General features: G+C 70.4%; 94 protein-coding genes and 10 pseudogenes (2 of these 104 cut by a window edge). 51 read left to right on the forward strand and 53 right to left on the reverse strand.

Annotated features, from left to right (window positions below):
* Positions 1-1,783, forward strand: partial view of an ABC transporter permease gene (locus ACFY01_RS16595; protein ID WP_390736418.1) — the 3' portion only. Its footprint begins 566 nt before the window's first position; only the last 1,783 of its 2,349 coding nucleotides appear in the window; its start codon lies beyond the left edge, outside the window; it ends in the stop codon at positions 1,781-1,783.
* A 90-nt stretch (positions 1,784-1,873) separates the two neighbouring features.
* Here ACFY01_RS16595 and ACFY01_RS16600 read toward each other — a convergent pair whose 3' ends face one another.
* The gene (locus ACFY01_RS16600; protein ID WP_390736419.1) at positions 1,874-2,569 is read right to left on the reverse strand and encodes an ABC transporter ATP-binding protein; all 696 of its coding nucleotides are present in this window, start codon (positions 2,567-2,569) and stop codon (positions 1,874-1,876) included.
* Positions 2,570-2,752: 183 nt separating this feature from the next.
* Positions 2,753-3,133 (reverse strand): DJ-1/PfpI family protein, encoded by a 381-nt coding sequence (locus ACFY01_RS16605; RefSeq protein WP_390736420.1) that lies wholly within the window; start codon positions 3,131-3,133, stop codon positions 2,753-2,755.
* 455 nt (positions 3,134-3,588) lie between these two features.
* On the opposite strand from ACFY01_RS16605, the gene ACFY01_RS16610 reads away from it, so the two are divergent.
* Positions 3,589-4,203 carry a hypothetical protein gene (locus ACFY01_RS16610; RefSeq protein WP_390736421.1) on the forward strand — a complete coding sequence of 205 codons (615 nt, stop codon included), beginning with the start codon at positions 3,589-3,591 and terminating at the stop codon, positions 4,201-4,203.
* 91 nt (positions 4,204-4,294) lie between these two features.
* Here ACFY01_RS16610 and ACFY01_RS16615 read toward each other — a convergent pair whose 3' ends face one another.
* Positions 4,295-5,113, reverse strand: a complete 819-nt coding sequence (locus ACFY01_RS16615; RefSeq protein WP_390736422.1) for an SDR family NAD(P)-dependent oxidoreductase — start codon at positions 5,111-5,113, stop codon at positions 4,295-4,297.
* 391 nt (positions 5,114-5,504) lie between these two features.
* Between ACFY01_RS16615 and ACFY01_RS16620 the strand changes: the two genes are divergently transcribed.
* Positions 5,505-8,873, forward strand: coding sequence for a lectin (locus ACFY01_RS16620; protein WP_390736423.1), 3,369 nt, complete (start codon positions 5,505-5,507; stop codon positions 8,871-8,873).
* 104 nt (positions 8,874-8,977) lie between these two features.
* On the opposite strand, the gene ACFY01_RS16625 is transcribed toward ACFY01_RS16620, so the two are convergent.
* A complete protein-coding gene (locus ACFY01_RS16625; RefSeq protein ID WP_390736424.1) occupies positions 8,978-9,997 on the reverse strand; it encodes a GlxA family transcriptional regulator in 1,020 nt (339 codons plus the stop codon).
* A gap of 137 nt (positions 9,998-10,134) precedes the next feature.
* On the opposite strand from ACFY01_RS16625, the gene ACFY01_RS16630 reads away from it, so the two are divergent.
* Positions 10,135-10,965 (forward strand): dienelactone hydrolase family protein, encoded by an 831-nt coding sequence (locus ACFY01_RS16630; protein WP_390736425.1) that lies wholly within the window; start codon positions 10,135-10,137, stop codon positions 10,963-10,965.
* A 154-nt stretch (positions 10,966-11,119) separates the two neighbouring features.
* Here the strand turns inward: ACFY01_RS16630 and ACFY01_RS16635 are convergent, their stop codons facing one another.
* The 5 genes from ACFY01_RS16635 to ACFY01_RS16655 all read right to left on the reverse strand — a co-directional run bounded on the left by ACFY01_RS16635 (position 11,120) and on the right by ACFY01_RS16655 (position 16,189).
* Positions 11,120-13,780: an NACHT domain-containing protein gene (locus ACFY01_RS16635; RefSeq protein WP_390736426.1), complete on the reverse strand. Its 2,661-nt coding sequence runs from the start codon at positions 13,778-13,780 to the stop codon at positions 11,120-11,122.
* Positions 13,781-14,092: 312 nt separating this feature from the next.
* Positions 14,093-14,314, reverse strand: coding sequence for a helix-turn-helix transcriptional regulator (locus tag ACFY01_RS16640; protein ID WP_365180499.1), 222 nt, complete (start codon positions 14,312-14,314; stop codon positions 14,093-14,095).
* A complete protein-coding gene (locus ACFY01_RS16645; protein WP_390736427.1) occupies positions 14,314-14,799 on the reverse strand; it encodes a DUF2975 domain-containing protein in 486 nt (161 codons plus the stop codon). Before ACFY01_RS16645 ends, ACFY01_RS16640 begins: the two co-directional genes overlap by 1 nt.
* A gap of 106 nt (positions 14,800-14,905) precedes the next feature.
* On the reverse strand, positions 14,906-15,751 hold the full coding sequence (locus tag ACFY01_RS16650) for an MOSC domain-containing protein (RefSeq protein ID WP_390736428.1): 846 nt from the start codon (positions 15,749-15,751) through the stop codon (positions 14,906-14,908).
* Between the two features lie 291 nt (positions 15,752-16,042).
* Entirely contained in the window at positions 16,043-16,189 is a 147-nt protein-coding gene (locus tag ACFY01_RS16655; protein ID WP_390736429.1) for a hypothetical protein, read from the reverse strand.
* Between the two features lie 424 nt (positions 16,190-16,613).
* Between ACFY01_RS16655 and ACFY01_RS16660 the strand changes: the two genes are divergently transcribed.
* The 3 genes and pseudogenes from ACFY01_RS16660 (at position 16,614) to ACFY01_RS16670 (ending at position 18,894) form a co-directional block, all read left to right on the forward strand.
* The gene (locus ACFY01_RS16660) at positions 16,614-17,315 is read left to right on the forward strand and encodes a hypothetical protein (RefSeq protein WP_390736430.1); all 702 of its coding nucleotides are present in this window, start codon (positions 16,614-16,616) and stop codon (positions 17,313-17,315) included.
* Positions 17,316-17,327: 12 nt separating this feature from the next.
* A pseudogene (locus ACFY01_RS16665) lies at positions 17,328-17,408 on the forward strand (alpha/beta hydrolase); the annotation flags it as partial.
* 214 nt (positions 17,409-17,622) lie between these two features.
* A complete protein-coding gene (locus ACFY01_RS16670; protein ID WP_390736431.1) occupies positions 17,623-18,894 on the forward strand; it encodes an alpha/beta hydrolase family protein in 1,272 nt (423 codons plus the stop codon).
* Positions 18,895-18,983: 89 nt separating this feature from the next.
* Here the strand turns inward: ACFY01_RS16670 and ACFY01_RS16675 are convergent, their stop codons facing one another.
* Positions 18,984-19,979, reverse strand: coding sequence for a LysR family transcriptional regulator (locus tag ACFY01_RS16675; protein ID WP_390736432.1), 996 nt, complete (start codon positions 19,977-19,979; stop codon positions 18,984-18,986).
* A 39-nt stretch (positions 19,980-20,018) separates the two neighbouring features.
* Here ACFY01_RS16675 and ACFY01_RS16680 point away from each other — a divergent pair, with 39 nt between their 5' ends.
* Both ACFY01_RS16680 and ACFY01_RS16685 read left to right on the forward strand, forming a co-directional pair.
* Positions 20,019-21,032 (forward strand): EamA family transporter, encoded by a 1,014-nt coding sequence (locus ACFY01_RS16680; RefSeq protein ID WP_390736433.1) that lies wholly within the window; start codon positions 20,019-20,021, stop codon positions 21,030-21,032.
* Positions 20,923-21,651 (forward strand): NAD(P)-dependent oxidoreductase, encoded by a 729-nt coding sequence (locus tag ACFY01_RS16685; protein WP_390736692.1) that lies wholly within the window; start codon positions 20,923-20,925, stop codon positions 21,649-21,651. Before ACFY01_RS16680 ends, ACFY01_RS16685 begins: the two co-directional genes overlap by 110 nt.
* A gap of 114 nt (positions 21,652-21,765) precedes the next feature.
* Here ACFY01_RS16685 and ACFY01_RS16690 read toward each other — a convergent pair.
* Positions 21,766-22,439, reverse strand: a pseudogene (locus ACFY01_RS16690) (LLM class flavin-dependent oxidoreductase).
* A gap of 548 nt (positions 22,440-22,987) precedes the next feature.
* Here ACFY01_RS16690 and ACFY01_RS16695 point away from each other — a divergent pair.
* Positions 22,988-25,972: a SpoIIE family protein phosphatase gene (locus ACFY01_RS16695; protein ID WP_390736434.1), complete on the forward strand. Its 2,985-nt coding sequence runs from the start codon at positions 22,988-22,990 to the stop codon at positions 25,970-25,972.
* Positions 25,973-26,123: 151 nt separating this feature from the next.
* Here the strand turns inward: ACFY01_RS16695 and ACFY01_RS16700 are convergent.
* Positions 26,124-26,487, reverse strand: a pseudogene (locus tag ACFY01_RS16700) (LysR family transcriptional regulator); the annotation flags it as partial.
* Between the two features lie 17 nt (positions 26,488-26,504).
* On the opposite strand from ACFY01_RS16700, the pseudogene ACFY01_RS16705 reads away from it, so the two are divergent.
* Positions 26,505-27,222 (forward strand): annotated as a pseudogene (locus tag ACFY01_RS16705) (NAD(P)H-binding protein); the annotation flags it as partial.
* Between the two features lie 73 nt (positions 27,223-27,295).
* Here ACFY01_RS16705 and ACFY01_RS16710 read toward each other — a convergent pair.
* Positions 27,296-28,183 (reverse strand): hypothetical protein, encoded by an 888-nt coding sequence (locus ACFY01_RS16710; RefSeq protein WP_390736435.1) that lies wholly within the window; start codon positions 28,181-28,183, stop codon positions 27,296-27,298.
* Between the two features lie 282 nt (positions 28,184-28,465).
* A complete protein-coding gene (locus ACFY01_RS16715) occupies positions 28,466-28,654 on the reverse strand; it encodes a hypothetical protein (protein WP_390736436.1) in 189 nt (62 codons plus the stop codon).
* Here ACFY01_RS16715 and ACFY01_RS16720 point away from each other — a divergent pair.
* Positions 28,653-30,323, forward strand: a complete 1,671-nt coding sequence (locus tag ACFY01_RS16720; RefSeq protein WP_390736437.1) for a trypsin-like serine protease — start codon at positions 28,653-28,655, stop codon at positions 30,321-30,323. The two genes, ACFY01_RS16715 and ACFY01_RS16720, sit on opposite strands and share 2 nt — an antisense overlap.
* A gap of 248 nt (positions 30,324-30,571) precedes the next feature.
* On the opposite strand, the gene ACFY01_RS16725 is transcribed toward ACFY01_RS16720, so the two are convergent.
* Both ACFY01_RS16725 and ACFY01_RS16730 read right to left on the reverse strand, forming a co-directional pair.
* Positions 30,572-30,886 carry a DUF6980 family protein gene (locus ACFY01_RS16725; RefSeq protein ID WP_390736438.1) on the reverse strand — a complete coding sequence of 105 codons (315 nt, stop codon included), beginning with the start codon at positions 30,884-30,886 and terminating at the stop codon, positions 30,572-30,574.
* A 392-nt stretch (positions 30,887-31,278) separates the two neighbouring features.
* The gene (locus ACFY01_RS16730; RefSeq protein WP_390736439.1) at positions 31,279-32,214 is read right to left on the reverse strand and encodes an NmrA family NAD(P)-binding protein; all 936 of its coding nucleotides are present in this window, start codon (positions 32,212-32,214) and stop codon (positions 31,279-31,281) included.
* A 104-nt stretch (positions 32,215-32,318) separates the two neighbouring features.
* Between ACFY01_RS16730 and ACFY01_RS16735 the strand changes: the two genes are divergently transcribed.
* Entirely contained in the window at positions 32,319-33,077 is a 759-nt protein-coding gene (locus ACFY01_RS16735; RefSeq protein ID WP_390736440.1) for a TetR/AcrR family transcriptional regulator, read from the forward strand.
* Positions 33,078-33,105: 28 nt separating this feature from the next.
* Here ACFY01_RS16735 and ACFY01_RS16740 read toward each other — a convergent pair whose 3' ends face one another.
* The 3 genes from ACFY01_RS16740 to ACFY01_RS16750 form a co-directional block, all read right to left on the reverse strand.
* Entirely contained in the window at positions 33,106-33,474 is a 369-nt protein-coding gene (locus ACFY01_RS16740) for a VOC family protein (protein WP_390736441.1), read from the reverse strand.
* Between the two features lie 74 nt (positions 33,475-33,548).
* On the reverse strand, positions 33,549-33,689 hold the full coding sequence (locus tag ACFY01_RS16745; RefSeq protein ID WP_390736442.1) for a hypothetical protein: 141 nt from the start codon (positions 33,687-33,689) through the stop codon (positions 33,549-33,551).
* 277 nt (positions 33,690-33,966) lie between these two features.
* Entirely contained in the window at positions 33,967-36,060 is a 2,094-nt protein-coding gene (locus ACFY01_RS16750; protein WP_390736443.1) for a SpoIIE family protein phosphatase, read from the reverse strand.
* A gap of 401 nt (positions 36,061-36,461) precedes the next feature.
* On the opposite strand from ACFY01_RS16750, the gene ACFY01_RS16755 reads away from it, so the two are divergent.
* Positions 36,462-38,870, forward strand: coding sequence for an MFS transporter (locus ACFY01_RS16755; protein ID WP_390736444.1), 2,409 nt, complete (start codon positions 36,462-36,464; stop codon positions 38,868-38,870).
* Positions 38,871-39,050: 180 nt separating this feature from the next.
* Entirely contained in the window at positions 39,051-40,025 is a 975-nt protein-coding gene (locus tag ACFY01_RS16760) for an Lrp/AsnC family transcriptional regulator (RefSeq protein ID WP_390736445.1), read from the forward strand.
* 49 nt (positions 40,026-40,074) lie between these two features.
* Here the strand turns inward: ACFY01_RS16760 and ACFY01_RS16765 are convergent, their stop codons facing one another.
* Positions 40,075-41,799, reverse strand: coding sequence for an acyl-CoA dehydrogenase family protein (locus tag ACFY01_RS16765; RefSeq protein WP_390736446.1), 1,725 nt, complete (start codon positions 41,797-41,799; stop codon positions 40,075-40,077).
* Between the two features lie 97 nt (positions 41,800-41,896).
* Positions 41,897-42,469 carry a PadR family transcriptional regulator gene (locus ACFY01_RS16770; RefSeq protein ID WP_390736447.1) on the reverse strand — a complete coding sequence of 191 codons (573 nt, stop codon included), beginning with the start codon at positions 42,467-42,469 and terminating at the stop codon, positions 41,897-41,899.
* 447 nt (positions 42,470-42,916) lie between these two features.
* On the opposite strand from ACFY01_RS16770, the gene ACFY01_RS16775 reads away from it, so the two are divergent.
* From ACFY01_RS16775 to ACFY01_RS16795, 5 genes are read left to right on the forward strand one after another with little or no spacing between them, the layout of a single operon-like run.
* Positions 42,917-43,762, forward strand: a complete 846-nt coding sequence (locus tag ACFY01_RS16775; RefSeq protein ID WP_390736693.1) for a GlxA family transcriptional regulator — start codon at positions 42,917-42,919, stop codon at positions 43,760-43,762.
* Positions 43,759-45,510, forward strand: coding sequence for a thiamine pyrophosphate-binding protein (locus ACFY01_RS16780; RefSeq protein ID WP_390736448.1), 1,752 nt, complete (start codon positions 43,759-43,761; stop codon positions 45,508-45,510). The genes ACFY01_RS16775 and ACFY01_RS16780 overlap by 4 nt, the downstream gene beginning before the upstream one ends.
* Positions 45,482-46,135 (forward strand): SRPBCC family protein, encoded by a 654-nt coding sequence (locus tag ACFY01_RS16785; RefSeq protein ID WP_390736449.1) that lies wholly within the window; start codon positions 45,482-45,484, stop codon positions 46,133-46,135. Before ACFY01_RS16780 ends, ACFY01_RS16785 begins: the two co-directional genes overlap by 29 nt.
* Positions 46,132-47,151 carry a 3-oxoacyl-ACP synthase III family protein gene (locus ACFY01_RS16790; RefSeq protein ID WP_390736450.1) on the forward strand — a complete coding sequence of 340 codons (1,020 nt, stop codon included), beginning with the start codon at positions 46,132-46,134 and terminating at the stop codon, positions 47,149-47,151. The genes ACFY01_RS16785 and ACFY01_RS16790 overlap by 4 nt, the downstream gene beginning before the upstream one ends.
* A 15-nt stretch (positions 47,152-47,166) precedes the next feature.
* A complete protein-coding gene (locus ACFY01_RS16795; protein WP_390736451.1) occupies positions 47,167-48,150 on the forward strand; it encodes an aminotransferase class I/II-fold pyridoxal phosphate-dependent enzyme in 984 nt (327 codons plus the stop codon).
* 42 nt (positions 48,151-48,192) lie between these two features.
* On the opposite strand, the pseudogene ACFY01_RS16800 reads toward ACFY01_RS16795, so the two are convergent.
* Positions 48,193-48,700: pseudogene (locus tag ACFY01_RS16800) on the reverse strand (zinc-binding dehydrogenase); the annotation flags it as partial.
* Between ACFY01_RS16800 and ACFY01_RS16805 the strand changes: the two are divergent.
* Together ACFY01_RS16805 and ACFY01_RS16810 are read left to right on the forward strand one after the other, a co-directional pair.
* Positions 48,588-49,165: pseudogene (locus ACFY01_RS16805) on the forward strand (TetR family transcriptional regulator). The pseudogenes ACFY01_RS16800 and ACFY01_RS16805 overlap by 113 nt on opposite strands.
* A 65-nt stretch (positions 49,166-49,230) precedes the next feature.
* Positions 49,231-52,410: pseudogene (locus ACFY01_RS16810) on the forward strand (amidohydrolase family protein).
* 38 nt (positions 52,411-52,448) lie between these two features.
* Here ACFY01_RS16810 and ACFY01_RS16815 read toward each other — a convergent pair.
* The 5 genes from ACFY01_RS16815 to ACFY01_RS16835 all read right to left on the reverse strand — a co-directional run bounded on the left by ACFY01_RS16815 (position 52,449) and on the right by ACFY01_RS16835 (position 55,062).
* Complete coding sequence (locus ACFY01_RS16815; protein ID WP_390736452.1) at positions 52,449-52,694, reverse strand: DUF5133 domain-containing protein; 246 nt, start codon at positions 52,692-52,694, stop codon at positions 52,449-52,451.
* A gap of 74 nt (positions 52,695-52,768) precedes the next feature.
* Positions 52,769-52,981: a helix-turn-helix domain-containing protein gene (locus ACFY01_RS16820; RefSeq protein WP_390736453.1), complete on the reverse strand. Its 213-nt coding sequence runs from the start codon at positions 52,979-52,981 to the stop codon at positions 52,769-52,771.
* Positions 52,982-53,000: 19 nt separating this feature from the next.
* The gene (locus tag ACFY01_RS16825; protein WP_390736454.1) at positions 53,001-53,399 is read right to left on the reverse strand and encodes a gas vesicle structural protein GvpA; all 399 of its coding nucleotides are present in this window, start codon (positions 53,397-53,399) and stop codon (positions 53,001-53,003) included.
* Between the two features lie 189 nt (positions 53,400-53,588).
* Entirely contained in the window at positions 53,589-54,434 is an 846-nt protein-coding gene (locus ACFY01_RS16830) for an RNA polymerase sigma factor SigF (RefSeq protein ID WP_390736455.1), read from the reverse strand.
* Between the two features lie 163 nt (positions 54,435-54,597).
* Positions 54,598-55,062: an ATP-binding protein gene (locus ACFY01_RS16835; RefSeq protein WP_390736694.1), complete on the reverse strand. Its 465-nt coding sequence runs from the start codon at positions 55,060-55,062 to the stop codon at positions 54,598-54,600.
* Positions 55,063-55,240: 178 nt separating this feature from the next.
* Here ACFY01_RS16835 and ACFY01_RS16840 point away from each other — a divergent pair, with 178 nt between their 5' ends.
* The gene (locus tag ACFY01_RS16840) at positions 55,241-55,606 is read left to right on the forward strand and encodes an STAS domain-containing protein (RefSeq protein ID WP_390736456.1); all 366 of its coding nucleotides are present in this window, start codon (positions 55,241-55,243) and stop codon (positions 55,604-55,606) included.
* Positions 55,607-55,721: 115 nt separating this feature from the next.
* Here ACFY01_RS16840 and ACFY01_RS16845 read toward each other — a convergent pair whose 3' ends face one another.
* The 5 genes from ACFY01_RS16845 to ACFY01_RS16865 form a co-directional block, all read right to left on the reverse strand.
* The gene (locus ACFY01_RS16845) at positions 55,722-56,099 is read right to left on the reverse strand and encodes a peptidase inhibitor family I36 protein (protein WP_390736457.1); all 378 of its coding nucleotides are present in this window, start codon (positions 56,097-56,099) and stop codon (positions 55,722-55,724) included.
* Positions 56,100-56,127: 28 nt separating this feature from the next.
* Positions 56,128-57,252 carry a DUF5937 family protein gene (locus tag ACFY01_RS16850; RefSeq protein WP_390736458.1) on the reverse strand — a complete coding sequence of 375 codons (1,125 nt, stop codon included), beginning with the start codon at positions 57,250-57,252 and terminating at the stop codon, positions 56,128-56,130.
* A 98-nt stretch (positions 57,253-57,350) separates the two neighbouring features.
* Complete coding sequence (locus ACFY01_RS16855; protein WP_390736459.1) at positions 57,351-57,521, reverse strand: hydrophobic protein; 171 nt, start codon at positions 57,519-57,521, stop codon at positions 57,351-57,353.
* 108 nt (positions 57,522-57,629) lie between these two features.
* Positions 57,630-58,091 (reverse strand): hypothetical protein, encoded by a 462-nt coding sequence (locus ACFY01_RS16860; RefSeq protein ID WP_390736460.1) that lies wholly within the window; start codon positions 58,089-58,091, stop codon positions 57,630-57,632.
* A gap of 89 nt (positions 58,092-58,180) precedes the next feature.
* On the reverse strand, positions 58,181-58,801 hold the full coding sequence (locus ACFY01_RS16865) for a hypothetical protein (RefSeq protein WP_390736461.1): 621 nt from the start codon (positions 58,799-58,801) through the stop codon (positions 58,181-58,183).
* A 189-nt stretch (positions 58,802-58,990) separates the two neighbouring features.
* On the opposite strand from ACFY01_RS16865, the gene ACFY01_RS16870 reads away from it, so the two are divergent.
* Positions 58,991-60,355, forward strand: a complete 1,365-nt coding sequence (locus tag ACFY01_RS16870) for a helix-turn-helix domain-containing protein (protein WP_390736462.1) — start codon at positions 58,991-58,993, stop codon at positions 60,353-60,355.
* A 24-nt stretch (positions 60,356-60,379) separates the two neighbouring features.
* Here the strand turns inward: ACFY01_RS16870 and ACFY01_RS16875 are convergent, their stop codons facing one another.
* Entirely contained in the window at positions 60,380-61,117 is a 738-nt protein-coding gene (locus ACFY01_RS16875; protein ID WP_390736463.1) for a flavodoxin family protein, read from the reverse strand.
* Positions 61,118-61,124: 7 nt separating this feature from the next.
* Positions 61,125-61,685 (reverse strand): fasciclin domain-containing protein, encoded by a 561-nt coding sequence (locus ACFY01_RS16880; protein ID WP_390736464.1) that lies wholly within the window; start codon positions 61,683-61,685, stop codon positions 61,125-61,127.
* Positions 61,686-62,012: 327 nt separating this feature from the next.
* Between ACFY01_RS16880 and ACFY01_RS16885 the strand changes: the two genes are divergently transcribed.
* Positions 62,013-63,548, forward strand: a complete 1,536-nt coding sequence (locus ACFY01_RS16885) for an AAA family ATPase (protein WP_390736465.1) — start codon at positions 62,013-62,015, stop codon at positions 63,546-63,548.
* Between the two features lie 51 nt (positions 63,549-63,599).
* Positions 63,600-64,487, forward strand: a complete 888-nt coding sequence (locus tag ACFY01_RS16890; protein WP_390736466.1) for a universal stress protein — start codon at positions 63,600-63,602, stop codon at positions 64,485-64,487.
* Positions 64,488-64,569: 82 nt separating this feature from the next.
* Here ACFY01_RS16890 and ACFY01_RS16895 read toward each other — a convergent pair whose 3' ends face one another.
* Positions 64,570-65,415: a helix-turn-helix transcriptional regulator gene (locus ACFY01_RS16895; RefSeq protein WP_390736467.1), complete on the reverse strand. Its 846-nt coding sequence runs from the start codon at positions 65,413-65,415 to the stop codon at positions 64,570-64,572.
* Positions 65,416-65,553: 138 nt separating this feature from the next.
* Here ACFY01_RS16895 and ACFY01_RS16900 point away from each other — a divergent pair, with 138 nt between their 5' ends.
* Positions 65,554-66,333, forward strand: a complete 780-nt coding sequence (locus tag ACFY01_RS16900; RefSeq protein ID WP_390736468.1) for an NAD(P)H-dependent oxidoreductase — start codon at positions 65,554-65,556, stop codon at positions 66,331-66,333.
* A 33-nt stretch (positions 66,334-66,366) separates the two neighbouring features.
* On the opposite strand, the gene ACFY01_RS16905 is transcribed toward ACFY01_RS16900, so the two are convergent.
* The 4 genes and pseudogenes from ACFY01_RS16905 to ACFY01_RS16920 all read right to left on the reverse strand — a co-directional run bounded on the left by ACFY01_RS16905 (position 66,367) and on the right by ACFY01_RS16920 (position 69,128).
* On the reverse strand, positions 66,367-66,630 hold the full coding sequence (locus ACFY01_RS16905) for a hypothetical protein (RefSeq protein ID WP_390736469.1): 264 nt from the start codon (positions 66,628-66,630) through the stop codon (positions 66,367-66,369).
* A gap of 221 nt (positions 66,631-66,851) precedes the next feature.
* Positions 66,852-67,204: pseudogene (locus ACFY01_RS16910) on the reverse strand (antibiotic biosynthesis monooxygenase family protein).
* A 47-nt stretch (positions 67,205-67,251) separates the two neighbouring features.
* Positions 67,252-68,151 (reverse strand): aldo/keto reductase, encoded by a 900-nt coding sequence (locus tag ACFY01_RS16915; protein ID WP_390736470.1) that lies wholly within the window; start codon positions 68,149-68,151, stop codon positions 67,252-67,254.
* A 179-nt stretch (positions 68,152-68,330) separates the two neighbouring features.
* Complete coding sequence (locus ACFY01_RS16920; RefSeq protein WP_390736471.1) at positions 68,331-69,128, reverse strand: transglutaminase domain-containing protein; 798 nt, start codon at positions 69,126-69,128, stop codon at positions 68,331-68,333.
* A 216-nt stretch (positions 69,129-69,344) separates the two neighbouring features.
* Between ACFY01_RS16920 and ACFY01_RS16925 the strand changes: the two genes are divergently transcribed.
* The gene (locus tag ACFY01_RS16925) at positions 69,345-70,142 is read left to right on the forward strand and encodes an SDR family oxidoreductase (protein WP_390736472.1); all 798 of its coding nucleotides are present in this window, start codon (positions 69,345-69,347) and stop codon (positions 70,140-70,142) included.
* Positions 70,143-70,172: 30 nt separating this feature from the next.
* On the opposite strand, the gene ACFY01_RS16930 is transcribed toward ACFY01_RS16925, so the two are convergent.
* From ACFY01_RS16930 to ACFY01_RS16945, 4 genes and pseudogenes are all read right to left on the reverse strand, one after another.
* Positions 70,173-70,610 (reverse strand): GNAT family N-acetyltransferase, encoded by a 438-nt coding sequence (locus ACFY01_RS16930; protein ID WP_390736473.1) that lies wholly within the window; start codon positions 70,608-70,610, stop codon positions 70,173-70,175.
* A 279-nt stretch (positions 70,611-70,889) separates the two neighbouring features.
* Entirely contained in the window at positions 70,890-71,792 is a 903-nt protein-coding gene (locus ACFY01_RS16935; protein WP_390736474.1) for a hypothetical protein, read from the reverse strand.
* A gap of 154 nt (positions 71,793-71,946) precedes the next feature.
* Positions 71,947-72,344: pseudogene (locus ACFY01_RS16940) on the reverse strand (hypothetical protein); the annotation flags it as partial.
* Between the two features lie 48 nt (positions 72,345-72,392).
* Entirely contained in the window at positions 72,393-73,178 is a 786-nt protein-coding gene (locus ACFY01_RS16945) for a C45 family autoproteolytic acyltransferase/hydolase (protein WP_390736475.1), read from the reverse strand.
* 336 nt (positions 73,179-73,514) lie between these two features.
* Here ACFY01_RS16945 and ACFY01_RS16950 point away from each other — a divergent pair, with 336 nt between their 5' ends.
* The 3 genes and pseudogenes from ACFY01_RS16950 to ACFY01_RS16960 all read left to right on the forward strand — a co-directional run bounded on the left by ACFY01_RS16950 (position 73,515) and on the right by ACFY01_RS16960 (position 76,606).
* Positions 73,515-74,060 (forward strand): hypothetical protein, encoded by a 546-nt coding sequence (locus ACFY01_RS16950; protein WP_390736476.1) that lies wholly within the window; start codon positions 73,515-73,517, stop codon positions 74,058-74,060.
* A gap of 105 nt (positions 74,061-74,165) precedes the next feature.
* Positions 74,166-74,768 (forward strand): NAD(P)H-binding protein, encoded by a 603-nt coding sequence (locus ACFY01_RS16955; RefSeq protein WP_390736477.1) that lies wholly within the window; start codon positions 74,166-74,168, stop codon positions 74,766-74,768.
* Between the two features lie 546 nt (positions 74,769-75,314).
* Positions 75,315-76,606, forward strand: a pseudogene (locus ACFY01_RS16960) (alpha/beta hydrolase).
* Positions 76,607-76,638: 32 nt separating this feature from the next.
* Here ACFY01_RS16960 and ACFY01_RS16965 read toward each other — a convergent pair.
* Genes ACFY01_RS16965 through lat form a run of 3 tightly spaced genes read right to left on the reverse strand, consistent with a single transcriptional unit; the run spans position 76,639 to position 81,756 of the window.
* Entirely contained in the window at positions 76,639-78,837 is a 2,199-nt protein-coding gene (locus ACFY01_RS16965) for a transketolase C-terminal domain-containing protein (RefSeq protein ID WP_390736478.1), read from the reverse strand.
* Positions 78,834-80,387 (reverse strand): aldehyde dehydrogenase family protein, encoded by a 1,554-nt coding sequence (locus ACFY01_RS16970; RefSeq protein ID WP_390736479.1) that lies wholly within the window; start codon positions 80,385-80,387, stop codon positions 78,834-78,836. Before ACFY01_RS16970 ends, ACFY01_RS16965 begins: the two co-directional genes overlap by 4 nt.
* A 28-nt stretch (positions 80,388-80,415) precedes the next feature.
* On the reverse strand, positions 80,416-81,756 hold the full coding sequence (gene lat / locus ACFY01_RS16975) for an L-lysine 6-transaminase (protein WP_390736480.1): 1,341 nt from the start codon (positions 81,754-81,756) through the stop codon (positions 80,416-80,418).
* 711 nt (positions 81,757-82,467) lie between these two features.
* Here lat and ACFY01_RS16980 point away from each other — a divergent pair.
* Positions 82,468-83,679: an amidohydrolase family protein gene (locus tag ACFY01_RS16980; RefSeq protein ID WP_390736481.1), complete on the forward strand. Its 1,212-nt coding sequence runs from the start codon at positions 82,468-82,470 to the stop codon at positions 83,677-83,679.
* A 35-nt stretch (positions 83,680-83,714) separates the two neighbouring features.
* On the opposite strand, the gene ACFY01_RS16985 is transcribed toward ACFY01_RS16980, so the two are convergent.
* Positions 83,715-84,947 carry an alpha/beta hydrolase-fold protein gene (locus ACFY01_RS16985; protein ID WP_390736482.1) on the reverse strand — a complete coding sequence of 411 codons (1,233 nt, stop codon included), beginning with the start codon at positions 84,945-84,947 and terminating at the stop codon, positions 83,715-83,717.
* 133 nt (positions 84,948-85,080) lie between these two features.
* A complete protein-coding gene (locus ACFY01_RS16990) occupies positions 85,081-86,088 on the reverse strand; it encodes a helix-turn-helix transcriptional regulator (RefSeq protein WP_390736483.1) in 1,008 nt (335 codons plus the stop codon).
* Between the two features lie 159 nt (positions 86,089-86,247).
* Between ACFY01_RS16990 and ACFY01_RS16995 the strand changes: the two genes are divergently transcribed.
* The gene (locus tag ACFY01_RS16995) at positions 86,248-86,670 is read left to right on the forward strand and encodes a VOC family protein (protein ID WP_390736484.1); all 423 of its coding nucleotides are present in this window, start codon (positions 86,248-86,250) and stop codon (positions 86,668-86,670) included.
* 86 nt (positions 86,671-86,756) lie between these two features.
* Positions 86,757-87,443 carry a hypothetical protein gene (locus tag ACFY01_RS17000; protein ID WP_390736485.1) on the forward strand — a complete coding sequence of 229 codons (687 nt, stop codon included), beginning with the start codon at positions 86,757-86,759 and terminating at the stop codon, positions 87,441-87,443.
* Between the two features lie 431 nt (positions 87,444-87,874).
* Here the strand turns inward: ACFY01_RS17000 and ACFY01_RS17005 are convergent, their stop codons facing one another.
* From ACFY01_RS17005 to ACFY01_RS17015, 3 genes are all read right to left on the reverse strand, one after another.
* The gene (locus ACFY01_RS17005) at positions 87,875-89,179 is read right to left on the reverse strand and encodes an MFS transporter (RefSeq protein ID WP_390736695.1); all 1,305 of its coding nucleotides are present in this window, start codon (positions 89,177-89,179) and stop codon (positions 87,875-87,877) included.
* Between the two features lie 312 nt (positions 89,180-89,491).
* A complete protein-coding gene (locus ACFY01_RS17010; protein ID WP_390736486.1) occupies positions 89,492-90,733 on the reverse strand; it encodes an MFS transporter in 1,242 nt (413 codons plus the stop codon).
* Positions 90,724-91,152, reverse strand: a complete 429-nt coding sequence (locus ACFY01_RS17015; protein WP_390736487.1) for a MarR family winged helix-turn-helix transcriptional regulator — start codon at positions 91,150-91,152, stop codon at positions 90,724-90,726. The genes ACFY01_RS17010 and ACFY01_RS17015 overlap by 10 nt, the downstream gene beginning before the upstream one ends.
* A 367-nt stretch (positions 91,153-91,519) precedes the next feature.
* Between ACFY01_RS17015 and ACFY01_RS17020 the strand changes: the two genes are divergently transcribed.
* Both ACFY01_RS17020 and ACFY01_RS17025 read left to right on the forward strand, forming a co-directional pair.
* Positions 91,520-92,410 carry a glycoside hydrolase family 19 protein gene (locus tag ACFY01_RS17020; protein WP_390736488.1) on the forward strand — a complete coding sequence of 297 codons (891 nt, stop codon included), beginning with the start codon at positions 91,520-91,522 and terminating at the stop codon, positions 92,408-92,410.
* A 181-nt stretch (positions 92,411-92,591) separates the two neighbouring features.
* Positions 92,592-92,939 carry a VOC family protein gene (locus tag ACFY01_RS17025; RefSeq protein WP_390736489.1) on the forward strand — a complete coding sequence of 116 codons (348 nt, stop codon included), beginning with the start codon at positions 92,592-92,594 and terminating at the stop codon, positions 92,937-92,939.
* A gap of 296 nt (positions 92,940-93,235) precedes the next feature.
* On the opposite strand, the gene ACFY01_RS17030 is transcribed toward ACFY01_RS17025, so the two are convergent.
* The gene (locus ACFY01_RS17030; RefSeq protein ID WP_390736490.1) at positions 93,236-93,751 is read right to left on the reverse strand and encodes a DUF3291 domain-containing protein; all 516 of its coding nucleotides are present in this window, start codon (positions 93,749-93,751) and stop codon (positions 93,236-93,238) included.
* A 31-nt stretch (positions 93,752-93,782) separates the two neighbouring features.
* Positions 93,783-94,490 (reverse strand): helix-turn-helix transcriptional regulator, encoded by a 708-nt coding sequence (locus tag ACFY01_RS17035; RefSeq protein WP_390736491.1) that lies wholly within the window; start codon positions 94,488-94,490, stop codon positions 93,783-93,785.
* 583 nt (positions 94,491-95,073) lie between these two features.
* On the opposite strand from ACFY01_RS17035, the gene ACFY01_RS17040 reads away from it, so the two are divergent.
* From ACFY01_RS17040 to ACFY01_RS17110, 15 genes are all read left to right on the forward strand, one after another.
* Positions 95,074-96,552, forward strand: coding sequence for a sugar transferase (locus tag ACFY01_RS17040; RefSeq protein ID WP_390736492.1), 1,479 nt, complete (start codon positions 95,074-95,076; stop codon positions 96,550-96,552).
* A gap of 73 nt (positions 96,553-96,625) precedes the next feature.
* The gene (locus ACFY01_RS17045) at positions 96,626-97,951 is read left to right on the forward strand and encodes a nucleotide sugar dehydrogenase (protein ID WP_390736493.1); all 1,326 of its coding nucleotides are present in this window, start codon (positions 96,626-96,628) and stop codon (positions 97,949-97,951) included.
* The gene (locus ACFY01_RS17050) at positions 97,941-99,224 is read left to right on the forward strand and encodes a glycosyltransferase family 4 protein (protein ID WP_390736494.1); all 1,284 of its coding nucleotides are present in this window, start codon (positions 97,941-97,943) and stop codon (positions 99,222-99,224) included. The genes ACFY01_RS17045 and ACFY01_RS17050 overlap by 11 nt, the downstream gene beginning before the upstream one ends.
* Entirely contained in the window at positions 99,214-100,584 is a 1,371-nt protein-coding gene (locus tag ACFY01_RS17055) for a Wzz/FepE/Etk N-terminal domain-containing protein (RefSeq protein WP_390736495.1), read from the forward strand. The genes ACFY01_RS17050 and ACFY01_RS17055 overlap by 11 nt, the downstream gene beginning before the upstream one ends.
* Positions 100,581-102,134 carry a Wzz/FepE/Etk N-terminal domain-containing protein gene (locus ACFY01_RS17060; RefSeq protein WP_390736496.1) on the forward strand — a complete coding sequence of 518 codons (1,554 nt, stop codon included), beginning with the start codon at positions 100,581-100,583 and terminating at the stop codon, positions 102,132-102,134. The genes ACFY01_RS17055 and ACFY01_RS17060 overlap by 4 nt, the downstream gene beginning before the upstream one ends.
* A gap of 3 nt (positions 102,135-102,137) precedes the next feature.
* Positions 102,138-104,072, forward strand: a complete 1,935-nt coding sequence (gene asnB, locus ACFY01_RS17065) for an asparagine synthase (glutamine-hydrolyzing) (RefSeq protein WP_390736497.1) — start codon at positions 102,138-102,140, stop codon at positions 104,070-104,072.
* A gap of 17 nt (positions 104,073-104,089) precedes the next feature.
* Positions 104,090-106,270, forward strand: a complete 2,181-nt coding sequence (locus ACFY01_RS17070) for a bi-domain-containing oxidoreductase (protein ID WP_390736498.1) — start codon at positions 104,090-104,092, stop codon at positions 106,268-106,270.
* Positions 106,267-108,210 carry an alginate lyase family protein gene (locus ACFY01_RS17075; protein ID WP_390736499.1) on the forward strand — a complete coding sequence of 648 codons (1,944 nt, stop codon included), beginning with the start codon at positions 106,267-106,269 and terminating at the stop codon, positions 108,208-108,210. The genes ACFY01_RS17070 and ACFY01_RS17075 overlap by 4 nt, the downstream gene beginning before the upstream one ends.
* Before the next feature lie 16 nt (positions 108,211-108,226).
* Entirely contained in the window at positions 108,227-109,747 is a 1,521-nt protein-coding gene (locus tag ACFY01_RS17080; RefSeq protein ID WP_390736500.1) for a right-handed parallel beta-helix repeat-containing protein, read from the forward strand.
* A gap of 1 nt (position 109,748) precedes the next feature.
* Complete coding sequence (locus tag ACFY01_RS17085; RefSeq protein ID WP_390736696.1) at positions 109,749-110,981, forward strand: O-antigen ligase domain-containing protein; 1,233 nt, start codon at positions 109,749-109,751, stop codon at positions 110,979-110,981.
* Between the two features lie 2 nt (positions 110,982-110,983).
* Positions 110,984-112,192: a glycosyltransferase gene (locus tag ACFY01_RS17090; RefSeq protein ID WP_390736501.1), complete on the forward strand. Its 1,209-nt coding sequence runs from the start codon at positions 110,984-110,986 to the stop codon at positions 112,190-112,192.
* Entirely contained in the window at positions 112,189-113,424 is a 1,236-nt protein-coding gene (locus ACFY01_RS17095; RefSeq protein ID WP_390736502.1) for a class I SAM-dependent methyltransferase, read from the forward strand. The genes ACFY01_RS17090 and ACFY01_RS17095 overlap by 4 nt, the downstream gene beginning before the upstream one ends.
* Positions 113,421-114,227 (forward strand): glucose-1-phosphate cytidylyltransferase, encoded by an 807-nt coding sequence (locus ACFY01_RS17100; RefSeq protein ID WP_390736503.1) that lies wholly within the window; start codon positions 113,421-113,423, stop codon positions 114,225-114,227. The genes ACFY01_RS17095 and ACFY01_RS17100 overlap by 4 nt, the downstream gene beginning before the upstream one ends.
* Positions 114,224-114,871 carry a PIG-L deacetylase family protein gene (locus ACFY01_RS17105; RefSeq protein WP_390736504.1) on the forward strand — a complete coding sequence of 216 codons (648 nt, stop codon included), beginning with the start codon at positions 114,224-114,226 and terminating at the stop codon, positions 114,869-114,871. The genes ACFY01_RS17100 and ACFY01_RS17105 overlap by 4 nt, the downstream gene beginning before the upstream one ends.
* A 3-nt stretch (positions 114,872-114,874) precedes the next feature.
* On the forward strand, positions 114,875-115,343 hold the 5' end (the start) of the coding sequence (locus ACFY01_RS17110; RefSeq protein ID WP_390736505.1) for an NAD-dependent epimerase/dehydratase family protein. The gene runs 557 nt beyond the window's last position; only the first 469 of its 1,026 coding nucleotides appear in the window; it begins with the start codon at positions 114,875-114,877; its stop codon lies off the right edge, out of view.

The raw sequence follows: 115,343 nt of genomic DNA on the forward strand, positions 1-115,343 counted from the left end.
GACCTCCGGGAAGACCGACCCGGTGCTGCTGCTCATGGTCCTGGTCGTGTTCGTGGTGCTGCTGACCCCGGTCGCCGTGTTCATCGCCGCCGCGGTCCGCTTCGGCGGCGAGCGCCGCGACCGCCGGCTGGCCGCGCTGCGCCTGGTCGGCTCGGACAGCCACATGACCCGGAGGATCGCGGCGGGCGAAGCACTCGCCGGAGCCCTGCTCGGCCTGGTCGTCGGCACCGGCTTCTTCCTCCTCGGACGTCAGACGCTGGGCTCCACCGAGGTGCTGAACGTGAGCGTCTGGCCCAGCTACCTCGATCCCTCCCCCGCGCTCGCCGCGCTGGTCGCGGTGGCGGTCCCGGTCGCCGCCGTACTCGTCACGCTGCTCGCGATGCGCGGCGTGGTGGTGGAACCGCTCGGCGTCGTGCGCGCGGCCAAGCAGCGCCGCCGCCGGCTGTGGTGGCGGCTGCTGCCGCCGCTGGCCGGCCTCGCGATGCTCTACCCGATGATCGGCAAGGGCCGCAAGAACGGGAACTTCAACCAGTACCTCGTCATCGGCGGAGTGCTGCTGCTGCTGATCGGCATCACCGCGCTCCTCCCCTGGGTCGTGGAGGCGGTCGTCGTCCGCCTCGGCAAGGGCGCGCTGTCCTGGCAGCTCGCGGTACGGCGGTTGCAGCTGAGCAGCGGAACCGCCGCACGCATGGTCAACGGCATCGCCGTCGCCGTGGCCGGAGCCATCGCCCTGCAGATGCTGTTCACGGGAACGCAGAGCCAGTACACCAAGGCCACCGGCATGGACCCCGGCCGGGTCCAGATGCAGGTCGACTTCAGCGACCGCAAGCCGCTGTCCGGTGTCGAGCGCGCATTCAACGGCACCAAGGGGGTTCGGGCGGCAGTGGCCCTGGCGGGCGCGCAGTACGGGGACGGCCGCCGCGACCCGAAGAACACCAACGGCCTGACCGTGGGCAACTGCACCGCCCTGCGTGAACTCGCCAAGATTCCCTCCTGCAAGAACGGTGACGTGTTCGTCACGCGGACGAGGAGCAACTACGTCTCCGCCAGCAACGCCGACGAGATCGCCGTGGTGAAGCCCGGTCGGCAGCTCTACATCGACCCGTCGTACTCAGACGCCACCGAACGGGGCATCGAGGTGCGCTGGACCGTTCCGGCGAACGTCCGGACGGTGGAGGCGCGCAAGGACTCACTGGACAACGCCAACGGTCTGCTGGTCACCCCCGCCGCCCTGCCGGCCAAGGCCGCGCCCGCGTTGTTCTCGGACGGTGTCTACCTGCGTCTGGACCCGTCGGTGCCGGACTCACGGGAGTACGTACGCAACGTCGTCGCCCGGGTCGACCCCCTGGCACGCGCCTACGCTTGGTCAGCGACCGAGGAGGACGCCAAGTACGCCTCCATTCGCACCGGCCTGTTCGTCGGCTCCGCCTTCGTGCTGGCACTGATCGGCGCGAGCCTGCTGGTCTCCCAGCTGGAGCAGTTGCGCGAGCGCAGGAAGCTGCTCTCCGCGCTGGTCGCCTTCGGCACCCGGCGCCGCACGCTGAGCCTGTCGGTGCTGTGGCAGACGGCCCTCCCGGTCGGACTCGGGCTCGTGCTGGCCACAACGGTGGGTGTCACCCTCGGCTCGGTGCTGCTGAAGATGGCCCGGACACCGGTGGCCATGGACTGGGCGAGCGTTCTGACCATGACCGGCGTGGGAGCGGCCGTGGTCGGCGTGGTCACGCTGCTCAGCCTGCCGCCGCTGCTGCGGATGATGCGCCCGGAAGGACTGCGCACGGAATAACCCCTCGCCTGCACGCAGGCAAACCGGGGCCCGCGAGCGCCCGGCACGAGGCCCCGGATCCCTTCCTGGGGTCCGGGGTCTGACGCCGGATCAGTGGTCGGCGGCTACGGCGGAGATGCGGGTGTCGTCCTCTGGAGTGTCGTTATTCGCGAGAGGCCGGGCCGCGTAGGTGATGCGGACGACGCCGTCGGCATGCCGCTCGGTGCTCGCGCGGACGCCGAAGACTTCGGCGAGGAGGTCCGGGGTGAGCACCTCCAGGACCGGGCCCGCCGCCGCGACGGCTCCGTGCCGCAGGATCACCAGGTGGTCGCAGAGGCGGGCGGCGAGGTCGAGGTCGTGGAGCACTGCGAGGGTGGTGACGCCGGTGGCTCGGATCAGGTCCAGGAGCTCGAACCGGGCACGGATGTCGAGGTGGTTGGTGAGCTCGTCCAGTACGAGGAGCTCCGGGTCCTGGACCAACGCCCGAACGAGCAGGACACGTTGGCGTTCACCGCCGGATAGGGAGGCGTAGTCGCGTTCCGCGAAGGTCCGTACGCCACAGCGGTCGATGGCGTGGGACACGGCCTCGTGGTCCTCGGGTCCGTCGCGGCCGAGCAGACCGTGGTGGGGGGCGCGGCCCAGGGCCACGATCTCCGCGACCGTCAGGCCGGTGGTGCCGCCGGCGCCCGCGGCCGCGGCTTCGGTCGGCTTCGCGCTCGCCTTGTCGTCGGACGAGGAGCCGCATGCCGCCGTGAGCAGACAGAGGGCCGCGGCCGGGGCGGCTGTGGCCGGCCGGTTCATCGACATGCGGGCTCCTTGCGTGAGGGACGTACTCGTGAGCTCGGGGTTCTGTTGCAGCTGTCGGTGCGAAGTGGCCGCGGGTTACCGGCAGTTGCGAACTCTCCCGGGGCGGGCAGATGATGCCGCTGCCCTCCAGGCCGACGCGGGCGTAGGCGGAAGTCGGCCACGGCGGTCTGTTCGGCGCAGTGATCAGGAGCTTCGCCAGACGGCGCCGCGTTGCTCGTACTCCATGATGGACTCGACGCCGAGGGCGACGGATGCTCCGCACTCACGGGTGATCATCCACAGCGCCAGATCGATTCCGCTGGTGACACCGCCCGCGGTCACCAGGTTCCCGTCGTCGACGACCCGTGCGTCGATCACCTTGCCGCCCTGGGCGGCCAGATCGGCCTTGGCCAGGTGGTGGGTCGTGCAGGGGCGGCCTTTGGTCAGGCCTGCTGCGGACAGCACCATCACTCCGGTGCAGACACCGGCGACGACGACTCCCGCCTCCTGGGCCCGTACGAGGTCTCCTAGGACAGCTGGATCGTGGATCAGCCGGTCGCCGCCGCCCTGAACACGTAGAGGCATCGCCTTGTCTCCCTTGGCTGGTGAAGCGTCCGCGGACGCGTCTGAGCAGGCTCGCGGGCCGCAAGCGCGTCGCACGAGAGTGCTGAGCGGCACGACGCTGCCCACGTTCGTCCCCTCCGACCCTCGTTGCTCTTCGCAAGTAGCGCTGACTTGCCCTATGAGTCGGTCGCATCGGACCAGTAGTTCCCGTGGACTGTCCGACCTCGGAGGACGAGCCGCTCGGCCTTGCGCTCCTGGTCATAGAAGAAGCGCAAGGCCATGTCTGTGTGTCACAAGTGTGTTCCGGGACAAAGGTGACCCTTGTTCTGGTTGGCCCAGCTGTACCTATGGTGATCGCCGCGCCTGGCGGATCTTGACCACTCCGTCACCGCGCACGTCATCCAGCGACCGGGGGAACCGTGTCGCTGCACGGGGAGGGTGTACCAGTCATGCGAATTTCCTTGGGCAGCTCTGTCATGAGCAGACCCGTCGCCGCCGTCCTGGCCGGCGGAACCGGGCTCACCACAGTGGTCGGCTGCGGAATGGGCGGTGACGCGTATCCGTCCCAGACCGCCAAGGACTGGATCACCTACGCCGACCACGTGGTGGTGGCCACTCCCACACAGGAGCGGGACGCCAACCGGCGTGATTTCACGCAGGGGGCGATCCGCTACCAGGTCGATCGCGCGGTGACGTTCCGCACGGACAACCTCCTCTGGTCCAGCCGCCACCCCGCGAAAGCGATCGGCAAGGGCTTCGACATGACCGCCCCCGGCTGGCAGGTGTACACAAGCGGCAGCCGCGTCAAGAGGACGGCCACCGATGCTCCGCGGCTGGAGACCGGTCACACCTACCTTCTCGCCCTCCGCTGGACCGACGACGGGTGGGTCACCCTGGGGGAAGGCGCTGCCGTGCCCTTCGACGACCACACAGGTGACCAGGGCGAGTGGTGCGGACGTGTCCTGAGCAAAGGGGATGTCGCGCGGGGCGAACGCTTCTCCCGCTCGGACGACGACAGCCTGGAAAAGGCACTTCTCGGCCAGAACGAACAAGCCGTCACCCGAGAACTCGAGCGCGCCGGCAGGCAGTGACCTCGCCTCACGGATACGGCCACCTCGGCCGGTAGCTGCCGCTCGACGGCAGCGATCTCGCGCGAGACGAACGGCACACGGCGAGCCGCGATCAACTCGCTTCTTCTCGCGGAGTGACGCGGAAGTCGAAGGGGACCGTCCCCGGGTCCAACGCGGTCACCCCGCCGTCCACTGTCAGCGCGGCACCATTGACGAAGGACGCCGCCGGCGACAGCAACCAGGCAATGGCCTCGGCGACCTCGCGTGGGTCGCCCGGGCGACGTGCCGGCAGAAGGCGGGTGGCCTCTTCGTATGCCGCCTCGACGCCGCCGGAACCCAGCCCGGCGTCTTCAGCGAACCGTGCCATACGGCGGTCCGCCATCTCCGTGCGTACCCAGCTGGGGCACACCGTGTTGGCCCTCAGGCCATGCGGTCCATAGTCCACGGCCAACGACCGACACAGCTGAAGCAGCGCCGCCTTGGAGGTCGCGTAGGCGGCATTGCCCACCCCGTTGCGCAGGGCGGAGACCGATGCAACCGCTACGACAGTCCCTCGCACCCGCAGCAGATGCGGCAATGCCGCACGCATCAGCAGGAAGGGACCGGTGAGGTTGGTACGCATGACCAACTCCCAGTCGTCATCGGACAGCTCACCGACACCGCCGCCGCGTCCCACCCCCGCGTTGACGACCAACCCGTCGAGTCGGCCGAACCGCGCAACAGTTGTCTCAACCAGCTGATGAACAGCGTCTGGATCGGCGACGTCAGCAGGGAAAGCCAGGGCTCCGGTATCCGCGGCAACACGGTCCAGCGGCTCCGGCCGGCGACCGGAGATCACCACTTCGTGCCCCGCCGCGCGCAACAACTGCGCAGTTGCCGCGCCGATGCCTGTTCCGCCCCCGGTAACGACCACAACACGCTGATCCTTCATGAGCGTTCGGACTCCAATCGCCGGCGGACAAACAAGGCGATCCTATGCAACTGTGGGTGGTCGCTCGAAGTCGACGCGGGCCCAGGATGGCCGGCACAGCCAGGGGGATGGCGGTGTACTGAAGACACTCGCCCGTGAACTTCGGCTTCACAAAGTTCTGTTGGTCTCGTTGACATGCCGTAAGAACACGCGTTTCACTCAACTCTCGTGCATGGCAACGTTGTCAGGCCGCTGGAAGCGACCGGCACTGTTGCCTGTCGTCGGCGCTGCGCACTTTCGGCACGCCGGCACCTCATGTGCGAAATGGGAAACGCTGCGGAGGCAACCAATGCCCAGACCCCGAGGCTCAGCCGCTCCACGTAACCGCACGAGATTCCGCCAACGCCTGGCCGTGGTGTCCGTCCTGGGCATCGCCGTACTCCCGCTTCCCGCGATCGGGGGCGCCCACGCCGCGAGCAGCACGGCGCCGGTCTTCGTCGAGGACCCCGCGTCCCTGGTCAACCCGCTCATCGGCACCTCCGGTGCGGTGGACACCTTCCCCGGCCCCGACATGCCGGCCGGCATGGTGCAGTGGGGTCCCGACACGACGCCCCACCGCCCCTCGGGCGGCGGTTACGAGTACGCGGACAAGAAGCTCTCCGGCTTCAGCCTCACCCACGTCTCTGGTCCCGGCTGCGGCGTCGCCGGCGATCTGCCTGTCCTGCCGGTCACCGGCGCGCTGTCCGGAAGCCTCGGCGACGAGTCCGTCGGCTTCAGCCACGGCGACGAGAAGGCAGGCATCGGTTCCTACAAGGTGACCGACGCCAACGGGGTCACGACACAGCTGACCGACACCACTCGCGCCGGCCTGGGAGCCTTCACCTTTCCCGCCGACCGGCAGGCGAACCTGCTGTTCAAGCTCAGCGGTGGCGCCACGCAAGTGGACGGCACCCGTGTCCAGGTGGTGAACAAGAAGGAGATCAGCGGCTCGATCGACAGCGGGCACTTCTGCGGCGCGAGCAACAGGTACACGCTGCACTTCGACATCAAGTTCGACCAGCCGTTCACCGCGAGCGGCACCTGGGTGGGCAGCACCATCAACCCGAGCGCCACCTCGCTGAAGGCGGGCAAGGTCCGGCAGCCCCCGCAGACGCACCCGTCGAAACCGCTCAAGGAGAAGCACTTCACCGTTCCCGCGGCGCCGTCGCCGACCGTGCACGGCAGCAGCGGCGGCAGCACGCACTCCGCCAGTCCGACCCCGGCGGCGAGCGCCGGCAGCGCACCCCGGACGTCCGACGGCAAGACCCGAGCGGGCAGCGCGGCCGAGCCGCCCACGACGGGTGCGAACGGGATGTACCTGACCTTCGACACCTCCGCCAACCCGACGGTGCGCGCGAAGGTCGGCGTCTCGTACACCAGCGACGCGGGCGCGGCGCTCAATCTCTCCCGCGAGATCGAGAATTGGAACCTCGACGCCGTCGAGCAGGCCAACCACGACGCCTGGAACGCGGTGCTGAACAAGGTCCGGGTCGGCGGCGGATCCGCGGACCAGCAGGTGCAGTTCTACACCGCGCTCTACCACGCGCTGCTGCACCCCAACGTCTTCTCGGACGCCGACGGCCAGTACATGGGCATGGACAACCAGATCCACAAGCTGGCCAAGGGGCAACAGGCCCAGTACGCCAACTACTCGGGCTGGGACACCTATCGCTCCCAGACCCAGCTGATGGCGATGATCGAGCCCAAGGTCACCAGCGACGTCGTCACCTCGATGCTGAACGGGTACGACCAGACAGGTCTGCTGCCCAAGTGGGCCTCGAACAACGGCGAGAGCTATGTGATGGTCGGTGACCCTGCCGCCGGCATCATCGCCGACGCGTACGCCTTCGGGGCCCGGAGCTTCGACAGCACCAAGGCGCTCGCCGCCCTGCAACACGAGGCCACCGTGCCCAACAACGACCGCCCCGGCGAGGCGGTGCGGGACGCGAAGGGCTACCTCCCGCTGGACGAGAACGACTATGGCTGCTGCAACTTCTACGGCCCGGTCTCCACGCAGCTGGAATACGACTCCGCGGACTACGCCATCGCCGCCTTCGCGAAGTCACTGGGCAAGACGTCCGTCTACACGAAGTTCGCCACTCGCGCACAGGACTGGATGAACGTCTTCAACCCACAGACCGGCTACATGCAGGGCAAGAACAAGGACGGCCAGTTCACGGGCGGATTCACGCCGGGCACCTCCAACGGTTTCGTGGAGGGCACGTCGGCCCAGTACACGCCGATGGTCCCGTTCAACCTGCGACAGCTCATCCAGGCGCGGGGCGGTGCGAAAGCGTACTCGTCCTACCTGGACAGCCTGCTGGACAACATCGCGCACCCCGGTGGCACCGATGCCGACCTGAGCAACGAGCCCAGTGTCGAGATCCCTTGGGAGTACGCCTACACCGGCGAGCCGTGGAAGACCCAGGCAGCCGTACGCGACGCCCAGCAGAAGCTGTACTTCAACGCCCCGGTCGGCTCCTTCGGAAACGACGACCTCGGCGCGATGAGCTCCTGGTATGTCTGGTCCGAGCTCGGCATGTACCCCGAGACCCCGGGCGCGGACACCCTGGTGCTCGGCAGTCCGGCGTTCCCGGTGGCCAAGGTGGCCTTGGCGAGCGGCAAGACGGTACAGATCAAGGCGCCGCAGGCCGCGCCCGACGCGCCCTACGTGCAGTCGCTCGACGTCAAGGGCAAGGAGTGGAAGGCCTCCTGGCTGACGTACCAGCAGTTCGCGGGCGCGGGCACGCTCGACTTCACGCTCGGCACCCAGCCCAACACCTCATGGGCGTCCGGCCCGCCCGCGGTGCCGCCCTCGGACACCACGGGCGGTGACCGGGTGCTGGCCGCGACCGGTCCCACCAGCGACGGTCTCGTTCTCCAGCCGGGCGCGTCCGGTGACGGCACGCTGAAGCTGACCAACCTGGGCGGCAAGGACGTCACGGCTGACTGGAAGGCGACCGCACCCTCCGGCGTCACGCTGGATACGGCGTCCGGCTCTCTGGGTGTGGCCGCCTCGGGCAGCGCCGAGGCGAAGGTCCATGTGACGGCGGGCTCGAACGAAGGAACGTTCCCGGTCACCTTCGCGCTGACCGACCACACGACGGGTGCGGCGCTGGGCGGTGCGACGCTCCGCGTGGCCGTGGCCAAGGCGGGTGCGCTGTGGCCGTACGACACCAACGAGGGCATCTATCCCGACGGTGCCGGCTTCTCGGCCGGCTTCGACGGCGGCGGCTGGGCGTACTCGCAGAACGCGCTGTCGGCGGCGGGCGTCACCAGTGGCTCCACCGTCACCGCGGACGGCATCTCCTACACCTGGCCGAGCGTGACGTCCGGTCAGCTGGACAACCTGGAGATGGCCGGCCAGACCATACCCATGCCGGACGGCACGTCCGGTGCGTCGCTGGGCCTGCTGGGCGCGGCGGCCAACGCGCCGACCGATGGCAGCGGGGTCTCGGGCACGCTGACCGTCGCCTACACCGACGGCACCACCTCCAAGGCGACGGTGGGCTTCTCGGACTGGACGCTCAACGGCGGGCGGAGCAAGCCGCTTCCGGATGACACGACGGCTGTCACGACGGCCTACCGCAACACCGGGGGCGGAAACCGGGACAACGTGAAGACCTACGTCTTCGCGACGAAGGTTCCCCTCGACGCCTCCAAGCAGGTGGCGTCGGTCACCCTTCCGGTGACGGGCTCCACGGGCACCGCCCACGTGTTCGCCTACGGCTTCGGCCGGTGAGGCACGGCGGACACTGACCTCGGCAGGCTGGTTCCGATCGCGGTTCCCGGGACCAGCCGGCCGGCCGGTGCAGGCGGGAGCGGGCTGTGCCGCAGCAGGGTCCGTCACCCGCCGCGGCGGAAGGCCGCCCGGTAGGCGCCCGGGCGATGTCCGGTGTGGCGGGCGAAGAGGGCGGCGAAGGTCCCGGGGTCCTGGTAGCCGACGGCCGCGGCGACTGCGGCGACGGTGCGGTCGGTGGTCTCCAGGAGATGGCGGGCCCGGCGGATCCGGGAGGCCTGTAGATGGGCCAGCGGGCTGCGTCCGGTCTCTTCGGCGAAGCGGCGCAGCAGCGTGCGGGTGCTGACCCGGAAGGCGTCCGCGAGTGCGGTGAGGTCGTACCGTTCGGCGAGGTTCTGGTCGAGCCGCCGCATGACCCGCTGGGAGAACTCCCGGCCGGGCTGCGGGAGCAGCCGCGGGTCGACGTACGGGGTCTGGGAGGTTCGCGCGTCGTCGACGAGTGCCAACCGTGCGGTGGTGCGGGCCACCCCGGCACCGTTGTGCCGGCGGATCAGGTCCAGTGCGAAGTCGTACATGGCGCTGAAGGCTGCCGTGGTCGTCACCCCCGTGTCGGTGACGACCAGGTACTCGGGCCGCACGTCGGCGTCCGGGCAGCGCCTGGCCAGTTCGGCGGCGTGCAGCCAGGAGGTGGTGGCCCGGCGCCGTTCGAGAAGCCCGGCCTCGGCGAGCAGGAACGCGCCGACGCACAGGGAGACGATGGCGGTGCCGGCGGCGGCCTGTGTGCGGATCGCCGTGATCTCCGGGGCGAGCGGGGCGAGCCGCGCGTCCAGGTCCGTGTCCGGGCGCAGTTCGAAGCCGGGGACCACGAGGACGTCGGCCTCGCGCAAGGGCCGCACGTCCAGGCTCGCACCGCCCGAGGCGGTGACCCGGCGGCGGGGCGAGACGAGCGACACCTGGTAGCCGGGCGCGTCCGGTCCGGCGACATGCCCGGCCATCGTCAACAGGTCGGGGACGCCGAAGACTTCGGACGCGAAGCAGTCCGGGTACGCCAGGACCCCGACCCGCAGCGCACCCGTTCCGGTGCCCGGCTCCTCATCGTCGGCCGCCTGCCGCGCCGCCTCCGTCATCGCTTCCCTACCCCCTGGCGTCCCTGGCCCCCGGGGCGCCGACCATGTACCGCCCGCCCGCCTTGTGGCGAGATTACCCCTGGCCTTGGCGATCTGGCCCCTGACCCGGCAGCCGGCCCGGGGGCCAGGCTGGCCCCATGAGCGACGACGATCCGATCACCGACTTCACCCGCAGGAGCGTGACCGTGGAAGGGGTGGAGAAGACGGTGTACGTGGCGGGAGCCGGGCCCGCGGTGGTGGTACTGCCCGAGATGCCAGGCATCAGTCCCGACGTCCTGCGGCTCGCGCGCTGGGTGCGGGACGCCGGTTTCACCGTCCATGTGCCCTCCCTGTTCGGGACGGACGGCGCCTTCCCCACGGTGGAGGGCGGCCGGGAGGTCGTCCGCCGCGCCTGTGTCAGCGCGGAGTTCCGCGCCTTCGCCGGAGGTGGTACCAGCCCGGTGACGGTCTGGCTGCGCGGCTTGGCGCGCCAGGCCCACACCGGGTGCGGTGGGCCGGGGGTAGGCGCGATCGGCCTGTGCTTCACCGGTAACTTCGCCCTCACCATGGCCCTGGAGCCGGCGGTGATCGCCCCGGTGGTCAACCACCCGTCGCTGCCACTCGACGACCCCGGCGGACTCGAACTCGACGCGGCGGACGCGCGCGCGGTGCGCGACCGGCTCGATCGCGACGGGCTCACCGTCCTCGCCTACCGATTCGAGGGCGACCGCTGGTGCACGGGGCAGCGCTTCGCCGCGTACCGCGCGCTGCTCGGCGACGCCTTCGACGGGCGTGTCCTCCCGGACAGCGCCGCCAACCCGGCTCCGCCACCCTTCTTCGCCGACCTGGTAGGCACCCCGCACAGCGTCGTCACCGCCCATCTCGTCGACGAGGCCGGCCACCCCACGGTCCGGGCCCGCGACGAGATCCTCGCCTTCCTCACCGCCCGCCTGCACCCGCAGGGGATCCGACCGCTGTCCGCCACCTGATGTCCGTGGTCAGGATCGCGCCGCATCGGCCCGGGAAGGACCGACTGTTCAAGGGCGCGGTCGATCGCGATCAGCCGGTCCGCATCCGCCTCCGCCTTCGTCCCGGCTGCGGCCATGAGGCGGTCGAAGGAGCCGCCGCCCCAGCCGTCCTGGGTCACCGTCGGCGTACCAGCGTCCGCGGGAAGCGTGGCCAGGGCAGGGACAGGCGTGACGTGTCGGGTCCCTGATCCCCTGCCGGACCGGCGAGGTGGTGGTGCAGGTCGATGTGGCGGAACTGGTGTACCGCTCCTACCTGGCGCAGTACGCCGCGTCGTTCGTGGGCATCGGCCAGGAAGGCTGTCAGATCCCGTGGGAGGTGTCGGCGCAGCGCCAGGTGGTGGCGGGTGAGTGTGTAGTGCCACCAGGCGTTTTGGCTGATCGCTGCCGCAAGTCCAACGGTGATTCCGTAGGCGAGGCCGCGGTCGAGGATGTGGGGCGGAGTCATCTGGATCATCCCGGTGCCCGTGGCCCCACGGGTCAGTCCGTACGGGAGCCCTCGGTGTACGACGTACTCGATGCCGTAGCAGAGGAGGAACGCTGTGCCGACGGCGAGACCTATGGCGGCCCACAGCCTGCGGAAGGCGGTGCGATCCTGCTCCAGGAGGGCCGTCGGCCCGACCGCCGTGGCAAGGTCGGCCGGTTTGCCCTTGAGGCCGTGGACGAGTCCCACGGCGAGTCCGAACGCGCAGGCGAAGGACAGCAACGTGGCGAACGTGTAGGAGGGAACGCCGGTGAGGAAGGACTGGAGTCTGAGGACGGCCCAGTGGGTGATGCCGATGGTCGAGCCGCTGGCGAGTCCGACGGTGAACCCGCGCCAGTCCCAGGCCCACAGGGTACGGACGGTCGGGGCAGCGCTCGGGCGGCGCGCGGACAGCTTGCTCGCCCGTGCGCCGACGGTTCCGCCGGCCAGGCCGTAGACGGTCCCGTTGCCGAGGGCGCCAATGGCCGCGGCCGCCGGGCCGTAGCCGGACCGGAAGGAGAACCAGAGGGCGGCGCCGGATACAAATCCGAGGGCGCACAGACGCCGGTCCCAGGACCAGGCCGTCCTCGCGTCGCCGGTCTCCCGCCCCCGGTCGGTGAGTCTGCTGGACAGCGCGCCGACGATCCCGCCCGCGAAGCCGTACGCGAGCCCGTTGGCGGTCGTGGTCGTGAGCCATCCCGGCTGCCCGGAGGCCAGGGCGAGGGTGACGCCCTCGGCGAGGCCCGCGGTCAGGCCCGCGACGATGCCGCCGCCGATCCCGCCCGCGATCCCTCCGGCCAGGCCACCGACGATCGCGGCAGGCGGGCCGGTGAGCCACCCGGAGCCCAGGCCGGCGAGCAGCGCGGTGAGTCTGCCGACCGCGGCGGTGGCGACCCACGCCACGGCACCGAGCACAACTGCCGTCATCACCTGGGTGGTACGGGGTGGCAGTACCCGGCGCAGCTGCCACCAGGCCAGGTCGGTGGTGCCCAGGGTGTGCTGTAGGTACCGTGCCAGATACCGCAGGGCGTCCTCGGCCTGCCGGGGAGACCAGCGGCAGGGATACCGCGGATGCGGGCGGTAGGCGGCCGGCACGAACGCGTCGAAGAGATGGGTCCGGACCGCGGCGGGATCGGGAAAGTGCACCGGATCGCACAGGTCCACCGGCGCGGGGAGGGCTGCATACTGTTCTCCCGGACGGGGGTTGTAGACCGTCCTGGTCAGGAAGAGCATCAGCGGTGTGGTCAGCGCCCGGGCCACCGGGGCGTCTGTGCCGAGCAGCCGGATCACTGGTTCCCACCGGACAGCGGCCGCCGTGTCCTGTCCCCCGGCGTCCCTGCGCAGGTAGTCGGCGATGTCCGGCGCGTCCAGCGACCGCAGTTCCACGGCAGCCGCCCCACAAAGCCTCACCGGAACCCCGCCGGCCGGGCCGAGCGTGTCCTCGTACTCCGTCACCCGGCTGGACAGCACCACTGGCTGTCCCAGGGGCAGGGCGGCATTGATCGAGTCCAGTGCCGCACCGCGGAACCGTGGGGGAATCTCGTCGAAGCCGTCCAGGATCGGCAGGACCAACCGGTGCTCCAGCAGCGCCCGGGCATGGCCAACCTGCCCGGCGTGCCCGGCTTGTGGTTCGCCGAGACCGGTGTAGTCACGCGCGAGCCGTTCCGCCATCCAGTCCTCCAGCGTCTGCTCCGCGGGATTCCATGAGGCCAGCGCGAACAGCACCGGCACCGCGCCGCCCTTTTCGCGCTCGGCGACGAGGGACAGCAGCAGGCGGATCAGCAGCATCGTCTTCCCGCTCCCGGGACCTCCGAGGAGCAGCAGGCGGCGTGTCGGCACCCGTCGCAGGAACACCTCGGTGATCTCCCCACCGCAACCGGCCAGTTCGGCGGGCTCGGTGGCCCAGTCGGCGGGATCGGACGCGCAGCCGGACGGCCAGTGCTCGGCCATCTCCCCCATCAGCGGCCACGGCTCGGCAAACCGCTCATCAGCTGCCCGCCATGACACCGGAAGCGGATAGGGGTCGTTCAGCCGCCGCACCCGGGCCTCGGCGTCCCACTGCCCCCGCACGGCGACCGCCAGCCGATCGGCGATCTCGGCCACACTGTGTCCGCGCTCCTCGGCCGCCTCCCGCCGATCGGCGTAGAACGACGCCCAGGACAGGTAGAGACCGCCCACCGACGGAAGCAGTGTCACCACCGTCTCGGCCACAGGCAGACTGAACCGGGAGGCCACCAACACGGCCCCTGCCACACCCCCGGCCGCCAGCACGAGATAGAGCACACCGACCCGTCGGGTCCGCCCACCAGCACCCATGGCCGGATTGTCCGGTGACAGGACCAAAACAGCCGGGAAAAGCGGTGCTGCTCCCCCATATGAGTGAGTGTGAGCTGGTGGAGATCCTGCTCCCGTGTGGCGGCATCCGCGATGTGCCGCGCGGAAAAGGAAACGCCACCGGCAGCCGGGATGATCCGGGCTGACCGGCCGGCTCACCGGTCGCGGGGATCGGGCCCCCTCTCAACGGCGTCCAGACGGTGCTGCGGGTGGTTGACGATCCGCGTCCATACGGTGCGCATGCCGAGGCGCGGGCCGGTGGTGCCGAGCGTTCCAGCGCCCGCCCAGGGCACGTCATCCGGCCGCGGCGTCCTCGGCCTCCCAGCGCAGCAGGTCGCCGGGCTGGCACTCGAGTACCTCGCAGAGCGCGGCGAGCGTCGCGAAGCGCACCGCCTTGGCACGGCCGTTCTTGAGTACCGCCAGGTTCGCGGGCGTGATGCCCACGCGGTCCGCGAGCTCGCCCACGGACATCTTCCGCCTGGCCAGCATCACGTCGATGTCGACGGCGATCGGCATCAGATCACCTCGTCCAACTCGGCCCGCATCTGCGTTGCCTCGACGTCGCGCGCGACGGCCTGGGCGAGCAGCATCCGCAGCACGAGCACGATGAGCGCGACTCCCAGGATGGCCACGCCGACCCCGCCCATGATGAGGGTGACGCCGGGGTCGTCCCGCTGCCCCGGTGCGTTGAGGGCCGTGACCGCGAACCACACGAGGGCAGCCGCCACGATCGCGCCGATGACGCCGTCCACGTACCGGAAGGCGGCGTGGGAGAACACGGTTCCGCGTCGCACCATCGTCACCAGTCGCCATACGCAGACCAGGGCGACCTGGGCCGACGCCATGCCCAGGATCGTGATCACTCGCAGCGGGGTCAGCGGCAGCGACCCTCTCTCCGGGTCGGTGGCCAATGCCCACACCATCAACGCCTGCACGAACACGGTGCCGGCGAGCACCACCACGAGCACGGCACGCAGCGCACGCACTGTCAGCTTTCCCATGACCCAACCTCCCATCGACTTACGATGGGAATCTATCGAATCTCGATAGGTAGGGCAAGAGTGCGGGACGGCGAACTCCCCGGGATCGCCGACCCCGCCGGCACGGTCAGGCAGTCTGTTCCAGGGCGATCGTGTCGCCGACCCGGACCGTCCCGGCTTCCAGCACGTCCAGGTACACGCCGAGGCATGAGAGCCGGCCAAGGTCGAACACGGGAATGCGGTGAACGCGGGCGACTGCGCGCATGATGCCGGGGTCTGCCGGGAGTTCGCCGTGGTCGAGAGTGGGTATCACGCAGCGAGGTGTGGGCACCACGACCCGGAACAGCGCCTCCCCCACGCGCAGCCGTGATCCCAGCCAGGCGTCCTCGGGGAACCCCGGACCCGCATCGGTGTCGACGACCAGGTTCGGCCGGAAGCGGCGCGCGTCGAAGTCCCCGGTGGGGTACACCTGCCGCATCCGGGCCAGGGACGCCGTGGTGACGAGGTGGACCCGCCCGAAGTCGAAGAACGTGCCCGGGGCGACGCTGCCCGTTGTGATGCTCGCTCCGGTGGCATCGACGGAGGCCGACTCCCGAACGACGTCCGGGACCCCGCCTTCGTACTCGGGCACCGCGCGTTCCAGCCTGCTGTGCTCGGGTACGGCGGCCGAGACGATCACCGACCGACCCAGCAACTTGGAGAGCCGGGCGTGCAGTTCAGGGTCTACCACGGGCAGGGCGGTGCCGTCGGGCAATACGACCCGCACCATGCCGGTGTCGTCCAGGTGACTGCGGCATCCCAGCAACCCTCCCCACTTGCGCGGGTGTTTGGCACTGCCCACGGCACCCGTCTCGTCGAGCACGGCATAGGCACGGTCCCCGAGAAACCCGTTCTCCGCGACCGCCACGGCGAACACGGCTTCGCCCAGCATCGACTTCACCGGATAGCGGTACAGCGCTGTCACAGTCCCCATGGATCAAGTATGGGTACCGCACTGGCCTGCTCACATCGGGGGCGACCGCCGCGGCGGCGCAACGGGGTGTCGTTGGCGGGGGGTGAAGTACGACCCCGTGCCGCCGCCGCTGATCGGTACGGCGGCGGCCGGAGTCGGGAGTGCGGATCGCCGCGCCGGCACCCCGGGCACACGGAGGTGTTCACGCGGCCCTGGCGCACTGAGCGGCCAGGCGCAAGGCCTCGCTGACCGCGGCCGGGATGTCGACGACCGGGAACAGCGTGTGCCGTACGGTCTGTTCGGCGTCGACGGTCACATCGCGCCCCAGTCGATTCCCGTCCCGGGGTAGGTGAACAGCACGGCCCCGACGGCGTCGGACGAGACGAGGGACAGGTCGGCGCCCTGCGCGCTGGACAGTTGGAGGTCGTCGCGGTGAGGCTGCCGCCATCGAAGACCCACCGATCACCCCAGTCCTGCATGGCGACCAGCAGAGGCAACAGTGCGACCCCGGCGTCGGTGAGCAGATACTCATTGGCGCGCGGATCCATGACGTCGCTCATGTCTGCTGGCGGGGCATCGAGTCCCAGGCTGATGCGGGTGACGTCGCCATGGCTCGGCTCCGTGACGCTGGGGCGGTGAGGCGCGTTCGGACGGCCTATCAGTGGGTTTCCGATCACTGCGGTGCATTGGAACGCTCAGTGCAATGAGCGCACCGCGCGTCGTCTACCAATGCCGTCTGCCGCTGCCCCCGCGAACTGTCAACCGCCCGACCCGCGGAACTACCCCGGTCCGACCCCCATCCAGGCCGACCCGCACCCGCGCTGGTCCCGAGGCACGGGACCAGCGCTTCCTTGCCCCTGGCCATAGGGTAGAGAATCCCGGCATGGTGATGGCACGGCACTGGTACTCCTCGGCGCCCGTTGTGGACGGGGACCCGCTCCTTGATCAGCCCGGCTTCTGGCCCGCGCACCTGGCCGACCTGTCTGGGGGCTTGCCGCCAGAGGCCTTCGGCTCCGACGCGGGCGACGCTGACGCCATGCTGGACAAGCTCCAAGACGCGGCTGCATGGCCAGTGTTCACAGTGCCTCTGAACGGCGGCTTCACGATCAGCGTGCACTACAACAGCGGCGAGGAGTTCACCACCACGGACTACTTCCTCACGCACCCCGAGTGGAGACAGGATCTTGTGCTGGCCAGCGACGATCAGGACCGTGTCGGACCTGGGCTGTGCTGGCCCGAGCTCACCGCCCTGCTGGACGCGCCGGAATCCACTGTTGGAGTCACAGACCCCCATGCTCGGCTCCTTCTCCTGCTTCCTGTACTGGGCGACGCTTCGGCCCCGGAAGAAGCTGTGGCAGCGGTGACCCGGGCCCTCGTGGCTCAGGGTGCTCCCGAGGCGAGCGAGGCGCTGGCCAGGCAGCTGCTCCAGGGGCACCCCATGTGGGGCGCCGAGGACTGGTGGTTCGATGAGGATGAGCGGAGCTGGATCTGCGAAGGTGATCACAGCCCCCGCAAGGTGCCTCTGGGTGACCATCTTCCCCCGCAGCAGCGGGCGGCCCTCGAAGCCTGCCTCACTCCTCGCTGAACGGCTCATCGGTCGGCCGCCGGCTTCTTCGCCGGGGGGTACGTGCCCCGCGCCCAGCGCGAGGAGGCCCGGCGGGTCACCGTCCCGCTGCTGTCCGCTCATCGAGGACAGGTCACGGCGTGTTCACGGCGCTGGTCGCGGATGGCGGCTCCGGCCCTCGCGGAGGCGGCATACGGCGGTTGTCCACCCCATGGTGGTATGGCTCTCCTCAGGGGGGAACGCCTGGTAGCACGATGGCTCAGGGGAAGGTGCGTTGCGAAGATCGATGTGTCCGAACCCCGCAACGCCGCATCTGAAGGAACCTCCCATGCGCAGCTCTCGTCCGGTTGCCGCCTCTCTGGTCGGGGTCGTCGTCTCCGGTCTCGCCCTCTCGACCGCGGTCCCGGCTTCGGCCGCGTCCGCCTCGCACGCCGCGCCGGCGCTGTCCGTGTCACCGAACCCTGCGAAGAGCCTGAGGCTCACGCTTCCTGCGCCACGCGGCCGCTACGCCACCGGCGAGTCGACCTTCCAGCTCGTCGACGAACAGCGCGCGGACCCGTGGGTGCCCAGCCGGCCCTACCGCGAGCTGATGATCAGCGTCTTCTACCCGGCGGTGCACACCAGCGGTCGACCGTTCACGAACCAGTTCCCGGGGGCGGTGGCCGCGGCGGTCGGTCCGGCGGTCGAGGAGAACAACAAGCTGCCAGCCGGCCTGGTCGATTGGGCCGCGACCAAGACACACTCGGTGAAGGACGCCGCGATGGCGCCGGGCCGCTTCCCGGTCGTCCTGTACTCGCCGGGCGCCGGAGACTCACGGGACTGGAACGTGTCGCTGGTGGAGAACCTCGCTGCGCGCGGCTTCGTGGTGGTCACCATCGACCACACCGGGGAGGCGCCGGCGGTGCAGTTCCCGGACGGCCACGTGGTCGGCAACGGGCCGCTGACGGCGGCCTGGGCCCAGGCGTTCCGGAACGGCACGACACTGGCGTTCTTCACGAAGCTGATGCACTCGCGCATGGCCGACACCGAGCTGGTGCTGGACCGGCTGACGAGCCTGCCGGACCGGCTGACCGACGGTTTGGACCTGAACCGGATCGGCATGTTCGGGCACTCCGCCGGCGGGTTCACTGCGGCGAACATGATGTACAGCGATCCGCGGATCAAGGCCGGCATCAACATGGACGGCACGATGGAGTACACCGCCGAGCCCGACGGCACCAACCTGAGCGAGGTCGCGCTGCACGGGCTGGACCGGCCGTTTCTGCTGATGGGCAGCAGCGCAGCGGCCGATGGGAGCGACGTGCACCGCGAGCCGTCGTGGGCGTCGTTCTGGCAGCACCAGCGCGGCTGGAAGGCCGACGTCACGCTGGACGACTCCGCGCACGCGTCGTTCACCGATGCCGAGGCGCTGCTGCCGCAGCTGGCCGGCCGGGTGCCGGCCGCGACGCTGGACGCGGCCGTCGGGACGGTCGACTCGCACCGGGCGGTGGCGGCGAACCGGGCGCTGGTGGCCTCGTTCTTCGACCGGTTCCTGAAGGGCTGCGACGACCACCTGCTGGACGGTGGTGCGTCCCCGTACCCGATCACCTTCGTACGGTAGCCAGCGCCCCCTGCTGGGACGGGCTGGGCATAGCCGGGGTCGTCAGGCTCGACGGCGGCGCCGCCGGGCGGCTCCTTGTGCAGATCCCCCTATACCGTGGGCGGCCGGGCTTCCTGCCCTTCGGCAACAGCGGCGCTGACTCCCTGGTCGGACCGTGGCGATGGCGGCCTGACCCCGAGGACGTCGAGCATCGCGCGGGTGGCCGGGCTGGGGTTGAACCGGCTCCAGGCCAGGTACTCCAAGCGGCGCGGCCCGTCGGTCACCGGGATCAGGGACAGTCGGGGATCGTCCTCGGCGAGGGGGCGGATGAACGCCTGCGGCAGCAGCGCGACGCCTAGTCCGCGCGCGACCAGCCGGGTGATCAGCTCGATCACGCCCGCTTCGTACGCCACGTCGCGGACCAGCCCCGCAGCCGTGAACGCCCGGTCGGACTGGGCGCGGGCGGGCGTCCCGGCCACGAAGTCCACGAACGTCTCGTCGGCGATCTCCGCCAACGCGACCCGGGAAGCGCCCGCCAGCCGGTGCCCGGCCGACACCACGAGCACATGCCGGTCGTGATCGAGGACGACGGTCTCCAGACCGGCCGGCCGCTCACCTTCCGGCAGGCCGAGGAAGGCGATGTCCAGCTCCCCGGCCCGGATCGCCGCCGCCAGCTCGTCGCTGCGCCCGGACCGCAGGACGACACGGACGTCCGGATGCCGGGCGCGGTACCGCTGTAGCAGCTCCGGTACGTCGACGGCGGCCGTGGTCACGATCACGCCGACGGCGAGACGCCCGCGCACCACGCCGGTCGCGGCCGCGGCGTCGGCCACCGCACGGTCGGCGGCGGCGAGGCACTCGCGCGCGCCCACGAGGAACGCGGCGCCCGCGCCGGTCAGTTCGACCCGGCGGCTCGACCGGGCGAACAGGCGGACCCCCACCTCACGCTCCAGCGCGGCGATCCGGTGGCTCAGCGCGGACTGCACCACCTGACAGCGCTCCGCGGCACGGGTGAAGTTGAGGGTGTCGGCGACGGCGACGACGTAGCGCAGTTGCTGAAGGTCCACGCATTCATCGTTGCCGTTCATGGCTGCAATGACAACCATGCTTTGGAATCATGGGTGTGTCCGGCCGAGACTCCCCTCATGCATCGGAACAAGGCGCAGGCGATGACCGTCCTGCTGACCGCGCTCGCTCCCGCGTCCTGGGGCACCACCTATGTCGTGACCACGCGACTGCTCCCGCCCGGACATCCGCTGTTCGCGGGCCTGATGCGGGCCCTGCCCGCCGGGTTGCTCGCGCTGGTGATCACCCGGGTGCTGCCGCGCGGGGAGTGGTGGTGGAAGACCGTGGTCCTCGGCATCCTCAACATCGGCGCCATGCCCCTGCTGTTCGTGGCCGCCGAACGGCTCCCCGGCGGTGTCGCCGCCACCCTCGGCGCCGCCCAGCCGCTGCTGGTCGCCGGTCTCGGCCTCGCGGTGCTCCACGACCGGCCCACGGTCTGGCGGCTGGCCTGGGGCGTGCTGGGCGTGCTGGGCGTGGGCCTGGTCGTGCTCGGACCGCAGGCCGGGCTGGACGCTGTCGGTGTGCTCGCCGGCCTGGGCCATACGACCACCATGGCCGGCGGGGTCGTACTCACCAAACGCTGGGGCCGCCCCGCAGGCGTCGGCCCGCTGGCCCTGGCCGGCTGGCAACTGGCCGTCGGCGGACTGCTGTTGCTGCCCCTCACGCTGGCCGTCGAGGGGGTGCCGCAGCGGATCGACGCGGGCGCCGCCGGCGGCTACCTGTGGCTCGGCAGCATGGGCGGACTGATCGCGTACGCGCTGTGGTTCCGCGGGATCGGCAGGCTGCCGGTCTCCGCGTCCGCACCGCTGGTGCTGCTGTCTCCGCTGGTCGCGACGGTCATCGGGATCGCGCAGGGCGAGTCGCTGAGCCCGCCGCAGACCCTGGGCTTCGCCCTGGCGCTGACCGCGTTGGTGGCCGCGCAACTCGGCCCGGCCACACGGAAGAACACCACGACCAAGGAGAAGACGTTCGATGACGCAGCGCATGACGATCGCCGTGCTCGGGGCCACCGGGATGGTCGGCCGCCGAGTGGTCACCGAGGCGAGACGGCGCGGACACCGGGTGCTGGCGTTGTCCCGGAAACCTGCGAGTGAGGACCCGGGTGTGACGCCGGCCGCCGTGGATGTGAACGACGCGCCCGCACTGAGCGAGTCACTGGCCGGTGCCGCCGCGGACGCCGTCGTCCTGACCGTGCGGACCTTCCCGGCCGACGAGGAGTTCCTGGTCGCTGCCACCCGTACGGTGCTGGACATCGCGGCCCGGCTCGGGATCCGCGTCCTTGTGGTCGGCGGTGCCGGCGCCCTGCGCAGCCCCGGCGCCCCGGATCTTCCGGTCGCAGACAACCCCGTGTACGTGCCCGCCGAGTACCGCGCCGTGGCCGCCGCCGGCGTTGCCCAGTTGCGGACCTGCGGAGCCCACGCGGGTGCGGACTGGGTGTACCTGAGCCCGCCGGCCCTGCTGGAACCCGGCGTTCGCACCGGCCGGTACCGGCGCGGCACGGACACGTTGCTCCTCGACCCCGAGGGCAAGTCCCGCATCAGCGCGGAGGACTTGGCCGTAGCCTTGCTGGACGAACTCGAAAGCCCGGGCGCCGAGCGGCACTTCACGGTGGCGCAACAGCTCCCCGGAGAGGCGCGGGGAACGACGCGACCAGCCACACCAGAGCGGCAGACGAACGACGGCGCCTCCCGGTCGATCCAGCGGAGCACCTGACCGGGAGGAGAGCGCCGCCGCGGTTGGGCGGCGTTGCGCCCGGAGCGGCCGCCTCACCGCCGGGTACCTGCCGGGCCCCGGATCACCGACCTGGGCTGCACCGCATGCGCCGCGTCAGGTGAGTCGCGGTGCCACCTCGGCCGCGACCCACTCCATCGCCTCCTGGGCCTGCTCAGCCGCGACCGGCAGCCACAGGGTGCAAGCGGTGAGCCCCGCCTCGGCGAGTCGCCCGAGGTCGTCGGCGACGCTCGCGGCGTTGGGCGCGGCACCGCCGAGCGGCCGCCCCGGGTGGAACCGCAGCGCACGGCGCAGGGCCGCGTCGCTTTGGCCGCCGACCCACACGGGCTGACCGCCGGCGGAAACCGGAGGCACTCCCAAGTGCGCCTGACGCAGTGTCGTGAACGGTCCGTCGAAGTCCGCGGGTCGCCGGGTCCACAGGGCCTTGGCGGCGGCGAGGTGGTCGTCGGTGCGTGCACCGCGTTCACGGGCGGGCACCCCAACGGCGGCGGACTCGTCGGGGTTCCAGCCGGTGCCGACGCCCAGGATCAGACGGCCGCCGGATACGACGTCCAAAGTGGCCGCCTGATTGGCGTCGTTGACCCGGCGACGGCCGCCAGCAGAACCAGCGGGTCCGTGTCGAGACCGAAACCGCTGTCCAGGAGGCGGTTGCCGACCGCAACGTGATCGAAGCCCAGGTCCTCAGCATGGCGTGCGGCACGGAGCACGCCGGCTCCGTCGTGCAGCGGCCAGCGCGGTTGAAGCGAGACGCCGAGGCGCAGCAGCGACATGAGGTTGCCTTTCGATGGCAGTCCGATGGCGACACGACGATCGCCGATCGCCCCGTCGCCACACCCAACTCCCGCACCGCCCGCATTTCATCCCGGCCGGGACACCGCCACGCAGTCCCGCCGGTCCGTCGACGGGCCGCCCTGCCGGCCGCCCGTGGACGGCGGCATCCGGCATGGGCCGCAGCGGAAGGACCTCCCACGAACCAGAATGGACGAACCAGTCGATGTATCCGTCCGGATGGCCGTCGACGAGCATCGAGCTCCAGTACTCGGCATGCGAAGCAGCCACCGGCCCTCGTGCAACGGCTGTTCGCCGACTCGGCGGTAACAGTCAGCGACATGACGTCGCGTACGGTTGACCATTGCGAAAAACCGGCGGTGCCGATTAAATCTCCTGAATTCGTCCGGATTAGGATGAATCGACGGCTGTGGACCGCTGTGGTCTCCAACCGATGACGCAGCCCAGCGAGTAGCCGAGCGGTGAGCGGAGGCGACAGTCGGCCGTGGTGAATGCCAAAAGCAGCGATGCGAACGACATCGGCGCGCCCATGTCACACACTCCCCGTCCGCCGCACCAGCCGCAGGGACTGCGGAACGTGCAGGTCGCGCGTCCCCTGGCGCGACACCGCATGCGGATGCGGCTGCTCGACGCCGTGGACGAGGAGCGGCGCGATGTCGATGTGCTGCTGACCGCGCTCCAGCAGGCGGTGGCCGAGGTGCACGGTCTGGGCGGCATGGTGCATCTTCCGGGCGGCGGCATGAGCGGCATCCTCTACCTGGTCGCCGACAGTGGCCTGCCGGAGTCGATGACCCGGCCCTGGCTGATCATCCCGGCGCGGGGCTCGGCGCCGCCCAGCATGTCCGCCCGCGACGACGCCATCACCTGGCAGGCCCACCTGGCCCCGCCCGACCCGGTGCCGGGTCGGGATCCCGCCGCCCTGTGGCCTTCCCGGGTCCCCGACGGCATAGGCCACCTGGCCGTCCCCGTTCCGGGCGGTGGCCGGCGAAGGGGCGCGCTCTCGGTCCTCTTCGCCCCGGGCGACGAGCCCAGCGCGACGGAGTGCGCGTTTCTGAACGAGGTGGCGGCCTGGATGTCCAGCAGGCTCAGGTCGTCCGGGATCCTCAAGCCGTCCCCCACCCTGCTGCGGGCCCTGGAGAACGGGCCCGGAACGTGTGAAGCGCCTCCCAGGAACGCGGAAGGGGCGACCTCCATCACGTACACCTGGGACCTGCGCACCGGTGAGCTGACCGCCGACCGCCCCGTCGAGGAGGTGCTGGCCGGCATCGATCCGGAGGTGATGGTCGGCGGCATCGAGGCGTGGGCGGCGCTGATCCACCCGGACGACCTGCCGGGTGCGGTCACCGGATTCGACATGGGCATCCAGCTCCGCGGTGGCTTCCAGGACGAGTACCGGATCCGGCGGCAGGACGGCACGTACCTCTGGATCGAGGCTTGTGCGCGGACGCTCACGGACGAAGCGGGGGTCCCGGTGAAGGTGATCGGCAGCCTCCGGGACAGCAGCGAAACGCACACTGCGGCCGAGTCGGTGGGCCGGGCGCTGCGGCACATGAGCGACGGCTTCGTCTCCCTGGACAGGGACTGGCGCATCGGATTCCTCAACCAGGCCGCCGAGAAGCTCTTCGGCGCCGCGGGCGACGTGGCCGGAGCCCTGCTCTGGGACATTCCTGCGCTACAGGCCCTGCCGGATCTGGAGCAACGGTGCCGGGCCACGGCGGCCGAGGGCCGGCCCGCCGGGCTGGACGTACCAGGACCGGACGGGGCGTCCTGGTACCACCTGCGGCTGGTGCCGGTACCGGAGGGTCTCACTCTCTACATCACCGACACCACCGAGCGGCATCTGCGGGAGGTCGAGCGGGCCGCCGCGGAACGGGCCGCGGGGGAACGCGCGGCCCTGGTGCAGCGGACCACGCGGGAGCTGGCCGAGGCTGTCACGGCTCAGGACGTGATGGCGGCGGTGGCCGACGGTGTGATGGCACCCCTGGGAGCCACTGGTCTCATCATGCTCGGCGTGGCCGACGACCGACTGACCGTGGTCGGCTCCCAAGGGTATTCGGAACGCTTCACCCGGATGCTGGACGGCAAGTGGCCGGTGGCGGACAACCCGGTGGGGGACGCCCTGAGCACCCGCACCGCCCTCTTCATCTCCTCCCCGGAGGAGTTCCTGGAGCGCTACCCGGCAACCAAGGTCCTGGTCCGGGAAGGGCGCAAGCAGGCGTGGGTCTTCCTGCCGCTGGCCGTGTCCGGGCGCGAGATCGGCGCCGCGGTGATCTCCTTCGGCCGGCCGCGGGTGCTGGACGATGACGAACGGACGCTGCTGACGGCGCTCAGCGGACTGATCGCGCAGGCCATGGAGCGGGCCGGGCTCTACGACGAAGCGACGACCCGGGCCCGCACCCTCCAGCGCAGCCTGTTGCCGCAGGCACTGCCCGAACTGCCCGAGGTGACGACGGCGGCGCGCTACCAGCCGGCCGAACAGGGAGCAGACGTCGGCGGCGACTGGTACGACGTGATCCCCCTCTCTGCGGCCCGGGTGGCGCTGGTGATCGGCGACGTCATGGGCCACGGTATGGCCGAGGCCGCCACCATGGGCGGGCTCCGCACGGCCGTCCGCACCCTCTCGGAACTGGAGCTGCCGCCCGACGAGATCCTCGGCCACCTCAACGACATCGTCGGCGAGCTGGGCACGGACGCCTTCGCCACCTGCCTGTACGGCATCTACGACCCGGTGACGCGGATTCTGTCGTACGCCAGCGCCGGCCAGCCGCCCCCGGCGGTCGCCCACCCCGACGGCACCGTCACCTTCCTGTCCATGGCTCCGGACCCACCACTGGGGGTGGCCGCTCCGCCCTTCGACACCCACGAGACCCTGCTGCCCGCCGACAGCCTGCTCGCCCTCTACAGCGACGGCCTGGTGGAGAGCAAGGACAGGGACCTCGCCACCGGCATGAGCCACCTCGCCGAGCTCCTCTCACAGTCCGTGCACGCCATGCAGGCCTCACCAGCGGACGGGTCAGACCTGGACGCCCTCTGCGCCGACCTCACCGCCGCCCTCCTCCCCGCCCACGGCGCGCTGAGCGATGACGCCGCCCTGCTGCTGGCCCGCACCCATCCGCTGGACGCGGAGAACGTCGCCGAGTGGCCGTTGCCGGAGGACCCGGTGGCGGCGGGTCAGGCCCGTGACCTGGTCCGCGTCCAGCTCGCCGACTGGAACCTGGCCGATGAGGACCTGCTCATGACCACCGAGCTCCTGGTCAGCGAGCTGGTCGGAAACGTCGTGCGGCACGCCTGTGGCCCCATCCGGCTGCGCATGCTCCGGAGCCGCACACTGATCTGCGAGATCTCCGACGCCAGTCTGACCACACCGCACATCCGCCACACCTCCGCCACGGACGAGGGCGGGCGCGGCCTACAGCTCATCTCCGCGCTCTGCCAGCGCTGGGGCACCCGTCACACCCGCACCGGCAAGTCCATCTGGACCGAACAGCCCCTCCCGCCTCCGATACCCCGCTGACAACTGCGCCCCGTCCCGCGCCCTGACGGCAGTGGCGCGCGTCGACGTCCTACCCGCCCTATTGGGCCTGGTCCGAGTCGGAACCCGAGTCGGAGAACTCTGTGACGGCGAGCCGGGCTGGGGTCAGTGACCTTCGGTGAGCGCATGTCTCGGCCAGTCGCAGCAGTCCGGGAGCCAGTGCCGCGCCGACCAGGTCGGTGGCCTGGAGGGTGAAGGTGCTGCGGAGGCCGACGGGGTCGACGCTCGCGCCAGGACTGAGCAGCGCCCCGAGGCTGCGTACCACTGCGGCGGCCTTCCCGCGCAGGGCCTGGGCGCGTGGGGTGGGAACCATGGTCTGTCCGGCCCGGACCAGGAGGGGGTCCTGGAGGGCGCGGACGGGCGAGGGTGCGGCTCATGGCGGCGGGCGAGGTGTGCAGACGTGCGGCGGCGCGGGTCACGCTGTGCTCGGCCAGCAGAGCGTCCAGCGCGATGGCGAGATTGGCGTCGATGACCGGATCCGGGCCGCTCACCAGCATTAGCTCCCACCGGGAACATCGGCCGCCACCTGCTCCCGCGGCTCCTGGAGTCCGCCCCCGCCGCGGGGGGAGGAACTCCGCGTGATCGTGCGCGTTCCCGCCCGGCTTCCGGACGCGGCGCGCGGACGCGTCGAGGTGGTCACCGGCTCGCACGCAGAAGCCGAGGTCCTCGACCGGGCCTTCGAGGGTGCGGACGCCGTCTTCTGGCTCGTCCCCCCGGACGCCTCCCAGACCCCGCAGGACGCCTACAGCGGTTTCACCCGCCCTGCCGTCAAGGCGCTCGCCGCCCATAGCGTCGGCCATGTCGTCGGCGTCTCCGCGCTCGGCCGCGGCACCCCGCTCGCCGACCGGGCCGGCCTCGTGACCGCCTCCCTCGCCATGGACGACCTCATCGCCGGCACCGGCGTGGCCTACCGGGCCCTGGCCGGCGCGTCGTTCTTCGAGAACCTCCTGGAGGAGACCGACTCGATCCGCGAGAAGGGCGTCTTCACAGACTCCGTCGACGCCGACCGCAAGGCCCCCTTCGTCGCCGTCGCCGACATCGCGGCCGTCGCCGCCGGCCTGCTGCTGGACCGCTCGTGGGCCGGCGCCGACAGCGTCCCGGCCCTCGGGCCGCGGGGCCTGTCCCCCAACGACCTGGCCCGCATCATGACCGAACAGCTCGGCCGCCCCGTCCGCTACGAACGCCGGCCGCTCGACGAGATGTACACGACCCTCGTCGGCTACGGCCTCGATCCCGTAACCACCGTCACCACCTGACACACCGTCCACCCGGCCCAGAAGATCAACGCCACGGACGGGCCATTTTTCAGACGGAGTTCGGACGGCGGAACCGGGCCCGCAGGAGAAGCGCCGTGCCCGCTGCGGCGATGAGGAGCACACTGCCCGCGGCCCACGCCATCACCGCGGTGCGGGATGTGCCGGAGGAGTGCGCCGCCGCCTGTGTGGAGCAGGCACTCGCTCGTGCGGCGGGGGCGATGCGCAACCGGGCCCATGGTTTGGAGGACTGGCCTTCGACGTGTTCCGCATCATGTCGGTAAACGGTGTAAAGCCCGGGCGTGGCATCGCACTTGAGAGTGGTGGTGGCGGTCAGGACGGCCTTGGCTCCGCGCAGAGTGGGGCGGTCGGTGAACGCACGGGAGTTGAGGGTGATGTCGCCGTCCATCCCCTCGTCATCGTTGTCGGTGATCGTGATGCGGCTGCCGGCGTGAAAGGTCCGCACATCCCACTCCGACTGGGGCCAGGTGTCGTCCGCAGGCCAGTGTTCTTCCCGGTCCGGCGGGGGCATCTTCTTCACCTTGTCGCGACAGGCGCTGCGTGCGGCCTCGTCGGCGGGTTGGACGTGCAGCCGCGCCCAAGGGGCCGGATGACCGGCCGGTCCGTCGGCGCCGGCCCCGGTCCGCGTGACCGGATACGTGCCGGGCCGGGCATCGCAGGCGATGGTGACGGTGGCCGTCAGCACCGGTGTCATCATGCGCAGCCGCCCTGCCGCAAGGAACACGGTCGAGTGGACGGTGTCGCCGTACGCGGCCTGTCCGCTCTTGGCAATGACCATCAGGGTGTCACCGGGATGCACAGACCGGGCACCACGGAGTGGCAGCGGCGGTGCCGACGGGGAGGCCGAGGCGGGCCCGGCCGCCAGGAGGGCCAGCAGCAGCGGGAGCGCCGCCCACGCGGCCGTACGGAGTCGGTGCATCGTCTCGCCCGTCTGTTATTTGGTGGTATGTCAGTAATTACTCGCTAGTATGCCATTGGTCGATATGCCGAACTGGTCTGCGGCTCCCGTGAGTTGGGGGTCGCCCGCCGTTCGGCTTCCTACTAGATGGAAAGACACCTCGTTGCGTTCCAGACACAGATGGATTCCGGCCCTCACGCTCGGACTGTGCGCCGGCATACTCGGCACCGGCCCGGCGTCTGCCGCAACCGGCACTCCGCCGCCGGCCGGTTCCGCCGCGCCGACTGCCTCCGCCCCAGCCGGTCAGATGCCGTCGGGGTCGCCGGCGCCCTCGGCGTCTTCGACGGTCGCGGGGGCCGTCGAGCCGACCGCCTCCCCCTCCCCGTCGGCGTCGTCCACGAGCACGGAGCCCGCCGCCCCAACGGTGCCCTCCGCCCCCTCGGGAGCGCCGAGTCTCAGTGAGGAGGAGAAGTACTGGACGGCCGACCGCATGGACGAAGCGGTCCCGGTCGACGCCGCACCGCACTCGGCCCCCGCCTCGCCGCACGGCGTGGCCGGCGTCACCGGGGCGGACCGGTCACCGCCCTCGGGTACGCCCGACCCGGAGCACTTCGGCGGGCACCCGATGGTGGGCACCTTCTTCTTCGACGGCAGGCCGCTGGGCGGAAAGAGCACGTACTGCACGGGCAGCGTCGTGCACACCGCCGCCAAGGACATCGTCCTGACCGCCGGGCACTGCGGCCGCGGCCTGGAGGGTGCCGAGCACCGCATCTTCGTACCGCAGTACCGCGACGGCAAGTCCGCCGCCGATCAGCCGCACGGCGTGTTTCCGGTCTCCCAGGTGTACATAGACCCGCGCTACGAGAAGAACACCAAAGCACCCACCTCCGACCTCGACCTGGCCTTCGCGTGGGTCGGCTCCAACAGCCGGGGCAAGGTGGAGGACGTCACCGGAGCTCTGACGTTCACGCCCACCGCCAGCTACACCCACAACGTCACCGTCATCGGCTATCCCGGCAGCGACAGCGTCAACCCCAAGCACGAGCCGGTTCGCTGCCCGGTCACCACCTCGCGGCTGCCGGGATTCCGGCAGATGCGCATGACCTGCACAGGCTTCTACGGCGGTGTCTCCGGCGGTCCTTGGATCGAGGACTACAACCCCACCACCGGCACCGGCAAGGTCATCGGCAACACGGGCGGGTACAACGGCGGTGGCAACGACGCCAACGACGACTGGGTGACGTACGCACCGGTCTACGGCAAGGACGCCCAGGACCTGTTCGCGGACGCCGCCGCCCACCGACTGCCGGGCAGCAAGCCGCCGTACCAGCCGTCGACGGACAGCCCCCGACTGCCCGGCGCGGCAACCACCTGGCAGCACGCCAAGCTGCTCGCCTCCGGCGACTTCCGCCAGACCGGCCACAGCGACATGATCGTGGTCTGGACCGACGGCGAAGTCACCCTCTACCCCGGCAACGGCAACGGCGGCTACGACACCGAGCGGCAACTGCTGGCCCCCAACGGCACGTGGACCCACGCGGAAACCATCACCGCCGGTGACTTCACCGGGTCCAACCAGTTCGACCTGCTGGTGCGCTGGTCCGACGGCGAGGTCACCCTCTACGGCGACGTCGGCTCCAAGGGACTGAACTGGGCGGGCACCCAGATGATCAAGCCCAACGACCTCTGGAAGAACGCGATCCAGATCGCGGCGGGCCGCTTCAACGCCTCCCAGTACGTCACCGACCTGGTCGTGCGCTGGGTCGACGGCGAACTGACCCTCTACACCAACGTCAGCGCCGGCACCTTCGGCCAGGAGCACAAGCTCAAAGACCCCAACGACACGTGGAAGGACGCCACACTCCTGACCGCCGGTGAGTTCTCCGGCAACCAGAAGTGGGACCTCATGGTGCGCTGGACCGACGGTGAACTCGACAACTACGTCGGCACCACCACGTCGGGCCTCGGCACCGAGCAGCGCATCCTGGACCCCAACAAGCTCTGGACCCATGACAGTGCCATGACGACCGGCAACTACACCGGAAACGGTCGTACCGACGACCTCGTCATCCGCTGGTCCGACGGCGAGACGACCATGTACACCGATACGCTCGCCAACCGACTGGGAACCGAACACATGCTCGTCGCCCCGACTTCCTGAGCCCACCCCGGAACCACTCGGTCGGCCGCGGGACAACTCGCGCGCCGGCCGGGCGTTCGTGGATGTGCTCTGAGTCATCGAGCGCCGGAGGCGGCCACGCGCGTAGCGGGCGATCCCGCCGCCTCCCATATAAAACTCCAGCTTCCCGGTGCGCTAGAAACCGTCGCCGCACAGCCGGGTGACGCCGCCGGTCGACAGCCCCTGGTCCGTCCCCGGCAGAGGGGCACTGACACCGGAAGCTACGCCTGTTACTCCCGGTGCAGAGAGGCGAGCCAGCGGTCGTCCTGGAACTCGGCAGGCACCTCTTCCTCCCAGGGATCGATCCCGCGGCGCTCCAGTTCGTCAAACCATCGGTCCCGCTGCGACTCGGGGAGCCGTCGTCCGCACCAGGGACAGAAGCTGATCGTGATGCTCGACGTGCCGCCGTCATGGATGATCAGCCCGTACTCCTGGAACTTCGCGCTGAAGTCGACCAGCGCGTCCGGGCAGGCGAAGGAATCGTCGTGCTGTTCGCAGCCCACGTTCACGCGGCTGGTCATCGCCTCGCAGCAGTGATTGGTCATGACCTCGGCTTCTCGTTGTCGGCACCGTGACCAGAAGTAGACCACGGTCTGTAAGGATCACCGGGTGGCACACGGACGGTCGGTCACGAATGTGGAGCCGACGGCAACATGGGTTGACGCGCACACCTGGTCGGTACCGGCCGGGGCAAGGAAGTGTCGGTGTCGCGCCGGCGGCAGGAGCAGGCGCCCGAGGCATTCGCCTCTGCGCTCACCGACTTCCTTGAGCCAGCTCCGGACCTCGGGTGACATGCGAAGACGGAAATCGCGCCGCACACTTACCGGCGCGGGCCTGGCTCTGCTACCTGGTAGCCGCGAGGCGTGTAGAGGGTGGAGTGCGGCCCGGTGGGTGCTCGCGGTCTTCTCGTAGCGGGTCGTGATGTATCCCCACTGCTTCAGGCGGTTGGTGCACCGCTGCGTTGCTCCGCACGAGTCCCGGTTTCGAGGAGCCGCTTCCGAAGCAGGACGGCACCGGATTCGGCGAGCCAGTCCGCGAGCGTACGCAGTCCGGGATGGATGATGCGCAGCGCCTCGATGTCGGCATGCCAGCGCGATCCGGCTGCCCAGCGCTCCCTGGCCCGGGCGATCTCGGGGTTGAGCCCTGTGGCCTCGGCGTGGGTCAGCTGCTTGTACCGGATCGCCGTACCGGTGGCCTCGCTGATCGCGGCGACCGCCTCGGCCGGAGTGGGGGCGTCCCCGGCCAGTTCCAGAATCCGTCCGGCGAACCGGTCCGGCTGGTCGAAGGCCAGCGCCGCGAACTCGGCGATGTCCTCCACCGCGATGATCTGGACGGGTTCGTCCGGCGGGAAGATGTGCCGGTGCACGCCGCGGACGATGCCGTCGAGGCCCATGGGCGTCGAACCCAGGTAGTTCGACATGAACCGCACCGGACGCAGAACGGTCACCGACCGGATCCGCTCACACAAGTAGTCCTCGATGCGTTTCTTTCCCTCGGAGCCACCCGGTCGACCCGGCGTGGACGCGATACCCGTGAACACGACGTGCTCGACTCCCGCCGCGGCCGCGGCATCGATCAGTGCCCGGCCCCGGGTGAACTCGCGCTCCACGTCAGGGCCGTCCGGTCCGAACGCCACGGGTGGTACGGCGAACAGGGCCGCTGCTCCCTCCAACGCGGCAGGCAGACTGGACCGTTCGTCGAAGTCGCCGTGCACGAGCTCCGCTCCCGCGGCTGCGAGTGCTGTGGCGGCGGGTGCGTTCGTGTCCCGTACGAGCGCGCGCACCGGTCTGCCGGCCGCCAGGAGCCGGTGTGCGGTGGCACCGCCCTGCCGACCGGTCGCACCGGTCACCACAACCAAGCGGTCAGTGGTCATGTCGTCCTCCGCCCCGGGACGGTCGGTGGGTACGGTGGGTTGGACCCGGGGTCGATGTGGAATGCTCCACCCGGTCGAGTGGCACGGACAAGGGATTACGTGACATGACCGCAGCTCCCCAGGACCCGGGCCGGGCCGATGCCCGCCGTAACCGCAGGAAGGTGCTCGCCGCCGCTTCGCAGGCGTTCGACGAATACGGCCTGGACGTCTCGCTCGCCGCGATCGCACGGCAGGCGGGGGTCGGCACCGGCACCGTGTACCGGCATTTCCCCAGCAAGGAGATCCTGCTGGAGGCCGTACTCGTCCAGCAGGTCGACGACCTGGTGGACGCCGCTCGACAGTGGGCGGCCCGCGTTGACCCCGTCGCGGCGTTCTTCGGCTTCCTCCTGGAGGTCGTCGACACGTCCCACGGGCGCAAGTACGCCTGCGACGCCTTGACCGAGCAGCCGAGTTGGCCACGGCCGTGCCTGGCCGCGTCGGCACGACGGTTCCGCCGGGCACTTGACGAACTGCTCCGCGCAGCCCAACGGGCTGGTGGGGTCCGCACGGACGTCAGCACGGACGATGTCGCCGCGCTCACCGTCGGGTGCGCGACGATACGGGCCGCCCACCGCGACCAGAACAGGGGCACCCGCATGGTGCGGCTGGCGCTGGAGAGCCTGCGAACTCCCTCATCCGTCACGCAAGACTGGCGGTTTCGTGACACTCCCGGAACGCTGCACACACCGTCGTGGTGCGAGGAATGCGGGGCCCCGCTCGAGGCCCGCTCCACCGGCCGCCCGGCCCGCTACTGCGGAGCGACCTGCCGACAGCGAGCACATCGCCGCCGTCTCGACACGGCAGCCAGGGATGCCGTCGGCTGAGTCCGGCGCGAGCGGCGCGACCGGCGCCTCAGGTTGCCAGAGGTGAACCCACACGGTGAGCCGTGCCGTCGGCGTCCACGTACGCGAACTCCCGGAGGCCGTAGAGCGTGTCCGACGGGTCGACGAAGCGGCCCTCGACCCCGGAGGCCTTCCACTCGGCATAGACGGCGTCAGCGTCACTCACGTAGAGGTAGATGACGGCTCCGGTGCGGTGAGGATCGTGCTCCAACCACTCCGTGAGGTGGACCGAGACCGATCCCCGCTCGGCGGTGCCGTAACGATCAGGGCCCTCATAGGCGTTGGCCGTGAAGCCCAGACGCCGGTATCGATCCAGAGCGGCGTCTAGATCCCGGACCGGGACAACGGGCGCGACCCGTGTGAAGGCGACTTCTGGCATGCGGCCAGTCTTGCAGGCAGGGGGCCTCGGGCACAGCGGGAAAGCAGCCCTCGGAGAGCCATCACGGGGCAGGCTCATAACCTCAAGGCGCTGCCGAGGTGAAGTCGTTCGGCGAGCACATCGGTGGTGTCCGACAGCTTGATGCCCGCAATCCAGATGACAGCCGCACTGGCCACGAACAACACCAGCAACACCGGCGAACCCAAAGATCCCATACAGCTGGGAGTACCCGCCGGTCCAGGGCAGAATCAGCGGGAATTCCGGGGAATCGGTTACTCGACGAGGCCGTCGCCCGGTGTCCGGCCATCTCATGGCAGAGGGTGAGGCCGGGCACGGTCCGTGAGGTACGCGCCGCATCGCATCAGCGGGCTCACCAGCCATGGAATGGGCGCTGCCGTGCGGTTCGCCCAGCAGCGGATGTCCGCACCCTGGTGGGCGGGAGGTTGTCGTGTCCCGCCCCAGCGGGGTCTGGAAGCCTGGTGAACCCCGCCGTCAGCGGCACGCTTCTTTCTGTAGCACCAGCAGGGCGATGTCGTCGAGGCGTCGCCTGGTGGTGTCGGTCTTGCTCAGCACGGCGTCGATGAGCAGGTGCAGGTCCTGGTCGTCGGCCTCGGCGAGATGGTGTGCGAGGTGGGTGATGGAGTCGTCGAGGTCGACGCCCGGTGTCTCGACGAGGCCGTCGGTGTAGAGGGCCAGCAGCATTCCCTCGGTGAGCGGGACCTCGGTGACGGGGAAGGCGGCGTCGGGGTCGATGCCGAGGAGCGGTCCGGGTGGGACCTCGAGGGGCCGGGTCTCGCCCTCGGGAAGGCGCAGGATCGGTGGCGGGTGGCCGGCGCTGGCCAGCGTCACGCGTCGGCGGGCGAAGTCGAGGTGGACGTAGAGGGAGCTGGTGAACAGGCCGGGGGCGAGATCGGTCAGCAGCCGGTTGGTCCGGTGAAGGACCTCGTCGGGCGGTGTGCCGAGGGTCGCGTGGGCGTGGACGGCGGTGCGTACCTGCCCCATCAGGGCGGCGGCGGCGACGTTGTGGCCCTGGACGTCGCCGATGACGGCCGCCGCGGCGGTGTCGCCGAGGCGGATCAGGTCGTAGAAGTCTCCGCCGATGTCCATGCCGCGGGTGGCGGGCAGGTAACGGGCGGCGACCCGCAGGCCGTTGATCGCCGGGAGGCTGCGTGGGAGCAGCGCCTGCTGGAGACCGTGGGCGAGTTCGTGTTTGGTGTCGTAGAGGCGGGCGCGGTCGAATGCCTGGGCGACGAGCCCGGCGAGCGAGGTCATCACGGCGCGTTCCTCGGCCGGGAACGCGTGGGGGCTGTCGTAGGACAGGACGCAGACTCCGACCGGTCGGCCGGAGATGACCAGAGGCAGGAAGGCCCAGGCCTGCTTGCCACTGACCGACGGTGCCTCTGGGTAGCTGCGCCGCATCTCCTCGACGTCGGCGAAGAACGCGGGGACGCCGCTGGCCAGGGCGTGCCCGGCCGGGGTGAAGGCGGTGTCGAGCGGGAGGCCGTCCAGACTTGCGATGCTCTCGGAGGCATAGCCGCGGTGGCCGGTGATCCGCAGTCGGCCGGCGTCGGCGGTGGACAGGACCAGGCCCTGGGCGCCGAAGGCAGGCATGATCTGGTCGGCTACCAGATCGACGACGTCCTGGACACCGACGACCTCGGCCAGCGCGGCGGCGAGATGCGTGAGCTGGTACAGCTGGCCGGCACGGGCCGGTCCAGCGGCGCCTGCGGGCTGGGGGGACGCCGGTGGGGACGGTTCGTGCGCACTGCTGGGAAGGATCCGAGCGCTGATGCCGCTGTCGTCCGGGTACAGGTGGAAGTCCAGCCACTGGTCCGGCGGCCGGCACGCCGTGAACGAAACAGGCTCCCGGCTGATCACCGCGGCACGGTAACGGTCCTCGTGGACCGGATCGTCGAGCCAGCGCAGGGACTGCCACGGCAGGGTGCCCAGCAGCTGACCGGCCTCACGGCCCAGCAGGTCGGCGGCACCGGAGCTGACGTAGGTGAAGCGCCCCTCCAGATCCAGGGCGCAGCTGCCGCCGGGCAGGCGATCGACGAAGTCGGCGACCGCCAGCTCCGGAGGCACGGACCGCTGGCCGGCGCCGACGGGCACGGCGCGCGGCCGCTCGCGGCCTGCGGGAGCGCCCTGCTCGGCGGCTTCCTCCAGCAGCCGGGCCAGACGCCGGCAACTCGACGTGATGTTTCCGCGCTCGCGTCGGGTCATGTGCGGCGGACGCGTGGCCGGCCACATCAGCAGCAGGGATCCCCACCGCCGGACGCCGGTGACCGGCGCGGCAGCCAACGCCAGCGGGTAGGGAAGCACCATCGCGGTGCGCGGATAGGTGCGGACCATCTCCTCCTGGCTGCCGACCCACACCATGCGGTCCTCGCGCACGGCGTCGGCGACGGGTGCCGGGCCGGCGAGCGGAACCCTCGTCCAGGGGGCGGCGAACTCGAGCGGCACCCCGCACACCACGTCCAGGCACAGCAGCCGCTCGTCCGGTGCGAGCAGGTACAGAGCGCCGATGGACGCACCGGTTCGGCGCACCGTCTCCGCGAGCGCGGCGTCCAGTGCATCGGCACCCATGCCAGGATCACCCGTACCGGTCGTGACTGCTCCCCGTCCGGTAGTGACTGCTCCCCGTCGGAGCGGCACCCGAACGCCGCGCATACCCGGCCTCGCCCATATGAGGACCGTACGCCCGTGCGGAGCGGTCGGCACGCGGTCCCGGAGTGATCGATGGATCCACGCCACCGGGCCTGCCGGTGGCTGAGCCCGGGTGCCGGGCGTCGACAGCTGTCGGAAATCCTTCGGATCCTCCGCCCGGATGTCGGTTTTCCGGGCTCTGCGGGCTGTGACTGGCCTCTGGCTGGAACCGGCCGGAAAGTGGCCGTCGTGCTGGCGACCCGCCGCACCGGAACGGAGGATTTGTGAACGTCGGAACAACGGCGGCCGGACCACGGCAGAGTCCGAAAGCCACGCTTGTCATGGCTTGCGTCGGGGTGTTCGTCGCCTATCTGCCAGTCACCAGCGTCTCGGCGAGCCTTCCTGCCATCCAGCGGGCTCTGCACGCGTCGACCTCACAGCTGTCGTGGATCTCGGACGCGTTCGTCCTGCCCATGGCGGCCCTCATCCTGACCGCCGGCGTCTTCGGAGACGTGCACGGCCGCAAGAAGGTCTTCCAGGCGGGCCTGCTGTTCGCCGTCATAGGAGCGGCCGTCGCCCTGAGCGCGCACTCGGTCCAGGTTCTGTGGGTCGGGCAGGCACTGGCCGGGCTGGGCGCGGCCGCGCTGCTGCCCACGACGCTGGCGCTGATCAGCCACGCGGTGCCCAACCCGCACGAGCGTGCCAAGTTCGTCGGCCTGTGGGCCGCTGCCCTGATGTCGGCACTGGCCGCCGGTCCCCTGGTGGCGGGCGTGATCCTCGACCACGCCGCCTGGCGATGGATCTACCTGCCGGCCATACCGGTAGCCGTGCTCACCATGGCGGTCGCGGTGCCCCTGGTGGACGACTCCCGGGCCCCTGGCTCGCGTCGGCTGGACTGGCCTGGCCAGATCACCGCCGCGCTGGCGATCACCTCGCTCGTCTACGGCGTGATCGAAGGCGGTGCCGACTCCTTCTCCCGGCCCAGGGTGATCGTCTCCTTCGTGCTGGCCGCCGTCAGCGCCCTCGTGTTCGTCCTGGCCGAGCGGCGCAGCGCCAGCCCGATGCTGGACCTGGCGCTCTTCCGCAGCCCGGCGTTCAGCGCCACCACGCTGATCGCGATGATCACCTTCCTGGGCCTGATCGGCTTCTTCTTCGTGCTCAGTCTCTACTTCGGCATGGTGCAGCGGCTCGACACCCTCGACGCGGGGTACCGGCTGTTGGCGGTGACGGTGGTGTGCCTGCTCGTCGGGGTCGTGGCAGGGCCGTTGATGCGCCGGGTCTCGGCACGCCTCCTGATCACCACTGGTCTGCTGTTCACCATGGGGGCCCTGCTGTCCCTGACCGCGCTCGACGCGCACACGCCGTTCGGTGCGCTGGCCTGGCGGCTGGCCCTGCTCGGCTTCGGCCTGGGTCTGGTCGTCACGCCCATGACCGCCACCGCCGTGGCCTCCGTACCTCATCACCTGGCCGGTATGGCGGCGGCGGGCAACAACGCCTTCCGGCAGGTCGGCGGCGCGCTCGGCCCGGCCGTTCTGGGCGTGCTGCTGACCACCAGGGCCACCGACACCCTCCCCGGTCATCTCGCCGACGCCGGCGTGGACGGCTCGACGGCGCAGCGGATCACGGCGGCGGTGGACTCCGGCGGGTTGGGTGTGGTGGCCCGGATGGACCTGGGAGCGGAGACCGGCCGGGCCCTGGGCGCTCTCTCGGCGGCCTTCCTCGACGGCCTTCAACTGTGCCTCGTCGTGGCCGCCGCTCTCGCGCTGCTCGCCGCGGTCGTCGGGGTGGTGCTGCTGCGCACCCCGCGGGCGGCGGCCCCGCGGGGCCCCGAGGAGGCGAAGCCGTTCGCCGAACGCGATCCGGACCCGGAGCCGGTTCTCGTGGGTGCGGGCGGTGGGCACGGCCCGGTGTCGGCCCCGATCCCGCGGTCGGGCGGGTGGGGCTTCGCGGGCAGTGAGACCGATGTTCCCGCCCGGGCCGGTCGTGGGGCCGTTCTCTCCGGCCGGGTCTGTGACGCCGTCGGCGACGGCATGGCGGGTGCCGCGCTCACCCTGGTCTCGTCGGCCGGGAGCCAGGTCGGCCGAGTCGTGGCCGACATCGTCGGCCGGTACGAGCTGACCGCCCCGACGGGAGGGTCGTACGTGCTGATCGCCGCCGCGGACGGCCACCAGCCCCAGGCGTCCACGGTTGTGCTCGGCGAGCGGCCGCTGGTCCATGACCTGGTTCTGGCCGGAGGCAGCAGGGTCGCCGGCACCGTGGTGTCGGCCGATGGCGGAATGGCCGTGGAGGGCGCCCTGGTCACGGTCACTGACGTACGCGGCGACGTACTGGCCGGCGGCATGACCGACACCGCCGGGCGTTTCGCCTTCGGTGAGCTGCCGGCGAGCGACGTCACGCTCACGGTGAACGCCCCTGGGTTCCGGCCCGCCGCACTTCGCGTGCAGGCCTCCGACCCCGAAGCCGGCGCGCTGAAGGTGCCGCTGTGGTCGGGCGCGCAGCTGCGGGGCGTCGTACGGGCGGGTGCCCACCTTCGGAGCCTGGCCGACGCGCGGGTCACGCTGGTGGACGCGGCCGGGAATGTCGTGGGCACCACCACCACCGGCCCTGACGGCGGCTACGCCTTCGCCGATCTGGACGCCGGCGGCTACTCGGTGATCGCTGCCGGGTATCCGCCCGTGAGCAAGGCGGTCTCCGTGGACGGCCGGATTCCGGAGGACGTCCATCTGGAACTGGCTCACCCGGACAGCTGAAGCCGTGGCCCAGTCTGCCCGCTCGCATACGTGCCGGATCCGGTGACACTGGGGCATACAGCAGCCGGGTCCGGTGCGGGGCGCCGGCCGTGGGGACGGGAGCGCGCCCAGCTGAGGTCCGGGTCCTTCCGGGGCCCGGACCTCACCCGCACGACCTGACGCTCGACAAGGAGGAACCCAGTGCGGGCCCAGCCACCCGATCCACTCGATCTGAAGCTGTTGCAGGCGCTCCAGCTCGACGGCCGGGCGCCGTTCAACCAGATCGCGGACGTCCTGGGGGTGTCCGACCAGACCGTCGCCCGCCGCTTCCGGCGGCTGCGCAGCACCATCCATCTGCGTGTGCTCGGTATCACCGACGAAAGCCGACTCGGCCGCAGCACCTGGCTCCTGCGCCTGCGTTGCATCCCGGACACCGCCGAACAACTGGCGAGCGCACTGGCCCGGCGCCCGGACACCGCCTACGTCAGCGTCATCTCCGGCGGCACCGAAGTGATGTGCGCGATGAAGCCGCGCACGCGGCAGGAGCGGGACGAACTCCTCCTCGACCGCCTCCAGCGCACCCCTCGTGTCACGTCGGTCAGCGCCCACTGCCTGCTGCACCAGTTCTATGGCGGACCGGTCGGGTGGCTCAGCAAGATCGATGCCCTCAGCCCCGACGAACAGGCCGCCCTGAGTCCGCCACCCGTCGACCCAGGCACCGATACCGTCGTGCTGGAGGACGCCGACGAGGCGCTGCTCGCCGCCCTCGCCCGCGACGGACGGGCCTCGCTCACCGAACTCCAAGCGAGCACCGGCCTGTCGGAATCCGCGGTACGGCGGCGTGTGGATCGACTGCGTTCCATCGGGGTCCTCTACCTGGACGTGCAGTTCGACCACGAACACCTCGGCAACGACGTCGTCGCCATGCTCTGGCTCACCGTCGCCCCGGCCGCCCTCGCCGACACCGGCCGTGCCCTCGCCTCGCACCCCGAGGTACGTTTCGCGGCGGCCACCACGGGCCAGGCCAACATCGTCGCCGCCACCCTGCATCCCAGCACCGGAGCCCTCTACACCTATCTCAGCGACAAGATCGGAGCCCTGGACGGCGTCCGCTCCGTCGAGACCACCCTCGCCCTGCGAGAGGTCAAGCAGCTCGCTTACGAGCCCGGCCGCTGACCGGTGGCCGGGCCGCGCGGGCCCAGCCACCGGTGATGCGTGGGCGCCCTTACGGGGCCATCTCGTACGCGCCGGACAGCGCCTCGACCCGCTGCCAGACCCGCTCCGAGCGTGCCTCGTCGACGACCGGCCGCCGGACCGAACCCAGGGCCCAGGTCTGCTGCTGTTCGGTCGCCGAGTCCTTGCCGTGCAGTTCGACGGCGTGCGCGGAGAAGTCGCGTACGAGGACGGCGAAGAGCTCGTCGAGCACGTCCTCGTCGAGTCCGGTCAGGGCGGCCTGCTCCAGGACGAGCTGTCCGTGTACGACGAGGGCGAAGAGCTGGCCGACCGCGAGGAGGAGGTCGAGGTCGCGGCTCTGCTCCGCGTCGGGGGCAGCCGTGGCGACGAACGCGCAGAGCGCGTCGGCCTGTTCACGGAAGCGGGTCACGTTGGGCAGGTGCGCGTACGCGTCGAAGGCGGGCCGCCAGTCGTGGAAGCGCACCGAGCCGAGGCCGCGGGCCGGTCCCTGCCGGAACAGGAAGTCGTCGTCGGCCGCGTCGAGGCGGGTCGGCACAGCGGGGTAGTCGACCGGGTCGAGGAGGTGGCTGCGCATGAACTTCAGGATCAGCGCCAGGTTGACGTGGACCGTGCCCTCGAGCTTCGGCAGACCACGGATCTCCACGGCCGCCTGGCCGAAGTAGTTGTCCTTCTCGAAGCCCTTGGCCGCGATGACGTCCCACATCAGGTCGATGACCTTCTCGCCCTCCGTGGTCACCTTCATCTTCGTCATCGGGTTGAAGAGCAGGTAGCGGCGGTCGTCAGGGCCGGCGGAGCGGAAGTAGTCGACAGCGCGGTCGCTGAAGTACTTCATGCCGACGAGCCTGACGTACGCGTCGGTGAGCTCGCGCCGCACGTGCGGGAAGCCGGTGACGGGGCGGCCGTAGAGGATGCGGTTGTGGGCGTGGGTGACGGCCTCGTACATCGCGTGCTCGCAGATGCCGATCGAGGCGGTGCACAGGTTGAACTTCCCGACGTTGACGGTGTTAAGGGCGGCGTCGAAGGCCGCGCGGCCCGTGTGCAGGACGTCCCCGGCCGCTACGGGGTAGTCCTCCAGGCGGAACTCGCTGACGAACTTGGAGGAGTCGACGACGTTCTTGACCAGGCGGTAGGCCGGGTGGCGGCTGTCGGCGGCGAAGAACACGTAGCCGTCGGGTCCCTCGACGTCGGTACGGCGGCCGAAGACGGAGACGAGTCCGGCGGCGTTGCCGTTGCCGATGTAGTACTTGGAGCCGGTGGCGCGGAATCCGCCGTTGCCGTCGGGCTCGAGCAGCATGTCCGTGGAGTAGATGTCGGCGCCGTGGGCCTTCTCGGACAGGCCGAACGCGAACACCTCGCCCTGGGTGAGGAGTTCGGCGGCGCGGGCGCGAGCAGCGGCGTTGTCGCTCTGCCAGACCGGGCCGAGGCCGAGGATCGTGACCTGCCAGACGTACCAGTAGTCCAGGCCGTAGAAGCCCAGGATCTCGTTGAGCGCGGCGATCCGGGCGGTGTCCCACCGCTTGTCCGGCTCCGTCTCCCCCGCGACGGCCGACGGCGTCAGGAAGGTGGCGAACAGGTTCTCCTTCGCGGCGAAGGCGAGGAAGTCGGCAAGCCACGCCCGGGTCCGGTAGTCCTCGATCAGCCGCCTCTTCCCGCGCTCCTCGAACCAGTCGACGGTGGCACGCAGCAAGCGGCGCGTTTCGGGGTCGAAGTGCGCGGGGTCGTAGGTGCGCGGGTTGAACAGCAGCTGGTCAGCCATGATGAGGATGCCTTTCGGCTGGTGGACGGGTGGGAGTCGGGAGGTCCGACGGCCGGGCCGGCCGGCTCGGGAGGATCGGCGGAGGGCGCGGCGGCGATCAGCGGCCCGGACCGAAGCGGCCCAGTGTGGCGAGCACGTCGTCCAGCCAGTCGATCATCATGCGCTCGTACGCGATGCCGCCGCGCAGTACGACGTGCTGGAGCTCCCGCTCCGCGTCGAGCGGCTCCGCCGGTCCGGCCGTGCTCGCCCCGGGACCTGTGAAGTCCCGCGTCTCTCCCGCGAGATAGTGCGCCAGCCGGTCACGGTGCGCCTGCCGGTGCCGCTCCACCTCGCGGATCAGTGCGGCCGGGTCGTCGAAGGCGGCGCCGCGGATCTTCACGGCCAGGTCGTGACGGACCCTCTCCGGCTCGATCGGATCGTGCAACCAGGAGGACAGCGCGGCCCGGCCGAGATCGGCAACGCTGTACTCCTTCTTGTCCGGCCGGCCCTGCTGCGGGACGTCCCGGACGTCGACCCAGCCGTCGTCCTCCATGCGCTTGAGCACGCGGTAGATCTGTTGGTGCGTCGCGGTCCAGAAGTAGCCGATGGACCGCTCGAAGCGGCGGGCCAGCTCATAGCCGGATCCCGGCTTCTCCAGAAGCGACACCAAGATCGCGTGTTCGAGCGCCACGACGCCGATCCTTCTATGCAACTCGTTGCATAGCAAGCCCGCCCGCTCCGATGCGACGCGGCTCACCCGAGTCCGACCCCTGTGACCGCGGCAGAGCGTCGCCCACGCCGACGCCGGCCCCTCGGGGGGCTGTGAGCTGCCTCACCCACCGCTGTCCGTCCCGGCACACAAACCGCCTGGTCAGTAACTCTCTCCCTCGGTCGGCGCCTGCCTGTTGGCCGGATACGTCAGTAATCTGTCATTGCAGCCAGTGCGAGCCTCGATACAGGCTGTGACCGTGTTAGAGCGACGTGTTGTGGTTGTGGTGTACGCGGGCGCGATGGCGCTGGACATCACCGGACCGATCGAAGTTTTCGATACCGCCAACCGGCTTCTTGCCCCGCCGAGTCCCCCTACCGGATCGAGCTGGTGTCCGCCGACGCCCCACTGGTGCGCACGAGTTCGGGAGTGAGCGTGGAAGCCGCGCCACTCGCGGCGGGGCAGGGACCGATGGACACACTCCTCGTGCCGGGCGGATGGAGTCTCAGTGACGCGCTCCGGGACCAGCCGCTGGTGTCCTGGATCGGCCGGGCAGCGGCCCGGTCTCGCAGGGTCGCCTCCGTCTGCGGCGGATCGTTTTTGCTGGCGGAGGCGGGCCTTCTGGACGGCAGACGCGCCACCACGCACTGGGCGTACAGCGAGGCGATGGCCTGCCGCTATCCGGACGTGGCGGTGGACGCCGAGCCGATCTTCGTCTGGGACGGGCCCTTCGTGACCTCGGCGGGCGTGTCGACCGGCATCGACATGGCGCTCGCCCTGGTGGAGGCCGATCACGGTGCGGCGCTCGCGCTGGAGACGGCACGGTTCCTGGTGCTCTTCCTCAAGCGGCACGGAGGGCAGTCCCAGTTCAGCGCCGTCCTTGACGCCCAGTTGGCCGACCATCCGCCGATCCGGGCCGCGCAGGAGTGGATTCTGGACAACCTGCACAACCCGTTGCCCGTGGCCGAGATCGCCCGGCGGGCCAACATGAGCCTGCGCAACTTCGCCCGGGTCTTCAGGCGCGAGGTGGGCACGACACCCGGCCAGTACGTCGAGCGAACGCGCATTGCCCGCGCACGCGAGCTGCTGGAGACCACCGATCTGACCATCAGCCAGATAGCGGGCCGCTGCGGATTCGCCGCCCCCGAGACGTTCTTCCGCTCCTTCGGACGAACCCTGGGACTCACTCCGAAGGAGTACCGGCACCGCTTTCAGGTCATCTCGCCATCCGGCCTCATCGACCGGCACCAGGAGACGGACAGGAGCCCCGCATGACCATCACGACCTCGGACGCACCCGAGGCAGAAGCGTTACGCCTGGTCGACCACCTGGCCGGGGAACTCGCCAAGGCCGGTGTCACTCACGTCTTCGGCGTCGGCGGCGCGAACATCGAGGACCTGTACGACGCCGTGCACCGTGGAAGCACCATCCGCGGCGTCGTCGCCAAGCACGAGTTCTCCGCGGTCACGATGGCCGACGGATACGCCCGGACCACGGGACGCCTCGGCGTTGTCGCCGCCACCTCGGGCGGCGGTGCGATGAATCTGATTCCGGGCCTGGCGGAGGCGTACGCCTCCCGGGTGCCCGTGCTGGCCCTGGTGGGCCAGCCGCGCACCGGCCAGGAGGGCCACGGAGCGTTCCAGGACTCCAGCGGCAAGGGAGGCTCCTTCGACGCCGGGGCGCTTTTCGCACCGGTCTCCCGGTTCTGCGCCCGGGTCGAGGACGCGGACCAGCTCATGGAGATGCTGCCCCGGGCGGTGTCGGCGGCTCAGGCCGATCCGCGAGGGCCGGCAGTGCTGCTGTTGCCCAAGGACGTACAGCAGGCGCACGTCCGGCTCCCCGGGCACAGCGTGCCGCCGACGGCATCGGTGGCACGGCTCGACAGCACGGCCCTCACCGCCGTGACGGACGCCCTTCGCGGGGCCGGTCGCGTCCTCGTCATCGCCGGTGAAGACGTCGCCGCCGCGGACGCCCGTGCGGAGCTGGCCGAACTGGCCACGAAACTGGGGGCGTGGGTAGCGGTCACGCCGGACGCCAAGGATGTCTTCGACAACCGTGATCCCCGGTTCGCCGGGGTGGCCGGGGTGATGGGCCATGCCAACGTCGAGGACTGCCTGCGGCGGGCCGACGTGTGCGTGCTGGTCGGTACCCGGCTTCCGCTGCTGGCCCGCGGCGGCCTCGACCGGGCCCTCGCCACCACGGACATCGTGTGCCTCGGTCCCGAACCACCGTTCGTGGCGGCCACCGCACTGGGCGGGGACCTGCGGGACGCGCTGCGCGCGGTGACCCGCCGACTACCTCGGCGCCCCCATGCCTGCCCTCAGCACGCCGGTCCCCACCCCGCACCGATGCGGGGCCCGGTTTCCCGGGGCCGCGGGCGAACCGTCGCCTACACCGAGGCGATTGCCGCGGTGGAGGCGGCACTTCCCGAGGACGCCCACGTCTTCGTGGACGCCGGCAACGCGGGTGCCAGCGCGATCCATCTCCTGCCGGCACCACGCCACGGCCGCTTCGTGGTGGCGGTCGGCATGGGCGGCATGGGCTACACCTTCGGCGCCGGCATCGGCGCCGCGCTCGCCACCGGGCGACGCACCTACGTACTCGCCGGCGACGGGGCCTTCTTCATGCACGGGATGGAAGTGCACACCGCCGTGGAGTACGCCGCACCCGTCACCTTCGTCGTCTTCAACAACAACGCCCACGCGATGTGCGCCCTGCGTGAGGAGTTCCTCCAGGGCGGGGTCCGCGGCGACGACCTGTTCGGCCGGACAGACCTCGCCGCAGGCCTGGCCGCCGCCTTCCCCTCCCTCGACGTCACAGGAGCCGGCGACGCGGCTCAGCTACGTGAGGCGCTGCTGCGCAGCAACACCAGCCGCGCCCCGGCCTTCGTCGCGCTGGACTGCGATCCCTGGGAGGTCCCTCCCTTCCTCCCCTTCCGGCCCTTCACCGAAGCCACCCACAGCACCGAACGCCCCTACGCCAAGGAGAACGCAGATGAACGAGGAGCCGTCCACGTTGGCTGACATCCCCGGCCTGATGCGGATCGAGAACCCCGGCAAGGAGGAGCTGACCGCCCACTGCATGGAGCTCACCCACGCCGTCTACCCCCACCATCAGGTCTACGGGCAGTACTGCACCATCCACGAGTACGTCGACTGCCCCCCTGAGCAGGCCTACGACTACCTGCGCCAGGGGCACCACCTGGAGGAGTGGACCTGTAGCCTGCGGGACTTCACGCCCGCCGGCACGCCGGGGGTGTGGGTGGGATACGACCGGCTCGAGGCGGACACCAGGATCTACTGCAAGGTCGTCGCCAACCCCGAAGCCATGACCGTGGACTACCACTGTTCCTGGGACCAGGGCGAGAAGCTGTGGATGATCTACCTGATGCGCGTCGTACCGGCCCACGTGGTGCTCGACAAGCCGGGATCGGTGATCACGTGGACCAACTGCCGACACCCCTACTACGACGCCAACCCGCACCCCGGCATGGCCCCCCGCCCGGACCGGCCCTGGGTGGGCGACTACTGGGACCTCTTCTACGCGGGGCACACCGTCGAGATGAACAACCTCAAGGCGATCCTGGAACACCGCCACCGCGCCGGCCGGCCGGTCGGCGTGGCCCCGGCGAAGGCGGTGGCGCGGTGACCACGGTCAGCCTCACCGACGTCGCGAGCTACCTCCCCGGCGAGCCGGTCCCCGCCGAGTTCTACACCGAGTACCCCGGCGCCGAGGACAAGCTCCGCGACCACCCCATGTTCAAGGTCCCCCGGTCCCGCCACCACGTGGCCCCGGACGAGACCAACGCGGACATGGTCGAACGCGCCGTGCAGCCCCTGATCGAGCGGCACGGCAGGGACGAGATACGAGGTGTCGACGTGCTGCTGGTGCACAGCCAGCTGCCGGACCTGCCGTTCACGGGCGCCGGCACGGAGGTGGCACGCCGACTGGGGCTGAACCCGGAGTGGCTCGTCGACGTGGCCAATGCCGGGTGCGCATCCTTCGTGTACATGCTCAAGATGGCCCGGCAGATCCTCACCACCACGGATGCGAAGACGGCGCTGATCTGCAACGCGCAGAGTGCCGCGGGTCAGTGCTTCACCCAGTCCGAGGTGCGCAGGCTCGCCCAGGCGGCGATCCCGGGCGACGGCTGCGGCGTGGGATACGTGACGACGTCGGCCGGCGCGCCGCTCCTGGACGTGGAGACCCGGCACATCGGGGAGTACGCCGGGGACATGACCGTTGCGGTCGACGACGGACGCAAGTACTGGGAGCCGGGAGAGTCCCAGCTGCGGATCGGGTTCACCGATTCCAGCCTCGCCAAGGTCCTGGCGCGCGGGAACCGCCTCGTTCCCGAAGTGGTCACCGACCTGTGCCGACGCCTCGGGGTGGCGACCACCGCCATCGACGTCCTCATCACCAATCAGCCCAACCGCACCTTCCTGCGGAACTGGCGAGAGGCGCTGCAACTGCCGGCCGAACGGCACCTGAACACCTTCGAAGAGTACGGGAACCTGTTCGGAGCGGCGCTCCCCATCACACTGGACCGCGCCATCCGCTCACGGCAGGTGGAGGACGGCGATCTGGTGGTCCTCGGGGGGTTCGCCCACGCCGGCGACTTCGCCGGTGCCGTCGCCGTCCGCTGGCAGAGCGGGCGGCGATGACCGATGGGCGCTCCCGTGCTGCACCGACTGGGCCTGAACGAAAGCCCGTACCCGCCACTGCCCTCGGTGCGCAAGGCGATGCGACGGGCCGTCGCCGAGGCTCACCGGTACCCGCAGTTCTACCCCGACGACCTGACCAAGCGGATCGCCGCATGGTGCCAGGTTCCTCCCGACCACGTCGTGGTGGGCAATGGATCGGTGGGCGTGGCACTCCAGTTGCTTCGGACAGTCGTCGAGCGCGGCGACGCGATGGCCTACGCCTGGCGCACCTTCGACGCGTATCCCCTGCTGGCCGACATGGTCGGCGCTCGCCCCGTTCCGGTACCCCTGTCACCGGAAGGACACCAGGACCTGGGCGCCCTGCTGGCCGTACTCGACCACCGCACACGTGTCGTGGTGCTGTGCAGCCCGCACAACCCCACCGGGAGCCTGGTCACCGCCGACGCCCTGTCGGCGTTCCTGCACCAGGTCCCCCGACACGTCACCGTGCTCCTCGACGAGGCGTACGTGGAGTTCGCCCGCGGCACCGGCCTGCCGGACACGTCCGCGCTCCTGGGCGCACACCCCAACCTGCTGGTCCTGCGCACCTTCTCCAAGGCCTACGGTCTCGCCGCGCTGCGGGTCGGCTACGGACTGGGCGACTCCGGGCTGGTGGCGCGGATCCGCCGGAACCAGCTTCCTTTCGGGATCAACGCGGTGGCAGCGGCGGCCGTGAAGGCCTCATTGCGAGCCGGCAGCGAGCTGCGTTCACGCGTGGACACCGTCGTCGCCGAACGTGAACGGCTCCGGCACGAACTCCTGGGCCTCGGCTGGCACGTGCGCCCGGGCCACGCCAATTCCGTCTGGCTCGCCGCGCCCGACCCGATCGACGAGGGCGCGGCGGCACTCACCGACGCCGGTGTCCAGGCCCGCCACTACCCCGGCGAGGGAATCCGGCTCACCGTCGGCAGCAGGGAAGCCAATGACACCGTGCTCGCCGCGCTGGCGGGGGTCGGCTGACAAGACAAGTACCGAGCTCCGACCGGCGGTTGGCACTTCCTGAGCGACCGTGAGCACGATCTTGCCCTGGATGTGCCCTCGGGCGGCGCGTTCGTGCGCCGCCCGGGCGTCCGCGAGCGCGAAGGTGCTGTCGACCGCCACGCGGACCGTGCCCGGTTCGAGCAGGCACGCCAGTTCGGCAACACTTGGTGTAGTCGATGAACCGGTCGACGCCCAGTTCACGCAGGAACGATTCATGCGCGCCCGATGCCACAGCGATGACACGCGCCCCCCTCCACTTCGCCAGCTGTACTGCGAAGTGCCCGACACCGCCCGCGGCGCCGTTGATGAGCACCGTCGTGTCGGCCTCGAGCGCCGTCGGGCGATGCCGTGCCTCCTGGACGGTGAGCCCGGCCATGGGTGCCCCGGCGGCATGCACGTGGTCGATGCCGACCGGCTTGCGCGCGAGGTCCGACGCGGGCGCGGCCACGTCCCCGGCGACGGCCTCGACGACGCCCGACACGTCCGTCCCCGGGATCACGGACAGGCTGACCGTCGATTCCGCCAGAGGGACAGATGCGGGCCGACGCCAGGAACCGACGCGGGAGGCGCTGCTCGATGCCCTGCTCCGCACGAGCTTCGACGCACTGACGGCGAAGGCAGCCGAGCTCGAGACGTCGGACTCGCCCGAAGCGCGCTCGTTTCGTGGCTACGCGACTGCGTCGGATGGACGACCGAGTACCGGGGCGTGACCGTGCTGATGGCAGCCGCCATCGAGGACACCGAATCCGCGCTCCACGCTTCGTGCGTCAGCCTGCGCGCAGCGGGTGCGCGGCTCCTCACCCGCGCTCAGGCCGCGGGCATGGCGAGGAGCGATATCGATGGCGCCGACGTGTTCGCTCTGGTGGCCATGCTCGCTTGGCTCGGCGACCAGCCCTCGCTCGCGCCACGCGCCGATCACCTCTTCGAGGTCGTCGCGAGCGCGATCCTGACGAGCGAGGGGAGCAGTGACTCCGTGGTCACCCCGTGTGGCTGAATCCGTACCGATCGAGGGTGAAGGTCGTTGAGCAAGGGGCCACTGGTGCGCCAGTGTGTACGGCCATGGAGCGCCGGAGCAGCACCGCTCGTCCGACCCGTCGGCAACTCCTCGCCGTAGCAGGGGCTGTTCCGCTCGTGGGCGTGGCCCCCGCAGCGAAGGCGGCGGCCCGCACCGACAACCCCTCCCTGGCCTTCACCCGTGCCACCAACGGCTCCGCCAGCCTCGCCCCGGCCGGCGACCGCCTGATCGCCGAGGTGCAGGGCACCCTGTGGTCCCTGCCCCGCACCGGCGGTACGGCACACGCCCTGACGCCGGCCGACCTGGAGCCCAACCGCCCCACGCACTCGCCGGACGGCGAACTCATCGCCTTCTGTGCCTACCGGGACGGCGGCTTCCACCTCTGGACGGTACGCCCCGACGGCTCCGGCCTGCGGCGACGCACCGACGGACCCTGGGACGACCGCGGCCCGGCATGGGCACCCGACAGCACCCGGCTCGCCTTCTCCTCCGAACGCGGCGGCGATGATGTCGACGGCAGCCCGTACCGGGTCCACGTCCTGGACCTGCGCACCGGCCGGATCACCCGGGTCACCGGCCTGCCCGGCCAGGACGGCCCCCTTCAGGACGGCCCGTGGGAGGACTTCGACCCCACCTGGTCACCGGACGGCACGCACATCCTGTTCGTCCGCGCGAGGACGGTCAGCACCGCCCTCGGCCTGAGTGTGGAGGCCCGTACGATCGCCGCGGTGCCCGCCGACGGCACCGGGCCGGTCACCGTCCGGCACACCGAGACCGAGGCCGCGCAGGTCATGGCTCCCGCCGTCGCCCCCGACGGCCGCCTGGCACACCTGCGCACCACCGCCGCCCCGAACGGCTCCTGCACCCTCGTCGTCGACGGCCGCCCCGTCCCCGTCACCGGCGACATCGCGCCGGTGCCCCCGCGCTGGACGCCGGCCGGGCGGCTCCTGCTGACGCTCGACGGCGCCTTCACCCTCGTACGACCGGAGAGCCCCGAGCAGCCGGAGGCCATCCCCTTCGGGGGCGTGCTCCCGGTGGAGCGGCCCCGGTACCGGACCAAGAAGTACGACTTGGGGCAGGCCCGCACCCGTCCGGTGCGCGGGATCCATCTGCCAGCGCTCTCGCCGGACGGCCGACAGATCGCGTTCGCGGCCCTCAACTCGCTGTGACTCGCCCAGAGTTCGGGGGGACGTCCGCCACAGCGGCTGCACAAGGCGGCGCCAACCCGCTATCTGCTCGCTCCCGCCTGGGCACCCGACGGGCGGTCGCTCGTCTACGCCGACGACCGCGACGGGCTCCTCGGCGTGTACCGGCACGATCTCGCCACCGGCGCGGAGACCGCGCTCGCGACCGGCGGCCGAGTGCATCCGGCGCTGTCACCCGACGGGCAACGGCTCGCCTGCCTCGACCTGACCGGCCGGCTCCTCGTCCGTGACCTGGCTTCCGCAGAGGAACACGTGCTGGCCGAGCCTCTCGGCGGTGGCGGACTGCCAGGCCGCCCCAGTTGGTCGCCCGACGGCCGCCACCTCGCCCTGTGTGACCGCAACCGCCTCAACTCCCGCTTCCGGGAGGGCTACAACCTCATCCGGATCGTGGACACCACGACCGGCGCCGCCCGCCTGCACGCAGTGGCGCCCCACACCTCCATCGCCGACCGCTACGACTCCGGGCCCGTCTGGTCGCCCGACGGCCGCTGGATGGCGGTGGTCGTCGAGTCGACGCTGTGCCTGCTGCCGGTCGACCCCGACGGCACCCCGCGCGGCGACCTGCGCCCCCTCACCGACGAACCGGGCGACCATCCCTCGTGGTCCGCCGACTCCACGACCCTGCTCTACCTGTGCGCCGGCCGACTGCGCCTCGTCGGCGTCGACGGCGACTTGGTCCGCACGGTCCGCATTCCCCTCGACGCCCCGAGACCCACGCCCGCCGACCTGGTGGTGCACGCCGGACGCCTGTGGGACGGCACCGCCGAGACGACCCGTGACGACGCCGACATCGTCGTACGGGGTGGACGCGTCACGGCGGTCGAGCACCACCGCTCAGGGCGGCGAGAGGCCCTCCACCGTATCGATGCCTCCAGGCGCACCGTGATCCCAGGACTGTGGGACACCCACACCCACCCCTGGCAGAGCACCTACGGCGGGCGCCAGACCGTCGGCCAGCTCACCTACGGCATCACCACCGTCGTCTCCCTGGGCGGTTTCGCCTACGAACAGGCCCGCATCCGCGAGGCGGTGGCCACAGGACAGCTCGCCGGGCCCCGGCTGCTGACCACCGGTGAACTCCTCGACGGAGCCCGCGTCGCCTACAGCATGGGCCGCGCGCACCGGACCAGGCAGGGTCTGCGCCGCTCACTGGAAAGGGCCGCGGCGCTGGACTGGGACTTCGTCAAGACGTATGTGCGAGCTCCCGGTTGGGTGATGGCGGAGGCCGCCCGCTTCGCCCACGACCGTCTCGGTGTGCGCACCGGAGGCCATCTGCTCTCCCCCGGCGTCCAGCTCGGTCAGGACCTGACGACCCATCTCCAGGCCACTCAGCGGGCCGAGTCCGGTCACTCGGTCACCGCCACGGGCCGCGCCTACCAGGACCTCGTGGAGATCTACACCGCGCGCGGGGTGCGCTTCTCGCTGATCGCCACCCCCTTCACCGCCCTGCCCCTCCTCGGCGCGGACCCCGACCTCGCCGGCGACCCCCGGGTCACCGTGGTGATGCCCCCGTGGGACGCCGCAACCGTCCGGCAGGCGGCAGGAGTTCCGCCCACGGCGGCCCAACTCGCCAGCTTGCGAACGGAGACCGACATCTACCGGCGCGTCCTGGCCGCGGGCGGACTCCTCGCCCTCGGCACGGACCAGCCGCTCGTTCCCGTCGGCCTCTCCCTCCACCTCGGCCTGCGCGCCCTTCACCAGGGCGGCCTGTCCCCGGCCCAGGCCCTGCGCACCGCCACCGTTCTGCCCGCCCGTCTCTTCGGTGCCGACCGCGACCTCGGCACCCTCGAGGAAGGCAGACTCGCCGACCTGACCGTGGTGGACGGCGACCCGTTCACCGACTTCGCCACCCTGGTCCGTACCGTGGCGGTGCTCAGGGGCGGAGTGCCGTACACCACCGAGGAATTGACGGCAGCCTTCGAACCCACGACCCGGCTCGCGGCCACGGCCGGGGAGGAATGGCTCGGGGTGGGGCGGCTGATGCGCAGGGACGGCTGCTGCGACGTTCACCAGACGTGAGGTCCCGCGGGCAAGGCGCCACATCACGTCGGGTGCAATCACGCAGCCAGAGTCTGGGGTGTTCGAGGGGCCGTATGACGGTCCGCTCGCATGCGTTCCAGGAGGGCGTCGGCCGCGGTGAGGGCCTCGTCCACCGACTGGGTGCCGGTCATGACGCACAGCCTCCTGGAGGTGTCTTCCAGCTCTCGGCTCGAGTAGCCGGTGGGATGCAGGTCATGCCGGAAGCGGGCCTCGGCGAACCGGGCCAGCACCGCGCGCAGTTCTTTCTCCGCAGGCAGCAGCACAGCGACAACCCCTTTCGAGCAGATACTTCCGCCGGAAAGATCGTGTGCCCGCAATCGATCACCGTATGCTGCCGTCACGGCGCCGACCGGGCGGTGCCGGTGCGCACATCGCCCCCGCGGGTCCTGAGGCGTACGCCTCCTTCGGTGAGCACGCGGTGCACGAAGCCGTAGGACCGCCCGTGGGCCTCGGCTATGGCTCGGATCGACCGGCCCTCGCCGTATTCCTGGGCGAAGGTCTCAGCCAGCCGCACGCGGGCACCACCTGTGATCCACTTCCCCTTCTGCACGAAGGCCTCCTCTCGTCCCTCATTCCCCGCTTCCGCGCGCGACCCGGTCGTCCTGACGCTCCCGGCCCTCGTCACGTGCCTGCCGGAAGGCGTCGGAGATCGTCTCGGCGGCGCCGGACAGGGCTCCCTTGGTCTTGCCGCGGGCGCCGGACTCCGTGAGCTGCCCGGTGAGCTCCGTAAGGCCGGCTGGTTTGCGCGGCCCCGCTTCCAGGTCGAGGCGGTTGCACGCCTCGGCGAAGCGCAGGTAGGTGTCGACGCTGGCGACCACGATCCGTATGTCGATCTTGAGTATCTCGATACCGACGAGGGAGACCCGCACGAACGCGTCGATCACCAGCCCGCGGTCGAGAATGAGTTCCAGAACGTCGTAGAGGCCACTGGAACCGCCCCCACCACCCTGCTGTGTCGCCACGGTCATCGCGACCAACCCCTTGTCATCCGTCTCTGCGCGGTCCTGTCGGCGCTGTTCCTCGCTACGAGGCACACCTGTGGGAGCGGGTAGCCCCATCGGCCAAGACCAAACAAACGTGCGAGTGGCCGCGGTGTGCTCGCCAGGCGGCACACCGCGACCACTACGAACTCGGCCCGGACCTGCGGCCCGGGGTCCTCAGCGGGTGCTGAGCATGCCCTCGCGCAGCCGGGCGAGGGTGCGGGAGAGCAGGCGGGACACGTGCATCTGGGAGACGCCGAGGCGTTCACCGATCTGTGCCTGGGTGAGTTCCTCCACGAAACGCATGTGGATGATCTGCCGGTCTCGCTCCCCGAGCGCGGCGATCATCGGGGCGAGGGCATGAAAGTCTTCCACGAGCTCGAGGGCCTGGTCGTCGCTGCCGATGAAGTCGGCCAGGGCGCTCTCGCCGTCCTCGCCGGTGCCCAGGGTGGCGTCCAGGGAGGTGGAGTTGTAGCCGTTGGCGGCGAGCCGGGCCTCGATGACTTCGTCCTCGGGCAGGCACATCAGCTCGGACAGTTCCTTGACCGTCGGTGTGCGGCCCAGCCGGCTGCGCAGCTCTTCGGTGGCGCGGGCGAGCTGGACTCGCGCCTCCTGAAGCCGGCGCGGCACGTGCACGGCCCAGGTGGTGTCGCGGAAGAACCGCTTGATCTCGCCGACGATGTAGGGCACGGCGAAGGAGGTGAACTCCACCTCGCGGGACAGCTCGAACCGGTCGATGGCCTTGATCAGTCCGATCATGCCGACCTGGACGATGTCCTCCATCTCCTCCGGGCCCCGGCTGCGGAAGCGGCCGGCCGCGAAGCGGACCAGGGACATGTTCATCTCGATCAGCGTGTTGCGCGCGTACTGGTACTCGGGCGTGCCCTCCTCCAGCACCGCCAGCTGGTCGAAGAACAACCGCGACAGCTCACGCGCGTCCTTCGGCGCAACCCTGGAGGGGTCGGCGACCCTCGGCAGGCCGGATACGCCGGTGTCCGTCTTCGCCGCAGTCACTGTCGCCATGATGCTTCCCTCCCCTGTCGCCGCACTGCACGCCCTCGGCCTGCCACGGGCCGACGACGAATCGCCTACCCAGGTGTGTGCAGCTCATGCCCGCAAGTGCGGACGTTGTCGGTCATCGCCACGCCACCCACTCACGCCTGGGCGGCTGACCTGGACCGTTGTCCTACAGGGGCGGGCGTCCGGCGATGCCGCCACCGGGGTCGTCGGGCAGCGCGATGCGGGCGGTGATCCGCTTGCCCACCGGCTCCCGCACCACCTCGAACCCCTGGGCGACGGCCATCACGATCTCCAGGCCGTGCTGACCCACCCGGCCCGGATCCGCCGCCCGCGCCACCGGCAACGTGGGGTCGCCGTCCCAGACCGTCACCTCGACCAGGTCGCCGACGATCCCCAGTTCCATCAGCACCGGCCCCGGCGCGTACTTGCGGGCGTTGGTGACCAGCTCGCTCACGACCAGCTGGGTCAGATCCATGGCGCGGGCCGACACCGGAAGCCCGTGCTCCGTCTGCACGGCGGCCAGGAACCGGATGGCCACGTGACGGGCCTCAGCGATACAGCCGCCGTCGCCCCCCAGAGCTATCGCGGTCCGGGCCGGCCCAGACTGCGGCGGATTGCCGCCCTCACCCACGGGTACCGCTTCCACCAAGGCCGCCCTCACCCTCCATCCCCGGCGTCTACCCGCCGGGTCGTCCCACACGCCCTGTCCACCCCGTCCGGCCCAACCCGTACGGAGGCTCCCCGTACTATGCACATCAGCCCGCCGGGAGAGCCGGTCCGTAAGTATCTCCGACAGTATTGAGGCAAGCATGGCGGACTCCGACAAAGCGCATGAGCCCGGCCGTCTGTCGGTGGCGTCCGTCGCCACCAGCGGTATCCGCGTGCTGGCCGTGACCGGCGACATCGATCACCACACGGCCCAGCCCCTCCATCAGGCCCTGGACGTGACGCGCCTGGGTTCCCCGCCGCGTGTGGTGATCGACATGCGGCAGGTGACCTTCATGGACTCCGCCGGCATCAACCTGCTCATCGCCGCCCGCCGGGCCACGACACAGCGGCACGGCTGGCTGCGCCTGGCAGGCGTCCCCGACTCCGTCATGCGCACCCTTCGCATCGTGGAACTCGACACGATCATCGACTGCTACCCCACCCTCCCCGACGCCCTGCGGCCCTGACCGAGGCGCAGCCTCGCCCTGCTGTACGCGGAAGCAGCACTGTGCCGGCCCCTCGTCCGAAGGGCCGGCACAGTTGGTCATGGCGACGCGATCCAACGTCTGCGCGTGTGCACGCTCAGCACTCGCCTCGCCAGCGCACGCTGTAGAGGACCTCGGTGTACGGGGCGGTCCACTTGTACTCGCCGGGCCCGGGGTTGTAGTGGATGCAGCTGGTGGCGGTGCCGTCCCCTTCGTACCAGTAGGTCATGTCGACGTGGTCGGCTCCGGGATAGCGGTATCCGTTGTTGAAGACGGACCGGAAGGCCACCTGACCACTCCAGTTGCCCGCCGTTTTCAGCACGAGCGTGCCGGTCTGGTCCGGTCCGCTCCAGGCGCAGAAGTACCCCTTGGGGCATCCGGGCGGGTTCGCTTCGGCGGAGGCGGTCGGAGCCGACGCGATGACACCGAGTATCGCGGCGGCGGCCGTCACAGTTGCCGCGGTCTTCTCGCGCATGTGGTTCCCCCTGTGTTGGTCGCTGCTGTCATTCCTGGCGCCGGGACGTGTGTTCACCGGCTTGCCCTGATTGCGTCCGCACCATGACACGCATCCAGGCGGCCGCGCCAGGCCCTTGAGCCAAGCCTGAAATCCGCTGGTCGAGCCGGGCAGGATGGGCATTCTTCGCCAGCAGGGCGGTACCCAGTGGCGTCAGGGTGTGCAAGATCGACGCGCCGCTGCGCTGGCTGTGGACCAGCCCCGCGCGGGACAGTGCGTGGACGTGCTGGCTCGCCGCAGCGGCGGACACCTCCAAGCGCAGGGCAAGTTCAGTGGTGGTGGCTCCGGCGTGCAATGCTCTGAAGACCTTCGCTCGGGTGCGCCCCAACAGTCCTTCGAGGGCGTCCGGCGGCCGGGCGGCCGGCTCTCTCACCGTGTGGTTGACCGGGTAGACGAGGACCGGACGCAACTGCGCGTCCGCGAGAGCAATGGGCACCCGAGAACAGAACCGGGACGGGATGAGGCGCAGTCCCCGACCGGAAAGCCACTGGTCACGTTCGATGGGGTATTTCACGTGCAGGACCGGTGGATCCCAGCGCACGGCGGGGCCCAGCGACTCGAAGAGGCACGGGACACCGCCGTCACGGAGGGCGCGTGCGCGCAGAGCACGATCGGCCTCCACATACGCCTCCAACCGCGTCCAGTCCGGAGCGATGACCGCGTCATGCACCGAGCGCAGTGCCCGCACCAGTTCGGTCATGTGGCGTTGGTTGCGGTCCGGGTCGGCCAACTGTCGTATCACGTGCGGCAATCGACGCCACTGGCCACCTGCCAGCAATTCCAATTCACGTCGGACTCGAAGCTGCGGAGTGCCTTGTACTGCGGAAAGGCCTTCTTCGACACCGTCGGTCGACTCGGCCGGGGTGAGAAAGTCCGGCACATAGCCCTTTTGCGGGACAAGGGCCTTCAGGAACCGGACCTGATTGCTCAGCGTCTTCTGCGCGACCGCTTCCCGTGCTCGAAAGCGCCACTCATGGAATGGGCGCACCGGCCTCGGAGAAACCAGTTGCTGTAGGCCGAGTATCGTTTCCCATAACGGATCAGCCCTGGCTGCCACATGCGTCAGTGCCAAGTCGTCGAACGTGAAGTGAATGCGTAGCACGGCCCCCGTCACCAGCCTTCATGCGTGAATACGTGGGGCCCGGCCGTCCCCGGCCGGGCCCCACTTGAATCTCCGTCAACGGCACCGCGCCTCACATCGAGGGCGCGTGCCTACCAGCGGTACCAGCGCCCCCTGCGGCCCGCACCATCCGCGGACCGGACGACGAAGCCCAGCAGCCACACGGCGAGCACGATCACCGCGATCCACCACAGCGCCTTCAGCGCAAAGCCCGCGCCGAAGAGGATCAGAGCCAGAAGAAGAACCAGAAGCAGGGGAACCATCGTTATCAACCTCCTGACCACCGGATGCCCTTACTTCACCCCTACAAGCACACAAAATGCGTGTTACTTCCGCGGGATGGAGGGCAAGCGCGCCGTGCCGCTGTTCCCTTACTTCCCGCCGATGCCCTTCTCACCGATGTGGAAGATCTTGCGGCTGCCGCGGGTCATGTCGACGACCAGCCTGGTGGTGCTGCTCTTGCTCCAGGTGAGGGTGACGACGGCCTCGGTGTGATCGGCGGTGCCGTTGTCGGTGACCTTCCAGGCGAGCGGGACGTTCTGGGCGCGCAGGACGCCGTCGGCGTGCTCCTTCTTCTCCCAGGCGTTCAGTTCCTTCTGGAAACCGGCGGTGAGGTAGTGGCTGCGCAGTGCGGCCCCGAGCTTGCCGCTGTCCTCGTCGGTCACCGCGTCGATGTAGGCGCCGTAGAAGTCGGCGATGCGGGTGATGTTGTCGGAGGGCTTGCCGCTGACGCTGCGCGGGGTGCCGGCGGAGGCCGCCTGGGCGGTGGCGCCGAGGCCGAGGGCGACGGCGAGGACGCCGGCGGTCAGGGCGGTGCGGGTCTTGCTGTTCACGTGTGTTCTCCGTTTTCCGAAGTGTGTGGTGATCGTCGGTGGGCCGCCCTCCCGACCCCCGTGGCGGGAGGGCGGCCCGGGTGGTGCGGTCAGTGGAGCTTGGTCACGGCCGCGGCGGCCGTCTTCTTGAAGTCCTTCACCGGCGCGTCCTGGAAGCCGCCCAACTGGCCCCAGTCGACGACCGTCACGGTCCTGCCGTCCCGTCCGACCGCGAGGAGGCGGATGTCGCTCGCGCCCCCGGAGGTCTCGGTGTGCAGGCCGTAGAGGTGGGCGCCCTCCTCGACGGGCAGCGTGCCGTAGTCCTTGAACGTGACCTCGAGGTCCCAGTCGGCCTTCTCGGTCCGTGCCGCGCAGGACCTGATGTCCTGGTCCAGCCGCGAGAACCGGCCCTTCGCCGCACTGACGCTCGACGACTCGACGCTGACCTGACGGGCGTTCGTGTCGAGGCCGGTCCGGAAGTCGCGGTACCAGGAGTCCCGGCCGTCGCCGAGCACCATGCCCAGGCAGCGGTCCAGTTCGACCGCCTCCGGTACGCCGGCGGTGACCTTGCCGGCCGTCCACGACGAGAACGGGTGCGGCGGGAGGTCCTTGGCCGCGAGGAAGCCGGGTGCCTTCGCGGCGGCGTTCGCCGGTGCGGCGAGCGCGGTGCCGAAGGCGAGACCTGCGGCGGTGAGTGCGATGAGCGCGCCTGCTCGGGTGCGCTTGGGCATGGATGTCCCCCGTGAACGAGTGCATGGGTGTCGGATGTCGCGGCGGCGCCGGTGGCCGGTCCGGCCCCTGGTCGGTGCGACACCAAGAGCATCGGCCGCCACGGAGGCCCGGCGCAACGCTCGACGCCCGTTGGGCGACGGTGGAACCATCCCAGCCCTTCTGACGTGCAGGTATATGGAGTGCCTGGGATGCGGGATGCACGGGATTCGGTGGACGACGGGGGAACGGTGTCGGCTCGGGGCGACGTCGAGCGGTTCGCGGAGCTGCTGCGGCGGTTGAAGGACCGTACGGACCGGAGCTACGGCTCCCTGGCCCGGCGCGTGAACATGAACACCTCGACACTGCACCGCTACTGCGCGGGGGAAGCCGTGCCCCAGGACTTCGCACCCGTGGAACGGCTGGCCGCCTTCTGCGGGGCGACGCCGGAGGAACGACTCGAACTGCACCGGCTGTGGCTGCTCGCGGTGGCGGCACGGCAGCGGGTACGTACGGCGGGTGGGGCGGGTGAGGAGCCGGTGGGCGAAGCGCCCGCCGCCGTCGAGGAGGCCGCCGCGCCGCAGGTCGCGGAAGAGCCCGGCCCCTCCCCCGCCCCGGCCCCGGCTCCCCGCCCCTGGTACCGCCGGCGACGGGTCCTGGTGTCCACGGCTGTCGCCTGCGGGCTGCTCGCGACTCTGGGCAGCCTGCCGGCCCTGCCGACGGACCGCTCCCCGGACGTCTCCGGCCCGCACGTCTCGTCGGGCCCGCGGACGACCGCTCCCACGACGCCCCATCGCTCGTCGAAGCCGGAACCGTCCGCGGACTCCTCCCCCACCGACGACCGGAGCTCGTCCTCACCCGTCGCGAAGCACAAGGCACCCGGCTCGTCCGCCCCCGGCTCGTCCGCCGCGGGCACGAACCCCACCGGCGCCGGAAAACCGGCCACCGGCCTGCCCGTCACCTGGAGCGCCGACTCCCAGGTGTGGAAACTGGGCTGCGGCCACGACTACGTCATCGACAAGCCGCCCACGCAGGTCCCCCCGCCCCCGGTCCAGCAGGACGCCGCAGCGTGGGCGGCAACCCAGGGCGCGGTACACGGACGGCAGACGATGGTGCAGATCTCGGTGCAGGGCCGGTCCTCCACGGCCGTCGTCCTCGAGGCGCTCCGGGTCCGCATCGTCAGCCGCGGCAACCCGGCGGCCGGCAACGCGTACGCCATGGACCAGGGCTGCGGCGGTGAGATCACACCCCGTGGCTTCACAGTGAACCTCGACGCCGACCGTCCCATCGCCCGCCCGAAGGACGGCGCCGACAGCGAACACACCATCCCGGCCGTGCACTTCCCGTACCGCGTATCCGCCGAGGACCCCGAAGTTCTCCTGGTCGACGCGACTACCCAGACCTACGACGCCCGCTGGTACCTCGAGCTCGACTGGTCCTCCCAGGGCCGCACCGGCACGATCCGCATCGACGACCACGGCCGCCCGTTCCACACCAGCAGCATCAAAGGAATGCCACGCTACTGGTACGGCACGAACGACTCCGGCGGGCGCCAGTGGGTCCCCTACGGCAACTAGGCCCGGGGCCAGGCGGGCCTCCCCCTACCGGTGCTCGGGGTTCTCGTAGTCACGGCGGCAGCCGGCGTCCCAGGCGGTACGTTGGTTGCCGTAGGCGGGAATGCCGCCCAGATCCTTCAAGGCCCGGGCCAGGTGCAGCAGGTTCCAGGTCATGAAGGTGGTGTTGCGGTTGGTGAAGTCGTTCTCCGGGCCACCCGAGCCAGGGTCGAGGTAAGAGGGACCGGGGCCCGCCTCGCCGATCCATCCGGCGTCCGCCTGGGGCGGGATCGTGTATCCCAGGTGCTGAAGGCTGTAGAGGACGTTCATGGCGCAGTGCTTGACGCCGTCCTCGTTGCCGGTGATCAGGCAGCCTCCCACACGGCCGTAATAGGCGTACTGCCCTGCTTCGTTGAGCAGGCTGGAGCAGGCGTAGAGACGTTCGATCACCCGCTTCATCACGGAGCTGTTGTCACCCAGCCAGATGGGTCCGGCCAGCACGAGGATGTCGGCCGCCATGACCTTCCGGTACAGCTCCGGCCAAGCGTCCGTCTCCCACCCGTGCTCCCTCATGTCGGGCCACACACCGGTGGCGATGTCGAGGTCCACCGCCCGCACGACATCGACCCGTACGCCCTGTGCGTCCAGGATGGCGGTGCTGCGGTCGATCAGTCCCTGGGTGTTGCTCGGCCCCGGCGAGCGCTTCAGGGTGCAGTTGATCACCAGAGCGCCCAGGTCGTCGTACCGGGCCGGCGGCGCGTCGGTGGGGGGCGATGTCGCGGTCACGCGGTCCTCAGGACGGGGGCTGGAGAACTGCGTCGATGACGTAGATGGTGGCGTTCGCGGCCTTGAGGTTGCCGCAGACGATGTTCGCCTTGCCGTTGACCTTGAAGTCGGTGCCCGAACCCGACGTGGTCAGTTTGCTGCCTTCCACTGTCTTGAAGGAGCCGTTGGGGAGTTCGTCCGGGGTGATCTGCTTGTCCACGACGTGGTAGGTCAGCACCTTCTTCAGCTGCCCCTGATCGCCGAGGAGCGAGACAAGCTGCGAGGCGGTCACATTCTGGAAGGCCTTGTCGTTCGGAGCGAAAACGGTGATGTCGGGTTTCCCGTCGAGGGCGTCGTTCAGTTTTGCCCTGACCGTGGCTGAGACCAGCTGGCTGAGCTGCGGATATGCGGCAGCAGCCTCCGCGACCTTGTCCTTGGCCGTGTCGACCTTCTGGGAGATCCCCGAGCAGCCGGGACCGAACGTCCCCGACGGGCTGGGGGAGGCATCCTGAGCGCTGTGCGACGCCAGACCTCCGAGCGCGAGCGGGACGGCGACCAGAGCTGACGTGGTAGCCCTTGCTGTACGCATGTGGATGAACCTCATCGCAACCTTCCCTCCCGTGGAGGCGTGGACAGTGCAGAGGTTTGTAGTGCGGAAGTCTTCGATGCCCGCGGACGGGGCGGTGGCGACTGCTGCGCCACGGCCTTGGCCGTCATCACCCGGCCACTCAGCGAGCGTATCCAGCAAGTGCCGGTGACCGCATCTCGACACACGTCCACATGCGGCGCCGACAGGATTGAGGTACTCCTCGAATGAGAACGCACCGCACTCGGCACGCCCGCGACGTCCGGACCATCCACACCAGCGGACCCGTCCACCGTCATCGCCGCTTCTTACGAGACGGAGGCCGCACTCATGACTGAGCCGACCCGGCGTGTGGACAGGCAGGAGGGCCGGCCGTCGACGCGCGCGGCGGTGTACGAGACCCACACCGCGGTCCTCTTCTTCGTCGGCGACCGCGCCTACAAACTCAAGAAGCCTGTGGAGCTGGGGTTCGTGGACCACACCACGGTGGCGGCCCGCCGGGCCGCGTGCGAACGCGAAGTCGCTCTCAACCGCCGCTTCGCCCCCGACGTCTATCTGGGCCTGGGCGAGTTCCTCGGCCCCGACGGGGAAGAAGCCGAACCGCTCGTGGTGATGCGCCGCATGCCGACGGACCGCCGCCTCTCCCAACTGGTGCGGGAAGGGGCCGCCGTCGACGACGTGCTCCGGACCGTCGCGCGCCACCTCGCCTCCTGGCACGCGGACGCGCCCCGGGGCCCCGATGTGGACGAGCAGGGCACGCGGGACGCGCTGTCGTCGCGATGGGACGCGAGCTTCGCCCAGGTCCGGGAGCTCGCCGCGGACGGTGTCGTGCCCGACGGGACGGCGGAGGCCGAGTGGCTGGTGCGCCGCTATCTCGCCGGCCGTGAGCGGCTGTTCGACGCCCGCATCGCACAGGGGCGGGTGGTCGACGGCCACGGCGACCTGCTCGCCGAGGACGTCTTCTGCCTCGGCGACGGCCCGCGCGTCCTGGACTGCCTGGAATTCGACGACCACCTCCGCTACGTCGACGGACTCGATGACGCCGCCTTCCTCGCCATGGACCTGGAACAGCTCGGAGCCCCGGACGCCGCGGCGTACTTCCTCGCCCGGTACAGCGAATACTCCGGCGACCCCGCACCCCCTTCGCTGTGGCACCACTACGTCGCCTACCGCGCGTTCGTGCGCGCCAAGGTCTCCCTGATCCAGGCCGACCAGGGCACGCCGGGCGCGGAGACGGCGTCACGACGGCTGGTGTCGACGGCGTTGCGTCACCTGCGCACGTCGGCCGTCGCCCTGACGCTCGTCGGCGGACTCCCGGGCAGCGGGAAGTCCACCCTTTCCGGAGCGCTGGCCGACCGGCTGGGGGTCACCCTGCTCAGCAGCGACCGCCTCCGCAAGGAGCTGGCGGGCATCCCCGCGGAGCAGTCCGCGGCGGCCGGCTACGGCGAGGGCCTGTACACACCCGAGTGGACCGCCAGGACCTATGCCGTCCTGCTCGAGCGTGCGGCCAGCCTGCTGTCCTCCGGTGAGTCGGTCGTCCTGGACGCCTCCTGGTCCGATACGGGACAGCGTGAAGCGGCACTGCGCGTGGCCGAGCGGACCAGCGCCGACCTGCTGGCCCTGCACTGCCACGTTCCGGGTGACGTGGCGGCGGCCCGTCTCGACACGCGCGCCCCCGGGATGTCCGACGCGGACGTCGTCATCGCCACCGCCATGGCGGCCAGGGAACCACCGTGGCCCGAGGCCGTCGCGGTCGACACCAGCGGGTCGTTGGAGTCCGCGGTCTCCCGGGCGCTGAGAGCCGTACGCCCCTGGGGCACCGGCCAGGCCCCGGTCTTCCGCCGCCCCTACATGGAGCCGGACTGAGTGCGAGGCAATCGAGCCGAGTGCCACAGCTATCCGCCCCGGAGGTGTGTCATGGCGAACCCTGTGGTCGTGGGAGTGGACGGGTCCACGTCGAGCCTGGACGCGGTGGAGATCGCGGCACACGAGGCCGGCCTGCGGGGCGTGGGGCTGCGGCTGGTGCACGCCTTCGGGTGGCCGTCCATGCACCTGCCGCCCGGTGGGTATCCTCTGTGGAATCCTGCCGTGGCAGGGGTGCGCGAACTGGTGGACGACGCGTTGACCAAGGCCGAACAGCGTGCCCGCAAGGCTGTCCCGGACGTGGAGATCACGCGTGAGGTCACCGTCGGTGAGCCGCTGATGGTGCTTGAGATCGAGTCGCGCACCGCCTCGCTCATCGTGGTCGGCAGCCGCGGGCTGGGCGCGTTCGGCGGCATGCTGCTCGGTTCCACCGCCGTACACCTGACCGCACACGGTCGCTGTCCGGTGCTGGTGGTACGCGGCCGGCCGAACCCGAGCGGTCCCGTACTCCTGGCGGTCGACGGCTCACCGGCCGGCGAGCAGGCCGTCGAGTTCGCGTTCGCCGAAGCGTCGCTGCGCGGCGTGGACCTGGTGGCGCTGCACGTGTGGAACACCTGGAGCGAGCCGGTCCATCGGGGCCCTGTCAATGCTCTGGACGTGATCGTGGACGTGGAGCAACTCCGCGAGGAGGAGCAGCGGTTGCTGGACGAGACTCTGCGCCCGTGGCGTGAGCGCCATCCCCGGATCACGGTGGAGCGGCGGCTGGTGCTTTCCCGGGTTCGTCCGGCCCTGATCGAGGCGAGCCGCGACGCGCAGTTGGTCGTCGCGGGTGCCCGGGGCCGCGGCGGCTTCACGGGCCTGCTGCTCGGCTCGGTGAGTCAGGCCCTGCTGCACCACGCGCACTGTCCCGTCGCCGTGATCCGGGGCACACAGCGTCCATGACGGCAGCCCCTCTCGCGCCGGTTCTTCCTGCTTCGCAGACGCCGTCTCATGTGGCGTCGTCGATGGCCTTCCGGCTTGGGAATCATGGAGCGGCGGGTGCCGGACGAGTTGTGGCGTCACCGCTGTCCGCGCCCAGGGCCGCGAGCAAGCGCAGCCCGTCCTCGGCGGGGCTGCCGGGGGCCGCGGACAGCACCAGCAGCTCCATGCCTGGTTCGTCCGGTAGGGCGAAGTTCTCCTGGTGCAGTTCCAGCAGTCCGACCAGCGGGTGCCGGTACGCCTTGCGTCCATGTGTGCGGGCGCGCACGTCCGCGCGGGCCCAGAGGCGGCGGAACCGCTCGCTGCCCATCGCCAACTCTCCTATGAGCGAGGCCAGTCGGGGGTCCTCGGGGTACTTGCCGGCGGCCAGGCGCAGGTGCCCGACCACGTCGAGGGTGCATTTCTCCCAGTCCGCGTACAGACCGCGTTCGGCCTCCTCGAGGAAGATGTGCCGGGCGGTGTTCAGGCCCGGCATCGGCCGGCCGAAGAGGAGCCCGGCGAGGCGGTTCCCGGCGAGCACGTCGAGGCGGTGGTCCATGATCAGCGCCGGTGCGTCGGTGACCAGGGCGAGGACGCGCAGCAGCTCCGGCCGGACCCGCCCACCCGGCGCCTTCGCACGGCGGCGGCGCTGCCGGGCGAGCCGGTAGAGGTGTCCGCGTTCGGTCTCGTCGAGGCCGAGGACGCGGGCGAGCGCGTCGAGGACCTGCTCGGAGGGCTGGGTCGCGCGGCCCTGCTCCAGGCGTACGTAGTAGTCGACGCTGACTCCGGACAGGTGTGCGACCTCTTCGCGGCGCAGCCCTTCGACCCGGCGGCGGCTGTCGGTGGGGATGCCGACGACCGCCGGGTCGACCCGGGAACGCCTGGTCCGAAGGAAGCCGGCGAGATCGTCCATGCGCCCAGTATGGCCTTGGCGGTGGCCGTGAAGGTGGCCCTGCCGATACCAGGAAGTCCCGTCCGACGGAAGAGGCGCCCCTGAACGCCGGGTGCCGCGACACCCAGGATCGAAGGCACCCGATCCGAAGGAGTCCCCATGAAGACGCTGATCGTCTACGCCCACCCGGAGCCGAAGTCGCTCAACAGCTCACTGAAGGACCTCGCGGTGTCCACGCTGGAGAACGCCGGGCACGACGTACGGGTGAGCGACCTGTACGCGATGAACTGGAAGGCGGTCGTGGACGCCGCGGACTACGGCCCCGACGCCTCGAGCCCGCTGAAGGTCGCCCTGGACTCGGGCCGGGCCTTCGACGCCGGCACGCTGACCCCCGACGTCGCGGCCGAGCAGGAGAAGCTGCTGTGGGCCGACACGATCATCTTCCAGTTCCCGCTGTGGTGGTACACCATGCCCGCGATCCTCAAAGGCTGGGTGGACCGGGTGTTCACCTACCACTTCGCGTACGGCGTGGGCGAGCACAGCGACACCAGGTACGGCGAGCGCTTCGGTGAAGGCACCCTCGCGGGCAGGAAGGCTCTGCTGTCGGTGACCGCGGGCGGACCGGAATCGCACTACTCCGCTCGCGGGATCAACGGCCCCATCGACGATCTGCTGTTCCCGATCCACCACGGCATCCTCTACTACCCGGGCATCGAGGTGCTGCCGCCGTTCGTGCTGTACGGCGTCGACCGGATGACCGGCGAGGACTACCCCGACGTCGCCAAGGCCTGGGAGCGGCGCCTGCTCGCCCTGGGGTCGACCGAGCCGATCCCGTTCCGGCGGCAGAACTTCGGTGACTACGAGATCCCCTCGCTGCACCTGAAGGAGGGACTGGAGCCGGCGGGCCGCACGGGGTTCGGACTGCACGTGCGCGGTTGACCGCTGACGCGCCGAGCGCCACCGGGCAGGCGTCTACTCGTGAGCGCTGATCACACCGTCGGCGCTGAGCACGACGTATACGCCGTTGGCGTCGAGCCCGGCGTCGTGCTGCTTCGTCTCCAGCGTGGCCAGAACCTGACCGCTGTGCACGATCTCGGCGAGGTAGTGCTGGGCGCCGAGCTCGTAGATCTCGGCCTTGCTGCCGTCCGCCAGGGTCTGGGTGCGGACCGGGGCTGCCGCCTTGGTCGCGGCGACCTGTGCGGTGGTGTGGTGCGCGGCGGACGCCACGGACTGCACGTCGGTCAGAGGCTTGTCTGCGGCGTCCTTGCACCCTCCCTGGAATGCGGTCAATCCCCGCGAGACGAACGGCCGGATCTGCTGTTTCCTGCACCCCATGAGATGACACCAGGACAGGAGTTGTTCACCGGGTTCTGTCCGCACTTGGTAACAAGGGAACTGGGCGCCGCCGCTGGCCAAGGAAGAGATGGGCCCGCAGGCCACCCGCGTGCGGGAGGGACCTACGCTCGGGTGAACCCGTGGCTGCGCTCCACCTTCGCCACATGCAGCGTGTAGCTCTGGTACCACTCGGCTCGCCCGCGCTTCTGCGCCGCGTGGTGCTCGGCGTTGTTCCGCCACTCCGTGAGGGCCTCGGCGTCGCGGAAGTAGCCGACGGTGATGCCAGCCCGCCAGGAGTCTGCGCGTGGTCCATCCCCAGGAACCCCGGGACGTCCTTCACCAGGTCTTCCATGCGTGCGTTGGTCTCGCTGTATCCGCTCTGGTCCTCGGTTCGCACCGTAGTGAACACAGCCACGTAGTAGGGGGGTTCATAGGCCTCGACGGGCGCGACAGGCGCTTCGGAGTGGTTGCTCATGGCGTCACTGTAAGGCAGGGGCTCCGGGCGGGTTCGCTGACTGTCCGTCACATCCGTTCCGAGTAAAGCCTGTCGAGGAGAGCCAGTTCCTCCTGGGTCAGGCGAAGGGCGCCGGCAGCGATGTTCTCGGCAAGGTGGGCGGGGTTGCTGGTGCCGGGTATGGCCAGCACGTGGGGTCCGCGGTGGAGGGTCCAGGCGAGCCGTATCTGGGCGGGCGTCGCGCCGTGGGCGCGGGCGACCGTGTGGAGGCGAGCGTCCCGCTCCTGGTCCGCTGCCGCCTCGCGTCGCAGCCCGGAGATCGCGAAGAACGGGACGAAGGCGATGCCCTGCTCCAGGCACAGGTCCACGAGTCCGCTCTCATCGGCGCGGCGCCAGTCCAGGCCGTAGGAGTTCTGCACGCACACCACGGGCGCGATCGCCCGGGCCTCGGTGACGTGCTGCGGCCGGACGCTGGAGAGCCCGAGGTGCCGGACCAGGCCCGCCGCGCGCAGCTCGGCGAGGGCGCCGAAGTGCTCGGCGACCGAATCCAGTCCATTGCTTCGCAGGTACACCACGTCCAGGTGGTCCCGGCCGAGCTGGCGCAGGTTCTCCTCGACGTGGCCGCGCAGCTGGTCGGGGCTGGCCATGGAGAACCACTCGCCGGAGGCGTCGCGCCCCGGGCCGACCTTGGTCGCCACGACCACGTCGTCGCGCCAGGAGGCGAGGGCCCGGTTGATGAGCTCGTTCGCGGAGCGCAGCGGCGAGAAGTAGAAGGCCGCCGTGTCGATGTGGTTGACGCCCTGCTCGAACGCGCTGTGCAGCAGCCGGACCGCGGCACCGCGGTCGATCGGCGTATCGTCGGAGTTTCCCAGCATGCCGTTGCCCGTCAGCCGCATCGCACCGTAGCCGATCCGGTTCACCTCCAGGTCCCCGAGCTTCCAGGTCCCTGCTGCCGCCGCCGCGTTCACCGTGCTCCTCCACCTGTCGGTCCATCAGGTTCAGGAGTATGGGACGACCACGGGGTGCGGTGACAGGCCAAAAGGCTGGGCGAAACGTCACACCCGTATCGGGAACGAACCGTCACCGCACAGCCGTTGAACCTACCGAGCGACGGTAGCGAGCAGCAGGTCCCGCGCCAGCCTGGAACCTAGGCGCGCGCCGAACGGCGACTCAGTATGGGCTCGGCCAGAAGTCTCGCCATGCCGCAGAGGGTCTGGCCGTGCCGGGCGAAAAGTTCGTCACGCGAGTCGAAATGGCCAAGGTCCGCCAGGACATGAGCCGAGAGATCGCACGCGGCGTCGGCCGCTGGGCAGACCGTCACGCCGTCCCAGTCGATCGCTGTCCTGGACAGCGCCTCGAAGAGCGTCTCCGTGCCTGCGTTGGTGAAGCCGCCGCCACTGCCTTCGCTCAGCTCGTCGAGGCCACCGAAGAGTTCCGAGACCGTCAACCAGGGCGCGGTGAGGTGTTCGGTCGGTGACGGCCCGTCAAGTCGGAACTCCGGCCATGCGAGCACAACTTGGTGCGGGACGATCCGGTGGAAGCGGGGGAAGCGCGGGTACCAGAACCTCCCGTCCACCAGCAGGCCACGGACCCGCGTGGCCACCCCGGATGCCCGCGCTACGGCTTCCAGTACCGCAAGGCGTTGGCTGCACGATCCGCGGCGGCGGCGGATCACCTCCGACACGGGTCGCTCGTCCTGAACCGAGTACACGGGCTGAACAGCTGCGGCGATCCATCGGTGAGCCTCGCGCAGGACCGCTGTCCGGTGGGCGGGACCCGAGGTGTCGGCAGAGTCAGCCGGGATGTCGATCAGCCGGAGCAGTGAGGAGACGTTCGGATGCTGCCAGTCCAGAATCCGCGTCGGGGCCGTGCTCCCTTCAACCGTTCCCCTGTCGGCCATGCGCACGCGGACACGGCCTCGCGGCGTGAGGAGGGAGCTCGTCATGACCGTGGTCCTCTCGTTCAGCGCGCTTCGGGCGGCAGGACGTATCCTGACAGGGATTTTGAACGCGTTCAACTGTGGTGGAGCTCTGCCGGCCCGACCTGGTCGTCGTGCTCCGCGACGGATCCCTCCACGGATCCCGCGTCCCCCGAGTGGTCTGCGAGGGCATCCTGGCGCTGAGGGCGTGCGGCGCGCCCACGGCTGGGAGGGATGAAACCCATGGGACTCCTCGACGGAAAGACCGCGCTGATCACCGGGGCGGGTACCGGCATCGGCCGGGCGACGGCGCTGCTGCTCGCCGAGGCGGGCGCGACGGTGATCCTCGTCGGACGTCGGCCGCACGTCCTCCAGGAGGTGGCCACGGCCGTCGGGGACGCCGGTGGCAGGGCCTTCACCCGCCCCACGCACGTCGAGAACGCCGGGGAGGTCCGGGAACTCGTCGCGTGGACGCGGGAGATGGCGGGGCCCGTCGACATCCTGGTCAACAACGCCGGCGGCGCGAGCAGGGTGCTCGACGTCCGCTGGATCAGCGAGGCCGAGTGGAACGCCGTCATGGGCGTCAACCTCACCGCGGTCTATCTTCTCACCCAGGCCGTCCTCCCGGACATGCTGGCGCACGGCGGCGGCACGGTCATCACGGTTTCCTCGCTCGCCGCGGTGCGGCCCACCCTGCTCGGCGGAGCCCCGTACGGCGCGGCGAAGGCGGGCGTGCGCAACTTCATGACGTACCTGCGCAACACCTACCGCAACGACCTGGTCCGCGCCACCTGCATCATGCCCGGTGAAGTGAACACACCGATCCTCGACGACCGCGCCGTCCCGCCGGGCGAGGAGGCGCGGGCCGCCATGGTGCAGCCGCAGGACGTGGCGCGAGCCGTCCTGCTGTGCGCCACGCTCCCGCAGCGGACGGTCGTCGAGGAGTTGGTGATCGCGCCGACCCTGGTGCGGGACACATCCGCCGACGTCGAGGCGAGCCGTTGGATCGGGGCCCCGGAGGACGCCCGCGAAGATCGATGATCCGGGGTGTCCCAGCGCGGCTCGACCGGGTCAGGGCCCAGCGTCCCGCCTGTGCGCCACCGCTCCGCCGCGCAGTGCCGCGGGGTGGCGCAAGGCAGCGCCGGGCACCGGGGTCATCCCGAAGCGGGCGTAGTACGGCTGCAATGGCACGTCGCAGAGCAGATCCACCGAGTAGAACTGTTCCGTGCCCTCCAGGATGCGGCGCATCAGCTCGCTCCCGATTCCCTGGCCCTGGTAACCGGGAAGGACCTCCAGCCAAGGAATTGCCGCGGTGAGGACACCGTCACTGATCATGTTCACGAATCCGATGACACGACCCGCCGCATCGTCGATCGCCAGCACCGCGCGGAAGCTCCCGCGCAGCACGGCCAAGTGCTGTGCTGGGGAGGGTGCGTTGTGCCAACCGACGAAGAAGCCACACAGCATGCCTTCGTCGGCCTTGGCAATGTCATCGGTATATCGGATCACGCCCAACCCCCACGAAACGAGCCTGCCGGCACGGGACCGGCGAACGTACGACGCATCGATACTCCAGTGGCCGACCGGACGGGGACGCAGCCACTATCGATCGCCGAAGCCCGGCGAACACGCCCGGAACCGGTCGTTCTCAATGGGTGTCCGCCACTGAGGTTTCCAGTTCGGGGTCACGGCGCGGGCCTGGCGCTGCCGCTCGTGCGACGCCTGGCCCGCGCCGTCGGTGGCGGGTGTCCTACGGCTCCGGGCGCGTGCCCGGAGCCGGGGTGGCGATCAGCCTGCCTGCCGCGGGGCCGGGGCCTCCTCCTCCTCTGCCGGCCGGACGGCCGTCCGGCGCTCCCGCACCTGGGCGTAGGCCATCAAGCCGAACAGCACGGCGAGCAGGACGGCTGACGAACCCGCGGTACCGAGGTCCAGGCCGCCCTTGGCGACGGGCTTGGTGAGGAAGTCGCCCGCGGTGGCGCCCAGCGGGCGGGTGAGGACGAAGGCGAACCAGAACAGCAGCACGTTCGAAACCGCGGGCACCTTCATCAGCGCCGCGAGCACGGCGAGCACCCCTGTCACCAGCAGGGCACCGCCGGCGTAGCCGAGGCCGGAGCTGTCGGAAAGGAAGTCGCCCATGGACGTGCCGAGGGTGTTCGACACAAGGATCGCCGACCAGAACAGGGCCTCACCCCTGAAGGTGACGATGTCGCGGATCTGGAACGTCATCCCGCTCAGCTTCCAGACGAGGAAGATCGCCAAAAGGATCGAGACGAGGATCGCCGCTCCGGCGGGGTAGCCGAGGCCCAGGCCCTGCGGGCCCCAGCCCAGCTTCGTCGCGCCGTTCGAGAGGTACTTGGCACTGGCGTCACGGTTCATGAAGTCGGACATCGTGGTGCCGGCCATGCTGGTCGACAGGATCACGGTCCAGTAGAAAAACGGGTTGTAGTGGCTGGATCGCAACTGGATCACGAGCGTCACCACGAAGACCAGGAACAGCGCGATCGTGGTGAGGAAGTAGCCCAGTTTCAGTGTCTGCGCGAAGAGGTCGCCCGCCGTCTCGCCCAGGGTCGTCGCCGCGATCTTCATGATCCAGAAAGCCAGCGTGACCTCGGGCAGCTTCTTCATCACCGACTTGGTCGTACTCGACGTGCTCGCCACGCCGAGGTCGGTGAGGACCTCCGGTTTCTCCAACTCAGCTTCTCCTGTCCGGTCGAACGACAGGGCGCTCGCCCCCGGGAAGCGGGACGAGCGCCCTGTGAGATGAGCCGGCCGCCGGCGGCGGCCGTGATCGTCGACCGTGGCACGAGAAACCTGAACGTATCCTGAACGCGAGCCGTTCGGCAGGTCAGGCCGTGTGCCGGGGGGATCCCTTCGGTTCGGCGACGTCCTTGCGCGTAACACCCAGGTACACGACCGGACCGAGGATGACCGCGAGGAACAGCGCACTGGTGATCACGGTGCCCAGGCCCAGGCCGCCGTCTCCGCTCGGCTGGCAGAGGTAGTCCCCGATCGATGCGCCGAGGGGGCGGGTGAGGATGTAGGCGATCCAGAAGCTCCACACCGCGTCCAGACCGAGCGCGAAGTGCGCGATGGCCACCGCGGCGACGGCCGCCGCGAACAGGGCCGCGGACAGCCGATAGCCGAGGTCCATGCGCTCGGAGACCAGGTCACCGGCGGCAGTTCGAACACCGTCGTACTCGTCTCCAGCGGCACGCCCATGTTGTCGGTGAGATTGTCGGTCATGGACAGCGACCGTGCCACCGGACATCTGAAAGCATCCCGAGTGCCGTCTCAGCCAGCCTGGCCGATGATCATAGTGCGGGACCCGGGAGCGAAGTCGTCGAAGCGCTGTTCCCAGGACTCACCAGGCCAGTAGTAGGTCACCCGTCCCTTGGAGGGCCGGTAGTGGGCGGTGTAGACCGTTCCCCATCCCTCATCGAACCGGGATCGGTACAGCGGCGGTTTCAGCAGCGCAGCCACATCCGTGCCCGCTGCACGAATGGCGCTCAGCCGCTCCTGGGTCCGGGAGGACTGCTCCTGTTCGTCAGGCACCGGCAGGTGCTGGTGGTTGGCGGCGCAGGCGTCCGGTGCCTCGGGCAGAGGGATGTCCGGCCCCACGAACACCGTCACCGCCTTCTCGGAGTCGACAAGCGTGACGTTCTGTGGAATGGCGACCGGTATGGATCGCAGCTTGCCGATCGCCTCGTCAACGCCGGTACACGTCTCGAGCAGATAGCGCAGCACGATCAGGATGGCGAAGCCGGGGCCATGGACGAATCGCCCGCCGAAGGTGAGCGAAACCGCGAGCCCCGCGAGCCCGGCATCATTCATACCGTCCAGCAAGCCCCAGGACGCATCCTGCATGCCGATCACCGGGCGGAGGAAGTGGGAGGAGACGATGGTGCCCTCGCAGTCGGCGGGGTCGAAGTCGTAGTTGCGCAGCAGGGTGCCCTCGCCACCGATCTGCGTGCAGCCGGAGAAGAAGGGGCGCATCGCTGCGTGGGTGAGGAAGGTGTCCCCTCCGGGCCGGTCGAGCTGACGGGTCAGCCTGCCGAGTACCGGGACCAGCTCGGGCATGTGTGTCTCGAACAGCTTCCGTGCACGGTCCGCACCCTCTGGGGTCCAGCCGCCGACCTCGATGGCACGGAAGACCTTCCGCTGCCGGCTCATGGCTGCCGCTCCCATCGACGTCGGGTGAGGTGGTGGCAACCTAGCCAATTTCGCCAACAATTCACCAGATCACGCGATGGCTCCGGAATGCGGCTGCCCCGTCGTCGTGGCCAGGCGTTGGCCTGTGCCCGCATGCCCTCTGTCACGACTCGACACGGTCGGCCACGCGATCTTGGAAGTCCAGCCTGGGACTCGAAAGCGTCTGAGCGGGCGGATATGCCATCGCTGAGGGAAGCTGAAGGCGTGAGCATCAGTAGCGAGCACCCGGTAAGTGCTGAGCAGATCTACGCAGCGCTGGCCGCTCTGGCGGCTGAGCCGGTGGCTGATCCGGAGCAGCGACCAGAGGGGCCGCAGGAAGAAGACCGCCTGCACCTGCTGGGCAGTCTGCTGGCGAAAACGGAGCTCGAGATCACCGCCGCCACCCGTCTGACCGAGGAAGAGGAGATCGAGGACGTCCTTGAGACGTTGCTCGGCTGGGGGGAACAGTTGGGCGGGGACCCTGGTCTCGCGGTCAACGTCCTGACGAACCGGCTACAGCGCACCGCGTTGCAGGTCTCCGAACCCGAGGCGGAAGAACTGCCACCCGGCCGGGAGGCCGCCTTCGCCGCCGTCATGACAGCGGTGTACGCGCTCAGCGCGCAGTTGCACGCGGAGCGCAGCGATACGGACGCAACCCGCCGCGCTCTGAGCGGGGCGGAAGAAGCCCTCATCGACATCCTGCAAGGCATGCATGACCTGCGCGTCGCCATCGGCGATGCGGCCGGGCAGGACGACGAAGCCGACAGCTGACGCCCTGTGGGCCGTGATCGCCGCGCTGCTGCTCGGTCCGCGCACCGCCGCATCGACTGCCGGCAGTCGCGTCCTCAGCGCGCCACTCATCGAGGAGATCGGCCAGTGACCGCCAGCGACCTCGTCCTCATCGGCAACGCCGGTGACGTCGGCCGTACGGTCCTCGAGGAACTCCACGCGCAGGGCGTGCCGGTGCGCGCGCTGGTCCGCCGTGACGACGGGCGCGCAGCCGGTCTGCGCGCGCTCGGCGCGGAGGTGGTCGTCGGCGATCTGACCAGGCCGGAGACCGTCGCAACCGCTCTGGAGGGCGTCGGGCGGATGTACTTCGCGATGTCGGTGTCACCGGACCATCTGCTGGCCGCGACGGTGGTGGCCGCTGTGGCACGCGAGTACGGGCGGCTTGAGGCTCTGGTGGGCATGTCACAGATGACGGTGTCGCAGATGACCGCCATCAGCACCGCCGAGTCCCACCAGCAGCGGCTGCACTGGCTGGCAGAGCAGGCACTCAACTGGTCAGGCCTGCCCGTGGTCCACATCCGGCCCACGTCGTTTCTGAACAACCCGCTGTTCACCACCCTGGCGGCGGCGTCGATCCGGAAGAAGGGCACGATCGCCCTGCCGTTCGGCACCGGGCGCACATCGCCACCACGGCCCGACTGCACCGCGAAAACCGCTACGACCGCACTTCTCATGACGTCGAAAGCGTGACGGTGCACCCGCCCAGACCATCAGGGCCTTCGTGGCTGCCCGCAAGGACTTCTACCTCGGCTGAGCGGCAGCCTGGTGGGGCCATTTGGCCGAGTCGGCTCGCGCGCCCCGCCGAGCCGCGGTGCCGTTGACACGGATGCGTGCGGACGTCCAACGCCGAAGGGTGTCCGGCACTCAGCCGCGGGAGGACGAGCCATGCACATATCGGGATCGACAGCGGGCCGCCGGGGCTGTGCCCTGGTCATCGCCGCGGTGGTGATCTGCTCGACCGCTCTGGCCGGGCAGGACCTCGCCGCGGTCGGAGAGGCCGGAGGAGCCGGAGGCATGCCCACGTCCTCGGAGCCGGCCCCGACGCTGCTCTGGAGACCCTGCGTTCATGGCAGCCCGTTCGACTGTGCGACCGCGAAGGTGCCGCTGGACTACGACAACGCAGGCGGTCGCGCCATCGAACTGGCCGTCGTCAAACGCAAGGCGACCGACCGCGGTCGACGCATCGGCACCCTGTTCTTCAACCCCGGCGGACCCGGCGGTCCAGGAACGGTCCAGATGCCACAGCTCTACGAGTTCTTCCCGCGCGAGGTGCGGGAGCGGTTCGACATCGTCAGCTGGGACCCGCGCGGGGTCGGCAGCAGCACCGCGGTGAACTGCTTCGCGAGCCGTGAAGAAGCCGCCGACTGGACCGCGAGCAAAGCGGCGGGCTTCCCGGTGGGTGCGAAGGAGCGAACGGCTTGGATCGCCGCGTACAAGGAGCTGGCCCGGCGCTGTGAGCGGCTGGACCCGGAGCTCCTGCGTCATGTCTCGACCGCCGACACCGCTCGCGACCTCGACCAGCTCCGCCGGGCGACGGGAGAGTCACAACTCACCTATCTGGGAACCTCGTACGGCACGTTCCTGGGCGCCACCTACGCCAACCTCTTCCCGGACAGGGTGCGCGCCATGGTCCTCGACAGCAACTGGGACCCGCAGGCCTGGACGAACCACGCCTCCGACGACGCCCGGCTCCCGGCATTCCTGCGCTTGGGCTCGGACCGCAGCGCGGCAGCGGTCGTGGACAGGTTCCTCGCCCTGTGCGGGTCCACCACCACCGCCCGCTGTGCCTTCTCCGCGGGTAGCCCGAAAGCGACCCGGGACAAGTTCGAACAGCTGATGCAGCGGCTTCGGAAGCATCCCGTGGGCACGTCGACCTACGCCGGCACGGTCGCTGACGTGGTGAGCAGCCTGTACATCGTTCACCCTGGGTGGACCGACCTCGCCGGCAGGTTGCAGGACCTGTGGCGCGGCCGCGTCCCGGGGCCCTCCCCGCTCCCGCCCGCACCACCGGTCCCCCATCCGAATCCGTACGTGGGCGAGGAACAGGCCGCCGCGGTGTTCTGCGGCGACAGCCCGAATCCACGTGACCCCGGTGTCTACCCCGCTCTGGAGGAGGCCAGTGCCGGCCGTGCGGGGGACGCAGGCCGCTATTGGACGTGGGCCGCCGCGGGATGTGCCACCTGGCCGGTGCTCGCCACCAACCGATACCGCGGACCTTGGGACGAGCCCACGGCGCACCCCGTCCTGGTGGTCGGCACCGTCTACGACCCCGCCACTCCCTACTCGGGTTCGCAGGCCATGGTCGAAGAACTGGCAGACGCCCGCCTGCTCACCAACGACGGTATGGGCACACGGCGCTGAGCAACCCCAGCAGCTGCGTCAAGACCCACGAAAGCCGCTACCTCGTCGACGGCGCCCTCCCGCCGGTCGGAACGACGTGCCGACCGGACACGCCTCCCTTCGCCCCGCCCAAGCCGAGTGGCGGCATCGCCGCCGGCGGTGGGGGGACGGCCGACGCCGTCTCCTGAGTCGCCGGGCTCGCTCCAGGGGCTGTCCGGCCTCACGGATGAGGATGCGGACCTGAGGAGAGCAGTTCGCCGGCGGCGCGCTCGACGTCGGCCTCGGACACGAGCACCAACTGCGCCGCGTCCCCCAGCGGGATGAAGCTGTCGGCGCCGGCGACCCGTCGGACGGCCCCGGTGAAACCGGCATCGACGAGGGCGGTGACGACTCCCTCGGACACACCGCCCGTGCGGCGGGTCTCGTCGACCACGAGGACGCGTCCCGTCGCACGCGCTTCGCGCAGCAGGTCGTCGACCGGGAGGGGGGCCAGCCAGCGCAGGTCGACCACCCGGCAGGCGATGCCCTGCTGCTCCAGCCGGTGTGCGGCTCGGAGCGAGATGTGCAGACCGTTGCCGAAGGTCACGAGGGTCAGGTCGGTACCCGTGCCGTAGGTGCGTGCCCGGCCGATCGGTACGTGCTGTGCGGGGGGCGGGTACGCGGCGAGCCAGGCGTTGTCCTTCTCCGTGTGGAGGTCTCGCGTGTGGTAGAGCGCGATCGGCTCGAGGAAGGCGCTGACCGTTCCGTCCACCTTGCCGGCCGCCACGCAGGTGCGGAGCATCGCGGCGGCGTCGTCGGGGCGGGACGGCGTGGCGATGACCAGCCCGGGAATGTCACGCAGGACGCCGAGGGCGTTGTCGTTGTGGAAGTGGCCGCCGAACCCGCGCTGGTAGCCGTAGCCGGCGATGCGGACCACAAGGGGGTTGCGGTACTGGCCCTGGGAGAAGAACTGGAGCGTGGCGGCCTCGCCGCGCAGTTGGTCCTCGGCATTGTGCAGGTACGCGAGGTACTGGATCTCCGCCACCGGCAGCAGCCCGGACAGTCCCGCCCCCAGCGCGAGGCCGAGGATGGCCTGTTCGTCGAGCAGGGTGTCGAAGACCCGAGCACTGCCGAAGCGCCGTTGCAGTCCCCGGGTCAGTCCGTAGACCCCGCCCTTGCGGCCGACGTCCTCGCCGAAGACGACCATCTCCGGGTAGCTGCCGAGCAGGTCGGCGAGTGTGTGGGTGATGGCCTGGGCGACGGTGACGGGCTCGCCGACGGGCGCTGCCGGTGGTTCGCTCGTGCGGCGTGCCGCAGCGGCCACGAGGGCGGGACGGCGGGGCGCGATGGGGGCGGTGATCTCCGCGACGGTGGTCAGGGGCTCGCTGTCGAGGGCCTCCTTGGCAACGGCGAACACCCGTCCGCCCACCTCGTCGTAGCGGTCCAGGACCTCCTGCGGGGTGAGGATGCCCGTCGCTGTGAGCAGCCGGGCCGTGGCCAGCAGCGGGTCACGGCGCAGATCCGCGGCGACTTCGGAAGGCACCCGGTAGGCGGCTTCGGCGTCCGAGCCCGCATGGCCGAGGAACCGCACCATCGACAGGTGCAGGAACGCGGGTTGCCGACTCTTGCGTACATGGGCGACTGCCTCGCACGCGGTGCCGAAGGCGGCCGACGGATCACAGCCGTCCGCGGCGAAGTAGGCGAGAGAGGGCCGGTTGCCGTAGGCGCGCCGCACCCAGTCATGCGGTGTCGGCACGCTGATCCCCAGGCCGTTGTCCTCGCAGACGAACAGCACGGGCATCGGAAGGCCCTGATAGGCCGCGTGGCAGGCGCTGTTGATGGCGCCTGCCGCCGTGGCATGGTTGACCGAGGCGTCGCCGAAGGAACAGCAGACGACGGCGTCGTCGGGCCAGGCGCACTCGGTCCCGAGCCGCTTGGCGCGGGCAATGCTCCACGCCACCCCGACGGCCCGCGGCAGGTGGGAGGAGATGGTCGACGTCTGCGGAACGACGGCGAGTTCACGACGCCCGTACACCTTGTGCCGTCCACCGGCGATCGGCTCGTCGGCCCCGGCGGCCACCCCCAGCAGCATGTCCCTGACCGCATCGACGCCGCCCGCCTGCCGGGCGCGGGCACAGTAGAAGGCGCCGGACCGGTAGTGCAGCAACGCCGGGTCGGTGGGGCGCAACGCGAGGGCGAGTGCGGCGTTGCCTTCGTGTCCGCTCGATCCGATGGTGTAGTAGCCACGGCCCTGCTGCTGCATCCAGCGCGCGGCGGCGTCGGCGTGCCGGCTCTCCAGTTGGGCGTCGTACAGGTCCAGTGCGGTACGGGCGTCCAGTGCGCCGGGGTGCGGCTGGGCCGCCGCGTCCGCGCGGCCGGCGGACCGGAGACCGGCCACTCCCTGGCGGAAGTGCCGGTCCAGGTCCTCGACACCGTTCACAGGCGGAAGGCCATGTCGGGCTCGAGCGTGGCCACGTCCATCTGCGCTTTCTGCAGACGGCCGGAGTGGTCCCAGTTCATCGACTGCCAGCGGGTGAACTGGTCGAGCACCCACTGCCCCGACTGGCGACTGCCGTTGCCCGACTTGCCGTTGCCGCCGAACGGAAGGTGCGCCTCGGCTCCGGAGGTGGTGTTGTTGACGCTGACCATGCCCGCGGAGATACCGCGCCGGAACGTCCACACCTCGTTAGGATCGGTGGTGTAGATCGCGGCGGACAGCCCGTAACCGTGGGCGTTGGCCAGGTCGAGGGCCTCGTCGAAGTCACGGTAGGTGGTCACGCCTACGAGGGGGCCGAAGGTCTCGGTGAGGAACAGGTCGTCGTCGCGACGCACTCCGTCGACGATCACCGGGTGGTAGAACATGCCCGCCTCAGGGGATCCGACGAAGCCCTTGCGCGGGTTGTCGGCCGTGATCCGCCCGATGCCGTCGGAGCCGTAGGTGCGGTGGTGATCCTTGATCCACCCGAGGAAGGTCTCGTAGCGCTGCGCGAACCGCTCGTCGAGCATCGGACCGTAGAGGACGTCCTCGAACGCGTCGCCAATGCGGGCCGCGCGGCTCGCGGCGTCGAAGCGGGCCAGGAAGTCCTCGTGCACCGACTCGTGGACGATGACCGTTCCGAGCGAGGTGCAGCGCTGCCCCGCGGTGCCGAATCCGGAGAACAACGCCCCCTCGACCGCCAGGTCGAGGTTCGCGCTCGGGGTGACCACCTGGGGGTTCTTGCCGCCCAGCTCCAGGCACGGGGTCTGAAGGTGGCTTCCGCACAGGGCGCCGATCTTCTGGCCGACGAGCGTGGACCCCGTGAAGCCGACCTTGTCGACCAGCCCGGCGTCGAGGGAGGCCTCCAGACCGGCGTACGTCTGCTCCCCGTCGGCCAGTACGAGGTTGAGGACGCCGTCCGGGAGGCCGCCTCCGCGCACGAACAGCTCGAAGAGGGCCTTGGCACTCGCGGCGGCGTACTCCGCGGGCTTCCACACCACGGTGTTGCCGGTCACGAGCGCCGGCACGAGGTACCAGGCCGGCACGGCCACCGGGAAGTTGCCCGCGGTGATCACCGCGACCGCGCCGACGGGGTTGCGGAAGGTGAACAGCTGCTTGTCGGGCATCTCCGAGGGCACCGTCTGGCCGTACAGGCGGCGGCCCTCGCCCAGGAAGAAGTCGCAGGTGTCGATGATCTCCTGGACCTCGCCGAGTGCCTCCGCGAGCGGCTTGCCGATCTCTTCGGTCACGATGCGGGCGAGCCGGTCCTTGTTGGCTTCGACGAGCCGGCCGATCTTTCCGATCGCGGATCCGCGCACCGGCGCCGGCACGTCCGCCCAGGACCGCTGAGCCGCCTTCGCGGCCTTGGACGCCTCGACGAACGTAGAGGCGTCCCCGAGCGAGACCTCGGTGACCGTCTCGGCGGTACGACCGGGATTGGGGCGCTGAAGGGTCCCGCCGGGAGCGCCGGCGACCGGGTGGCCGGCAACGATCGAGGCGACGGAACGGGCCATGACGTAGCTCCTTGTCCGCTGGTACGGGTCAGTGCAGGCCGGCGAGGATCCGGTCGAGGGCCCGCAGGGCGATCCCGAGCTCCTCCTGGGTGATGGACAGGGCAGGACGGAAGCGCACCGAACGCTCACCGCACGGCAATGCGATCACCTGCTCCTCGGTTCGCAACCGGTGAAGCACCTCGTCGCGGACGCCGCTGTCGGACAGATCGATTGCACTCATCAGTCCGCGCCCCCGCGAGTTGGACGCCACCGATGCGTGTCGGACTTCCAGATCACGTAGCTCGGCCAGGAACCACGATCCCACGGCGGCCGCATGGGCCACCAGATCATCCCTTTCGATGATCTCCAGGATGCGGCGTGCCCGGACCATGTCGACGAGCCCGCCGCCCCAGGTGGAGTTGATCCGGCCGGAGACCCGGAAGACGTTGTCGGGTACCTGGTCGACCCGGCGGCCGGCCATGATTCCACCGAGCTGGACCTTCTTGGCGAAGGCGACGATGTCCGGCTCCAGGCCGAGTTGCTGGTAGGCCCAGGTGGTGCCGGTGATCCCCACCCCGGTCTGCACCTCGTCGAGCACGAACAGCGCGTCGTACTCGTGACAGAGCGCCTGCATCGCCCGCAGGAACTCCGGGCGCATGTGGTTGTCGCCCCCCTCGCCCTGGATCGGCTCGGCGATGAAGCAGGCGATGTCGTGCGGGTTGTCCTCGAACGCCCGCCGCGCCTGTTCGAGGGCCCGTCGCTCGGCCCCCTCGACCTCGGCGAGGTGGCGCTCGAGGGGGAACCGCACGGCGGGTACGCCGATGCGCGGCCAGTCGAACTTCGGGAAGCGTGCCGTCTTGTTGGGCTCGGTGTTGGTCAGGGAGAGGGTGTAGCCGCTGCGGCCGTGGAACGCCTGCTGGAGGTGGAGCACCTTGGTGCCCAGCTCGGGTGAGCGGCCCGCGGCCTCGTTGCGGCGGCTCTTCCAGTCGAACGCCGCCTTGAGCGCGTTCTCGACGGCGAGCGCCCCTCCCTCGACGAAGAACAGTCTCGGCAGGTCCGGATCGCCCAGCACCCGGGCGAACGTCTCGACGAACTCGGCGTAGTGCGTGGTGTAGATGTCGGGGTTGGCGGGCTTGTTCGCCGCCACCTGCGCGAGCAGGGTCATGAACTCCGGATCGTCCACGATGCCCCGCGCGTTGAGCCCCAGCGGAGCGGACGCGAAGAACGAGTAGAGGTCGAGGAACTTCTCACCGGTGCGTGCGTCGACGATCCACGATCCCTGACTGGCGAGCGGGTCGAGCACCAGTTTGAAGCCGTCGGTCAGCACATGGCGGCCGAGCCTCTCGTGCACCTCGTCCGGGTGAGCCGTCGACGTAGCGGCGACCGTCATGGAGCACCTACTCTCGATAGCCGTTCACGGAAGAACTTTCATCAAGCGCGAGGAGTACAAGAAATATTTTAGCTATCACGCAACAATGGCCACAAGGTTTCACCCATCGGTAGGGATTTCGAAAAAATGTTCTGATCCGGAGCGAGGTCGCCGGCTCCCTGTGGACGCATTCGATCACGAACGTGAGGCTCCGGCGAGTCGCGGCCCGCGCCCCGCGCGTCGGTGCCGCCTGCACGTCGAAGGAGAAGTGGATGTCGTCGTCAGGTGAGTAGGTGTAGTAGACGCGCGCCGACCCGCTTACGCTCGCGAGCTTGGGCGGCTTCTTCGCCGGCAGATCGTCGGAACTCGCAGGCATCCGGCCTACGCCATTCGGCAGAGAGCACCGGCGCACAGCCGTCCTTAGGATCGAGGCTGCCGGCCTCGGTCACACGTCCGGCCGGCGCGCCCGGCCGGTCGCGCCGGCCGGGGGCCTTTCCCTGACGACCACATGTCAGGGCTGCGGTGGCCGGTGACGCGCTGATCAGGTCGCAGATGACAGCGCGGCTTCCGCGGCGGCTGTCCGCGCCGCAGCCCTAGGCCTGTCTGACAACGCTTCGTCATGTCATCGCCGCCGGGGGCGTCGAGTATGGCCTCGGACGCGCTGATGAGGGCACGCCGGATCCGGGTATGGACCGACCTGAGACGGCGACGAGGGAGAGACGAGGGGTGGGCGTGACCAGGACTCTGCTGAGCGGTGGCCAGGTGTTCGACGGGACCGGGGCCGAGGTCGCGGACGGCGACGTCCTCGTCGAGGAGGGCCGGATCCTCGACGTCGGCGCCGGCCTGGACGGCGACGAGCTGATCGATGTCACCGGGTGCACCGTGCTGCCCGGCTTCATCGACTGCCACGTCCACATGATGTTCTCGGGGTGGATCGGAGATCGGGCTGTCCACCGGCCCTTCTCGTACGGCTACTTCGAAGCGGTGCACAACCTCGCCGCCACACTGGACTGCGGCATCACCACCGTGCGCGACGCAGGCGGTGCCGACCTCGGTGTCCGCCAAGCCGTGGAGGACGGGCTGATCGAGGGCCCCTGGCTGCGCATCGCGATCACGATCCTCAGTCAGACCGGCGGGCACAACGACGGCTGGTTGCCCTCCGGAACCTGCGTCCCGCTCTTCGCCGCCCACGCGGGCCGGCCGGACGGGGTCGTGGACGGCCCGGAGGAGATGCGCAAACGCGCCCGCGAGATCATCCGCGCGGGGGCCGACGTGCTCAAGGTCTGCACCTCCGGCGGAGTCCTCTCGCCCCGCGACAACCCACGCCACGCGCATTTCCGACCCGACGAACTGGACGTGCTGGTCACCGAGGCGACCGCGGCCGGACTGCCGGTGATGGCCCACGCCCAGGCCACCGACGGCATCAAGAACGCGGTCAGGGCCGGCGTCCGCTCCGTCGAGCACGGCGTCTTCCTCGACGACGAGGCGATCGGGATGATGCTTGACGCCGGCACCTGGCTGGTTCCCACCCTGACCGCTCCGGCGGCGGCCCTCCAGGCCGCGGAGACCGGCGCCGGCCTGCCGGACAGCGTGGTCGCCAAGGCACGCGAGGTGATCGACGTCCACCGGGAGTCCTTCGCCAGGGCGGTGGAGGCGGGCGTACGGATCGCGATGGGAACGGACTCGGGCGTCGGCCCGCACGGCCGCAACCTGGAAGAGCTGGCGCTGATGGCGGCGGGCGGCATGAAACCCGCCGACGTGCTCGCGGCCACCACCTCCTCAGCGGCCGAGCTCCTGGGCCTCGCCGACACCACGGGAACCATCGCCCCCGGCAAGCGGGCCGACCTGGTGGTCGTGGACGGAGACCCGTACGACTTCACCGGCCTGAAGGACCGCGTCCGGGCGGTCTTCCAGAACGGGCGGCGCGTGCGCGGCACCGGCTGACGGCACGCAGGCCGCATCCAGCCCGGTCGTGGATCTCACGGACGTCGGCTGGTGAGCACCGGTGCGGGTGACGTCCTCTTCCTGGGGTGGTGCCGGGGCACCACGTCCTGGGGAAAGGTCAGCTGCTGGCTCATCCACTGAAGGGTGGCGGGCATCTCCCGTACCCAGGTCGGGAAGTTGTGGCTCCCCTGGTCGGGTTGGATCGACGTGACGCGCATGGGTGCCTTGACGGCCTTGATGAAGGCAAGCGTCTGCGGGTAGCCCCGCTCGCCGTGCTTGCTCTCGGCGACCAGGACCGAGACCTGTGGAGCGGGCAGGTGCTTCAGCCGCCACATCAGATCGTGCCCGTTGGCCCGCTCGATGCGACTCGGCCCGCTGCCGAAGAGGTTGCCGGTCGTGGGGTCGTCCTTGACCTTGTAGTCGGGGGACAGGGCGCCGGCGGTCGTGTACACGCGGGGATTGCGCATCGTCAGCTGTAGGGCGCAACTCCCGCCGGACGAGTAGCCCATGACGCCCCAGGCACTGGCGTCGTGACCCACCCGGTACGCGGACTTCAGGGCATCCGGGAGGTCCTTGGCCAGGAAGGTCTCGGTCTGCGGTCCGCCCGGCACGTCCACGCACTCGGTGTCGCGCGGCGGTGCGATCGTCGGCCGGATCATCACCATGATCGTCGGCTGCATCCGACCGCTCTTCTGCAACTGTCCGGCGGTCTGCGACACCCGCAGGTGCTCGGCGAGATTGAAGATGCTGCCGGGATATCCGCTGAGCGCCACGATCACCGGGAAGCGCTGCCTGGCGTACGCCTTCTGGAAATACTGCGGTGGCAGGTAGACGAACGCGGGGTCGACCACGCCCGTGCGGCGGCCGATGACCTTCACGGACTCCACCCGGCCGTTCACCGCGGCAGGACCGGTGGGCAGTCCGCTGACCCGGTTCAACTGCTCGTCGGTGCCGGGCTGTATCAACGCCCCCGCCGGGACGCCGTGCCCCATGCCGTTGCCGATGGAGGCCTGCGTCACACCGACGGGAGCGGTTTCGGTGTCGCCGAAGAGCTCGCCCCACGACCCGAAGAACTGGTACGACGAGTTAAGCCAACACGCGAAGGCCGCGACGATCGCCACCTGAGTCACTCCGATGGCCGCCAGCCGTCCGAGCACCTGCCGCCACCCCTGTCTGGCAAGCCGTGGCCACAGCCAGACGAGCAGAGCCACACAGACGGCGGACAAGGCCGCCATGGCGTACACGGTCGCTTCGCTGGTCAAACCCATGCCACTCGATCCCCGGTTTTCTTACCTGTGCTGTTTCCTTCATACAGAAGGAGGGCTACAGCCACGTCCACGTTCCTCAACGAGAGCAAAGCCCTGTGGTTCTACACGGAAGCCGCGATCGTCCGTGCTCGGGTCACGTCGGGCGAGCGCTGGGGCGGCCCGGGAGGTCCGGGACTCGAGCGGCGCGGGCGTAGCGGGCGGCGAGGTCTGCGAATGCCGTGGCCAGTTGGGGTGGGCCCAGGACTTCGACATCGGTGTCGAAGCGGCCGATCGTGGCGGCGAGTCCGGTCCATGACCAGGAGCCGAGGGTGAGTCGGCAGTGGTGGGGGCCGAGTTCCTCGACGATTCCGTCCTGGGCGAAGGGTGCGACATGGGCGGCCGGGAGGTGGAGGATGACTTCGCCTTGGCAGGGCCAGTCGGTGGTGGGGCCGTCGTTGCCGCGGAATCGGCTGGTGATGAAGGTGGAGACGTTGCCGCCGGGGAGTTCGCGCGGGGCGAAGCGGGGGCCCGTGGGGGTGCGGGGCCGGATGCGGTCGACGCGGAAGGTGCGCCAGTCCTCGCGGTCGAGGTCCCAGGCCACGAGGTACCAGCGATCGCGCCAGGTGACCAGGTGTTGGGGTTGTACGCGGCGGGGGCCGTCGGCCGAGGTGCTCGGGCCTGGGGTGTGGTCGAAGCGCAGTTCCTCGCGGGCGTGGATGGCTCGGCTCAGCTCCATCAGGACCTGAGGGTCGGCCTGAGGGGTGTCGCGGACCGCGGGCGGTTGGACGGCGGTGACGCGCAGCAGGTCGATGCGGTGGCGCAGGCGGGCCGGCATGACCTGGCGGAGGGTGGCCAGGGCGCGGACGGCGTCTTCGGCGACGGTGCCGCCGGTGGCCGCGGTCTGGAGCGCTACGGCCAGGGCGACGGCCTGGCCGTCGTCGAACAGCATGGGCGGCATGTGGGTGCCGGCCTCCAGGCGGTAGCCGCCGGCCGGCCCTTTGACGGTCGTGATCAGGTAGCCGAGTCCACGCAGACGGTCGATGTCACGGCGCACGGTGCGCGAGGTGACGTCGAGGCGCTCGGCGAGATCGTCGCCGGACCAGTCACGGTGCGTTTGAAGCAGCGAGAGCAGCGCGAGCAGCCGGGAGGAGGTCTTATGCATGAGATCCATTTTCACGGCGGTACAGGACACAACCTGTCCTCTACCTCCGCCATGGTGGTCTACGAGCCGTTCGGGAGGCACCCCTCCTGGTCACGGCAGCCGCCCACTGGGCTTGGACGGTCGGCGGCGTCATCGTCACATCGAAGCAAGGAGCAGGTCATGTCCGTCACGACCACCACTCACCTGAACTTCCGGGGCACCGCACGCGAGGCGCTGGACTTCTACCGGTCCGTCTTCGGCGGACGCACTGTCGCGGTCACCTACAAGGACGCGGGCGCCGTGCAGCACGACAGCGAGGCGGACTGGGTGATGTGGGGCGAGGTGACCGGCGACAACGGCTTCCACGTCATGGCCTACGACGTGCCCTCGCAGCTGCCCTGGGACCAGGGTGAGAACCCGTTCTTCGTCTCCGTACGCGGCGACGACGCCGAGGAGACCAGCGCCCTGTGGGCCAAGCTCGCCGAGGGCTCGACCATCGTGCGTCCGCTGGAGCCTGCGCAGTGGGCGCCGCTGTACGGCATGCTCACCGACCGCTTCGGCGTCACCTGGGTCCTGGACGTCACCGCCCCGTACAACGACTGACCCGGCCTCAGCCGATCGTGCTGCCGCGTCATACTCCTCGTACGTGCGTGCCCGTACCTTGAGGCCGGCACCGGAGAGGGGATGGCATGAAGTGGCTGCGGAGGGGCGGCGGCAAGGTGTCCGGCGGTGCGGGGCCGATTCCGACGGGCGGGGTGTTCAAGACGGACGGGGCCACGGCCGTCGCCGGCGGGGCGGCCCCGGAGCTGGTGGGTGCGGGCAGTCCGGTGCTCCAGCGGCTCTCCGGTGACAGCAGCCGGGTGATGGAACTCACCACCGCGGTGGCACCGGTCATCCTCGGCATCACGCACCACGGTTCCGGGCACTTCGTGGTGGACGCCCTGGACGACCGGATGCGCTCGGGTGGCCAACTCGTCTACACCGACGGCCCCTTCGCCTGCCGGGCGCTGGCGAACGCCGATGACCGCCCGGTCCGCGCGCTGCGGATCCAGGCGGACGGTCCGTGGGTGGTCGAGGTGACCGGCCCGGACGACGCCGTCGTCCTCGACGGTCATGCCGAGCGCCGCGCCTCGGACGTCCTGCGTCACGAGGGCGGTCCCGCCGTTGCGCATCTGCGCTACATGGGCGACTCGCGATCGTACGACGGCGGTTACTTCCTCACCGACACCTTCGAGCCCGACGGCTCCGGCTTTCTCGACGAACTGGCCAACCACGTCGGCCCCTGGACCGGGGAGGTCCCGCTATCCGGGCCCTGCCTGGTGTACGCGCGGTCGGACGGGCCGTGGTCGATCACCGTCCGGACCGGAGGCGGCTGACACGCGCGCCACCCTGGTCCCCACCGGATGCGGCAGTGCGCGTCGCGGGGAGCATCGATGACGGCGCCCGGCCTCGCCGAGACCTGCGTGGCCGCGGGGAGGGGCTCGTTGACCGGGCGGGGGTCGTCGTCCGTCTGCCGGACGCCGTGCCGGTACGTCAGGACGGTGGTCTCGGTGACGGCTACGGTCGCCTCGGCTCGGCGCAGCTGAGCCCGATCCACCGTGACCTTGGTCGTGGCGGCGCTGTAGGCCTCGCCCGGCGCTGCCAGGCGCGAGCGCATGCCGTACAAGGAGGAGATGGCGCGTTCTCTCGGTACGGGCCATGGGCTGGACAGGCCCACACCGCTCATGGGTTGGCGCGCCCCCTGCGCACGTGCCCTCCTCAATGCTCGACAGTTCTCCGCAGGCGCCCGCCGCGGCGATACGAGCCGTCACGCAGGCGGGGCCGGAGTCGCCGGCGGTGCGGGAAGCGTCCGTCCCAGGCGGGCGAGTGGGGACAGCGCCATCAGTGCCGGCGAGAGGAGCATGCCCGCGGCTGTTGTCAGGAGGCTGGTGCGCGTCCCCCACACTTCCGCGAGAGAGCCGCCGAGCAGCGAGCCGACCGGGGTCATCCCCATGCCCGCGAAGTTGATCGTCGCGGCCGCGCGGCCTTGCATCCCGGCCGGAGTGACGGTCTGCCGGATGGCCATGACGGTGACATTCACCAGTTGACCGCAGGTGCCGAACACGAAGTTGACCGCAAGGAGCGCGGGAACCGTCACCGCGGAGGAGCCGTGCAGGGCCTGCACGAACAGGAACACGCCGTCGCCGATCGCCGCCGCGGACACGAGCACAGCGCCGTATCCGAAGCGGCTCGGAAGGCGGGCGGCCAGCAGCGAGCCCAGGAGCGCGCCGGGCCCCGTCGCCGCGAGCGCCAGCCCGACGACCGTGCCCGGCAGGTGCAGGTCCCGCGGCAGGAGCAGCAGATAGACGGTCATCACAGCCGCGAAGAAGAACTGGAAGGCGGCTGATGCGAGGCACACAGTCCGCAGCGAGGTGTCTTTGGCGACAAAGCGGAGGCCCTCATGGATCCGCCGCCAGACCCGAGGAGGGCGTTCCGAGCGTTCCGGGAGGGATTCGCGGTGGCCGATCCGTCGGATCGACAGGAACGACAGCGCGAAAGACACCGCGCTGAAGGCGACAGCCGCCGGCGCAGACAGCACGGACACCAAGGCACCGCCGAGGGCGGGACCGCCGATCTGCGCAGCGGACCGACTGCCCTCGAGCGCGCTGTTGCCCCGAACCAACTGATCCCGTTCCACCAGCCTTACCAGGGATGCCTGGTACGCCACGTCGAAGAACACGGAGAGAGCCCCGACGGCGAAGGCGACCACGAGCAGCGCCGGCAGGCCGAGCCCACCGAGGAGGCCGGCCACGGCGGCGGCGCCCAGTACCAGGGCCCGGCCGGCGTCCGTCAGCACCATCAGCGTACGGGTCCGCCACCTGTCCACCCACGCGCCGGCCAAGAGAGACAGCAGCAGGATCGGCGCCTGCCCCACCGCGCGCAGCGCACCCAACTGGCCGGCACCGGCGTTGAGCGTCAGTACGGCGAAGAGCGGCAGAACCACCAGACTTGTGTGTTCGCCGAGTTGGGAGGCCGTCTGGCCCACCCAGAGCCTGCGGAAGTCCACGTCCCGCCAGAGGCTCGACGCAGCAGATCGGTCGGAATCGGGTACGGCGGAGGAAGAGGACGGCACAAAACCCCTCGGATGACCGAAGACGAGACCCGCCGACCGGCGCACGACAGGTGCGCCGACCATTTCAGGCAGCGGGAGAGGAAGGCTCGCTGTGCCGCGCATCAAGGGCAGCACGCGATGACGGACCGCTCACGGCCTCGGACGTCAACGCGTGCTCGAACGACCGACCATGTCATCGCTCCTCGTGAGTCACTCGCCACGCGCACACTAACTCCAGCTCGGCAGGGCACGAAAGGCATTAACGGCCGGGCAGGGGTGTGAGGAGTCCGGCTGTTCACACCGGGTCCGGAGAGGGCTCCGTCTGCCGGAGTGTCACGTGGCCTGCGTACTGACCAGCCGGGCACAGCGCAGTTCTGCCGTGGTGGCCCCCACCACGGCGACGGCGCCGAGGCACAGCAGGCCGCCGCTGACGAGGGCTGCTGCTCCCGAGGTGGCGTCTGCGACGAGGCCGCCCCGCAGGTTCCCGATGTCGGGTCCGGCCTGCCCGACGATCTGTTCGGCAGCGCTGACGCGGCCCAGTAGTTCGTGCGGTGTGTGCATCTGGACGACGGTGCTCCGGGAGACGACGGAAACGGTGTCGGCGGCGCCGGCAATGACGAGGAAGGCCAGACCGACCCACGGGTCGGGTGACATGCCGAACAGCGTCAACGCTCCACCCCAGGTGGCGGATCCGCCAAGCATGACCATGCCGGGGCGTGACAGCCGGGTGAAGGTTCCGGAGAACAGGGATGCCGCGACGCCACCGACGGCGACGGTGGTGAGGAACAGCCCGAGGGTACGCGGGTCGCCGCCGAATCTTTCGGCGTTGACCAAGGGGAACAGGCTGATGGGCATCGACAGCACGGTGGTGGCCAGGTCTGTGAGCAGGGCCCCGCGAATGACGGGAGTGCGGCCCAGGAAGGCCAGCCCGTCAAGCACTCCGCGCAGACCGGGCCGTGCGGGCTCGTCTCCGGGGAGCATCTGCGGGAGGCCGAACGCACCGTGGAGCGCGGCGACGAATGTGAGGGCGTCGATCAGGTAGCAGGCACCGACGCCCAGCCCGCCCACGATCAATCCGCCCAGTGCGGGACCGAGCAGCATGGCTCCCTGGAAGGCGATTCGGCCCAGCGCCAGGCCCGCGGCCAGTTGCTGGTTGGGAAGAAGGTGCGGGAGGAAGGTGCGCGAGGCCGGGCCGCCGCCTGCTATGAAGCAGGACTGGAGTGCGACCAGCCCCAGCACACCGACAGCGGGGAGGTGACCGAGGAAGCCTTGGAGTGCGAGGAGGAGCGAACATACGGCTTGCCCGCTGGTCGTGAGCAGATAGAACTTCCGGCGGTCCACTCGGTCGACGAGCGATCCGGCGAAGAGCCCGAGCGCGACGAGCGGTAGCGCCTGCGCCAGCCCGACGGCGCCCGTCCACGTGGTGCTCCGCGTCATCTGCCAGACCTGGAACATCACGGCGACGAGTGTCATCTGGCTGCCGAAGCCGGACAGACTCTGGCCGATCCACAACCGCCGGAACGGCGCTGCCGACCGTAACGGCGTCACGTCGATCAGCGTGTGCCTCAGTCCCATGCGGGATCCTCTGCCAGCTTCTCGGCGATCCGGTCGTGGAAGGTCTTGCGCTCAAGAGCCCGCTCGATATCGGTGACGACCTGGGAGAGCGGGTAGGGAATCTCGGCCTCGAGGTCGGCGAGGGCGCTCTCGGTGGCCCGCCATTCCGCGGCCAGGCGACCGATGACATGACGAGCTTTGTCGGTGAGCGTCACTTTCCTGGTGCGCGCGTCGTCGCCCACGACGGTCTGGACCCAGCCGGCCGTGCGCATCGCGGCGACTTTCTGGCTGAGCGCCGAATGCGTCCGTTGGACCGACTCGGCCAGTTCCGCGATGGTCATGGGTCCGTTGGCATGGAGCCGGAGCAGTTCCATGACGAAGCTGGGCTTGAGTCCGTCGATCCGTCGCTCGGAGTAGAACCGGGCGATGTCGGCGTCCATGGACGCCTGGAGCAGGCGAAGGGGCCGCCAGAGACTCTGCTGTGTCGGGTCCGGTGCATGTGGGCCGGTCATGCAGCGCACTATAACAGCGCTTATATAAATGCTGTTGCTTTCGACCGGAGGAGGCCGGTTGAGGACCGGGGCGTCCCCGACACCCGTTCACGGCCCAGGCATCGCCCGTCGGTCGGAGTGAGTTGACTGGTCTAAACCCTTGACTGGTACAGACCAAAGCGGTTGAGTGTGCCTCCACACCCCCCACCACGGCCGTGCCCACGCCGTGGCCGGTCAGACCGGCACGTGCGCACAAGGTCCGGATTCACGCTGCCCTTGTCCGGGTGCGGCCGTGTTCCGCAAAGGAGTTGATCCCGTGTCGAGGCGCCGTATCCCCGCCGTGGTCACCGCACTCGTCCTCGGAAGCACCGTGCCCGTGCTGTTGCCTGCCGCGAACGCGTCCGCCGCCGCGTGTTCGAGCTACCCGAGCTGGGTCGCCGGAAGGTCGTACACCACCGGCGACATCGTGCGTTACGCCGACGGCAAGACCTACATCGCCGAACACGACAACCCGGGCTACGACCCGACCATCAGCACCTGGTACTGGGACCCCTACGCCTGCGACGGCGGCTCCGGGACCCCCGTCGGCACCTTCGTGGTGAGCGAGGCCCAGTTCAACCAGATGTTCCCGAACCGGAATTCCTTCTACACGTACAGCGGCCTCACCGCCGCTCTCAGCGCCTACCCCGCCTTCGCCAACACCGGCAGCGACACGGTCAGGAAGCAGGAGGCCGCGGCCTTCCTCGCCAACGTCAGCCACGAGACCGGCGGTCTGGTGTACGTGGTCGAACAGAACACGGCCAACTACTCGCACTACTGCGACTGGAGCCAGCCGTACGGCTGCCCGGCCGGCCAGTCGGCCTACTACGGGCGCGGCCCCATCCAGCTCAGCTGGAACTTCAATTACAAGGCCGCGGGAGACGCGCTCGGCATCGACCTCCTCCACAACCCGTGGCTCGTGCAGAACGACGCGGCCGTGGCCTGGAAGACGGCCCTTTGGTACTGGAACACCCAGACCGGGCCCGGCACCATGACGCCCCACAACGCCATGGTCAACAGCGCCGGCTTCGGCCAGACGATCCGCAGCATCAACGGCTCCCTCGAGTGCGACGGCAAGAACCCGGCGCAGGTGCAGAGCCGCGTGGACGCCTACCAGCGATTCACTCAGATCCTCGGGACGTCACCCGGCGGGAATCTCTACTGCTGACCGGCGTACAGGAGTTCGCGGGCGCCATCGACGAAACGGCGGCTGACGCCGGCGGCCGGACCGGCGGACGGCAGTATGCACTCCCCACACCCGCGGGTGTGAAAGTGCGTGCGGCGACGGGCAGGTCGTAGTACTCCTGGACAGTGCTGGATCCGTGTCTGTTTCTCATACGGAGTCGTCGATGGCCGTTCGCCGCGTCATGCCCGTCATTCAGTCGGAAGCCGCGAAGGAGAGCCGGGAGTTCTACGGCCTGTTGGGCTTCGAGGAAGTCATGAATCTCGGCTGGATCATGACGCTTGCCTCGCCGTCCAGTCCGGCGGCGCAGGTCAGCCTGATGACCGGCGACAAAACCGCCCCAGTCACCCCCGATGTGAGCGTCGAAGTCGACGACGTGGACGCGGCTTACGCGGTCATGCGGGACAGTGGCGCGGAGATCGTTCACCCACTGCGGGACGAGGAGTGGGGCGTACGGCGGTTCTTCGTCCGCGACCCCAACGGTCGCGTGGTCAACGTTCTGAGCCACCGCTGACGCTTCCTGCGGCAGGGCCCGAACCACCAGGCATTCGCAGTACCGTTCACCCCACGGGGCGTCAACTGGATCAACAGTGACCTGGCAGTCCACCGACCGGCAGTAGCGCGCGACGGCATCCACGTCGTCGGCTTCCAGACCGATCACCACGCCCAGCCCTCGTGGTCCCGTCCTCGTCCGCTGTTCGCGCTCCCTCTCCGGAAACGGCAGACCCGCCAGTCAGACGCTCCCATGTTCTCAGCAACGCGCCCAACGTCGACTGGGCGTCAACTGAGCTGACCGGCAGGCGACTTCGTCTACTTCCTCACCGCCGCCGCGTCCCCGGCCGGCGCCGGCTGCGCGTGCCGGGCGGCCTCCGTGGCGGTGTAGGAGGAGGCGAAGGTGAACGCGCTCGGGGACGGCCCGTGCGCCCGTAGGTCCGCCAGCCGCTCCAGGGCCTCCCCGGTGGTCGGGAGGTGACCGGCGGGTACCCACCAGAGCACCAGGTGGGCCTCGACGTGCCGCTCGAACCATTCACGGCGCCGCCGCATCACCTCCAGGTGCCCGCTGCGGTAGGTGAAGTCCCACAGCGCCTCCTGGCTCTCCCACACCGTCAGGTTGACGATGACGTCCTCGCCCGCCGGGCGCAGGGCGGTGGCGTCGGCCGCCCCCTCCTCCACGAGCCGCCATACGAAGCCGGGTGCGCCGTCGGCGGCGGCGTTGACCGGGTCGAGCAGTTCGACGAACGGTGCCGTGCGCGGGTCGTCGAGGGGGTGGCGGAGCCTGGCGACGTTGAGCTGGGCGAGGTGGGCGCCATGCGCGAATGCGGTCATGTCCTCATCCCAGCACGGCCACTTTTCTATGTCAATCAATATTGTTTTTAGAAGCCTCGACCACCACGCAGCACTCCCCGGGCCGGGCGTCCATGCGGGCGCGGACGGGACCGTCCGTGCCGAACAGCCCTTCCAGCAGTGCGAGGTTCATGCCGCAGACGAGCGGCGGGAAGCGTTCGGCGACGGCATGGAAGGGGCAGTTGCGCATACGGATGACGCGCGCGGTCGCCCCGGTCGCCCCCTCGGCACGTTCGGCGGCTTCGGCGGCTTCGGCGGCTTCAAGTCGCGGTTCGTAGCCACGGGCGGCCAGGATCTGCATGGCTTCGTCCAGGCCGCCGCACGGCGCCGCCGAGCCGCGCAGGGCTTCGCCCCGGCGGTGCGCGGCCGCGCAGAGCCCGGCGTCCAGCCCGGCCTGCTCGGCGGCCTCGGCGAGCAGTTCGGCGGCAGTGCGGTAGTCGCGGGCGGGCAGCGACACCGCCCGCTCGGCCCGCGCCCGCGTGTACACCTTGGCCGGGCGGCCCGCCCCCGGCCCCGAGCGGCCCGTCAGGCGGCGGCTGCCGCTCTCCAGCAGCCCGGCCTCGGCCAACCTGTCCAGATGGTGCGCCGCGAGCGTGCGCGCCACCCCGGTAGCCTCGGCAGCCTCGTTGCGGCCGACCTCGCGGCCCTGCGCCACCACGTATTCGTACAGGCGGCGCCGCACCGGATCCTGCAACGTCGCAATCGCGTCGATGTCCTTCACTCGACCATTCTAGGAACAACGCAGGTTGGAGATAGAAGGGCGGGCGAGTTCCTGGAGGCCGCGGTGGCGTAAAGGCATCGGTAGGCGGTCACCGGCCGACGGATCGAGCCTCGAAGCTTGAACACGAATTACACACATCCCCTCTTCAAAACTGGCCCCGATGGTCTAGATTGACCGTGCTTCGCCTGTTCGAACACAAGGCGACCAGTAATGATCTATAGGTCCGGCGCCGCGGAAAGCCAGCAATCGCTTTCCCGGAGCCGGACGTGGGGATGATCAATTCTTAATGCCCGAGAGGGGGCCTTGGGTACGGGAGCGCCCGAGGTTTCGAGGGGTTCCCGCGCACGCCGAGAGTCTGGCAGAGCATGTGAGTCCGCTGCCGCCGGAGCGGGTTGTTCAAGCAGCTCTGAAACAGCCGGGACGTCATGCACCGGGAGGCGGGGGCCTCCCGAGGGGAGGAACAGCGCGGCGCGGGGGGCGGGGGCCTCCCGGGGGAGGGACAGTACGGGGGGCGGGGGTCTCCCGAGGGGGGAGGAACAGTGTTGGGCGAACACGTCGAGCCACTGGGGACCTGGGGGGTTCTGTGCGGCAAGGGGGCGTAGTCAGCCCGTTTCCGTCGGCGCGCGGGCGTCTGGCGGACGGTGCGATCAGCCGGCCCGCGATCGACTGGGAGCAGCGGTACCGCCGTACCGTGATCATCAGCGATACCGTGGCCACCGCCTTTGTGGTGGCGGCGATCGGCAACTTCTTCGGGGCCCGGGACGCGGCCAACTGGCACGAGAAATGGGGCATTCTCGCATTCGGCACCGAGGTGCTGGTGCTGGGGTCGCTCGCGGTGAGCAGGTCGTGGGCTCCGGCCGTACTCGGCCAGGGCGCGGAGGAATTCCGCCGGCTCGGGCGCTCATTGTTCGCGGCGACCGTCGTACTGGCGCTCGGCGGGATCGCCCTCACCTCGCGCAACATCAAACTATGGATCTTCGTCGCGATCCCCGCGATCGCGCTCGTCACCGTTCCCGCGCGTTATGTGCTGCGCCTCTGGCTGCACAAACAGCGCAAGGACGGACGGTGCCTGAGACCGGTGCTCGCGGCCGGGAGCCCGGCAACCGTGCGCGACCTGATCACCCGGACCCGCAAGTTCCCGCACCTCGGCTGGCGGGTGGACGCGGTGTGCACGACGGACGGTCTCGGGCTCGACGGTGACCAACTGGACGGAGTGCCGGTCGTCGGCCGGCTGACGGACGTCGCCCTTCACGTCCGCCGCGACGGCTACCGTGTCGTCGCGGTCACCCCGGACCCGCACTGGTCACCGGGCCGGCTCCAGCGGCTGGCCTGGAACCTGGAGGGCAGCGACGCCGAGATGGTCGTGGCCCCCGTGCTGATGGAGGTGGCCGGCCCCCGGCTGCACGTCGACGCGGTGCTCGGGATCCCGTTGCTCCGGGTCAGCATGCCGACCTTCACCGGGGGCCGCCGGGTGGTCAAAGGAGTGGTCGACCGGGTAGGCGCAACGATTCTGCTGATGCTGTTCGCGCCGCTGATGCTGTTCGTCGGGCTGCTCGTGCTGGTGGACAGCCGGGGTGGGGCGTTCTACCGCCAGCGCAGGGTCGGCAAGGACGGCCGCGAGTTCACCATTCTCAAGTTCCGCACCATGGTCGCCGGGGCCGACAGGGCGCGTGCCGAGCTCGCCGACCGCAACGAGGGCGCCGGCCCGCTGTTCAAGCTCCGCCGGGATCCGCGGGTGACCCGGGTGGGAGCGGTGCTGCGCCGGTACTCGATCGACGAGCTCCCGCAGCTCTTCAACGTGCTCACCGGATCGATGTCGCTCGTCGGTCCGCGGCCTCCGCTACCGGAGGAATCCGCCGCGTACGGCCCGGACATCCGGCGGCGGCTGCTGGTCAAGCCCGGACTCACCGGCCTGTGGCAGATCAGCGGACGCAGCGACCTGTCGTGGGAGGAGGCGGTCCGGCTGGACCTGCGGTACGTGGAGGACTGGTCCCTCGCCCTGGACACAGTGATCTTGTGGAAGACGCTGCGTGCGGTGCTCTACGGGCAGGGGGCCTACTGATGCGCGGGAGCCGTCGTCCGGCCGGCGCGCGGACCGAGGGCCCGAGAGGGCCTGCCTGGGGGAGGAACTGATCATGAGAGTCAGCGTTTTCGGGCTCGGCTACGTGGGCTGCGTGTCGGCCGCGTGCCTGGCCAGCATGGGACACGAGGTCATCGGGGTCGACGTGAACCAGGTCAAGGTCGACCTGGTCAACGACGGCAAGGCCCCGGTCGTCGAGGAGCGGATCGGCGAGCTGATCGCCGAGGTCGTGCGGACCGGAGCGTTGCGCGCCACCGGCGACGTCCGCGAAGCGATCATGGGCAGTGAGGTGTCGCTCGTCTGCGTGGGCACGCCGTCGGAGCCCAACGGCAGCCTGTGCACCACGTACTTGGAGCGGGTCACCGAGCAGATCGGCGCCGCGCTGGCCGAGGGAGCCGAGCAAGGGGGCCGGCACACGGTCGTGTTCCGCAGCACCATGCTCCCGGGCACCTGCCTGAACCTGCTGGTGCCGATCCTGGAGAAGTACGTCGGCGGCACGGCCGGGGTGGACGTCGGGGTCGCGGTCAACCCGGAGTTCCTGCGCGAGGGCACGAGCGTGCGGGACTTCTTCGACCCGCCCAAGACCGTCATCGGCGAGCTCGACCCGGCGAGCGGCGACGCGGTGCTGGCACTGTACGACGGCCTGCCCGGCGAGGTGTTCCGGGTGCCGGTCCAGACGGCCGAGGCGATCAAGTACGCGGACAACGCGTTCCACGGCCTCAAGATCGGCTTCGCGAACGAGCTGGGCGCGGTGTGCCAGGCGCTCGGGGTGGACTCGCACCAGGTGATGGACGTGTTCCTGGCCGACCGCAAGCTGAACATCAGCCCCGCCTACCTGCGGCCCGGCTTCGCCTTCGGTGGCTCCTGCCTGCCCAAGGACCTGCGCAGCCTGGTCCACGCGGCGCAGCGGGCCGACGTATCGGTACCCATCCTCGCGCACGTGCTGCCCTCCAACTCCGACCATCTCCAGCGCGCGGTGGAGCTGGTCGAGCGCACCGGCAAGCGCCGGGTGGGGATGTTCGGGCTCTCCTTCAAACCCGGCACCGACGACCTCCGCGAGAGCCCGCTCGTCGAACTGGCCGAGAGGCTCCACGGCAAGGGGTACGACCTGCGGATCTACGACGCCAACGTGAGCCTCTCCCGGCTGCTCGGCGCGAACCGCGAGTACATCGAGAACCGGCTGCCGCACCTCGCGCAGCTGCTCGCGGAGTCCGTCGACGAGGTGCTCGAGCACGCCGAGGTGTGCCTGGTCGGCACCAGGGACCCGGCCGTGCTGTCGGCGCTGCCCCATGGCGACGGCCCGGTGATCGTCGACCTCATCCGCCTTCCCGACGCCGAGGCGCGCCGGGCCGAACCGGGGTACGTGGGCCTTGCTTGGTGATGCGATCAGCGGTGACGGGTCGGGGCGGCGCGCGCTCATCCTGGTGGAGAACCTGTCGGTGCCGTTCGACCGGCGGGTGTGGCAGGAGTGCACGACGCTGCGCGACGCGGGCTGGACGGTGCACGTCATCTGTCCGCAGGGGAGCAAGCGGGACACGGAGGCGGAGGCCGAGATCGACGGGGTGCGGATCCACCGCTACCCGTTGCGCGCGGCCACCGGAGGACCGACCGGCTATCTACGGGAGTACGGATCGGCGTTGTGGCACACGGCCCGGCTGGCCCGCAAGGTCGGCCCGGTCGACGTGGTCCACGCCTGCAACCCGCCCGACCTGCTGTTCCTGCCGGCCCTGTGGCTGAAGCGGCGCGGCGCGCGGTTCGTCTTCGACCAGCACGACCTGGTGCCCGAGCTGTACCTCTCCCGGTTCGACCGCGGTGAAGACCTGCTCTACCGCGCCGTGTGCGCGCTGGAACGGCGGACCTACCGGGCCGCGGACATCGTGCTCGCCACGAACGAGAGCTACCGGGACGTCGCGGTGCGCCGTGGCGGGCGGCGGCCGGAGGACGTCTTCGTGGTGCGCAGCGCGCCGCAGATCGAGCGGTTCCAACCGGTGCCGCCCGAGCCAGAGTTGAAGCACGACAAGCCTCATCTGCTGTGCTACCTCGGCGTCATGGGTCCGCAGGACGGCGTCGACTACGCGTTGCGCGCCCTGGCGAAGCTGCGCGACGAGTTCGGGCGGACCGACTGGCACGCGGTGTTCGTAGGCTCCGGCGACGCCTTCGACGCGATGGTGGAGCTGTCCCGGCGGCTCGGGCTCACCGAGCAGGTGCAGTTCACCGGGCGTATTCCGGACGCCGATCTGGTGCGCTACCTGTCCACCGCGGACGTGTGCCTCTCCCCCGACCCGCGCAATCCGCTCAACGACGTGTCGACCATGAACAAGGTCCTGGAGTACATGGCGATGGGCCGGCCGATCGTCTCGTTCGACCTGAAGGAGGCGCGCGTCTCCGCCGGTGACGCCGCCGTCTACGCGCCCGCCAACGACGAGGCCCAATTCGCCAAGCTCATCGCGGTGTTGCTGGACGATCCGGAGAAGCGGGCCCGGATGGGCAAGATCGGCCAGGAGCGGATCAGCGGGCAGCTTTCCTGGCGCAACTCGCAGGCATCGCTGCTCGCCGCCTATGCCGCCGCGTGCCGTGACCGCACTCCGGTGTCGGCGGGCGGTCCGGGCGGCACAAGCAAGAGGCAAGGAAGAGGCAGCGCAGTTGAGCGATGACACGATCCGCCTCGTCACGATCGGGCGGATATTCCGTCGGCGGTGGCGGCTTCTCGCCGTCGTCGCCGTGGTGGGCGCACTCGTCGGCTACGGCGCCTCGGTGGTGGTGTTCCCGCCGCGTTACACGGCGTCGGCACCGGTACTGCTGCCGGGGCAGTGGGAGGAGCGCGAGCTGCTCACCCAGGTGGACATCGCGACCAGTTCGGCGGTGGTCGACCGCGCGGCCGGCGCCCTCCACTGGTCCGGCGTTAGCGACACCGACCTGCGGGACCAGGTGAGCGCCAAGGCCGCCGACGGGAACATCATCACGATCTCGGGTACGGCCGACACCCCGGAGCACGCGCAGCAACTCGCCGACCGGGTGGCCCAGCAGTTCGTGCAGTTCGCCGCGCAGATCGCGGGGAGCGGCACCGACGCCGGCGCGGCCGGCGGAACCGAGGCGCTGCGGCAGAAGGTGCAGGAGACCAACCGCCGCATCACCGACCTGGCCAAGGCGGCCGATCCGGGGCAGACCGTGGAGGGTGTGCAGGCCAGGACCGCGCTCGAGAACCTGCGTACCTCGCTGGAGGACGCCATGAAGAAGCTGGACGAGGCGAACCCGGCGACCAACAAGGCAGGCATGGTCGTGATGGGCCCGGCCGCCCGGCCGACCGGGGAGGCGCCGCCGACGAGGACGCAGCTCATCGTCGCCGGGGCGCTGCTGTTCTTCCTGCTCGCGGTCATCGGCCATCTCGTCGCCGCACGGATGAACCGCCGGCTGCGCACCGAACCGGAGATCGCCGCGGCACTGGGCTCGGCGCCGCTGGGAACCGTCGACGTGCCCGGTGAACGGTCCGCGCACCGGCGAGAAGGCGGGGGCCGACGATCCTGGATCCGCCGGCTCCTCGGCGTCGACACCCGGTGGGACGTCCCGGCCCCGCAGAAGTCCGGCGACGAGGCCGGCAGACGGCTCCGCTACCGGCGGGTGTGCGCACGCCTCCGGGACCGGATGCCGGCTCCCCGACGGCTGCTGGTTGTCGTCCCGGACGGCGACGAGATCGCCCGCCGGGCCGCCGGGCAGCTCGTCGCCGAGGCCGAGAGCGATCCGCTGCTGCGGGTGGTGGAGGTGTCGGTGGACCGGCCGATGGTGCCGGACCGGGACACAGAGCACGGTGCCCTGGTGGTCCTCAGCCCGGGCAGCTGGACCGCGGAGGAGCTCGCCGGCATCGCCGAGGCGTGCGCGGACGGCAGGCACGAGGTCGTCGGCGTCGTCGTCGCCGACCTGGTCCAGGCCCGGCCCACGCGGTCCGCCGGCGAACTTCCGGACGACGCCACTCTGGCACTCGCGGTGCGCGGCCAGGCGACGGGAGGTTCAGCGTGACGACGAGCACGACTGAGGAGTCGTCGGCCGCCGCTCCGCTCCTCGACCTTCAGGCGCTGGTGGTGGCGGTGCGCAGGCGCCGCCGCCTGTGGTCCACCATGGCGCTCCTCGGCCTGCTGGCCGGTGCGGCGCTGGCGGTCCTGATGCCGCCGCCGCCGAGCGCGGTGACCAAGGTGCTGGTCGCGCACGCGGAGGACCAGCCGAACGACACCGGAACGCTGATCCGCACCGACGTCCAGCTGCTACAGACCACGCGGATCGCCGGCATGGCCCTGCACTCCCTCAAGTCCCCGGAAAAACCCGCGGACTTCATGCGGGACTACCGGGGTACCGGCCTGACCAACAACCTGCTCCAGATCGATGTGACCGGCGCCAGCGACGCGGAAGCGGTGGCCCGGGCCAAGGCGCTGGCCGACGCGTTCGTCGCGGACCACGTGCGGCGGATGCGGGAAGCCGCGCAGGCCGAGGCCAAAGCCCTGCTCGACCAGCGTGACCGCACACGTGACGAGCTCGCCCAGGTCAACAAGGAGATCGGAGACCGGTCGCCGGACAGCGACCCGAAAGCGTCGGCGAGCATCGAGTCGCTCTTCGCCCGCCGGGCCGAACTCAACTCGCGGATCGCCGACTTCGATCAGCGGGCCGCGGAGGCGCGCACCGGCACGCCCAACGTCGTCGCCGGCACGCAGATCGTGGACGATCCGCGCGCGGTGCGACACTCCCTGCCCAAGGCGGCTGTCACCGACGCCGTGGTCGGGTTCGTCCTCGGGCTCGTCCTCGGGCTCGCGCTGGCCGCGGTCGGCACGGTGGTGGCGGACCGCCCCGTGCTGCGCCGGGACATCGCGGCGAACCTGGGTGCCTCGGTCATCGCGGAGCTGCCCCGCCGGTCGGGCAGGCTGTGGCAGCGCCGACGGACCCGGATGGCACGCGAGCGGCTCACCGCGTCCCTGGCCCGCACCGTGCGCGGCTCCGCGGAACCGGTGTCGCTGCTGGAACTGGGCTGTGCGCGCAGCACGAGCGTGATCGCGCTGAACGTCGCCAGGGCGCTGGCGGACGAAGGGCCCGTGGTCGTCATCGACGGTCTGCCCGGGCCGCAGCTCGCTTCTCGCCGCCCGAAGCCCTCAGATCCCACCGTGGTCAGCGGCGAGCGTGCCGCGGCCGTGCCGGATCAGGGGCGCCTGCTCGGCGTCGGCTCGGTCGCACCCGGTACCGCGTGGACCGACCTCCACTACCTCGGCACCCAGACCGTGCTCGTCGTGCGTGCCGGGCACGGCAGCGCCGCATGGCTGCACACCGTGGCGCGGCAGCTCGCGGACCAGCGCATTCCGGTGATCGGTGTGGTGCTGATCGACCCCGATCCGCGGGACCGGACCGACGGCACGCTGTGGGACGGGCTGGACATCGCGCTGCGCGGCCAGAACGAGCGGCGGGCCCGGCAGAACGGTGGGGGTACCTCCCACGCCGTTCCGGCGGTCGGGGAGGGCCGGTCGCAGACGGAACGGCTGCCGATGTGGGCGGCACGGGTCCCGGACAGCAACCAGGAGGCACGGTAGGACATGTGTGGCATCGCAGGCACTTACCGATGGCCCGACGGGAAGATCGTGACCGACCGGCTCACCGACACCCTCGCCCACCGCGGCCCGGACGGGGCGGGCCGCTACAGCCACTTCGTCGGTGACGGCGAGGTGCACCTCGGGCACCGCCGGCTGGCCATCGTCGACCTGTCCGAGACCGGCGCCCAGCCGATGGTCTCGGACGGCCTCGCCCTTACGTACAACGGCGAGTTGTACAACGCGCCCGAGCTGCGTGCCGAGCTGACGGCCGCCGGGGTGCGCTTCCGCGGTACCTCCGACACCGAGGTGCTCCTCGAGGCCTGGCGGCGCTGGGGCACGGACTGCCTGCCCCGGCTGCGCGGCATGTTCGCCTTCGGGATCTTCGACGAGCGCACCGGTGAACTGGTGCTGGCCCGAGACCAGTTGGGCATCAAGCCACTGTTCCTGCTCCGGCGCGGCGAGGGCCTGGTGTTCGCCTCCGAACTCAAGGCGCTCACCGCCGCGACCGGCGGGGCGCTGGAGGTCGATCACGCGGCGCTGGTGGCCTCGCTGCTGTACTACTGGGTGCCGGACTCGCGGTGCGCGTTCCGTGAGACGGAGAAGCTGCCGCCGGGAAGCTGGTTGAGGTGCCGGCCCGACGGCCGGGTGGAACGCGGCCGGTTCTGGCACCTGAAGGACGTCGCCGCCGAGGGCCGGGAGCGCGCTCGGGCCGGTGAGCAGCCCGACCTGGCCGCCGTCGTCGAGGAGTCGACCCGGCGCCACCTGCTCTCCGACGTCCCCGTGGCGACCTTCCTCTCCGGCGGCCTCGACTCCAGCTACCTGACCGCGCTGGCGGCCCGCCACCAGCCGGGGATCTCCGCCTACACGATCGGGTTCCGCGCCGAGGACGCCAGGTTCGAGGCGATGCCGGACGACCTGCGTTACGCCCGGCAGGTGGCCGAGCGGTTCGGCGTCGACCTGCACGAGATCGAGATCGCGCCGAACGTGCTCGACCTGCTGCCCCGGATGACGCACCACCTGGACGAGCCGATCGGCGACCCCGCCGCGATCAACACGTACCTGATCTGCTCGGCCGCACGCGAGGCCGGGGTGAAGGTGATGCTCTCGGGGATGGGCGCGGACGAACTGTTCGCCGGGTACCGCAAACACCTGGCCAACCTGATCGCGCTGCGCTACCAGCGCGTCCCGCGGCCCCTCCGACGCGCGGTGTCCGGGGCCGTGGACCGTCTGCCGGTCGCGACGAGCCGCCGGGGGTACCGGTCGGTGCGCTTCGCGAAGCGGTTCCTCTCCTTCGCCGAGCTGCCGGAGGAGACCGCCTTCCGGCGCAGCTACACCATGTACGACCAGGACGAGTTGCTCGCCCTGCTCGATCCGAACCTGGCCGGGACGGTCGAGGACGTGCTGACCGAGCACGCCGACGTCTACCGGGACAACGACCTCGACGACTTCGTCAACCGCATGTGCCTCACCGACGCCCGGATGTTCCTGCCGGGCCTGAACCTCACGTACACGGACCGCTCCAGCATGGCCGCGTCGACCGAGGTACGCGTGCCGTACGTGGACGTCGAGGTGGTCAGGGCGGCGTTCGCCGTGCCCGGCGACCGCAAGATCGCCGGACGGCAGGGCAAGGCGGTCCTGAAGGAGGCGGCCACCTCGATCCTGCCTCGGGAGATCGTGTACCGGCCCAAGGGCCTGTTCAGCGCCCCGCTGCGGGCCTGGATGAGCCGGGATCTGGCACCGCTGGTGCGCGAGGTGGTCAACGACGGCGAGCTCGTCCGTTCCGGGTTCCTGCGCCGTGACGCACTCGCGCGCATGGTCGCCGAGGACGCCGCCGGGCAGCAGGACTTCTCCAAGCATCTGTGGCACGTACTGACCCTCGAGTACTGGTATCGCGACGCGACCTCTGGGTCCGGCCAGAGCACTCGGATGACGGCTTAGGAATCAGAGGAGTTCGGGTGAAGCAGGTTGTACAGAACTACAAGAGCGGCGAGCTGGCGGTGCTCGACGTTCCGGTACCGGGGTGCAAGCCGGGCGGTGTGCTGGTCCGCAGCGCCTACTCGCTGATCTCCACCGGCACCGAGCTGATGAAGGTGTCCGAGGCCGGCATGTCGATGCTGGGCAAGGCCCGCTCCCGGCCCGACCAGGTGGCCAAGGTCATGCAGAGCGTGGCCACCAACGGGGTGCCCGCCACCTACCGCAAGGTGATGGGCAAGCTGGACTCCTACACGCCGCTGGGCTACTCGCTGTGCGGGGTGGTCGAGCAGGTCGGCGCCGGGATCGACGATGTGAAGGTCGGCGACCTCGTGGCATGTGCGGGCAACGAGCACGCGCTGCACGCCGAGCTGAACTGGGTGCCGAAGAACCTCTACACCCCGGTGCCGGACGGTCTCGCCCCGCGGCACGCGGCCTTCGGCACCGTCGGGTCGATCGCGATGCAGGGCGTACGCCAGGGCGAGCCGCAGCTCGGAGAGGTGGCACTGGTCATCGGCCTCGGACTGATCGGGCAGCTGGTGGTGCAGCTCCTGGCCGCCTCGGGTGTCCGCGTCGTCGGGGCCGACCCCGACCCGGTGCGCTGCGAGCTCGCCGAGCGCCTGGGCGCGGCGGCCTGCGGCGATCCCGCCTCCGCGGCCGTGGAGACCGCCGTCGCCGAACTCACCGACGGTCACGGCGTGGACCAGGTGTACCTGGCGGCCGGCGGCGGCAGCAACCAGCCCGTCGAGCTGGCCGCCCGGCTCTGCCGGGACCGCGGCCGGGTCGTCGACATCGGCAAGTGCCGCCTGGACCTGCCCTGGAACGCGTACTACGAGAAGGAACTCGACGTCAGGTTCTCCCGCAGTTACGGCCCCGGGCGCTACGACCCGGAGTACGAGCTCGAGGGGCGCGACTACCCGATCGGCTACGTTCGCTGGACCGAGCGCCGCAACCTGGCGTGCTTCCTCGACCTCGTCGCCCGCGGCGGCGTCGACGTGGAGCCCCTGGTCTCCCACGTCGCCGACTTCGACGACGCGGTCGAGACGTACCGGCGTCTGAAGGACGGTGAGTTGAAGGCCGTGGCCGTGCTGTTCCGGTACCCGGAGCAGACGCAGGACACGGAGGAAGCGGCGGACCCGGTGATGGCCGTGCCCGCCGTGAACGCGAGGCCGAGTCCGGCCCGCGCCACCAGCACGCCGGTGAAGCTGGCGTTCGTCGGCGCCGGGAACTACGCGACGTCGATGCTGCTGCCGCACCTGGCACAGCGCGAGGGCGTCGAGCTGTCGACCGTCGTCACCACGACGGCACTGTCCGCGGCCAACGCCAAGCGGAAGTTCGGCTTCGCCGAGGCGACCACCGATCTCGACGCCGTGCTCGGCGACAAGTCCATCGACGCGGTGTTCGTCGTCACCCGGCACAGCTCGCACGCCGAACTGACCCGCAAGGCGCTGCTGGCCGGCAAGACGGTGTTCGTGGAGAAGCCCCTGGCCCTCACCGAGGACGAACTGGCGGGCGTACTGGCGGCGGTGGAGGAGTCCGGCAACGACCGGCTCCAAGTGGGCTTCAACCGCCGGTTCGCGCCGCTGCTTCAGGAGGCCAGGAAGCGGTTCGGAGTCCGCACCGGCCCGGCGAACCTCCGCTACCTGGTCAACGCGGGCCGATTGCAGCACGGCAGCTGGTACCTCCAACAGGGCACCGAGGGCTCACGGTTCGCCGGCGAGGGCGGACACTTCATCGACACGGCGAGCTGGCTGCTGGAGGCCGACCCGGTCTCGGTGTACGCGGTCGCAACGTCCGGCAACGAGGACCTCCAGGTCGTGCTGCGTTACCCGGACGGGTCCACCGCCACCATCAGCTACGTCACCACCGGCCCGGCGGGCTTCCCCAAGGAGACGCTGGACCTGGTGGCGGACGGCCGCGCGCTGCGGCTCGACGACTTCGTCCGCGCATCGGTCTATGGCCGCAAGCGGTGGGTCAGTTCGCGGCTGCCCAAGGCCCGGGACAAGGGCCAGAACGCCGAACTGGCCGCGTTCGTCAAGGCCGTGCGGACCGGCGGGCCGATGCCGGTGCCGCTTCAGTCGCTGGTCGCCACCACGGCGGCCACCCTCGCCGTGCAGGCCGGCCTGGCGAGCGGCGCGCCGGTGACGTTGGAGAAGGCACGATGACCATGAGCGCGGGCTGGTACCTGCGGCGGCTGTCCCGGATGGCACCGCAGGAGGTCGCGGGCCGGGTGGGCGACGCGGTGCGCAGGCGGCGGTGGCGGTCGGCGCCGCCCGACTGCCCGAGCGTGACCGGCGCCCGGTTCACCGCGGTCCTGCCCTCCGGGACGATCGCCGCCGTACCTCCCGACGCCGCGAAACGCCTCATCGCCGAGGCGGACCGGCTGATGGACGGGCACGCCGAGTACTTCGGGGTGGTCCGCGACGACCTGGCCGACCCGGACTGGTGGTGCGATCCGAAGACCGGGCGCCGGGCTCCCTGGGGCTACGCCTTCGACGTGCCGTACCGGAACGAGGACGCGGTCGGGGACATAAAACAGATCTGGGAGCTGTCCCGGCACCAGTACCTCACCCAGCTCGCCGCCGCCTACGCGATCACCGGGAACGAGCGGTACGCCGAGCGCGTGGCCGAACACCTGCGGTCGTGGTGGGCGGCCAACCCCCCGCTTCGGGGCGTCCATTGGATCAGCGGCATCGAGCTGGGCATCCGGCTGCTGTCCTGGGTGTGGATCCGCCGGCTGCTCGACGGCTGGCCGGGCGCGGCCGGACTGTTCGAGGGCAATCCGGTGGCGCGGAACCAGATCTGGCACCACCAGCGCTGGCTGGCCGCCTTCCCCAGCCGGGGCTCTTCGGCGAACAACCACGTCATCGCCGAGGCCGCCGGGCAGTTCGCAGCGGCCTGCGCGTTCGACTGGTTCCCCGCGTCGGGGCGTTGGCGGGCCGACGCGCTGCGGTCGCTGGACCGGCACCTGCGCGGCAACACCTACCTTTCCGGACTCAACCGTGAGCTGGCCACCGAGTACCACGGACTCGTCCTCGAACTCGGCCTGGCCGCCGTGGCCGAGGCGGACGCCGCCGACGTACCGGTGCCCGCGTCGATCCGCCTGGTGCTGCTGCGGATGACCGACGCGCTCGCGGCCGTCGTGGACAACCGGCTCCGGCCACCGCGTCAGGGGGACGCGGACGACGGGTACGGCCTGGTCGTGGACGGCGCGGGCACCGACCGCTGGGGCTCGCTGCTCGCCACCGGGGACGCCGTGTTCGGCCGGCTCCCCTGGTGGCCGGAGGTGACCGGCACCGACGTGCGCACCACGCTGCTGGCCGCGCTCATCAAGCCCACGGAGCCGTCCGTGCGCCGCCCGGCGGAGCGGCCCGCGCACTTCGCCGACGCGGGCATGACCATCCTGCGCGGGCCGGAGGAGATCTGGTGCCGCTGCGACGGCGGTCCGCACGGCTTCCTGTCCATCGCCGCGCATGCCCACGCGGACGCGCTGTCCGTGGAGGTCCGGCACGACGGGGTCGACGTGCTCGCCGACCCGGGGACGTACTGCTACCACGGGCAGCCCGACTGGCGGCAGTACTTCCGGTCGACCCTCGGCCACAACACGCTGCAACTGGACGGCACCGACCAGTCCGTCTCCGGCGGCCCGTTCCTGTGGACCCGGCACGCCCGCACCCGCGTCCTGGCCGCGGACACGTCCGGCGGGGACGTCGCTCGCTGGTGTGCCGAGCACGACGGGTACCAGGGCGCCGTGCATCGCCGCCGGGTGGAACTGGCGGCCGCGGGCCAGGAGCTGACGGTGGTCGACGAGGTGCGCGGCCCGGGCCGGACCGTGCGGCTGGCGTTCCACCTCGGCCCGGCGATCGCCGCGGACCTGCTGGGGAACCGGGCGCAGCTCACCTGGACTCGGGACGGCGAGGACCGCTCCGCGGTGCTCGACCTGCCGGGGCAGCTGACGTGGCGGGCGCATCGCGGCGAGACCGAACCGCCGCTGGGCTGGTACTCCGCCGGCTTCGGACGGAAGGAACCCACCACCACGCTGATCGGTACCGGCGTCGCCGACGGTGTGGAGGGGTTCACCACCGTGCTCAGGTTCCGCGGCTAGGGAGGGAGGAGGAGGCGTGGGGATCAAGTGGCGGTGCCGGACACTGCCGGCCGCGGCGCTGGTCCTGCTGGCGGCGGCCGGTTGTACGAGGATGCCGACCGCCCGGGCGGAGCCGACCGCCCCGACATCCACGTCCGTGGCCGTGGCCCGGGTGTGCGCCAAGCCCCCGGCCGGGCAGGCGAAGGCGCCGGCGGGTGCGGTGACGGTCGACCCCGCGGTGGTCGGTGACCTGGCGGCGAAGACCAAGACGAACCCGGCGAACACCACCTTCTGGCTTCGGCCGGGCAGGCACAGGCTCGAAGCGGACCGCTATGCCCAGGTCATCCCCAAGAAGGGGGACCGCTACATCGGCGCGCCGGGCGCGGTGCTCGACGGCCGGAAGAAGAACCAGTACGCGTTCGGCGGCGGTGCCCGCGATGTCACCATCCGGTACCTGACCGTGCGGGGTTTCGTGGCGCCGCAGGACGAGGGCGTGGTCAACCATGACTCGGCCGACGGGTGGGTCATCGAGCACACGACGATCCAGGACAACTCCGGTGCCGGGCTGATGGCCGGTGACCGCCAGCGGCTCCGCGCCAGCTGCCTGCGCGGCAACGGTCAGTACGGCATGAACGCGTACAAGGCCAAAGGCCGTATCAGTGGCCTGGTGGTCGAGGGCAACGAGATCGTGGGCAACAACACCGGCGACTGGGAGCGGCGGCGGAAGGGCTGCGGTTGCACCGGAGGCGTGAAGTTCTGGGCCGTCAACGGCGCGGACGTGCGTGGCAATTGGGTGCACGACAACCGCGGACCCGGGTTGTGGGCGGACACCGACAACAACGACTTCCGTATCGAGAACAACGTGCTCGAGGCCAACGACGGTGCCGCGCTGATCTATGAGACCAGCTACAACGCGGTCATCCGGAACAACATGATCCGGCGGAACAACTGGGTCGAGGGCCGCAAGGCAGCCGACCGCGGCGACAATTTCCCGTTCGCGACGGTCTACCTGTCCGAGTCGGGCGGCGAACCACGGGTCGAAGCCCGCACGAACAAGATCGAGATCTACCGGAACGTGCTGGAGAACAACTGGTCCGGGATCACCCTGTGGGAAAACGCCGACCGGTTCTGCAACAGCCCGGCCAACACCTCGTCCGGTGACTGCACCTTGCTGGTCCGGGACACCGGCCGCTGCGCGAAGCCGGCGATCGCCGAGCCACCGCTCTACGCCGACTGCCGGTGGAAGACCCAGCGGGTGGACATCCACGGCAACCGCTTCGTACTGGACAAGTCCGTCGTCGACTGCACGGTGGACTGCGACCGAATGGCGGTGCTGGCCAACTACGGCACCTATCCGGACTGGTCGCCGTACCAGGGCGACCAGGTGGCCGAGGCGATCACGCTCAGGCAGCACAACCGCTGGCACGACAACGTCTACGTCGGGCCGTGGAAGTTCGTCGCCCACGACCCGAGCCGGACACTCGACTCCTGGCAGTGGCAGGGCGCGCCGTACCAGCAGGACGCGGACAGCACCTTCCGCGCAGGGGACGGTGGTTGAGCTGGACACGGACCACACGCCGAAGATCGTCGGGACAGTCTGGGGGCTGCTGGTCCTCAACACGCTCGGCTCCGCCGGGGCGAAGACCATCGTCCCGCTGCCCCGCTCCCTCATCCAGATGGTCACCATGGGCGCGCTGGTCGCCGCGTTCGCGCTGGCGCTCGCGGTCAATCTCCGGCTGCGCGTCCGAGCCAGTGCGTACGTGTTCCTGCTCACCCTGCTGCTGGTTTCGAGCGTGATCTCCAGCGCGGACCTCCAGTCCGGGTTCGGTGCGCTGTTCCGCTGCTTCCGGCTGGCTCTCTTCGTCGGCACCCTGTGGCTGCTCAGCCGCTGGTGGGACGGCGGCCTGACGTTCGTCCGGCACCACGTCCGGATGTACTTCGCGGTGCTCGGGACGGTGGCCGCCGGCCTGGTCGTCTCACCGGGCGCCGCCCTGCCCGACCTCTACGGCGGGCGTCTGGTCGGCGCGCTGTGGCCGCTCACCCCGCCGCAGATCGGACAGTACGCCGCGGTGATCATCGGGCTCACCGCGCTGCTCCTCCTGGGGGGCCGGACCGACAGGACCAGTGCGGCCATGGTCATCGTGCCCTCACTCGTCCTGCTCGCGCTGACCCATACCCGGACGGCCACGCTGGGGCTGCTGCTCGGGCTGGTGCTGGCGATCGGCTCGCTCCTCCTCACGAGCGCCGCGGCCCGTCGCTTCTTCACCTGGGCGGTGCTGTGCGCCACGGTGGTCGCGGTGGGGTTCGCCTCCGTGCTCCAGGCGTGGTTCCTGCGCGGACAGAGCAAGGAGAACTTCTCCAGCCTCACCGGTCGGGCCAAGGTCTGGGACGCCCTGCTGGCCGCGCCCCGGACGACCGGGGAGAAGTTGTTCGGCGTGGGCCTGGGCGACAAGTCGTTCGGCGGGCTGCCGATCGACAACAGCTGGCTGGCCGTCTACAACGAGCAGGGTCTGGTCGGCGTCAGCCTGGTCGCGGCGATCATCATCGTGCTGGGGGGCGTCGCGTTGCTGCGGCCACCGTCGCTCCAGCGGGCCTGCGCGATCTTTCTGATCAGCTACTGCGCGATCGCGTCGTACACCGAGGCCGGTCTTGGCGACGCCTCGCCGTATCTGCTGCATCTGGCCCTGGCCGCCTCGCTGTTGGCGGCACCTGCCGGGGCGGCTCCGCTCGCGGCGCCCGAAGTCCCGCGTCGGCACGTCCCGCGCTGGGCCCGGAGATCGGAGGTGACCTGAGCATGCACGTTCTCGTGGTGCACAACCGCTACGCCTCGGCGCAGCCGAGCGGGGAGAACATGGTCGTCGACCAGGAGGTGGAGCTGCTGCGCGCGGCCGGCCACCAGGTCGGGGTGTTCGAGCGGCGCAGCGACGACATCGCCGCCCGGTCCCTGCTCGGCAAGGCCGCGGTGCCGCTCCTCGTGCCGTGGAACCCGGCGGTCCGCGCGGAGCTCGCCGCCCGGCTGCGCGCCGAGCGGCCGGACGTGGTCCACGTCCACAACGTCTTCCCGCTCCTGTCGCCCGCGGTGCTCGCCGGCTGCGCCGACGCCGGCGTGCCCGCCGTCGCCACGCTGCACAACTACACCCAGGTCTGCCCGCCCGGCACCCTCCAACGGGACGGCCGGCCGTGCACCGAGTGCGTCGGGTCGGCGCCGCTGCCCGCCGTCCGGCACGGCTGCTACCGGAGTTCCCGGCTGGCGACGGTGCCCCTCGCGGTCAGCATGTCGGTCAACCGGAGGCGGTGGTGGTCCGGCGTGGAGCGGTTCTTCTGCATCTCCGCGGCGCAGCGCGACGTGCTGGTGGGGGCCGGGATGCCGGCCGAGCGGCTGGCGGTGAAGCACAACTTCGTGCCCGACCCGGGCGCCGGCCGTGTGGGGGCGGGCGAGTATCTGCTCTATCTCGGCCGGCTCGCGGAGGCCAAGGGTGTGCGGCTGCTCATGGCCGCGTGGGACGAGATCACGGCGAGCGGCGGTGTGGGCGTACCGCTCGTGATCGCCGGCACGGGTCCACTGGAGCGAGAGGTGACCGCCTGGGCGGCGGGCCGGGACGACGTGCGCTACGTCGGTCTGCTGGACCCGGCGGAGTGCCGGAAGACCATCGCGCGATCGGTCGCCGTGGTGGCTCCCTCGACGTGGCTGGAGGCGTTCGGCCTGGTGGTCGTGGAGGCGATGGCGGCCGGGGTCCCGGTCGTCGCCGCCGGCCACGGCGCCTTCGTCGAACTCGTCGACGACGGCGTGACCGGGCTGCTGCACCGGCCGGGCGAGCCCGCCTCGCTCGTGTCCTGCCTGCGCCGGATCACGGCCGGGCCGGACCGCAACCGGGAGATGGGCCAGGCGGCCCGGCTCCGTTACGAACAGGGTTTCAGCCCGGCCGTCGGGCTGGAGCGCCTGGTGGAGGGGTACCGCACCGCGATCGCGGATCGGATGGAATCAATGGGGGGCAGTAAATGACACGATGCCGACTCTGCGGCTCGGCGACGCTGGCGAGCGTCGTCGATCTCGGGGCGACGCCACCGTGCGAGAGCTTTCTCGCCGCGGACCAACTGGACCGGCCGGAACCCGCTTACCCGCTGCACCTGCGGGTCTGCACCGACTGCTGGCTCGCGCAGATCCCGCCGCTGATCACGCCGGAGGAGACGTTCAAGGAGTACGCGTACTTCTCCTCGTACTCGACCTCCTGGGTGGAGCACGCGCGCACGTTCGTCGCCGACGCCGTGCAGCGGGTGGGGCTCGGCCGTGACGCCTTCGTGGTCGAGGTGGCGAGCAACGACGGCTACCTGCTGAGGCACGTGGTGGACCGCCGGATCCGTTGCCTCGGCATCGAGCCGTCGGTGAACGTCGGTGCCGCGGCGCGGGACGCGGGTGTGCCCACGCTCACGGAGTTCCTGAGCCCGGACACCGGCTCGGCCGTCCGCGCCGAGCACGGCCCGGCGGACCTGGTCGTGGCCAACAACGTGTACGCGCACATCCCCGACGTGGTCGGGTTCACCCGGGGGCTGCGCGCCCTGGTGGCCGACGACGGCTGGGTGTCCATCGAGGTGCAGCACCTGCTGACCCTGATCGAGGAGAACCAGTACGACACGATCTACCACGAGCACTTCCAGTACTACACGGTCGCCTCCGCGATCCGGGCGCTGGCGAGCGGCGGACTCGCGCTCGTGGACGTCGAGTTGCTGCCCACGCATGGCGGCTCCATCCGGCTGTGGGCCCGGCCGGCCGAGGTGGCCGGCGAGCCGACGCAGCGGGTGGCCGACGTGCTGGCCCGGGAGAAGGCCGCCGGGTTGCAGGAGCTGTCCGGGTACACGGAGTTCTCCGCCCGGGTGGCCAAGGTGCGCCGGGACCTGCTCAAGTTCCTCATCGAGGCGGCCGAGCGCGGCGAGACGGTCGTCGGCTACGGCGCCCCGGGCAAGGGCAACACCCTGCTCAACCACTGTGGAATCCGGCCCGACCTGCTCGCGTACACGGTCGACCGCAACCCGTACAAGCACGGCAGGTTCACCCCGGGCACCCGCATCCCGATCCTGCCGCCCGAGCAGATAGCCGCCGACAAGCCGGACTACGTCCTCGTCCTCCCGTGGAACCTGCGGGCCGAGCTGGTCGAGCAGCTGTCCTTCGTGCACGAGTGGGGCGGCCGGCTGGTCTTTCCCATCCCGGAACTGAGCATTGTCGAGGTCGAGCGATGAAGGTCGTACTGTTCTGCGGCGGTTACGGGATGCGGATGCGCAGCGGTGCCTCGGACGACGTGCCCAAGCCGATGGCGATGGTCGGCCCGCGGCCGCTGATCTGGCATGTCATGCGCTACTACGCGCACTTCGGGCACAAGGAGTTCATCCTGTGCCTCGGGTACGGGGCGCATCACATCAAGGACTTCTTCCTCAACTACGAGGAGACGACGTCCAACGACTTCGTGCTGCGGGGCGGGCGGACCGAACTGCTGTCCACCGACATCGCCGACTGGACGATCACGTTCGCGCAGACCGGCATCGAGTCACCGATCGGGGAGCGGCTGCGCCGGGTGCGGCACCACCTGGACGGCGACGAGATGTTCCTCGCCAACTACGCCGACGTGCTCACCGACGCCCCGCTGCCGGAGATGATCGAGAACTTCGCCCGGCGCGACGCCGGTGCGTCGATGATGGTGGTGCCGCCGCAGTCCTCGTTCCACTGCGTGGACCTGGGCGAGGACGGTCTGGTGGGCGGCATCACCGCGGTGAGTGAACTGCCGCTGTGGGAGAACGGCGGCTACTTCGTGCTCCGCCAGGAGGTCTTCGACCACATCCCGGAGGGCGGAGACCTGGTCGCCGACGGATGCGCCCAACTGGCCAAGCGGGGAAGGCTGGTGGCGCACCAGCACCGCGGGTTCTGGAAGCCGACCGACACCGTGAAGGAGCGGGCCGCGCTCGACGAGGCGTACGCCCGGGGCGACCGCCCGTGGGCCGTGTGGGAACGGGACGGAGCGGCAGCGGGCGCGGGGGTGACCGCGTGATCCGGCTGGGGGCCGGGCGCCCGGACCGGATCGTCGCCGTCGGCGCGCACTGCGACGACATCGCCATCGGCGCGGGCGGCACGCTGCTGACGCTGTGCCGTGCACGGCCGGGCATCCGTGTCGACGCGCTGGTGCTGTCCGGCGGCGGCAGCGAGCGGGAGCAGGAGGAGCAGGCCGCGCTCGCCGCCTTCTGCCCGGACGCCGACCTGCGGCTGACCGTGCACAAGCTGCCGGACGGCCGGATGCCCGCGCACTGGGAGGAGGCCAAGGCCGCGGTCGAGGAACTGCGCGAGCAGGGCGACCCGGATCTGATCCTGGCCCCGCGCACCGATGACGCGCACCAGGACCACCGCGGCCTGGCACGGCTGATACCCACCGCCTTCCGCGACCACCTCGTGCTCGGCTACGAGATCGTCAAGTGGGACGGCGACCTCGGCCGTCAGGCGGCGTACCAGCCGCTGTCGGCGGAGACCGCCGAGGAGAAGGTCCGGCTGTTGCAGGAGCACTACCCCTCTCAGCGGCACCGGCCCTGGTACGACCGGGAGGCCTTTCTCGGCCTCGCGCGGATCCGCGGCATCGAATGCCACGAGCGATACGCCGAAGCGTTCGCCGTCACCAAACTCATGCTCAACCTGGGGGGTTGAACCATGCGCGTACTGCTCACCGGACACCAGGGATACCTGGGAACCGTCATGGCCCCGGTCCTCGCCGCCGCCGGGCACGAGGTCGTCGGCCTCGACGCCGGCCTGTTCGCCGACTGCGTGCTGGGCCCGGCGCCCGCCGACCCGCAGGGGCACCGGGTGGACCTGCGCGACGTCACGGCCGAGCACGTGGCCGGCGTCGACGCCGTGATCCACCTGGCCGCGCTCTCCAACGACCCGCTGGGATCGCTGGCGCCGGAACTGACCTACGACATCAACCACCACGCGTCCGTCCGCCTCGCCCGACTGGCCCGCGACGCCGGAGTGGGGCGCTTCCTGTACGCGTCGACCTGCTCGGTCTACGGTGCCGCCGGCGGCGAGGACCTGGTCGGCGAGGAGGCCCCGCTGCGCCCGGTGACGCCGTACGCGGAGTCCAAGGTGCGGGTGGAGGACGACCTGCACGAGCTGGCCGACG

This window comes from Streptomyces sp. NPDC001480 (genome assembly GCF_042894725.1).
In the GTDB taxonomy this organism is placed as follows: Bacteria; Actinomycetota; Actinomycetes; order Streptomycetales; family Streptomycetaceae; genus Streptomyces.

Coding starts and splice junctions, on each gene's coding strand:
- asnB (WP_390736497.1), top strand. CDS start 102,138: ATGTGTGGCATCGCAGGCACTTACCGATGGCCCGACGGGAAGATCGTG.
- ACFY01_RS16645 (WP_390736427.1), bottom strand. CDS start 14,799: ATGGGAAAGCTGACAGTGCGTGCGCTGCGTGCCGTGCTCGTGGTGGTG.
- ACFY01_RS17100 (WP_390736503.1), top strand. CDS start 113,421: ATGAAGGTCGTACTGTTCTGCGGCGGTTACGGGATGCGGATGCGCAGC.
- ACFY01_RS17010 (WP_390736486.1), bottom strand. CDS start 90,733: ATGGGACTGAGGCACACGCTGATCGACGTGACGCCGTTACGGTCGGCA.
- ACFY01_RS16845 (WP_390736457.1), bottom strand. CDS start 56,099: ATGCGCGAGAAGACCGCGGCAACTGTGACGGCCGCCGCCGCGATACTC.
- ACFY01_RS16880 (WP_390736464.1), bottom strand. CDS start 61,685: ATGCGTACAGCAAGGGCTACCACGTCAGCTCTGGTCGCCGTCCCGCTC.
- ACFY01_RS16695 (WP_390736434.1), top strand. CDS start 22,988: ATGTCACACACTCCCCGTCCGCCGCACCAGCCGCAGGGACTGCGGAAC.
- lat (WP_390736480.1), bottom strand. CDS start 81,756: ATGACGGTCGCCGCTACGTCGACGGCTCACCCGGACGAGGTGCACGAG.
- ACFY01_RS16900 (WP_390736468.1), top strand. CDS start 65,554: ATGAAGACGCTGATCGTCTACGCCCACCCGGAGCCGAAGTCGCTCAAC.
- ACFY01_RS17075 (WP_390736499.1), top strand. CDS start 106,267: ATGACCATGAGCGCGGGCTGGTACCTGCGGCGGCTGTCCCGGATGGCA.
- ACFY01_RS16920 (WP_390736471.1), bottom strand. CDS start 69,128: ATGACGAGCTCCCTCCTCACGCCGCGAGGCCGTGTCCGCGTGCGCATG.
- ACFY01_RS16715 (WP_390736436.1), bottom strand. CDS start 28,654: ATGCGGTCGGCCGTCCAGTACTTCTCCTCCTCACTGAGACTCGGCGCT.
- ACFY01_RS16710 (WP_390736435.1), bottom strand. CDS start 28,183: ATGCACCGACTCCGTACGGCCGCGTGGGCGGCGCTCCCGCTGCTGCTG.
- ACFY01_RS16630 (WP_390736425.1), top strand. CDS start 10,135: ATGAGCGACGACGATCCGATCACCGACTTCACCCGCAGGAGCGTGACC.
- ACFY01_RS17045 (WP_390736493.1), top strand. CDS start 96,626: ATGAGAGTCAGCGTTTTCGGGCTCGGCTACGTGGGCTGCGTGTCGGCC.
- ACFY01_RS17015 (WP_390736487.1), bottom strand. CDS start 91,152: ATGGACGCCGACATCGCCCGGTTCTACTCCGAGCGACGGATCGACGGA.
- ACFY01_RS16830 (WP_390736455.1), bottom strand. CDS start 54,434: ATGGCGACAGTGACTGCGGCGAAGACGGACACCGGCGTATCCGGCCTG.
- ACFY01_RS16970 (WP_390736479.1), bottom strand. CDS start 80,387: ATGGCCCGTTCCGTCGCCTCGATCGTTGCCGGCCACCCGGTCGCCGGC.
- ACFY01_RS16825 (WP_390736454.1), bottom strand. CDS start 53,399: ATGACCGTGGCGACACAGCAGGGTGGTGGGGGCGGTTCCAGTGGCCTC.
- ACFY01_RS16735 (WP_390736440.1), top strand. CDS start 32,319: ATGACCGCAGCTCCCCAGGACCCGGGCCGGGCCGATGCCCGCCGTAAC.
- ACFY01_RS16635 (WP_390736426.1), bottom strand. CDS start 13,780: ATGGGTGCTGGTGGGCGGACCCGACGGGTCGGTGTGCTCTATCTCGTG.
- ACFY01_RS17090 (WP_390736501.1), top strand. CDS start 110,984: ATGCACGTTCTCGTGGTGCACAACCGCTACGCCTCGGCGCAGCCGAGC.
- ACFY01_RS16870 (WP_390736462.1), top strand. CDS start 58,991: ATGCGGGATGCACGGGATTCGGTGGACGACGGGGGAACGGTGTCGGCT.
- ACFY01_RS16615 (WP_390736422.1), bottom strand. CDS start 5,113: ATGAAGGATCAGCGTGTTGTGGTCGTTACCGGGGGCGGAACAGGCATC.
- ACFY01_RS16600 (WP_390736419.1), bottom strand. CDS start 2,569: ATGTCGATGAACCGGCCGGCCACAGCCGCCCCGGCCGCGGCCCTCTGT.
- ACFY01_RS16680 (WP_390736433.1), top strand. CDS start 20,019: ATGCATCGGAACAAGGCGCAGGCGATGACCGTCCTGCTGACCGCGCTC.
- ACFY01_RS16755 (WP_390736444.1), top strand. CDS start 36,462: ATGGCTTGCGTCGGGGTGTTCGTCGCCTATCTGCCAGTCACCAGCGTC.
- ACFY01_RS16855 (WP_390736459.1), bottom strand. CDS start 57,521: ATGGTTCCCCTGCTTCTGGTTCTTCTTCTGGCTCTGATCCTCTTCGGC.
- ACFY01_RS17025 (WP_390736489.1), top strand. CDS start 92,592: ATGGCCGTTCGCCGCGTCATGCCCGTCATTCAGTCGGAAGCCGCGAAG.
- ACFY01_RS16660 (WP_390736430.1), top strand. CDS start 16,614: ATGGTGATGGCACGGCACTGGTACTCCTCGGCGCCCGTTGTGGACGGG.
- ACFY01_RS16995 (WP_390736484.1), top strand. CDS start 86,248: ATGTCCGTCACGACCACCACTCACCTGAACTTCCGGGGCACCGCACGC.
- ACFY01_RS16945 (WP_390736475.1), bottom strand. CDS start 73,178: ATGCCCGAGCTGGTCCCGGTACTCGGCAGGCTGACCCGTCAGCTCGAC.
- ACFY01_RS16625 (WP_390736424.1), bottom strand. CDS start 9,997: ATGACGGAGGCGGCGCGGCAGGCGGCCGACGATGAGGAGCCGGGCACC.
- ACFY01_RS16750 (WP_390736443.1), bottom strand. CDS start 36,060: ATGGGTGCCGATGCACTGGACGCCGCGCTCGCGGAGACGGTGCGCCGA.
- ACFY01_RS16765 (WP_390736446.1), bottom strand. CDS start 41,799: ATGGCTGACCAGCTGCTGTTCAACCCGCGCACCTACGACCCCGCGCAC.
- ACFY01_RS16990 (WP_390736483.1), bottom strand. CDS start 86,088: ATGCATAAGACCTCCTCCCGGCTGCTCGCGCTGCTCTCGCTGCTTCAA.
- ACFY01_RS16885 (WP_390736465.1), top strand. CDS start 62,013: ATGACTGAGCCGACCCGGCGTGTGGACAGGCAGGAGGGCCGGCCGTCG.
- ACFY01_RS16865 (WP_390736461.1), bottom strand. CDS start 58,801: ATGCCCAAGCGCACCCGAGCAGGCGCGCTCATCGCACTCACCGCCGCA.
- ACFY01_RS16745 (WP_390736442.1), bottom strand. CDS start 33,689: ATGGGATCTTTGGGTTCGCCGGTGTTGCTGGTGTTGTTCGTGGCCAGT.
- ACFY01_RS16725 (WP_390736438.1), bottom strand. CDS start 30,886: ATGACCAATCACTGCTGCGAGGCGATGACCAGCCGCGTGAACGTGGGC.
- ACFY01_RS16840 (WP_390736456.1), top strand. CDS start 55,241: ATGGCGGACTCCGACAAAGCGCATGAGCCCGGCCGTCTGTCGGTGGCG.
- ACFY01_RS16785 (WP_390736449.1), top strand. CDS start 45,482: ATGAACGAGGAGCCGTCCACGTTGGCTGACATCCCCGGCCTGATGCGG.
- ACFY01_RS16720 (WP_390736437.1), top strand. CDS start 28,653: ATGGACGAAGCGGTCCCGGTCGACGCCGCACCGCACTCGGCCCCCGCC.
- ACFY01_RS16985 (WP_390736482.1), bottom strand. CDS start 84,947: ATGGGTTTGACCAGCGAAGCGACCGTGTACGCCATGGCGGCCTTGTCC.
- ACFY01_RS16895 (WP_390736467.1), bottom strand. CDS start 65,415: ATGGACGATCTCGCCGGCTTCCTTCGGACCAGGCGTTCCCGGGTCGAC.
- ACFY01_RS16605 (WP_390736420.1), bottom strand. CDS start 3,133: ATGCCTCTACGTGTTCAGGGCGGCGGCGACCGGCTGATCCACGATCCA.
- ACFY01_RS16650 (WP_390736428.1), bottom strand. CDS start 15,751: ATGGGGACTGTGACAGCGCTGTACCGCTATCCGGTGAAGTCGATGCTG.
- ACFY01_RS16740 (WP_390736441.1), bottom strand. CDS start 33,474: ATGCCAGAAGTCGCCTTCACACGGGTCGCGCCCGTTGTCCCGGTCCGG.
- ACFY01_RS16925 (WP_390736472.1), top strand. CDS start 69,345: ATGGGACTCCTCGACGGAAAGACCGCGCTGATCACCGGGGCGGGTACC.
- ACFY01_RS16675 (WP_390736432.1), bottom strand. CDS start 19,979: ATGGTTGTCATTGCAGCCATGAACGGCAACGATGAATGCGTGGACCTT.
- ACFY01_RS16890 (WP_390736466.1), top strand. CDS start 63,600: ATGGCGAACCCTGTGGTCGTGGGAGTGGACGGGTCCACGTCGAGCCTG.
- ACFY01_RS17000 (WP_390736485.1), top strand. CDS start 86,757: ATGAAGTGGCTGCGGAGGGGCGGCGGCAAGGTGTCCGGCGGTGCGGGG.
- ACFY01_RS16610 (WP_390736421.1), top strand. CDS start 3,589: ATGAGCAGACCCGTCGCCGCCGTCCTGGCCGGCGGAACCGGGCTCACC.
- ACFY01_RS16730 (WP_390736439.1), bottom strand. CDS start 32,214: ATGACCACTGACCGCTTGGTTGTGGTGACCGGTGCGACCGGTCGGCAG.
- ACFY01_RS16780 (WP_390736448.1), top strand. CDS start 43,759: ATGACCATCACGACCTCGGACGCACCCGAGGCAGAAGCGTTACGCCTG.
- ACFY01_RS16640 (WP_365180499.1), bottom strand. CDS start 14,314: ATGCCGATCGCCGTCGACATCGACGTGATGCTGGCCAGGCGGAAGATG.
- ACFY01_RS17030 (WP_390736490.1), bottom strand. CDS start 93,751: ATGACCGCATTCGCGCATGGCGCCCACCTCGCCCAGCTCAACGTCGCC.
- ACFY01_RS17095 (WP_390736502.1), top strand. CDS start 112,189: ATGACACGATGCCGACTCTGCGGCTCGGCGACGCTGGCGAGCGTCGTC.
- ACFY01_RS16685 (WP_390736692.1), top strand. CDS start 20,923: ATGACGATCGCCGTGCTCGGGGCCACCGGGATGGTCGGCCGCCGAGTG.
- ACFY01_RS16670 (WP_390736431.1), top strand. CDS start 17,623: ATGCGCAGCTCTCGTCCGGTTGCCGCCTCTCTGGTCGGGGTCGTCGTC.